General features: G+C 60.6%; 92 protein-coding genes (1 of these 92 running past the window's edge). 42 read left to right on the top strand and 50 right to left on the bottom strand.

Annotated elements, in window-relative coordinates; translation table 11 throughout:
- The first annotated feature begins 352 nt into the window (after positions 1-352).
- Positions 353-2,011, top strand: coding sequence for an alginate O-acetyltransferase AlgX-related protein (locus DES53_RS28760; protein WP_113961805.1), 1,659 nt, complete (start codon positions 353-355; stop codon positions 2,009-2,011).
- A 106-nt stretch (positions 2,012-2,117) separates the two neighbouring features.
- Here the strand turns inward: DES53_RS28760 and DES53_RS28765 are convergent, their stop codons facing one another.
- On the bottom strand, positions 2,118-2,552 hold the full coding sequence (locus tag DES53_RS28765; RefSeq protein ID WP_211325725.1) for a GxxExxY protein: 435 nt from the start codon (positions 2,550-2,552) through the stop codon (positions 2,118-2,120).
- A gap of 173 nt (positions 2,553-2,725) precedes the next feature.
- On the opposite strand from DES53_RS28765, the gene DES53_RS28770 reads away from it, so the two are divergent.
- From DES53_RS28770 to DES53_RS28815, 10 genes are all read left to right on the top strand, one after another.
- A complete protein-coding gene (locus DES53_RS28770; protein ID WP_113961806.1) occupies positions 2,726-3,742 on the top strand; it encodes an AAA family ATPase in 1,017 nt (338 codons plus the stop codon).
- A 30-nt stretch (positions 3,743-3,772) separates the two neighbouring features.
- A complete protein-coding gene (locus DES53_RS28775; protein WP_113961807.1) occupies positions 3,773-4,900 on the top strand; it encodes a DUF58 domain-containing protein in 1,128 nt (375 codons plus the stop codon).
- A gap of 208 nt (positions 4,901-5,108) precedes the next feature.
- Positions 5,109-5,798, top strand: coding sequence for a hypothetical protein (locus DES53_RS28780; RefSeq protein ID WP_113961808.1), 690 nt, complete (start codon positions 5,109-5,111; stop codon positions 5,796-5,798).
- 31 nt (positions 5,799-5,829) lie between these two features.
- Positions 5,830-6,849: a VWA domain-containing protein gene (locus tag DES53_RS28785; protein WP_113961809.1), complete on the top strand. Its 1,020-nt coding sequence runs from the start codon at positions 5,830-5,832 to the stop codon at positions 6,847-6,849.
- A gap of 165 nt (positions 6,850-7,014) precedes the next feature.
- Entirely contained in the window at positions 7,015-9,015 is a 2,001-nt protein-coding gene (locus tag DES53_RS28790; RefSeq protein ID WP_113961810.1) for a vWA domain-containing protein, read from the top strand.
- A gap of 209 nt (positions 9,016-9,224) precedes the next feature.
- Positions 9,225-11,252 carry a BatD family protein gene (locus DES53_RS28795; RefSeq protein ID WP_170157499.1) on the top strand — a complete coding sequence of 676 codons (2,028 nt, stop codon included), beginning with the start codon at positions 9,225-9,227 and terminating at the stop codon, positions 11,250-11,252.
- 47 nt (positions 11,253-11,299) lie between these two features.
- Entirely contained in the window at positions 11,300-12,169 is an 870-nt protein-coding gene (locus tag DES53_RS28800) for a tetratricopeptide repeat protein (RefSeq protein WP_170157500.1), read from the top strand.
- A gap of 295 nt (positions 12,170-12,464) precedes the next feature.
- A complete protein-coding gene (locus DES53_RS28805) occupies positions 12,465-13,454 on the top strand; it encodes a hypothetical protein (protein ID WP_147263696.1) in 990 nt (329 codons plus the stop codon).
- The gene (locus DES53_RS28810) at positions 13,451-14,299 is read left to right on the top strand and encodes a hypothetical protein (RefSeq protein ID WP_113961814.1); all 849 of its coding nucleotides are present in this window, start codon (positions 13,451-13,453) and stop codon (positions 14,297-14,299) included. The genes DES53_RS28805 and DES53_RS28810 overlap by 4 nt, the downstream gene beginning before the upstream one ends.
- A 232-nt stretch (positions 14,300-14,531) precedes the next feature.
- Positions 14,532-15,335: an alpha/beta fold hydrolase gene (locus DES53_RS28815; protein WP_113961815.1), complete on the top strand. Its 804-nt coding sequence runs from the start codon at positions 14,532-14,534 to the stop codon at positions 15,333-15,335.
- A gap of 242 nt (positions 15,336-15,577) precedes the next feature.
- Here DES53_RS28815 and DES53_RS28820 read toward each other — a convergent pair whose 3' ends face one another.
- The 3 genes from DES53_RS28820 to DES53_RS28830 form a co-directional block, all read right to left on the bottom strand.
- A complete protein-coding gene (locus DES53_RS28820; RefSeq protein ID WP_113961816.1) occupies positions 15,578-17,854 on the bottom strand; it encodes a GMC family oxidoreductase in 2,277 nt (758 codons plus the stop codon).
- A 206-nt stretch (positions 17,855-18,060) separates the two neighbouring features.
- Positions 18,061-20,520, bottom strand: coding sequence for a hypothetical protein (locus DES53_RS28825; protein WP_113961817.1), 2,460 nt, complete (start codon positions 20,518-20,520; stop codon positions 18,061-18,063).
- A 193-nt stretch (positions 20,521-20,713) separates the two neighbouring features.
- Positions 20,714-22,039, bottom strand: a complete 1,326-nt coding sequence (locus tag DES53_RS28830; RefSeq protein ID WP_113961818.1) for a hypothetical protein — start codon at positions 22,037-22,039, stop codon at positions 20,714-20,716.
- 299 nt (positions 22,040-22,338) lie between these two features.
- Between DES53_RS28830 and DES53_RS28835 the strand changes: the two genes are divergently transcribed.
- From DES53_RS28835 to araD, 3 genes are all read left to right on the top strand, one after another.
- On the top strand, positions 22,339-25,920 hold the full coding sequence (locus DES53_RS28835) for a DUF7133 domain-containing protein (RefSeq protein ID WP_170157502.1): 3,582 nt from the start codon (positions 22,339-22,341) through the stop codon (positions 25,918-25,920).
- Between the two features lie 572 nt (positions 25,921-26,492).
- Positions 26,493-28,187, top strand: a complete 1,695-nt coding sequence (locus DES53_RS28840; protein ID WP_113961820.1) for a ribulokinase — start codon at positions 26,493-26,495, stop codon at positions 28,185-28,187.
- A gap of 5 nt (positions 28,188-28,192) precedes the next feature.
- Positions 28,193-28,903 carry an L-ribulose-5-phosphate 4-epimerase AraD gene (gene araD / locus DES53_RS28845; RefSeq protein ID WP_113961903.1) on the top strand — a complete coding sequence of 237 codons (711 nt, stop codon included), beginning with the start codon at positions 28,193-28,195 and terminating at the stop codon, positions 28,901-28,903.
- Between the two features lie 253 nt (positions 28,904-29,156).
- Here araD and DES53_RS28850 read toward each other — a convergent pair whose 3' ends face one another.
- A complete protein-coding gene (locus DES53_RS28850) occupies positions 29,157-31,115 on the bottom strand; it encodes an ATP-binding cassette domain-containing protein (protein WP_113961821.1) in 1,959 nt (652 codons plus the stop codon).
- A 99-nt stretch (positions 31,116-31,214) separates the two neighbouring features.
- On the opposite strand from DES53_RS28850, the gene DES53_RS28855 reads away from it, so the two are divergent.
- Together DES53_RS28855 and DES53_RS28860 are read left to right on the top strand one after the other, a co-directional pair.
- The gene (locus DES53_RS28855) at positions 31,215-32,756 is read left to right on the top strand and encodes an AsmA family protein (RefSeq protein ID WP_113961822.1); all 1,542 of its coding nucleotides are present in this window, start codon (positions 31,215-31,217) and stop codon (positions 32,754-32,756) included.
- Between the two features lie 37 nt (positions 32,757-32,793).
- The gene (locus DES53_RS28860) at positions 32,794-33,387 is read left to right on the top strand and encodes a hypothetical protein (RefSeq protein ID WP_147263697.1); all 594 of its coding nucleotides are present in this window, start codon (positions 32,794-32,796) and stop codon (positions 33,385-33,387) included.
- An 819-nt stretch (positions 33,388-34,206) separates the two neighbouring features.
- Here the strand turns inward: DES53_RS28860 and DES53_RS28865 are convergent.
- Complete coding sequence (locus DES53_RS28865; RefSeq protein ID WP_113961904.1) at positions 34,207-34,713, bottom strand: YciE/YciF ferroxidase family protein; 507 nt, start codon at positions 34,711-34,713, stop codon at positions 34,207-34,209.
- Positions 34,714-35,165: 452 nt separating this feature from the next.
- On the opposite strand from DES53_RS28865, the gene DES53_RS28870 reads away from it, so the two are divergent.
- Positions 35,166-35,633 carry a host attachment protein gene (locus tag DES53_RS28870; RefSeq protein ID WP_113961824.1) on the top strand — a complete coding sequence of 156 codons (468 nt, stop codon included), beginning with the start codon at positions 35,166-35,168 and terminating at the stop codon, positions 35,631-35,633.
- A 619-nt stretch (positions 35,634-36,252) separates the two neighbouring features.
- Here the strand turns inward: DES53_RS28870 and DES53_RS28875 are convergent.
- The 6 genes from DES53_RS28875 to DES53_RS28900 all read right to left on the bottom strand — a co-directional run bounded on the left by DES53_RS28875 (position 36,253) and on the right by DES53_RS28900 (position 40,548).
- Positions 36,253-36,642 carry a DUF3307 domain-containing protein gene (locus DES53_RS28875; protein ID WP_113961905.1) on the bottom strand — a complete coding sequence of 130 codons (390 nt, stop codon included), beginning with the start codon at positions 36,640-36,642 and terminating at the stop codon, positions 36,253-36,255.
- Between the two features lie 213 nt (positions 36,643-36,855).
- The gene (locus tag DES53_RS28880) at positions 36,856-37,314 is read right to left on the bottom strand and encodes a Crp/Fnr family transcriptional regulator (protein WP_113961825.1); all 459 of its coding nucleotides are present in this window, start codon (positions 37,312-37,314) and stop codon (positions 36,856-36,858) included.
- 211 nt (positions 37,315-37,525) lie between these two features.
- The gene (locus tag DES53_RS28885) at positions 37,526-38,716 is read right to left on the bottom strand and encodes a radical SAM protein (RefSeq protein WP_113961826.1); all 1,191 of its coding nucleotides are present in this window, start codon (positions 38,714-38,716) and stop codon (positions 37,526-37,528) included.
- Positions 38,713-39,591 (bottom strand): hypothetical protein, encoded by an 879-nt coding sequence (locus tag DES53_RS28890; RefSeq protein ID WP_113961827.1) that lies wholly within the window; start codon positions 39,589-39,591, stop codon positions 38,713-38,715. The genes DES53_RS28885 and DES53_RS28890 overlap by 4 nt, the downstream gene beginning before the upstream one ends.
- Positions 39,592-39,685: 94 nt before the next feature.
- Complete coding sequence (locus DES53_RS28895; RefSeq protein ID WP_211325726.1) at positions 39,686-40,015, bottom strand: hypothetical protein; 330 nt, start codon at positions 40,013-40,015, stop codon at positions 39,686-39,688.
- A 29-nt stretch (positions 40,016-40,044) separates the two neighbouring features.
- Positions 40,045-40,548 carry a nuclear transport factor 2 family protein gene (locus DES53_RS28900; protein WP_170157503.1) on the bottom strand — a complete coding sequence of 168 codons (504 nt, stop codon included), beginning with the start codon at positions 40,546-40,548 and terminating at the stop codon, positions 40,045-40,047.
- Positions 40,549-40,837: 289 nt separating this feature from the next.
- On the opposite strand from DES53_RS28900, the gene DES53_RS28905 reads away from it, so the two are divergent.
- The 3 genes from DES53_RS28905 to DES53_RS28915 are packed head-to-tail and all read left to right on the top strand — an operon-like array spanning position 40,838 to position 43,700.
- Positions 40,838-41,320: a DoxX family membrane protein gene (locus DES53_RS28905; protein WP_113961829.1), complete on the top strand. Its 483-nt coding sequence runs from the start codon at positions 40,838-40,840 to the stop codon at positions 41,318-41,320.
- 60 nt (positions 41,321-41,380) lie between these two features.
- Entirely contained in the window at positions 41,381-42,859 is a 1,479-nt protein-coding gene (locus DES53_RS28910; RefSeq protein WP_113961830.1) for a Gfo/Idh/MocA family protein, read from the top strand.
- A 46-nt stretch (positions 42,860-42,905) separates the two neighbouring features.
- Positions 42,906-43,700, top strand: a complete 795-nt coding sequence (locus DES53_RS28915) for a galactose-binding domain-containing protein (RefSeq protein WP_113961831.1) — start codon at positions 42,906-42,908, stop codon at positions 43,698-43,700.
- A gap of 446 nt (positions 43,701-44,146) precedes the next feature.
- On the opposite strand, the gene DES53_RS28920 is transcribed toward DES53_RS28915, so the two are convergent.
- Positions 44,147-45,349: a glycosyltransferase family 4 protein gene (locus tag DES53_RS28920; RefSeq protein WP_113961832.1), complete on the bottom strand. Its 1,203-nt coding sequence runs from the start codon at positions 45,347-45,349 to the stop codon at positions 44,147-44,149.
- A gap of 836 nt (positions 45,350-46,185) precedes the next feature.
- Between DES53_RS28920 and rfaD the strand changes: the two genes are divergently transcribed.
- From rfaD to DES53_RS28940, 4 genes are all read left to right on the top strand, one after another.
- Positions 46,186-47,187, top strand: coding sequence for an ADP-glyceromanno-heptose 6-epimerase (rfaD, locus tag DES53_RS28925; RefSeq protein ID WP_113961833.1), 1,002 nt, complete (start codon positions 46,186-46,188; stop codon positions 47,185-47,187).
- A 276-nt stretch (positions 47,188-47,463) separates the two neighbouring features.
- On the top strand, positions 47,464-49,443 hold the full coding sequence (locus DES53_RS28930; protein ID WP_170157504.1) for a S16 family serine protease: 1,980 nt from the start codon (positions 47,464-47,466) through the stop codon (positions 49,441-49,443).
- Positions 49,444-49,455: 12 nt separating this feature from the next.
- A complete protein-coding gene (locus DES53_RS28935; RefSeq protein ID WP_113961835.1) occupies positions 49,456-51,738 on the top strand; it encodes a S16 family serine protease in 2,283 nt (760 codons plus the stop codon).
- 204 nt (positions 51,739-51,942) lie between these two features.
- Positions 51,943-53,601 carry an HD family phosphohydrolase gene (locus DES53_RS28940; RefSeq protein ID WP_113961836.1) on the top strand — a complete coding sequence of 553 codons (1,659 nt, stop codon included), beginning with the start codon at positions 51,943-51,945 and terminating at the stop codon, positions 53,599-53,601.
- Between the two features lie 481 nt (positions 53,602-54,082).
- On the opposite strand, the gene DES53_RS28945 is transcribed toward DES53_RS28940, so the two are convergent.
- From DES53_RS28945 to DES53_RS28955, 3 genes are all read right to left on the bottom strand, one after another.
- The gene (locus DES53_RS28945; RefSeq protein WP_113961837.1) at positions 54,083-55,147 is read right to left on the bottom strand and encodes a glycoside hydrolase family 183 protein; all 1,065 of its coding nucleotides are present in this window, start codon (positions 55,145-55,147) and stop codon (positions 54,083-54,085) included.
- A gap of 58 nt (positions 55,148-55,205) precedes the next feature.
- Positions 55,206-56,564, bottom strand: coding sequence for a pectate lyase family protein (locus DES53_RS28950; RefSeq protein ID WP_113961838.1), 1,359 nt, complete (start codon positions 56,562-56,564; stop codon positions 55,206-55,208).
- A gap of 202 nt (positions 56,565-56,766) precedes the next feature.
- A complete protein-coding gene (locus tag DES53_RS28955) occupies positions 56,767-57,696 on the bottom strand; it encodes a sugar phosphate isomerase/epimerase family protein (RefSeq protein ID WP_170157505.1) in 930 nt (309 codons plus the stop codon).
- A 103-nt stretch (positions 57,697-57,799) separates the two neighbouring features.
- Here DES53_RS28955 and DES53_RS28960 point away from each other — a divergent pair, with 103 nt between their 5' ends.
- Positions 57,800-58,690 (top strand): alpha/beta hydrolase, encoded by an 891-nt coding sequence (locus tag DES53_RS28960; protein ID WP_113961840.1) that lies wholly within the window; start codon positions 57,800-57,802, stop codon positions 58,688-58,690.
- Between the two features lie 151 nt (positions 58,691-58,841).
- On the opposite strand, the gene DES53_RS28965 is transcribed toward DES53_RS28960, so the two are convergent.
- Positions 58,842-60,032 carry a helix-turn-helix transcriptional regulator gene (locus tag DES53_RS28965; protein WP_113961841.1) on the bottom strand — a complete coding sequence of 397 codons (1,191 nt, stop codon included), beginning with the start codon at positions 60,030-60,032 and terminating at the stop codon, positions 58,842-58,844.
- 163 nt (positions 60,033-60,195) lie between these two features.
- Here DES53_RS28965 and DES53_RS28970 point away from each other — a divergent pair, with 163 nt between their 5' ends.
- Positions 60,196-61,413: a KamA family radical SAM protein gene (locus DES53_RS28970; protein ID WP_113961842.1), complete on the top strand. Its 1,218-nt coding sequence runs from the start codon at positions 60,196-60,198 to the stop codon at positions 61,411-61,413.
- A gap of 493 nt (positions 61,414-61,906) precedes the next feature.
- Here DES53_RS28970 and DES53_RS28975 read toward each other — a convergent pair whose 3' ends face one another.
- Positions 61,907-63,115, bottom strand: coding sequence for a sialidase family protein (locus DES53_RS28975; protein WP_170157506.1), 1,209 nt, complete (start codon positions 63,113-63,115; stop codon positions 61,907-61,909).
- A gap of 203 nt (positions 63,116-63,318) precedes the next feature.
- On the opposite strand from DES53_RS28975, the gene DES53_RS28980 reads away from it, so the two are divergent.
- Both DES53_RS28980 and DES53_RS28985 read left to right on the top strand, forming a co-directional pair.
- Positions 63,319-64,146 (top strand): heme-dependent oxidative N-demethylase subunit alpha family protein, encoded by an 828-nt coding sequence (locus tag DES53_RS28980; RefSeq protein ID WP_113961907.1) that lies wholly within the window; start codon positions 63,319-63,321, stop codon positions 64,144-64,146.
- Positions 64,147-64,391: 245 nt separating this feature from the next.
- A complete protein-coding gene (locus DES53_RS28985) occupies positions 64,392-64,769 on the top strand; it encodes a translation initiation factor (RefSeq protein ID WP_113961844.1) in 378 nt (125 codons plus the stop codon).
- A 371-nt stretch (positions 64,770-65,140) separates the two neighbouring features.
- Here the strand turns inward: DES53_RS28985 and DES53_RS28990 are convergent, their stop codons facing one another.
- The 6 genes from DES53_RS28990 to DES53_RS29015 all read right to left on the bottom strand — a co-directional run bounded on the left by DES53_RS28990 (position 65,141) and on the right by DES53_RS29015 (position 75,231).
- Entirely contained in the window at positions 65,141-67,246 is a 2,106-nt protein-coding gene (locus DES53_RS28990; protein ID WP_113961845.1) for a protein kinase family protein, read from the bottom strand.
- A 276-nt stretch (positions 67,247-67,522) separates the two neighbouring features.
- Positions 67,523-68,995, bottom strand: coding sequence for a sulfatase (locus DES53_RS28995; RefSeq protein ID WP_245958287.1), 1,473 nt, complete (start codon positions 68,993-68,995; stop codon positions 67,523-67,525).
- A 234-nt stretch (positions 68,996-69,229) separates the two neighbouring features.
- A complete protein-coding gene (locus DES53_RS29000; RefSeq protein ID WP_170157507.1) occupies positions 69,230-70,783 on the bottom strand; it encodes a sulfatase family protein in 1,554 nt (517 codons plus the stop codon).
- 516 nt (positions 70,784-71,299) lie between these two features.
- Positions 71,300-72,112 (bottom strand): 1,4-dihydroxy-2-naphthoyl-CoA synthase, encoded by an 813-nt coding sequence (gene menB / locus DES53_RS29005; RefSeq protein ID WP_113961847.1) that lies wholly within the window; start codon positions 72,110-72,112, stop codon positions 71,300-71,302.
- A gap of 256 nt (positions 72,113-72,368) precedes the next feature.
- Positions 72,369-73,547 carry a sialidase family protein gene (locus DES53_RS29010; RefSeq protein ID WP_113961909.1) on the bottom strand — a complete coding sequence of 393 codons (1,179 nt, stop codon included), beginning with the start codon at positions 73,545-73,547 and terminating at the stop codon, positions 72,369-72,371.
- A 475-nt stretch (positions 73,548-74,022) separates the two neighbouring features.
- The gene (locus tag DES53_RS29015; RefSeq protein ID WP_170157508.1) at positions 74,023-75,231 is read right to left on the bottom strand and encodes an AMP-binding protein; all 1,209 of its coding nucleotides are present in this window, start codon (positions 75,229-75,231) and stop codon (positions 74,023-74,025) included.
- Positions 75,232-75,323: 92 nt separating this feature from the next.
- Between DES53_RS29015 and DES53_RS29020 the strand changes: the two genes are divergently transcribed.
- Both DES53_RS29020 and DES53_RS29025 read left to right on the top strand, forming a co-directional pair.
- On the top strand, positions 75,324-75,686 hold the full coding sequence (locus tag DES53_RS29020; RefSeq protein WP_113961849.1) for a hypothetical protein: 363 nt from the start codon (positions 75,324-75,326) through the stop codon (positions 75,684-75,686).
- Positions 75,687-75,911: 225 nt separating this feature from the next.
- Positions 75,912-76,574 carry a transposase gene (locus DES53_RS29025; protein ID WP_170157509.1) on the top strand — a complete coding sequence of 221 codons (663 nt, stop codon included), beginning with the start codon at positions 75,912-75,914 and terminating at the stop codon, positions 76,572-76,574.
- Between the two features lie 182 nt (positions 76,575-76,756).
- Here DES53_RS29025 and DES53_RS29030 read toward each other — a convergent pair whose 3' ends face one another.
- On the bottom strand, positions 76,757-77,371 hold the full coding sequence (locus DES53_RS29030; protein WP_113961851.1) for a hypothetical protein: 615 nt from the start codon (positions 77,369-77,371) through the stop codon (positions 76,757-76,759).
- Between the two features lie 400 nt (positions 77,372-77,771).
- Here DES53_RS29030 and DES53_RS29035 point away from each other — a divergent pair, with 400 nt between their 5' ends.
- The gene (locus DES53_RS29035; protein ID WP_170157510.1) at positions 77,772-78,113 is read left to right on the top strand and encodes a helix-turn-helix transcriptional regulator; all 342 of its coding nucleotides are present in this window, start codon (positions 77,772-77,774) and stop codon (positions 78,111-78,113) included.
- Between the two features lie 84 nt (positions 78,114-78,197).
- Here DES53_RS29035 and DES53_RS29040 read toward each other — a convergent pair whose 3' ends face one another.
- Positions 78,198-78,692 carry a hypothetical protein gene (locus DES53_RS29040; protein ID WP_113961853.1) on the bottom strand — a complete coding sequence of 165 codons (495 nt, stop codon included), beginning with the start codon at positions 78,690-78,692 and terminating at the stop codon, positions 78,198-78,200.
- Between the two features lie 431 nt (positions 78,693-79,123).
- Here DES53_RS29040 and DES53_RS29045 point away from each other — a divergent pair, with 431 nt between their 5' ends.
- Both DES53_RS29045 and DES53_RS29050 read left to right on the top strand, forming a co-directional pair.
- The gene (locus DES53_RS29045; protein ID WP_113961854.1) at positions 79,124-79,483 is read left to right on the top strand and encodes a helix-turn-helix transcriptional regulator; all 360 of its coding nucleotides are present in this window, start codon (positions 79,124-79,126) and stop codon (positions 79,481-79,483) included.
- Between the two features lie 232 nt (positions 79,484-79,715).
- On the top strand, positions 79,716-80,279 hold the full coding sequence (locus tag DES53_RS29050; protein ID WP_147263698.1) for a hypothetical protein: 564 nt from the start codon (positions 79,716-79,718) through the stop codon (positions 80,277-80,279).
- A gap of 65 nt (positions 80,280-80,344) precedes the next feature.
- Here the strand turns inward: DES53_RS29050 and DES53_RS29055 are convergent, their stop codons facing one another.
- From DES53_RS29055 to DES53_RS29090, 8 genes are all read right to left on the bottom strand, one after another.
- Positions 80,345-80,779 (bottom strand): hypothetical protein, encoded by a 435-nt coding sequence (locus DES53_RS29055; protein WP_113961856.1) that lies wholly within the window; start codon positions 80,777-80,779, stop codon positions 80,345-80,347.
- A 458-nt stretch (positions 80,780-81,237) separates the two neighbouring features.
- Complete coding sequence (locus DES53_RS29060) at positions 81,238-81,675, bottom strand: arsenate reductase ArsC (protein ID WP_113961857.1); 438 nt, start codon at positions 81,673-81,675, stop codon at positions 81,238-81,240.
- 39 nt (positions 81,676-81,714) lie between these two features.
- Positions 81,715-82,401, bottom strand: coding sequence for an MIP/aquaporin family protein (locus tag DES53_RS29065; protein ID WP_113961858.1), 687 nt, complete (start codon positions 82,399-82,401; stop codon positions 81,715-81,717).
- A gap of 12 nt (positions 82,402-82,413) precedes the next feature.
- Positions 82,414-82,896, bottom strand: coding sequence for a DUF6428 family protein (locus DES53_RS29070; RefSeq protein ID WP_211325727.1), 483 nt, complete (start codon positions 82,894-82,896; stop codon positions 82,414-82,416).
- A 15-nt stretch (positions 82,897-82,911) separates the two neighbouring features.
- On the bottom strand, positions 82,912-83,331 hold the full coding sequence (locus DES53_RS29075) for an ArsR/SmtB family transcription factor (RefSeq protein ID WP_113961859.1): 420 nt from the start codon (positions 83,329-83,331) through the stop codon (positions 82,912-82,914).
- Positions 83,332-83,411: 80 nt separating this feature from the next.
- Entirely contained in the window at positions 83,412-83,792 is a 381-nt protein-coding gene (locus tag DES53_RS29080) for a hypothetical protein (RefSeq protein WP_113961860.1), read from the bottom strand.
- Positions 83,793-83,957: 165 nt separating this feature from the next.
- Positions 83,958-84,365: a hypothetical protein gene (locus DES53_RS29085; RefSeq protein WP_113961861.1), complete on the bottom strand. Its 408-nt coding sequence runs from the start codon at positions 84,363-84,365 to the stop codon at positions 83,958-83,960.
- Positions 84,366-84,382: 17 nt separating this feature from the next.
- On the bottom strand, positions 84,383-85,366 hold the full coding sequence (locus tag DES53_RS29090; protein WP_113961862.1) for a hypothetical protein: 984 nt from the start codon (positions 85,364-85,366) through the stop codon (positions 84,383-84,385).
- A 206-nt stretch (positions 85,367-85,572) separates the two neighbouring features.
- On the opposite strand from DES53_RS29090, the gene DES53_RS29095 reads away from it, so the two are divergent.
- Genes DES53_RS29095 through rpoN form a run of 3 tightly spaced genes read left to right on the top strand, consistent with a single transcriptional unit; the run spans position 85,573 to position 91,421 of the window.
- Entirely contained in the window at positions 85,573-86,811 is a 1,239-nt protein-coding gene (locus DES53_RS29095; protein WP_113961863.1) for a M48 family metallopeptidase, read from the top strand.
- Between the two features lie 60 nt (positions 86,812-86,871).
- Complete coding sequence (locus DES53_RS29100) at positions 86,872-89,967, top strand: hypothetical protein (RefSeq protein ID WP_113961864.1); 3,096 nt, start codon at positions 86,872-86,874, stop codon at positions 89,965-89,967.
- Between the two features lie 53 nt (positions 89,968-90,020).
- Positions 90,021-91,421 carry an RNA polymerase factor sigma-54 gene (gene rpoN / locus DES53_RS29105; RefSeq protein WP_113961865.1) on the top strand — a complete coding sequence of 467 codons (1,401 nt, stop codon included), beginning with the start codon at positions 90,021-90,023 and terminating at the stop codon, positions 91,419-91,421.
- A 628-nt stretch (positions 91,422-92,049) separates the two neighbouring features.
- On the opposite strand, the gene DES53_RS29110 is transcribed toward rpoN, so the two are convergent.
- The 13 genes from DES53_RS29110 to DES53_RS29165 form a co-directional block, all read right to left on the bottom strand.
- Positions 92,050-92,487 carry a hypothetical protein gene (locus tag DES53_RS29110; protein ID WP_147263699.1) on the bottom strand — a complete coding sequence of 146 codons (438 nt, stop codon included), beginning with the start codon at positions 92,485-92,487 and terminating at the stop codon, positions 92,050-92,052.
- Positions 92,488-92,560: 73 nt separating this feature from the next.
- The gene (locus DES53_RS29115) at positions 92,561-93,145 is read right to left on the bottom strand and encodes a hypothetical protein (protein WP_170157512.1); all 585 of its coding nucleotides are present in this window, start codon (positions 93,143-93,145) and stop codon (positions 92,561-92,563) included.
- A gap of 36 nt (positions 93,146-93,181) precedes the next feature.
- Positions 93,182-93,589 (bottom strand): hypothetical protein, encoded by a 408-nt coding sequence (locus DES53_RS29120; protein WP_113961868.1) that lies wholly within the window; start codon positions 93,587-93,589, stop codon positions 93,182-93,184.
- A gap of 154 nt (positions 93,590-93,743) precedes the next feature.
- The gene (locus tag DES53_RS29125; RefSeq protein ID WP_113961869.1) at positions 93,744-94,034 is read right to left on the bottom strand and encodes a DUF2164 domain-containing protein; all 291 of its coding nucleotides are present in this window, start codon (positions 94,032-94,034) and stop codon (positions 93,744-93,746) included.
- Between the two features lie 1,001 nt (positions 94,035-95,035).
- Positions 95,036-95,254, bottom strand: coding sequence for a hypothetical protein (locus DES53_RS32640; RefSeq protein WP_147263700.1), 219 nt, complete (start codon positions 95,252-95,254; stop codon positions 95,036-95,038).
- A gap of 187 nt (positions 95,255-95,441) precedes the next feature.
- Entirely contained in the window at positions 95,442-95,711 is a 270-nt protein-coding gene (locus DES53_RS29130; RefSeq protein WP_211325728.1) for a hypothetical protein, read from the bottom strand.
- A 60-nt stretch (positions 95,712-95,771) separates the two neighbouring features.
- Complete coding sequence (locus tag DES53_RS29135; RefSeq protein ID WP_113961871.1) at positions 95,772-96,353, bottom strand: response regulator; 582 nt, start codon at positions 96,351-96,353, stop codon at positions 95,772-95,774.
- A 63-nt stretch (positions 96,354-96,416) separates the two neighbouring features.
- Positions 96,417-96,800: a hypothetical protein gene (locus DES53_RS29140; protein WP_113961872.1), complete on the bottom strand. Its 384-nt coding sequence runs from the start codon at positions 96,798-96,800 to the stop codon at positions 96,417-96,419.
- Between the two features lie 157 nt (positions 96,801-96,957).
- Positions 96,958-98,427, bottom strand: a complete 1,470-nt coding sequence (locus DES53_RS29145) for a sigma-54-dependent transcriptional regulator (protein WP_113961873.1) — start codon at positions 98,425-98,427, stop codon at positions 96,958-96,960.
- A 2-nt stretch (positions 98,428-98,429) separates the two neighbouring features.
- On the bottom strand, positions 98,430-99,545 hold the full coding sequence (locus DES53_RS29150; RefSeq protein ID WP_113961874.1) for a sensor histidine kinase: 1,116 nt from the start codon (positions 99,543-99,545) through the stop codon (positions 98,430-98,432).
- A complete protein-coding gene (locus DES53_RS29155) occupies positions 99,542-100,066 on the bottom strand; it encodes a Rab family GTPase (RefSeq protein WP_113961875.1) in 525 nt (174 codons plus the stop codon). Before DES53_RS29155 ends, DES53_RS29150 begins: the two co-directional genes overlap by 4 nt.
- Positions 100,063-102,000 carry a hypothetical protein gene (locus DES53_RS29160; RefSeq protein ID WP_113961876.1) on the bottom strand — a complete coding sequence of 646 codons (1,938 nt, stop codon included), beginning with the start codon at positions 101,998-102,000 and terminating at the stop codon, positions 100,063-100,065. The genes DES53_RS29155 and DES53_RS29160 overlap by 4 nt, the downstream gene beginning before the upstream one ends.
- A gap of 113 nt (positions 102,001-102,113) precedes the next feature.
- A complete protein-coding gene (locus DES53_RS29165) occupies positions 102,114-102,455 on the bottom strand; it encodes a hypothetical protein (RefSeq protein ID WP_113961877.1) in 342 nt (113 codons plus the stop codon).
- Between the two features lie 521 nt (positions 102,456-102,976).
- Between DES53_RS29165 and DES53_RS29170 the strand changes: the two genes are divergently transcribed.
- Complete coding sequence (locus tag DES53_RS29170) at positions 102,977-103,231, top strand: hypothetical protein (RefSeq protein WP_113961878.1); 255 nt, start codon at positions 102,977-102,979, stop codon at positions 103,229-103,231.
- Between the two features lie 447 nt (positions 103,232-103,678).
- Here the strand turns inward: DES53_RS29170 and DES53_RS29175 are convergent, their stop codons facing one another.
- A complete protein-coding gene (locus tag DES53_RS29175; RefSeq protein WP_113961879.1) occupies positions 103,679-104,221 on the bottom strand; it encodes a hypothetical protein in 543 nt (180 codons plus the stop codon).
- A 172-nt stretch (positions 104,222-104,393) separates the two neighbouring features.
- Here DES53_RS29175 and DES53_RS29180 point away from each other — a divergent pair, with 172 nt between their 5' ends.
- The gene (locus DES53_RS29180) at positions 104,394-105,815 is read left to right on the top strand and encodes a hypothetical protein (protein ID WP_113961880.1); all 1,422 of its coding nucleotides are present in this window, start codon (positions 104,394-104,396) and stop codon (positions 105,813-105,815) included.
- Between the two features lie 780 nt (positions 105,816-106,595).
- On the opposite strand, the gene DES53_RS29185 is transcribed toward DES53_RS29180, so the two are convergent.
- Positions 106,596-108,110 carry a hypothetical protein gene (locus DES53_RS29185; protein WP_113961881.1) on the bottom strand — a complete coding sequence of 505 codons (1,515 nt, stop codon included), beginning with the start codon at positions 108,108-108,110 and terminating at the stop codon, positions 106,596-106,598.
- A gap of 324 nt (positions 108,111-108,434) precedes the next feature.
- Positions 108,435-108,956, bottom strand: coding sequence for a transposase (locus DES53_RS29190; protein WP_170157513.1), 522 nt, complete (start codon positions 108,954-108,956; stop codon positions 108,435-108,437).
- A gap of 599 nt (positions 108,957-109,555) precedes the next feature.
- Here DES53_RS29190 and DES53_RS29195 point away from each other — a divergent pair.
- The 4 genes from DES53_RS29195 to DES53_RS29210 all read left to right on the top strand — a co-directional run.
- Positions 109,556-110,605, top strand: a complete 1,050-nt coding sequence (locus DES53_RS29195; RefSeq protein WP_113961883.1) for an Mrp/NBP35 family ATP-binding protein — start codon at positions 109,556-109,558, stop codon at positions 110,603-110,605.
- Positions 110,606-110,715: 110 nt separating this feature from the next.
- Positions 110,716-111,861, top strand: coding sequence for a DegT/DnrJ/EryC1/StrS family aminotransferase (locus tag DES53_RS29200; protein WP_113961884.1), 1,146 nt, complete (start codon positions 110,716-110,718; stop codon positions 111,859-111,861).
- Positions 111,862-111,864: 3 nt separating this feature from the next.
- A complete protein-coding gene (gmd, locus tag DES53_RS29205; protein WP_113961885.1) occupies positions 111,865-112,884 on the top strand; it encodes a GDP-mannose 4,6-dehydratase in 1,020 nt (339 codons plus the stop codon).
- Between the two features lie 785 nt (positions 112,885-113,669).
- Positions 113,670-115,343 carry the 5' portion of a glycosyltransferase family 4 protein gene (locus DES53_RS29210; protein WP_113961886.1) on the top strand. 1,449 nt of this gene lie beyond the right edge of the window, so 1,674 of the gene's 3,123 nt are visible here — the first part of the coding sequence; the start codon lies at positions 113,670-113,672; its stop codon lies beyond the right edge, outside the window.

The following is a 115,343-nucleotide window of genomic DNA, read 5'->3' on the forward strand; positions in this document are numbered from 1 at the left end:
CACAACGCTCACGCACCCGGCGCAAACGCTGCGCGCTCAACTCAGAAAAAAACAGACAACCACTTCCGCGACTCCATTTATCTAACTAGACTTAATCATCTCAAACGCAACATCCTTTACGCCATTCCTCGCCAACTTCCCTTCATGGCATTGGGCTTTAGCCGAAGGGGGGGCAGGTGTCATGCCACTGAATTCGGCGACCCGTTCCTGATTCGGCTGAAGCCGAAGCTACTTTCAAAAGCGTCGCGCTCTGGGTCGCGGTATCCCCTGAATATTGGGGTGCCCTCTTGTAGTTTTCTTATAAGAAAGCCCAAAGACTTCGATCCGATTGCATTCCAGCATCTCGCATCGGATGGTACACGCTGCGAAGCATGTGCAGATGATGTCGAGTTCCCAAGCCCCCCACTTCCCTTCCCTTTCTTTCAGCCCCGTCCGAGCTTGCTGGATTCAGATCATCGTCGCCGCAGGAGCAGCATTGCTGCTTGCAGGTTGCGGTCAGGAGGCTGCGAAAGAGGACGCGGACCAAAAGAAGTCTGCAAAGACCGCGGCCTCGAAGGAGGTCATCGGCGAATTCATCGTCATCGAGCGCACGGACACGCCGGACCCGAAGACGAGTGACTATGCGGACTGCCTGTACACGGCGAAGCTGCAGGTGGTGGCGGTGGAAGGTGGCGTGGATGGAACCGAGGAGAAGCTCGGCACGACCGGTGGTAAAGAGGAAGCTCACATCGTTCTCGCAGCACTGCCGGCATTCCTGAATCGCAAGCTACAGGTGGGGCATGAACTCGCTGTCGGAGATCGCTTCCGTGCGAGGTGGGTGGCGTTTGATGAAGCGCCAGAGAAGTTCCGCAAGATGCAAACCGCGGACAAGTTCGGCGACTATCTGCTGGAGTATCGACTGGTCACGGATGCGAAACTGGTAAGACGCGGCGCCCCCATCACGGCGGCTGCCGCGGCAGGTGCTCAGGGGAAGATGCCGGAGATTCCGAAGGAGCGCTTCATCCGTGCTGCGGCCACGGGTGTTTATGCGGACCGTCGCAAAGAACGCATGTCCCGCGAGCTCGCACGCATGAAGGGTGAACTGGAGGCAAACGGGGGCTCGTGGGAGACCTGGATGAAGAAGCTGGAGCCGTATCAGGAAGAGTTGGAGAAGCGTGCGAAGGAAGCGGGCGGCACACTGAAAGTGGACCAGCATGTCTTCGCGCGACTCGGCTTGCAGTGTTACTTCGATCTCACGCAGGATGATCCGCAGGTGGGTCCGCTCGCAGCGTTGCGGTTGCTGAATGCGGAGTTGCAACGGCATGGCATCGACCTCGTGGTGGTCCCCTTCCCCAACAAGGAGGACGTGAATGCGCACAAGTTCCTCGCGAAGGATGCGAGTGCTCCGACAGAGCTGAACCCCTGCCGCATCCGCTGCATGATGCGGATGCTGGAGCATGATATTGAAGTCATCGATCTCGTGCCCGCCCTGCGCGCAGGGTTGGAAGCGCATCCATTTGTATACTACGACAATCGCGACACGCATCCGGCGGATGGTGGCATCCAGATTGCGGCGGATGAAGTGGCGAAGGTGCTGGGGGATTATGATCTGTTGCCTGCGAATCACACCCTACTACCCATCGAGAAGACGGAGTTCGTGATTGAGAAGGACATGGAGTACTTCACGAAGGGCTCACGGTATCCGGCGCATCGGGTGTTGTTTCCCGTGGATGCCACGCCGCATCGCGAAGTCCTGCTGCAGGGCGACAGCTTCCTGAGTGTGCCCACGAACTACGTGCACAACGCCACCATCGCGGATCACATTGGCAGGCATCTGGGCTACCGACCCGACAAGCTGGTGCGCGAAGCCGGGGCGAACTTGATCCTGCAAGACCTCGCGCGTCTGCCGAAGTCGGAGCTGGAGGGAAGAAAGGTGTTGTTCTTCGTGTTCGGTCCCACGCGGCTGCGGTCCCCGCATTCGCCACTCATGTCTCCGGAGTTGCACTGGCATCTGGCGTTGTTGCCGGAGTGAGTTTGGTGGGACGGTGAAGCGTACGCGAAATTCAACACGGAGGCACGGAGACACAAAGTTTTTTAGAGAGAGTGCAGTCTCTCGGTTGGCCACCCCGGACAAATCTTCAGCTTCTGATGAGCTGTACACGGTCATTGAGTCTCCGGACGATGCCCTTCGACATGACCGGCACACAAAAGTTGAGGAGCAGCCCCATCGGTTTTCCTGTGAGGCGAAGGTAGGAGAGAAGCTGCGCCGAATGCACCGGCAGGATCACTTCGACCGCCTTCAGTTCCAGTATGATGGAATCCTCGACCACAAGATCCAGGATTAACGCTTTGTTGAGCACTTCTCCCTTGTAGGTGAGTGGCAATTGGACTTGGGATTCAACGCGTAGGCCTCGTCTGGATAGCTCAGCATGCAAACACCGTTCGTAGATGGATTCCAGCAGGCCCGGCCCCATTTCCCGATGTACCTCAATCGCCGATCCGATGATTGCTTTGGAAAGTCGATTCAGGCCAGATAGTTGATAGGACATCGGCCAAAAAACTGATTCCAGCATGTCAGGCAAGCCATTTCAAAGAAACCCTGTGCCTCCGTGCCTCCGTGTCTTTGTGTTGAATTCCAGCACTCCACCAGCGTCCACCGTCCCAGCAAAATGGCATTTCCACGAATTTCCCAAAACGAACGCTCGCGTGGGATGCGTTGTCTTTGTAGCCTTTGTCAAATTGTCTCATGGATTCCGAAGCAAACCTCCCGCCCCCCCATCCCCAGGCATCCGTTACTATTGAGGATATTCACGCCGCTTCCGCCTGGGTGCAGCCGCTCCGTTCAGAAATCGCCCGGGTGCTCGTCGGCCAGACAGAACTCGTGGACCGCCTGCTCATCGCGCTGCTGACGAATGGCCACGTGCTGCTGGAGGGCGTGCCCGGCCTTGCCAAGACGCTCACGGTGCGCACGCTGGCGAACTGCCTCCACGCGCGCTTCCAGCGCATCCAGTTCACCCCGGACCTGCTGCCGGCCGACGTGGTGGGCACCATGGTCTTCAATCCGCGTGAAGGTACCTTCAGCCCGCGACTGGGCCCGGTGTTCGCGAACCTCGTGCTGGCGGATGAAATCAACCGTGCCCCGGCCAAGGTGCAGAGCGCCCTGCTGGAGGCCATGCAGGAGCGGCAGGTCACCATCGGCGTGGACACGTACACGCTGCCGAATCCTTTCGTCGTCCTCGCCACGCAGAACCCCATCGACCAGGAGGGTACCTACACCTTGCCGGAAGCACAGCTCGACCGCTTCCTGCTGAAGGTGCGTGTGGACTACCCCACCCCGGAGGAGGAGCGCCTGGTGCTGGACCGCATGGCCACCTCCCGCCCGAACCTCGAGGTGGAGCCCGTGATTGCCATCCAGCAGATCGCGAACAGCCGCTCGCTGGTGAATGACATCCACATGGATGACAAGGTGAAGGACTACATCGTGAGCATCATCCATGCGTCACGTCATCCCGAGGGCGTGACGGCGCATCTGCGGAATCTCATCCGCTGCGGTGCATCCCCGCGCGGCACCATCAATCTCGCACTGGCATCGAAGGCCAACGCCTTCCTGCAGAGCCGCGACTACGTGACGCCGAATGATGTGAAGGCCCTCGCGCCGGACATCCTGCGCCACCGCATCCTTCTGAGCTATGAAGCGGAAGCGGAAGGGGTGACCACCGATGACATTGTGCGGCAGTTGCTGGACAAGCTGCCCGTGCCGTGAGGTGCGTGATTCATTCCATCCTCGCGTGCCATGATCGCTGATTGGGCTCAAAACTTGGGGCGACTCACCGGAATATTCTGCTCGGTGTTCGGTCCGGCGCTCCTCGTGCTGGCGATCCGGTACTGGCTGCGGCAGCGACGCCTGCATAGCCAGGAAGAGGAGCACTTTCAGGATTCCCATGCGCGTGGCGTGGGAGCGCTCCCACCTTCGTCATCCGGCCGGCACTATGAGTCTGTGGCCACGAGGAGCCCCCTGTCGCCTGCGGAGGCGGAGGATCGCGTCAATCGCATCCTGAAGCGGGTGCGGCGCATTGAGCTCATCACCCGTGGCCTGGTGAAGGAGACCATCGGTGGGCAGTACCATTCCCGGTTCAAGGGACAGGGTATTGAGTTTGATGACTTCCGCGAGTACCAGGCTGGGGATGACGTGCGGTTTCTCGACTGGAATGTCACGGCGCGCATGAATGAGCCGTACATCCGCAAATATGTGGAAGAGCGCGAGATGTCCGTGATGCTGCTGGTGGACGTGAGCCGCAGTGGTGACTACGGCAGCGGCGAGGACAGCAAACGCGAACGCATGGCGGAGATAGCCGCGGTGTTCGCCTTCAGCGCGCAGCAGAATCAGGACAAGGTGGGGCTGGCGATGTTCAGCAGTGAGGTGGAGTTCTACCTGCCTGCGAGGAAGGGCTCGGCCCAGGCGTTGCGTGTGGTGCGTGAGATTCTGAACTACCAGCCGCGAAGGGTGGGCACAGACTTCACCCAGGTGCTGGACCTCACGGTACAGCGCATCCCGCATCGTGCGCTGGTCTTCATCATCTCCGACTTCATGACCGGCTACGACAGCACCGCTTGGGAAAAACCCCTGCGTGCCGCCGCCTCGAAGCATGACGTGGTGGCCGTGCAGGTGCTGGATCCGCGGGAACTGAAGCTGCCCAAAGCGGGACGCATGTGCCTGGAGGATCCAGAGACCGGTGAGCAGGTGTTGGTGAATACCTCGGACCCCCATGTGCGGCAGACCTACCAGCAGCGGGTGCAGGCCATGCAGGACAACCTGACCGGCATGCTCAGCAGGAACCGCGTGGAGCGCGTATCCATCCAGACAGACACGGATTATCTTCCGGCATTGCGAGCGTATTTCCGATCGCGGAAGCGGAGGTGAGTGAAGGGCGGAGTTTGAGGTCGGTGTCAGTGTTCAGTAAACAGTAGTCAGTGAGTAGTAAGCAGTAATGAAAGTGCTGTTGCATAGCATGGAAGAAAGACCCGAGGCCCTTCGGAAATGTGGGCCCTTCGGGTTCAGGGCATCCTCACGCGTCTGGATGATGGTGATGTTCGTGACTTCTTTGATGCTGGTGCCAATGCCGATCGTCATGGCGCAGACACCGGCCCCGCCAGGCGCGCCCACGCAGTCGGTGCCGCTGCCGCATCCGGACATCGCGTCGCCAGAGTTCCCCTCACCCACGCTCACACCCTGGTGGCTGGTGGTGGGTGGCATTGCGATGGGACTGGGTTTGCTGGCGCTGCTGGTGTGGTATGCCTTTCTGCCGCGGAGCGTGAGACCTCCGTCACTGCGGCATGCACCGCTGAAGGGAGCGATTGACTCGATGGAGGCGCTGCGCCGCCGCGTGCCTGAGATGGCTCCTTCCGAAGTGGCGCACGATGTCTCCCTGATCATCCGCATGTACCTGCAGCAGTCCTACGCGGTGCCGGCTCCCTACCGTACCACGGAGGAAATCTACCGCTCGGCTGAGCTCTCCACGCGTGAGCCGTTGAAGAATCGCTTCGAGCCGGTGGCGGTATTCTACGACCAGGTCGAGTTCGCCCGTCACCCGCGCACGGTGGCGGATAGTGAAGGGCTGGTGGATGCAGCTCTGGAAGCCCTGCGTGAAGAGCAGAGGCTGATGGCACAACCCGCGCTCATCGCTCCGGTGTTCACGCCTCCTGCACTGCCACCGCCACTGCCGCCGTCGCCCCCTACGACAGCAGGTTCCCCACCCTCTCCAGACCCGGTACCGGCCTCCACTCCGCAGCCCTCAAAAATCTCCCTCACCAAGCACTGAGGTCTGCCTTCCCGCATTGCAATTCCCGGTCATGCCCATTCCCTTCTTCCCCAACCATCAGCTCGGTTCGCCGTGGTGGCTCTTGCTGCTGCTCGCGATTCCGATTCTGATCGTGCTGCGCGGGCGCAGAGGGGGAGCGCCTGCCATGACCTTTCCTGGTGTCGCCATGCTGCGCGGCCTGGGCTCGTCCACTCGAAGCCGGATGGGTGGCTTTGGCCTGAACCTGCTCCACCTCGGGCTTTTCTCCGCGATCATCGCCCTCGCCCGGCCGCAGGAGGTGATTTCCTATGAGGAGACAAAGACCGACGGCCTCGCCATCGTGGTGGCGTGCGATGTCTCCCTCTCGATGCTCATCGATGACTTCTACATCGGTGGCACGCGCGTGAACCGCCTCGCCGCTGCGAAGCGCGTGCTGCGCGACTTCATCAAGGGCAGGCCGAATGACCGCATCGGCATCGTGGCCTTCGCCGGTGCGCCATACACCCCCTGCCCGCCCACGCTGGATCACGACTGGCTGCTGGAGAACATGGACCGCGTGCAGACCGGCATCATGGAAAACGGCACCGCGATCGGCTCCGGCATCGGCACGGCGGCGCTGCGGCTGAAGGACCAGAAGGTGCCCAGCAAAGTGATCCTGCTGCTCACGGACGGCGCAAACAATTCCGGCAAGCTGAGCCCGCAGGAGGCCGCGAAGCTCGCCGCGACGCTGGGCATCCGCATCTACACCATCTCCATCGGCACACCGGGACACCATCTCATCAAGCTGCCCAATGGGCAGATCATCGACTCCGGTCGTGAGGAGTTCGATGTGGAGACGCTGCAGGAGGTAGCCCGCATCGGCCGGGGAAACTTCTACCGCGCAGAGGACCTCGCGGGACTGGAGCATGTGTTCAAGACCATCGACGGCCTGGAGAAGACCGAGATCCGCCGGAAGAAGGTCATCGAGACCCGGGACAAGCACTACTGGTGGCTCATCGCCGCAGCCTCCCTCTGCGGCTTGTATGTCTTATGGCGCCAGACGCTTGGGAGGGCAGCTCCAGCGGTGGCGTGAGTGCTCTGGGGTGAATTCAGTCGGTGGGGTGATGGCGCGAAGAGTATCTAGCAAGCAGTAGTGAGTAAGTAGAACTGAACCTGAGATGACCCATAACCCGCCTCACCTTTCCGCACTCCCGCCTCATACTGACTACTGACTACTGACTACTGACTACCTTCTGCCGTGAACTTCGCTGCTCCCAACTACGCTTACCTGCTCTTTCTGTTGCCGGTGATCGCCCTTTTCAAGATTTGGGCGGATCTGGAGGGCAAGAAGGCCCTGGAGGGATTTGCGTCGTCTGCGCGGCTGCGATCGGTCCTGCTGGAAGGGGCCTCGGTCGTGCGGGCAAATCTGCACTTCGGCCTCATCCTGCTGGGCATTGGCTTTTTCGTCATCGCTCTCACGCGCCCGCAGTATGGGAAGGATGAGAAGGACCTTGAGCAATCCGGGCGGAACATCCTGATCGCCATGGACACCTCCAAGTCCATGCTGGCGGAGGATGTGGCACCCTCCCGCATGGAGCGCGCGCGACTGGCTGCGCAGGACCTGCTGAAGAAGCTGGAAGGCGATCGCGTAGGCATCATCGCCTTCGCTGGACGCGCCTTCCTGCAGGCACCGCTCACCACGGACCAGGAGGCTCTGGTGGAGACCATCCAGACGCTGGACCACACGACCATCCCCCGGGGTGGCAGCAGCCTGGCCTCCGCGATCAATCTGGCCGTGGAAACAGCGCAGAAGGCACGCGGCACCCGGCACGGCCTGGTGATTTTCACGGATGGTCAGGAGACGGATGATTCCGCCATGGAAGCGGCCCGGAAGGCGGCGGACCTGAATATCATCATCCTGCCCGTGGGGGTCGGCTCTGTGGATGGCACGCTCATCCCGGATCCGAACCCGCTGAACGAGGGAGGCTACATCCGGGATGAGAACGGAAATATCGTGAAAAGCAGGCTTGAATCCGGTCTTTTGAGAGAAGTAGCGCGCATTACGGGAGGCGAGTACGTGGAGCTGGCCTCCCAGCCCCTCACGCAGACCATTGTGGACCGGGTCATGGCGAATCTGGACCGTCATGATGACAAGTCGAAGCACCTTTCCCGCCCGATTGAGCGCTACCAATGGCCGCTGTTTGCGGGTATATTGTGCATCATGCTTTCCCAATTGCTGCGTCCTTCGTCCCGGCGTTCGGTGCGCATCGCGGCGCTGCCGGTGGATCCCCGGGCCACGGTGCACCAGCATCAGCCAACTTCCCGTGCGGTCGCGAGTCCCGCGACTGTTTCCATTCTGGCCATGCTGGTCGGTGGATGGTTCCTGCTGACACCCGCGGCGGTGGAGGCAAAGGTGGCTCCCGAAGTGCAGGCGGCGCGCAAGCAATACCAGGAGAAGCAGTACCAGGAGGCAAAGGAGGCCTACACCAAGATGCTCCAGTCCAAGAAGCTGCCAGCCCCGGCGGAGGAGCTCTACTACGGACTGGGCGCTGCAGAGCTGCAGCTCAAGGAGTATGACATGTCTGCCCGCTCCTTCAGTGATGCGCTGAAGTCGCACAATCCGCGGGTGCAGAAGCCGGCGCTGCGCGGCCTGGCCACGGCACTCTACAGTCAGGGCGAGGTGCTGCTGAAGTCCGACCTGGAATCGACCATCAAGGCCTGGACGGATTCGCGCGATCACTTCGATACCGCGATGGGGCTGGAGAAAGACCAGGAGTCGGACTCCTATCGTGAGCTCTCAGAAAACCGCGCGCTGGTGCAGAAGCGTCTGGACGAGGTGAAGCAGATGCTCGCGGAGCAGAAGGCGCGACAAAAGGCCGAGAAGGAGAAGCGCAAGCAGAAGAAGCAGCAAGGCCAGGGGCAAGGCGAAGAAGGCGAGCCCGAGGAGGAGCCGGAAGAAGGTGAAGGCGAGCAGCAGAGCCAGAACCAAAACGGTGGCAACCAGGAGAAGCAAAAACCCACGGATGCCCTGCAGGAAGGGAAAGAGGAAATCCTGGAGGGCGACCTGCGTGCGGGTGACCCCGGCAAACCCTCCGACTCCGACAAGGAAGGCCAGCCGGATGGCGATCACATGCGCAATGACAGCACGGGATACACCCCCTTCGAAGCGCGCTCGATGCTGAAGATGTACTCCGACGAGCAGAAATCCACGCAGTACCTCATGCGGCGGGAGCGTGCGCCCGGAGGCAAGGATTACTGAGAATTCATGGTCAATGGTCCACAATCATTGGTGAACGGTATGCAGCGCAAAAGGGTCACTATCTGAAGCCCCTGGCGCGCCAGGCTTAGTCATTTGTTGAGATGTCCCCATCACTTTTTCCAAACCCCCAAGCTCCAGAGTGGGCAGTCTGCCGTGAGAGAAGGTTCCCAGCGAATCTGCTGTTCCAGCCATGGCTGGTGATGCTCAGCATGCTGCTGCTCGCCATGGCGTCCAGTGCGCAGGCGCAGCCCTCGGTCTCGGCATCGGTATCTCCAGCCCAGATCACCCCGGGAGGATCCGCGGTATTCACGATCACGGTGGCCAATGGCCGGCCAAGCAAGCTGGACGCTCCTCCCTCTCTTCCTGAGGGTGTGGAACTGCTGGAACCCACGGCGGAGTATCGAGAGGCGCCGGTACAACTTGGCGGGTCGGTACAGATGGCGCTGACCATGAACTGGCGCATCACGTGCCAGAACGAAGGAAGCTATCTCATTCCACCCCAGGAAATCGAGATACGCGGCGACATCTACACCACCAAGCCAGTGAAGCTGGTGGTGAAGGACGACCCGAACTCGCCCTCCTCTGACTATGATCCCATCCTGAGCCTCGAAGCGGGCAAAACGGAATTCTACGAAGGTGAAGTGGTGCCGCTCACGGCAAACCTCTACATCCACGGCCGTACCATGCTGCGCCGGCCGGGATTGATTGAGCTGCCGAAGGAAAACTTCGCCGTGCAGCGCTTTCCCCTGCAGCCGGATGAGGAGAGCGTGCAGCGCATCGGCGGGGTGCCGTATCGCGCGAACATCTTCCACAGCACCGTGTCCGCGTTGAAGCCGGGCAAGTTCAAGCTGGGGCCTGCCACCTGCGAAGTGCTGGTGGATGTGCAGTCCAGCGCGGAGAATTTCACCCCGCAGTACTTCAGCCAGATGGAGACGCGGAAGTTCAAGGTGAAGAGCAGCGAGGTGGCGCTGAATGTGCTGCCGCTGCCGAAGGACAACAAGCCGGGCACCTTCAGCGGAGCCGTGGGTGAGTTCGCGATTGGCCTGGTGGCGGAGCCACTGGAAGTGAATGTGGGTGACCCCATCTCCGTGGAACTCTCCATCAGTGGCTCGGGCAACTTTGACTCGGTGAGCGTGCCCACCTTGACGGACCCGAAGAACTGGAAGCTCTATCCTCCCAGAAAGTTCCAGCCAAATGACGGCATCTTTGCGCAGCGCAGCGGCAGTCGTGAGCAGCGCGTGAGCTTCACGCAGATCATCCTGCCGAACAAGGTGGTGAAGGAGATTCCGCCTTTTGAGTTTACTTTCTTCAGCCCGACGAAAAAACAATATGTCGTGCTGACGACACAGCCAGTACCCATCAAGGTGAAGGGACCGGCGACACCCGAGGCACCGCCCGCAGGCAGTGGCACGGCAGCAACCACCAAGGAAAGCACTGCCCTGCCCCCGCTGGAGGAGAAGAAGCCCGTGGTGAAGGCAGCGATCACCGACATCCTGACGAACACACCGCGCCGCGCCATGTGGTTCGCCGCCAGCCTGCCACTGAAGGACGACCGCCGCTTTCTGATGGCGAACTTCATCGCCACTGGAGCATTGCTCTTCATCATCGCGATGAAGCTCGGCCTCATGGCCTGGCGCTCATACACCCATTCACCGGACGCACCCACGCGAGCGCTGTGGAAGGGTTTGCACGACAACCGGCTTTCGCGCGCCGACTTCTACACACGAGCAGTGCACTATGCGGCCGTCACCGGCGTGGCCGGCACGGCAGTACCCACCATTGTGTACCGTCAGGAGGAACTGAACTATGCGCGCCAGGGTGAGGAAGCCAGCCAGCCGGTGCCGCGTGATGAGCGCAACCGCGTGCTGCATGTCCTGAAGTGCGGAGAATTTCCAGCGCCACAGGTCGAGCCGGCAACGGTGTCGCTTGCTGCTGCGCCAGCCGAGACTGCCACCAGCACAGAGACCACACCGGCCGGAGATGCCCAGACGGCGCCGGCTGCATCAGACTCCGCTGCCGCCACCTCTGAACCGAAGGCAACGTCACTGAAGGAATCCGCGCCACCAACATCTGCCCTTATCCTGTCGAAGGAACCCGAGGCCGAGGCGGGCGACAAGGAAAAGGAGAAATCTCCAGAAGCCACCAGCGCAGTTGCGGAAACGAAAGAGCCTGCCACCGGCGAAGGCTCAAAGGACAAGGGAGATGAACGTCAACCGGAGGACAAGGCCAAGGCCTGAGCCGCTCCATGCACCTGCATTCCGTTTCTTTTTACACCGTCGAATCCATGCATCCTCGTATGAAGGATCTGCTGCGCCTGCTCGTGGCACTCGTGCTGCTGCCTTTCGCGTGGAGCAGCGCTTCCTTGCAGGCGGCCACTCCGGAGGCTGCGGCTGCTGCCACGGACGAACTGGAAAAGCGCTATGAAGATGCGCGCGTGGCATTCGAGAAAGAGGACTACCGGAGAGCGCAATACCTTGGCGAGTCCCTGCTGAAGGACTCGCTGGATCAAGGCAAGGTGAGCCCGCAACTCTTCCAGCTCATGGGACACACGCGCTATCGCCAGGGAGACCTGGGCCGTGCCGCGCTGTGGTACATGCGCGCCACGCTCTTCCCGCCTCCCTCCCCGGAGACGACACAAAATCTATCCCATATCCGTGGCAAGACGGGGAACCTCGCCTTCGCAGCGAATCGGTTTGGCGATCAATACACTTCGCTGCTGACACGCCCGCAGTGGATGCGCATTGTGGTTGTATCCGCATGGGCGCTGGTGTTTTCCGTGGTGCTTTTCATTGCGATCCGTTCGTCTGGCTGGCGCACACTTTTCCTGTTGGTGGGCCTCCTGGGCCTCGTGGGGGGCGCGCTGGGCTTCACAGGATGGAAGCTGCGTCCGACTTATGACCGGGTGAAAGACCTCGCGATCGTGACCTCACCCAATGCGCAATCCTACACGGCCGCCACGACGACGGCGGGCCGGGTGATTGCCCTGCCACCCGGCAGCCAGGTGCGCAAGCTGGAGGAACGCGGCGCGTGGACCTACGTGGAAACGTGGCGCGAGGAAACCGGCAGCGGCGCCGTGGGCCAGATGTTCCGCGGCTGGGTGCAGAATGATGCCCTGAGCACGTTCTGGCCGTTTGATGCGAAGTTTTTGGATTGAGGAATTCTGGGGCTCAATTCGCAGTTCACGGCCAGGTTCCTGTTCCGGGAAGTTCGAGCTCACCACTCACGACGCGGAGGAACTTTGGAGGGTGGAAGATGGTGAGGGCGCGGATTCCAAAGGGAACACCCGCCTGATTCAATCTTTACTGGCCAGTAAAAAATGACCTGCCAGTGAAAATATTTGATTTTTTCACTCTAAAGTGATATCTTTACTGACTGTGCAAAAAGGGCTTCCCAGTGAAAAAGTCGCCATTCGTTATGAAAGCGAGTTGGTAGAGCACTTTCGGGAGCTCATGGGGGTGGACCCAGACATCCATTGGCTCGCCGGGACGTCGACACCTCATGGGATTTCAGATGGCCACGTAGAACTGGAGTTCGATGGGAGACGATTTGGGTTCACTCCCCACTACGAGCTCAAACCCACCGTACCGTGGCTGGAGGACTTGAAAGTGCGCTCCCTCACCTGGCCGCCACCTCTCGTCATCGCCCCAGAACTGTCCTCCCGGCTTCTCACGGAATGCAAGAGGCTGGAGATTGCCGCCATTGATCTCAATGGACGCTGCTGGCTGAGGGCGCAGGGATTCCTCGTAGAACGCCTCGCCTTGCCCGGACGTTCATTCACCTACGAGCTGGAACCTCGAAATATCTTCGTGGGCAAAAGTGCCCGCATTGTTCGGTGCCTGCTCACTGACCGTGACCGCATCTGGACTCAAGCGGAGGTAGTACCCCGTACCCAAGCCAGTTCCGGCCTTGTATCTCGCATCGTCCATCACTTGATAAGCCAGGGATTTGTCGAGAAGCTGACTCCGCGAACGTTTCGTCTGCGCGACTGGCATGCGTTGCTGAATGAATGGACGGAGTCCGACCGTTTCTCGAAACGGACGCGCACCACCCTTTACGCGGGCTTCCTCGGGGGACCGGAATTCCTGGCGGACCGTCTTCAGCGATGGGCCGACGAAGAACATGTTCCGCTTGCCTTCACGCAATGGATCGCCGCATGGACACGGCACCCCCATACGGAACCAGCAGTTTGTTCCGCGTATGTGAGTCGTCCTCCTGAAGCTGCCACTTTAGAGCGACTGGGTCTCCGGCAAGTCACGGAGGGTGGAAAGCTGTGGCTTCATGTGCCGGATGACGAAGGCGTTCTTTCCGAAACCCAGAATCGCAAAGGACTGAGGCTCGTCACGGACGCGCAAATCTATCTCGACTTGCAACGTACCGGCCTGCGCGGTCCGGATGCCGCCTGGGCTCTTCGAGAGTGGGGGGGCTTTTGCAGGCCATGAAATACGAGACCTACAGTGAATACGAACCTCAGAGAGTGAGCCTGGCAGAGGGTGCCTTCATCACCGTCTGGTCAGCACTCAGTCAATGGCACCAGGATCTGGTGCTCGTGGGTGGATTGGTGCCGAAGTATCTCTGTGGTGATCTCACCCAGCAACGGTCATTACCACGTCCCGCGACGCTGGATGTGGACCTGGGTATTGCCCTTGCCGCCGATCACGGCCAATACGGCAATCTGGTTTGGGAACTTCGCGGACACGGCTTCCAGCAAAACACAGCACACCCTTCCCGCTTCGAAAAGATCATTGGGGGTGTGACGGTGCCGGTGGATTTTCTAGTCGAGAAACCACCGCATGCCACCGGCACGGCACAGGTAGCGGATATCACCGCAGGTATCATGCCCGGCGTAGAGCGGGCGCTCGCCACAGCGCGAACGGTCACGCTCTCAGGGGTAGATCTACACGGAGCCACCCAGAACCTGCGCGCCCGCGTTTGCGAAGTCGGTCCCTTTCTCGCGCTCAAGCTTCGCGCCTTCTACCATCGCCAGCAGCCGAAGGATGCATTCGACATTCTCTATACTCTCCTTCACTACGATGGTGGCAGTGCTGCTGCCATCGACGCGTTTGCCGCGGAGATTCGGCTCGGAAATCCCGCTGGCGAAGAGGCGCTTCGTACCTTGAAGGAACACTTTTCCACGGAGACTTCGCCGGGTCCCGTCAAGGCCAGCCACTTCGTGCTGGGTGAGGCAAATCCCAATGAGTCTGGGGATGTCCGCTTCGAGCGCATCTCGCTGCGTCAGGACATGGTGGATGCTGCCTCCCAGTTGCTCAGGGCAGCGTCTGCCTGAGCGGTAGTGGATGCTTGGGTGATTTTCCCCTGTGACGCACTTTTTGCGCTTGGCAGCCCGCACGCTCTTCGTTTCATATACCCCCTCAATGGCGGACTACTGACTACTGACTACTGACTACTGACTACTGACTACTGACTACTGACTACTGACTACTGACTACTGACTCCGCGCTCCGCATTTCCCCACAACTCATCACCCCTAACTCGTAACTCCTCACTCACTCCTCCCCATGCCCATTGTACAGACCAACGGTATCAACATGGCCTATGAAGAACGCGGTTCCGGTGATCCGCTGATCTGCATCATGGGTGTCACGGCTCCTGGCGGGGTGTGGGATGCGCATGCGCAGGCCTGGGAGAAGCACTTCCGCTGCATCCTGGGTGACAATCGCGGCGTGGGCCTCACGGACAAGCCCGAAGGTCCCTACACCACCGCGATGATGGCGGATGACTACGCGGGCCTCATGGACAAGCTGGGTATCAAGAAAGCCCGTGTGGTGGGCTGTTCGCTGGGCAGCGTGATTGCGCAGCAGCTCGCGCTGCGTCACCCGGACAAGGTGCAGAGCGCGATCCTCATGTGCACATGGGCGCGGCAGGACCGCTTCGGCATCTACACGTGGGAGCACATGAAGAAGTGCAAGGCCACGATGCGCCCGGAAGATTTCATGCACTACGTGCAGATGCTCATCTTCACCAAGCCTTGGTTCGACAATGATGACTGCTGGAACAACATGCAGCAGGGCCTGAAGGATGCGGCGATTGGCGCCGCACCGCAGCCCGTGCATGCCATGGAAGCGCAGGCCGCCGCAGCGATGAATCACAACACGCTCAATGAGCTGAAGAACATCAAGGTGCCCGTGCTGGTCATCGGCGGGAAGAACGATGTCTTCACGCCTCGCTGGATGAGCGAGGAAGTGGCGGCGGGCATCCCGGGATCCGACCTGCATCTCTATGATGACGCGGGCCATGCCTTCCACTGGGAGTGTATGGGTGACTTCAACCCGCGCACGACGGAGTGGCTACTGAAGCACTAGGGGGAGAGGGATAAGGAATAAGGTCCCAAGATTTAAAAGCGGCGCGGGGTGACTCGCGCCGCTTTTTGTTTGTATGTTTTGCGTCAACTCTTTCTGAGTGCGTGCATGCTGTTGCGAGAAAAAGTCGGGGCGCGCGCCTCCAAGGATCGGGGGCGCTCCTGCCCCCTTTCTGCAGGTGGCAATGCCGGTGTCGTGTCGCTCCGGTGGGACGTTCCAACATGACTTTGCGTCCTCTTTGCGCACTACTCTCCGCTCAGGATCACATCCGCTGCCTTCTCGCTGACCATGAAGATGGGTGCGGCGATGAAGTAGCCGGGGATTTTTGGGAATACGGAAGCGTCCACCACGCGCAATCCTTCCACGCCATGCACGCGGAATTTGCTGTCGAGCACGGCCATCTTGTCCTGCAGCAGGCGGGTGTCTGGGCGCCAGGGGTCGCTCCCGATGCGGCAGGTCCCGCAGGCGTGGTGGCCCCAGGCTTCGTTCTTGATCCATTTGGCGAGCGGTGAGTTCACATCTTCGCTGTCGTGCTTGTCAGCGCCGGGCTGGACTTCGGTGGCGAAGACCTCTCCGTCCTCATCTGTCCTGGCGTGCGCGTTGATCTGGCGGGCTTGCTTCACGGCGCGCAGCAGGGCTTTCAAATCATGTCTCCAGCCCGGTGTGCCACCTTCATCGAAGGAACGGAAGAGAATCCTGGGTGTATCGAATGGACTGGCGGAACGCAGGCGCACGGTGCCGGCATTGTTGTCCGTGTAGGCCTTCAGGATGACCCAGGACCACAGGTTGTAGTGAGGCTTCGCACCAGGGCTCTCTGTCTCGCCATTGGGCAGTTTGGTCCTTCTTAGCAGTTCCTTCGACCAACCCCAGTAGAAGCCACGGAAGGCAGCGGGCACGCCGAAGACGAACAAGTCCGGCTCCGGCGCACTATCTGCGGCGGTGCCGGATGTTTGCATGTAAGCCATGGTGCCGCCATTCGTGGCATACAGGCTGTCCCTGCCCTTTTGATAAGCGCAGCGCGCCTTGTCTTTGGGATCACCTGGCACGAAGCTCACCTTATTCTCGCTCAAGGTGGTGAAAGTTTCACCATCCTTCAGGGTGCTGATGACCGCGATCTCATAGCGGTCCTGGAGATTGCGTCCCACGCCCGGCAGGTCGACAAAACGCGGGCCTTGTATCCCGCTCCTGCTCAGCGGTCGTCCGTCCACGCCCTTGATGCCATGCAGTCCCGGCACGTTTGACAGTGCCTTGCTGTCGCCGATGCCGCTGAGCATCAGCAATTGCGGCGTGTTGAATGCGCCACCGCAGAGGATCACTTCGCCTTGTGCCTGGGTGCGGTAGCACGCCAACGGGCCGCTTCCCCTGCTCGTCGGTTGCAGCGGGCTGGCCTTGTAAAGATAGCTGCCCTGCATGCACTCCACTCCCACGGCGCGGGGAGCTCCACTTCCTCCCTGCCCCGATGCGGCGAACAGCACCCGAAGCACGTGCATGCCCTGCACCACGTGCAGTTTGTCCGGATGCTTCCGCTGGGTCTTGAGGATGAACTCACGCACGCCTGCGCGCTTTGCCTTGAACGGCAAGGCATCGTGTCCGGAATCCATGCCCGTGGGAATGAAGAACGGTCCACTCGGATTCTTGCGGCGCGTGCGCAGGTCATTCGGGTCCAGGCGTTGGGCGAAGCGACTCCGCACGATGCGCGACAACTGCCGCACGGTCCCCCAGAACCGGCTGCGATCTCCGGTGATGAATTGCCGGGCACCCTCCAGGATGGAACCCAGATGTTTGTCACTCTGAGAGATGCGGATGGCCAGGCTCAGGGCCGTGAAACTGGTCGGCTGCCATCCGAAGAAACCGTGTCCGCTCCTGCAGTCCATGCCCTCGGGATGGACCAATTGCTTGACCTTCCGACCCACGTACGTGAGTGGCGCGGTCAGCGTGCCCAGCACCCGGCGCACGAAGGGCACGTACTGGCAGCGCTCGAACTTGGCAAAGTAGGGCTGCATCTTTGCGGCCTGCCATGAGGCATCGCCCGTGAGTTGTGCGATGTGCTCCCAGTCGCGATCCTGGGGCCGGATGAGGATCATGGCATGGTGCGCGGTGCACCCACCCAAGCCGGCGCTGCGGGGATAGAAGACGCCGCCGGTGCCGACGGGATCGTCGTGCTTCGGATTGTATTTGTCGTCCTCTTCTTGTCGCTTCGTGTCTGCATAGTGCCGCACGGAAAACTGCCAGCTCATCTCCTTGTCCTCGGACGCGGCCGCGTAGTAGCACGGGGTGTCATGCACTTCTCCAGGCTTCGCATCAGGGTAGTCTCTCGACTGCGACTTCGCCGGATCACCCCCTGCATCCAGCAGGAGCACCTTCTTCCCCGCAAGAGCGAGACGGCAGGCCAGTGGACCTCCACCCGCTCCCGCGCCAACCACGATATAGTCATACGTGGTCTCCCGACCCGCAGCAGCATGCCCATGCATGGCATCCACGGTCGTAGCGGCAGCGGTGGCGAGAAAGGTCCGGCGTTTCATGAGAGGACAGAGGGTTCAGGACAGCGCTTGGTCGAATTCATTTTTCGATCAATTGCCGAATCGAACACACTTTTTCCATCCTGTCACGAAAAGAAAAGATGAAGGGGGGGGGCGGATGAACAGGACGCAGCGGGCTGGAAAGCCCGCGCTCCTTTACTGCATCTCCTCAGTTCTCCGCTGCTTCGTTGCTTTACGTCTCACCTGCTCTACTCGTACCTGCACTGCGCGGTCGCGTGGCAATCCTTGGAGACGGTGACTCGGAGCCAGCGGGCGGAGATGTTTTCGTCGAAGGTGTAGTCGAGGCTCTTGCCTGCGGGCACGTCGGCGGTGCGGACAGTGATCCAGTGGCCTTCGCCAGTGGGGTCGACTTGCACCACCATCTCCACGGTGTCGCTCGCGTCATGCGAGAGGGAGATGGTACGCTTGTCGTAGCCGGCAAGGAGGAAGGGGTCGGAAGGCTCGCCCGCTTTCGCGGCGGTATTCTTCCAGGGACCGCCGTAGCCCACGGGCTTGCCGAGCTTCCAGAGGTCATCAATGGCTCCGGCCCACACGGCCGCTTTGCCGTCGTCGCTGCGGATGATGTGCGGGTTGTTCGCGGGAGCATCCGCTTTCACACCGGTGAGGATGAGCAGGCCGCGATAGGAGCAGTAGTCCATGAGGCGCAGCTTGTGTGAGGATACAGGGCGCACCTTGGCGAATCCATCGGCGTTCTCCGCGGGCAGTTCGTAGAAGGTGCCGCTGACGTGGAGGAGGTCGCGCTCCGTGGCAACTTCGCGGGCGATGCGCACGAGGCCGCCGTTCGTGATGGAGTCATAAGCAGCATTCGTGCGCGGGAGGCGCCAGCGGCGCTTGCGGTCATCGGTGATGAGCACGGAAGCATCATCAAGAGTGATGACGTGATGCGGGATGGCCGCGTTCTTCTTCACATACTCGTGTGCCTTCGCGTCATCCACATGCTTGAGCTTCAGCTCGGCGTCGAGTTCGTAGTAGCCGATGTCCTCCACCTTCCCGCCGTTCACACTCATGGCGGCGAAGTGCATGGAGCGCTTGTCCTCGCCACGAGCGCGGACGAGACCTCCCAGGTGCGCGCCTTCTTCCAACGAAGCGAGACCGCTGAAGATGGCGTCGGCTTCGGTGCTGCGCTTCTCGGCATTGCTGTAGCTGAAGATAGCAGAGATTTTCTTGCCATCGGTCAGTGCCTTCAGACGGATCCATTCCGCGCCCTTCTGCTTCACGTCGCCCATGAAGTGCGAGTTACCGACGCCGCCGCCGAGGGTGGTGTCGCTGATGGTCGTCCACTGGCCATCGCCCTTGCTGATTTGCAATTCGAACTGGAAGTCCTGCGTGCCTCCGTTGCTCGACCACTGCACGTGGCGCTCCCATCCTGCGAAGAGGAAGGGGTCGGTGGTGTCTCCTGCCTTCACGTCCTCATTCAGCCACACAGCGCCGCTCGCGGTGGCGGGTCCGAGATTGTCGGGTGTATCGGAAGAGGTGAACCACAGATTCGAGTGTGACTGGCCGGGGCCTGCGATCTCGCCCTTCACCTTGCGCTTGTTCAGGAACTCGGACTTCGCGCTGTCATCGCAGCCGAAGACGAGACGATCATTCCACCGGGTGAAGTCGCCGATGACCTTCAGATACGCGGAGCGTGGGCGGATGCCGGCGCTGTTCGCCACGGAGAAGGTCTTGGGGAAATGCCAGAACATGCCGTGCATGGTCATGAGCAGCTCGGGCTTCTCCGGCATACCGATGTCGCGGATACGGGGCCATTCGGTATTCCAACCGTGGGCGCCATCGTAGCTGTGGCTCGCCTTGGGCAGGCGATAGCTGTGCCACTTGCCGCCATCCATCACCATGAGAATGAGTGAGCGGTGATCCCAGCCCACGCTCCATACAGGATCCGTGTCGGGGTTCGCATTGCCATAGATGCCGCCGGGGCCGGTGACTTCGGTGAATTGATTGCGGCGCACCACAGTCCACTGGTCTGCCTTGCCATCCCACTCGGCAAGCACGCCGGAGGGCACCCGCGGGTCCTTCAGCGCTTCCTTCGCGTGGTCGCCGTTGTTGGCATAGATGAGCCTGCCGTGGCCGCTGTAGAGTCCCTTGCCGTGGTAGCCGGGGAGGTCGGCGTGGCGTCCCTGCTTCACCTGCTCATCTGTCCAGAGCTCTTTGGCTTCGAGGGTCTTCACATCCACCTCGTAGATGCCCTCCTCCATGGTGGCGTAGTAGATCTTGTTCGCCGGGTCGGTCAGGTGGCGGGCATTGCCGGTGTGCCGGCCGTACATCTGCTTCGGAGTGATGACGCGCACCGCGCCCTTGTCATCGATGACATAGGGTCCGATGAAGAGCTGGTTCGACTCGCGGTGAACCATGCGGTTCGCGGGCGTGCCGCCGACGCTCTCAGGGCGCACGGTTTGCACGAGATCCGGGGAGACTTCGTAGAGCTTGTCCGAGGAGCCGGTGGGTTTGTGCGGGGCGTAGGTGATGACCCAGAGCTTCCCTGCCCAGGGCACCACGGCGCCGGTGCCGCACTCGCCTTCGTTGTTGTACATGGCGAGGCCGGGATAGATGCCGCTGAGCTGGATGGGCGTGGGCTCAGCGGACTGGAGTGGGGCTATAGACGCGAATAGGCCAAGGGCCAGGAGAGCTCTGAGGAAGGGCTTCATGCGACACCATGAGTCTGGATCTTGGGCGATTGGACAAGGAAAATCGGTCGAATACAGGCGGGGTCGGGTGGGCCGGGAACTACGGATGCGAGGCGGGCTGCATTGGATTCAACACAGAGCCACAGAGGCGCAGAGGAACTTCGGAGACTGAGGTTGAGGGCTGACATCGGCACCATAACCGTCTTTGAAATGCCTACTTCGCCGGCAATTTTTTTACCTCGGACAGTAGTTCTTGGATCCTTGTGTCGCGCTGCGGATGTGTTTCGTCCAGGCTCCATGGTCTACCGAGGATGATGGCCACATACCGGGAGACAACGTCGCATTTACGGAGGCGAAGCCGACGTGCGGCCATGCCGGCCTCGGTTCCCAAGCGGTCGGTGTAGCTCACGGGAATCTGGCTGGAGAGGAGAGGGAGCAGGTAGGGCAACGCATCTTTCCCACTGGCCAACAAGAGCTTTCCAAATTCAAGGTCCTGCCACTCTGTCCCGTCCATCCCAGACCAGCTATAATCATCCACGTAGTCAAAATCGCCGAGGAATGCACAGAGGATTTGAGCGGTGAGAGCGTGGTCGACTTCTTTTGCTTTCTCCTTATTTTTTAGATGGAGATAGAAGAGAGCCAGCAGCGACTCCGTGCCGGGATGGGCCACGACGTAGACACGAAGTTTCTCTTCACGTCCTTCGAGCTGCTTCCACACGTCTTGCAGCTTCACATCTGTGTCGAACGCGAAGAGGGCGCCTCGTAGGGAAATCCACGCCAGCTTTGCAATCACCTCGTCATCGTATCCATCGTCCGCGACTTTCTGGTTTGGCAGGGGAGCCACCAGTCCCTGGGCCTGCAGCTTGGAAACGAGTACGTTCATCGCGGCATCTCGCTCCTTATGCGTGGATTCTATCTTCCAGGGTTGTCCCGCGATCTCTGCCGCGACCGCATAGGCGATGTCGCACTTCCGCAGACGACGCTGGATCGCCAAGTCATTTGAGTTCGGTGGGGCAGTAATGCTGTATTCGATGGCGACACGCTTTTGCATCAATGGCAGGAGATGCTGCAAAGCAATGCGGCCACATTTCACCAGTTGTTCCGCGGCGAAGCCCAACTCTATCGTAGGGGTTCCCTCCTGAATGAGCAGCCAATCCTCAGCATCCTCGAAGTCTGAAAGCCAAGCAGTCAATATCTGAGCCTGGATATCGGGCGCCACTTCCTCCCGCTGAGCGAGGAGCAACATCAAGGGCAGGAACCCGTTTGAACCTCGACGCTCCTGCACGAGTTTCCGGAGTTCCTCCCGCTGAGCGGCCACCTCCCGCCAGTCACTGTACTTAAGGAATGAGCTGAAGGTCCAGCCACCCTGGGAATTTCGGCTCAAGTCTTCCATGGAGACTTTTGAAATTCTCCAGTTTGGGTCGGCATTTTCCTTGTAGACCAATGCTGGAATCTCACTGGAGACGCGAGAATCGCCAAGAAAGGCGAGAAGGAACAGGGCACATGCTGTTTTGAGGGCCTGGGATTTTAGCAATGGCATGAGCGGGGGCTGGGATGAACTGAGTTGTGTTCTATCAGGTTCTGCCTTCCTCCGCCAGCTTGGAAAGTGTGGCGACTTCGTCGCGGTGAAGCGTGCAGCAGGCTGCACTTGAGGAAAGCGGCAGCAGGGCTGCGCGCAGTCCAAGGCCTTCGGCACAGCTTCTAAATCGTTACCCTCACGCTCATGCGCTACGTGAGCTGCTGGATTTCTTCTTTGACGCCCTTGATCTGCTACCTCCCATGATTTCAGTGATGAGCGTCGCTTCGCTCCAGCGTTCTCTCTTCCCTCGCCTGCTCACCATGCTCCGTTTCTCGCTCACTACTCCCCTCGCCTGTATAGCTCTGCCACTCGCGGTCCTTGCCGTGGATGACAAGCCACTTGGCAAGCCAGACAGCGCAGGTGGTTTGCAGCCGTATGAGCGGAAGGCGGAGCCGGGCATCGCGCCGGCGTCGCAGGAAGGAACGCAGGTACTGAAACAGCTCGGACTGCCGGCGGGGATGAAGGCGGACCTGTGGGCGGCGGAGCCGGAGCTCGCGAATCCGGTGGCGCTGAGTGTGGATGAGAAGGGACGTGTCTTCGTGGCGGAGACGCATCGGCTCGGGTCCAGTGTGCTGGATATCCGGAACTACATGTTCATGCTGGAGGATGATCTCGCCTGCCGCACGGTGGCGGACCGCATCGCCATGTGTAAGAAACACTTCGGTGAGAAGTTTGCGGACCTGGAGAAGGAGGAGGACTTCATCCGCTTGATGGAAGACCGCGACCACGATGGCAAGGCGGACTTCACGAGCCTATATGCGCGAGGGTTCAACCATGCGGAGGATGGCATTCCCGCAGGCGTGCTGGCGCGTCAAGGCACGGTGTGGGCCACGATCATTCCGAACCTGTGGAAGTTTGATGGGACGAATGACAAGGGCGAGGCGGTGACGAAGAAGTCGCTGAGCTATGGCTATGGTGTGCGCTTTGGCTACACGGGGCATGACATGCACGGGCTCATCCTTGGGCCGGACGGGCGTTTGTATTTCAGCATCGGCGACCGCGCAGCGAATGTGGAGCTGCCGGATGGACGTCGCATCGAGAATGTGGACAGCGGCGCGGTCTTCCGCTGTGAGCAGGATGGCAGCAAGCTGGAGATCATCCACTGGGGTCTGCGCAATCCACAGGAGCTGGCCTTTGACGACCATGGGAATCTCTTCACGGGCGACAATGACTTCGACTACGGGGACACGGAGCGGCTGGTGTATGTGGTGGAGGGTGGCGACAGCGGCTGGCGTGTGGGGTATCAACACCCGCCCATGGGCAAGGAGCGCGTGCCGTGGAAGTCCGAGCAGATCTGGATGTCCTTCAAGAGCAGCCAGGAGAAATACAACGGCGTGCCGAACCCGAAGGTGAATGAAGACCTCGGGGTGCGACCGGCGGCGTATCTGCCTCCGGTCTCGAACATCGGCGATGGTCCCAGCGGTCTGCTCTTTGACACGGGCACGGGGATTTCACCGCAGTTCCGCAACCACTTCCTGCTGTGCCATAGCAAGGGCAGCTATGCGAAGAGTGAGATCCGCGCCTTCACGCTGAAGGAAGATGGCGCGAGCTTCACTCTGGGCGAGACGAAACCCTTCCTGCAATTCATCCACAGCCCGGACCTCGACCTCGCGCCGGATGGTTCTGTCTACGTGCTGGACTGGGCGGAGACGATGAGCAAGACCGCGAAGGGTCGCATCTTCCGCGTGTATGACCCCGCTGTGCTGGCCGACCCGCTCACACTGGAGACGAAGAAGTATCTGGAGGAAGGCATGAAGTCACGTGATGTCGCCGAGCTGACGAAGCTGCTCGCGCATGCCGACCGTCGCGTGCGCATGGAGGCGGAGTTCGAACTTGCGGCGCGTGGGAAGGAAGGGCGTGCGGCGCTGGAGAAGGCGGCGGCGAAGAAGGATGTGGTGGCAGATGCGAGGCTGGCAAGGCTCGCGCGGCTGCATGCCATCTGGGGACTGGGCATTCAGGGGCGCAAGGACACCAGCGCGTGTGAGAGCCTCCCTGCCCTGCTGAAGGATGCGGACAGCGAAGTGCGGGCGCAGGTGGCGAAGGTGCTGGGGGATGTGAAGTACGGGGAGGCGACGGGGGCGCTGGCGATACGGTTGCAGGATGATGCACCACGCGTGCAGTACTTTGCCGCACAAGCGTTGGGCAAACTGAAGGCGAAGCAGGCGGTGACGGGGATCATCGAACTCATCAAGCAGAACAACAACAAGGACGCCTATCTGCGGCATGCGTGTGTGATGGCGCTTTATGGGATGGCCACAAAGTCGAGTGACCTGTTGCCGCCGAAGCAACTGCAACCAGACAGTGCCTTTGATGAAGTCATCATGGACTTCCTGGACGAGTCTATGCGCTCCAATGAACCCGGCGTCCCACTCGCGGTGACCTTGGTCGGGCGCAGGCTACACGGGGGGAGTCATAGATTGCCCGTAGAAGCTGTGTACTGCAAAGCCAAAGACCCAAACGTGCGGGCACAGGTGCGGGCCGAAGCAGCGCGGGTCATCACAGAAGACTTCGCAATATACAATGGCCTCGTCTCTGAGCAGGGAGGAGCCGGCATGTATTTCCCGCTGAATCCCGTCAGCAACGCACGAACGCTTTATGCCTGGTTTCTAATAGATGCCTTTAGTGAAGACCGGGAAAGGGCAGCTGACAGGGATGAGAAGTATGCCCAGAATATGGCGGACGTCGCTGCGGCAATGGATGATGAACATTATACTTTGGAAAACAAGCTCGATGCCCTCACCTACCTCGGTGATTGGGCCACGCCACAGACGCGCAATCGTTTCACGGGCCTCACCTTTACAAAGAAGTGGCAACCTTGTGGAGGGAAGTATGCCATTGATGCCATAGAGGAATACTGGGAGAAACTGATGAGTCCCAAGCAAGACATCCAAGTGCGCGTAGCCGCCGTCGCTGCTGTGCGGAAGCTCAAGGCGGATGGCTTCGCACCGAAGATGGCAGCCATCGTGAAGGACAAGGCTCAGCCTGTGGAACTGCGTCTCGCCGCGTTGGAAGCACTGGGCGACTGGCGAAATGTCGCAGCGCTGAACGAGGCCATCACGGCAGCACAAGAGAGTGGCGAGGCTTCGCTGAAGCGGGCCACGCTGAAGCTGTTGCCGAAGGTGGATGCGGAGCGCGCGGTGGCGGTGTTGGAAGCGACGTTGGATGGCAAGGATGCGGCGGCGCAGCGTGAAGCGCTGGTGGTGCTGGGCACGTTACCAGCGCACGGCAAGGCGGATGCGCTGATCGCGGCACAGGTGGACAGGCTCATCGCGGGCCAGGTGGCTCCGGGAGCGATGCTGGAGGTGATGGAGACGGCGAAGCGTCGTGAGGATGGCGCGGTGAAAGCGAAGCTGCAGCAGTACCTGCAGTCGCTGCCGCAGACACGCACGGCAGCGGCGTTTCCGCAGTTGCTGCAAGGCGGTGATGTGGCTGCGGGGAAGAAGGTCTTCTTCGAGCACACGGCGGCGCAGTGCCTGCGGTGTCACAAGATCGGTGGCAAGGGCAGCGAGGTGGGCCCCACGCTGGATGGCATCAGCAAGAAGCATCCTCGGGAGTACCTGCTGGAGGCCGTGCTGTTCCCCAACAACAACATCGCCCCCGGATTCGAAATGACCATGGTGGTGCTGAAGGATGGCAAGAGCTACGGCGGCATGGTGCGCAAGGAGACGGACACCGAACTGCAACTCAGTGCCCCTGTGCCAAACGCGCCCGTGGACACCGTGAAGAAGGCGGACATCCAGACCCGCGCGCCGGGTATCTCGGCGATGCCGGAGATGATGCAGCAGGTGCTGACGCAGCGGGAGATTCGGGACCTGGTGGCGTATCTGGCTTCACTGAAGTGAAGAGTGCAATGTCAATGCGGGCGGGTTTGGGTGGCCGGAACCTACGGGTGCGCGGCGGGCTGCATTGGATTCAACGCAGAGACACAGAGACGCAGAGGAACTTCGGAGACTGAGAATGCGGCGAAGTTGGGGTGTTTCCTTCAAGAAGGGAGAATCACACGACAGATCCAGATGCTGTGACGCGCAGCGGCCTTGGACTGCGTGCAGCCTGCTGCCGCTTTCCAGAGTCCGCAGCCTGCTGCGGCGATGGTGACACTCGCTTGTCGTATGACGTGCCCAAAAAGCTTGGCGACTACGTCGCGGTGAAAGCGTGCAGCAGGCTGCACTTGAGGAAAGCGGCAGCAGGGCTGCGCGCAGTCCAAGGCCTTCGGCACAACTTCCCTATCGTTCCCTTACGCTCATGTGCATCAAGGGTCCGTGCGATTGCGTCGAATCCGCAGTTCGGAAAAGCTGCCCATTCAGATTTTGGCATTGCGCCCCGTGGCAAAAAACTCAACATGGGCACCGCACGCAACTGAGCGCCTCTTCCGTGTCTTGAAACAGGGGTGAGGTGCTATCTCCTTCCTCTTCCCATGGCTTCCTCATCTTCTCCCGCTTACGCTCTCGGCATCGACTATGGCACGAACTCGTGCCGCTCGCTATTGGTAGACCTCAAGGATGGCCGCGAGGTGGGGTCGACGGTCTTCAACTATCCCTCCGGTGACCTCGGGGTGCTGACGGATCCGCGGGACCCGAATGTGGCGCGGCAGAATCCGCAGGACTATCTGGATGGCCTGGAGGCCGTGGTGCGCGGCGCGCTGGAGCAGGCGAAGGCGAATGTAGCAGGCTTCGATGCCGCGCAGGTGGTGGGCATTGGCATCGATACGACGGGCAGCACGCCCATTCCGGTGAACCAGGAAGGCACGCCGTTGGGATTGCTGCCGGAGTTCAAGGGCAACCTGAACGCGATGGTATGGCTGTGGAAGGATCATACGGCACATGCGGAGGCGGCGGAGATCACGAAGCTGGGCAATGAAATCCGCCCGCAGATCATGGCGAAGTGCGGGGGTATCTATTCCTCCGAGTGGTACTGGAGCAAGATCCTGCGCCTGCGCCGGCATGACCCGAAGGTCTTCGAAGCGGGGTACAGCTTCGTGGAGCATTGCGACTGGCTCCCGGCGGTGCTGGCGGGCGATACGAATCCCCTCACCCTGAAACGCAGCGTGTGCGCGGCGGGACACAAGGCCATGTTCAGCACGGAATGGGGCGGCCTGCCTGACAAGGAATTCCTTGCGAAGCTGGACCCGGCGCTCGCCGACCTGCGTGACCGTCTCTACAGCGAGGCTCATGTGGCGGATACGAAGGCGGGCAACCTGTGCGCGGCATGGGCGCAGCGCCTTGGCCTGAAGGAGGGCATCGCGATTGCTGTGGGTGCCTTCGATGCGCACATGGGCGCGGTGGGTGCGGGCATCAAGGAAGGGACGATTGTGAAGATTCTAGGCACAAGCACCTGCGACCTGATGATCGCGCCGGACAGCAAGCCGCTGGCGGACATCCCGGGTGTGTGCGGCATCGTGAATGGCTCGGTCGTCGGCGGGCACTTCGGCATCGAGGCAGGCCAGAGCGCCGTGGGTGACATCTTCCTGTGGTTCGTGAACAACCTCGTGCCGGACAGCTACGGCGCGACGCCGGGTGACAAGTTTGTCAAAATGGAGGCCGCCATGTCCGGGCAGAAGCCGGGCGCGTCTGGTCTGCTGGCGCTGGACTGGAACAACGGGAACCGCACCGTGCTGGTGGACCATCGCCTCACCGGCCTGCTGCTGGGGCAGACACTCCACACGAAGGCGCATGAGGTGTACCGCGCGTACATCGAAGCGACGGCGTTTGGCGCGTTGACCATCATCAACCGCATCGAAGAGTACGGCGTGCCCGTACTGGAAGTGGTGAACACGGGCGGGCTGAGCATCAAGAACGCGACGCTCATGCAGATCTACGCGGACATCCTGGGTCGCCCCATGAAGGTGAGCCGCAGTGAGCAAACCTGTGCGCTGGGTGCAGCGATTTTCGGTGCGGCAGCCGCGGGTGCAGGCACGGTGGCGGACATCCAGTCTCGCGTGACGGCGACTAGAGAAAAGGTGTATTACCCAATTTCTGAAAACCAGACAGTATACGCGGAGTTGTATTCGTTGTATCGTACTCTGCATGACGCCTTTGGCACTGCTGCATGGCAGGGCGGGCTGTACGATGTGATGAAACGACTTTTGGAGATTCGCGCGAGACAACGATGAGCAAAATACTGGATGCACTGAAGAAGGAAGTTTGCGAGGCCAACCGTGCACTGGAGACCTCCGGGCTGGTGAAGCTGACGTGGGGCAATGTGAGCGGCATCGACCGCCTGCAGGGACTGTGGTGCATCAAGCCCAGTGGCGTGGCCTACGGGGACCTGAAGCCGGAGCAGATGGTGGTGCTGGACATGGAGGGGAATGTGACAAAGCACGGCAGCGCCCTGCGCCCCTCCTCCGATACGAAGACGCACCTGCATCTGTACCGCGAGTTCATCCACATCGGCGGCATCACTCACACGCACTCGGTGTATGCCACCATGTTTGCCCAGGCCTCGCGTGAACTGCCGTGTTTTGGCACCACGCATGCGGACCACTTCTACGGCACGGTGCCGGTGGCACGCGCGCTGACGCCGGAGGAAGTGGCGGACGATTACGAACACCACACCGGTGTGGCGATTGTGGAGCGCTTCTGGGAACTGGGGCTCGACCCCGTGGAGATGCCCGCTGTGCTGCAGGCACACCATGCCCCCTTCACCTGGGGCAAGAACGCGATGGACTCCCTGAAGAACAGCATCGCCCTCGAGATGTGCGCACAAATGGCGCTGGGCTCCATGACGCTGCACCCGGGACTCGGAAAGATCCCGCAGCACATCCTGGAGAAGCACCACCTGCGGAAGCACGGCCCCGGAGCGTACTACGGGCAGCAGGGGGCGAATTGACCAGTAGGACGGTGCGACGGTAAGCGGTGGGACGGTGGGTTGAAGATGACTGGCAAGCGCGAACGTGAGCTTGCGACTGTCTCTTCGGCGGCGTCCTTGCGATCATGAGTTGAGTGGGCCGCAAAGAGACGCAAGATGGCGCAAAAATTTGCCACGGGGAGTATGAGCGTCCCATGGCGCAGTAACTCAACTTGGCCGGGGCCACGACTCCACCGCTCACCGTCGCACCGCTTACCGCTCACCGTCGCACCGATCAGTCCCACTGCGAGTTCTTCGTGCCGGCGTAGGTCAAGGCAAGGCCCACCAGGATATGCAGGCCGAGGGCAAAGGTGGCGAGGGTCCAGGGCTCCAGGCCGGTGTTGATCACGACCTTCACGGCATCATAGAAGCTGGTGCTCTTCATGGAGTTCAGGCTTCCGGCCCAAGCCCAGTATGCGGCGATGAAGGGCTTCACGGCGGGCGCGATGAAGTTGGGAAGGGCGAGCAGCGCACCACTCAAGGGAAGCTGGAAGCCCACGAGGTAGATGGAGAGGATGGTCGCCTTCTCCGGAGAACGCATAATCGCAGAGATGCCCAGGCATACGAAGGTCATGGCGCCGGATGCCATGACGAGCATGATGAGCTTGACCACGAGATCACCCGGGATGCCGCTACAGACCATCTCCACGAAGAGGCCCATCCATAATGCCTGCACGAGGACGAAGGTGCCGAGGAACAATACTTTGCTCAGGACATAGCTGGTGGCTCGCAACCCGCCAAGACGCTCACGCTCGAGGATGTCCCGTTCACCGGCGATTTCACGCGCGGCATTGTTTGATGCCATGAGCGTGACGAGCACCACCTGCATCAGGATGAGGCCGGAGACAAGACTACCCGCCCTGAGCTGGCTTTGGTTGTAGGCCTCCTGTTCCTTGGCATTCGCGATCATGTTGGTATCCTGCCGCACGGAGAGCTGGCGCACTTGTGGAATGGGCTCGATGCCAAAGATGACCACCAGCAGCGGGAAACCGAGGGTCATCGCCAGTTGCAGCCAGAGTTGGGTCTTATCCCTCCAGAAAATGGTCCAGCGGCGGCGGAGCAACTCGCGCGTCTGCGCAATCACACCGGGGAGCCGGTGATCCTCAGAGACTTCGGGGTGCGCGCTTTCTTCCTCACCCTCGTCATCGTCCTTCTTCTTGCTCTTGACGTGTTCGCGGGCCTCCTCACGCTGCTTCTTCTCGCGACGCTTCTTGTACTTGGACCAGTCATCACCCTCGTCCTCCTCCTCTTTCTCCTTCTCAGCCTCATCGGGGAAAGTGGCGGCAGAGGGCAGCTTGATGCGGTCCGGCTCACGATCTCCCACCGCCTTGAGGTCGCCCGTGGAGGATTCCTTGTCTTTCTCCTTGTCCCTGGATTCGTCCTTCTTCGGAGCGAGGCCATACGTGGCGTAGTAGGCATCGCGATGGCGGCCCCAGGACTCGGCCCAGCGTTCCGAGCTGCGGCGGGCGAGCTTCGGATAGATCTCCTCCGCCTGCTCCACGCTGAAGTAGTGGGATAGAGCGCGCGGTGGACCATGATACACCACGCGGCCCTCATGCAGGACCAGGATGGTATCAAAGAGGGAGAGATTCGTCAGACTGTGCGTGACATTGATGACGATGCGGCGCGGATTGCTGCGCGCCAGGTCATGCAGGAGCTGGGTGATTTCGCGCTCACTCTTCGGGTCGAGGCCGCTGGTGACTTCATCGCAGAGCAGCAGGGTGGGATTGGTCACCAGTTCCAGGGCAAGGCCCAGGCGGCGACGCTGGCCACCGGAGAGCACCTTCACCTGCCGCTCTGCCAGCGTGGTGAGGCCCGTCTGTTGCAGCGTGGTCTCCACGAGCGCCCACGCGGTCTCCTCATCTGGCTGGCGGGTGCGCAGGGCCACCGCGCTGGCCACGCACTCCTCCACGGTGAGCAAATCGTGCGCAATGCTGAACTGCGGTACATACCCGAGCTCGGAGGGGTGCAGGTCCTTTTCATCCTCCACATTGCGACCCTCCCAGTGGATCTCGCCGTGGTCATGGTGCTTCAGCCCGGCGACGGTCTTCATCAACGTGGTCTTCCCGCAGCCGGAAGGTCCCACGATGGCCAGCAGGTGCCCCGCGGGGATGCTGAAGGTGATGTCGTCCAGCAGCGCATGAGCTTCACCGTCACGATCCAGACTGAGCGAGATGTTCTTGAGTTCGAGCATGCAAGGAGAGGTGGTGGGACCGGCGGCCAGCTAAGCGGAATTTGTTGGTCTGGCCAGAAAAAGTTGCGTATCGTGATTACTGTCTCCGAGATCGCGCGCATGAAACGACGGAAAAAGAAATCCAGCAACAGCCTCCTTCTCCGCCTCCTGTTGTGGGGCGCCCTGATCGCGGTGGTGGCCGTGGGCGGAGTGGGACTGTACGGCTACATCTGGATTCAGGGGTACCTGAAGAGTCCTGCCTTCCAGAAGATGCTCGCGCAGCAACTCGGGAACGCCGTCAAAGGGGAAGCCACCCTGGACTCGATGAACTGGTCCGGCCCCAACCTCTATGTCTCACGCGCAGGGGTGACGCCGAAGGGCAGCCAGGGATGGAAGCTCATCGAGGGTGAAGGCGTGGAGGCCTCCGTTGACTTCCAGGCGGCGCGCAGTGGCGTGTGGCGCGTGACGCGCATCCACCTCGATCGCTTGCGCATGGACTTGCGGAGCGTGGCGGAAATCCCGCAGGAGCTGCCCTCCGATACCGTGCTGGAGACTGCCCCACCCTCCATGCCCGGCTGGCTGAAACGCTGGCTGCCCACCCGCACGCAGATCGATGAGGTGAATATCGACCGCTTTGACCTCGTGCCTGCGAAAGGCACGGAGGGTGTCTCGGTCAAGGAACTCGTGCTCGGCGCGAAACCCGCCACTGATGCGGGTGCCTGGCTGCTGCGTGGCAGCGAGGGAACACTCACCCTGCCTGGTGTGAAGGAACGCTTCCGGATGACCTGCACCAGCGCCCGGCTGGATGCCCGCTCACTCGCGCTGAATGATGGCGTGGCGAAGTGGATAGGCGACAGCGAGGTGACCGCCCGCGGAGACCTGCCGTTTGAAAAGGGCAAAGCATGGCAGTTCAGCGGCCATGTCGCGAATCTTGAGCTCAAGCACGTGCTGGGCGCGGAGTGGCTTTCGAAAGTGAGCGGCACGCTCAGTAGCGACTACGAAGTCACCCCCACCGTGCTGAAGTCGAAGGTGCAGGTGAAGAATGGCGTGGTGGAGAACCTGCCGCTTCTGAACTACGTGGCGGACTTCACACGCACGCAACGCTTTCGCCGCGTAGTGCTGGATGCCGCCACTGCGGATATCGAGCGTGCAGGTGACACGACGCACGTGCGCAACCTCGTGCTGCAATCTGATGGCCTCGTGCGTGTGCAGGGCGATGTGACGCTGCAGGGTCGCGCCATCCAGGGCAAGCTGATGGTCGGGGTACTGCCGGACAGCCTGCGGTGGATTCCCGGCTCCCAGTCCCAGGTTTTCACCGAGCCCAATCCCGCTGGCCCACCCGGCTTTGTGTGGACCCATGTCAATATCACCGGCACGGTGGACTCCATTCGCGAAGACCTGAGCAACCGCCTGCTCATCGCCATGGGCAAGGCCGCGCTGGATGTGCCGCTGGATCTCGCCGGCCGCAGTCTGGAGATGCTGGGCGAAGCCGCCGGTGCTCCAGTATCACCGACGGCTGTGAAGGAAGTTACCACGGAAGTGATGAAGGCCGGGACCGAGGTACTGAAGGGCAGTGGCGATGCAGCAGGCAAGACAGTGGAGAAAGCGGTCGAGACCGGTGTGGATGTGCTGAAGGGCGTGGTGCCGATTTTTGGGAAGTGAGCCTGCGGAACCAGCCACACCAACACAAGGTATCGCCATGAATACTGCCGAACGCATAGTGGAATCCTATTTTCGCTATTGTCGCCACTGTCTGACCATCCCTGACGTCAAGATTCCTGGCGGAAACAACAGGCAAATGGATTTGCTGGCATGGAGCCCGAAGACGAAAACGGCCTACCATGTAGAAAGCACCGTGGTTCCTTCAGGCCGACATTTCAATAAAAGCAAGAGCTGGAAGTCCCCACTTGCCATTTTTCAAAACAAGTTCTACGGCCAACGCAAAGAGCATCAAACGGAAACGTCTGTACCAGCGCAGGACGATCCCGACTTTCAGAAGGTCCTGAAAACCTACGCAAAGTACAGCTTCGATGCGTCAAACCTCAAGCGAGTGTGGGTATGCTGGCACCTTAGTGACTACGAAGTGACACACGACGAAATCATCACTTACTTCGAAGCGAGAGAAGTTCGGAAAGAGTTGGTGGAAATCATCAGCTTTCGAGATGAGATCATTCCTGCCCTCGAAAAGGCAGTGGGAACTTCCAACTACGAAGACGATGTTCTCCGCACTTTCAGCTTCTTTGCTGAGCGTGGGAAGCAGGCCCTTACAGCGTCTTCTCATCCGAGGGCTTGAAGACCCGGCTGGCCAAGGTTCCAGATGGAGGAAGCAACAGGGCGAGCGGGGGTTTTGGTCAGACCGGAGGTCTAACTTCCACTGTCAGGCGGGACGCCTAACCTCCGGGCGTTCAGTCGCAGCGAGACAGAGCGTCTGCTTTGCGCACCACTCCACAGCACAACGTGCGCCACTCTGCCTCCTTACGCGTCGAGATGTACCATCACCCACCATCCGTCCCGCCCAGCACCAATCCTCCCTCCTCCTCTGCGTCCTTTGCACCTCTGCTTCTTTGCGGTTAACCGGAAGTGGACTTGCGATGTGTTCTCGTGAATGACGCATTCGTCAGACCGGAGGTCTAACGCCCACTGTCAGGCGGGACGCCTAACCTCCGGGCGTTCAGTCGCAGCGAGACAGAGCGTCTGCTTTGCGCACCACTCCACAGCACAACGTGCGCCACTCTGCCTCCTTACGCGTCGAGATGTACCATCACACACCATCCGTCCCGCCCAGCACCAATCCTCCCTCCTCCTCTGCGTCCTTTGCACCTCTGCTCCTTTGCGGTTAACCGGAAGTGGACTTGCGATGTGTTCTCGTGATTGGACGCATTCGTCAGACCGGAGGTCTAACGCCCACTGTCAGGCGGGACGCCTAACCTCCTGGAATTTCTTTGCTGCTTCGCTGCTTTGCGTTTCATCTCCACGCACAGACACGACAACTCAACCAGCCGGACGGCGTAGCCACCCGACTGATTGATTGCCTGTCTGGCGGGTCAGCGGAGACCGGCCAGTTACCAATACCATTTGGCAGGAAAGTGGACGAAAGGTGGGACGCTTGCCGCTATGCGGTGGTCGCCGGGGCTTCGGCTTCGAGGTTCACGGCTGTCTCGGCGATTTCTGTGAGCTTCTTGTCAGTCGCTTTTTCCTCATCGAGAGTCTCGCGAAGTATCTTCGCGATGTTCCCCTGCCCCAGCAGCTCAGCAAAGCTGATGGCGCTGCCGTAGCCGGCGATTTCATAATGCTCCACGCGTTGGGCGGCAGAGATCAGCAGGGCATCGGTGACGGCACCGGGCGCGTCTTCTTCGAGGACCTTGGAACCCTCCTTGATGAGGCCTTCCATGCCCTTGCATTTTTCGCCGCGGCTGGAGACTTCCAGTTCCTTGAAGATGCTCTCCAGGCGGTTCACATGTTCCTCGGTCTGTTCGAGGTGTTTTTCAAATCCGGCGGCGAGGTCGGGATTGGAGGCAGCCTTGGCCATCTTGGGAAGCGCCTTGGTGAGTTGTTTCTCGGCGCTATAGAGATCTCGCAGTTCGTGAACGAGGACGTCGTGTAGGTTTTCGAGTTTCATAGCGAGCATGCTTCGCGAGGATGATCCGCAGCGGATGTATGATGAGTACAGCAAGGGATTCTTTTCGCATGCACATGGAAAAATCATGCAGGATGCAGCAGGAAATGCTTGAGCATGCGCCGCGTATTGCACGTTCGTGGCATGGATTGCTGATTCATTAGCCGCAAAAAGACGCAAGAAACTCAAAAGGAATCGGCGCTGGGACAAACCGTGCATACCCAGCCCCATCTTGCTTGCGGAGTAATACCTTTTCTTCTTTGTGCCTTTTGCGTTTCTTTGCGGCTAATGAATCAGACGTGACCCACATCCCTGATGTCGCATGCCCATCCGTCACTCATGAGAGGAGCGATCCAGTGAAGGGCGCGAGCAACTTCATGCCAGCAAGGGCGCCCACTCCCTATGCTTATACACAGGGATTCTTCTGAACGTTCACCTTCACTCCATCGTGTGTCATGGCCAAGAAACACCTTCCTGATTTGATCATCGCCGCGGATCGCGGCCGCTTCATTGCCTATACTCCGAACGAATCCGGCTCGCTCAAAGCACTGAGTATTGCAGAGATTCCCGAAGGGCTGAACAAGCTCAGCGAACAGGTCACGGACAAGGCCGGGGCATTTCCGATGATGGGACCGAACCGCGGGAGTGGCGTGAATGGCACCTTCACTGGTTCTGCGGAGCGGCTCACGCTCGAAGCAGAAATCGAGATGCAATCCTTCCGCAAGGTGGCATCAAACATCGAGTCGCTCGTTTCACGGCGTCAGCCCAAGTCCTGGGGATTCGCCGCGCCTTCAGAAATCAATGGCGCCATCCTTGATGGGGTGGGCCTGCAGGCGAAGCAAAACCTGGTGACAAACCTGCGACAGGACCTGGTGAATGTGCCTGCGGACCAGATCGCGAAGAAGTTCAGCAATGGCGTGTGATGGGGGATCCACAGGACGATTCGGGTTCACCGCAAAGGGGCAAAGGGGCAAAGGACGCAGAGGATTGGAAGGTAGGCGGCCTGCGTGAGGTAGTGCGTCTCGATGCGGAGGAGGCAGAGACGCGCAGATAGGTGATGGGCGAGAAAGGGACGCCTTTGCGATGGTGGACGGTGGCGGGCGTGTGGGTTTTATCGCAAAGCAGCAGAGCAGCAAAGAGATTGGAGGTATGCGTTGAGGCGCTCACGCCGTTGCGCCTGCTGTGGCGATGGCAGATGAAGCGAGGTATCGCAGCGTGGTCTGAAACTCCTCACATCCAAACACGCCGGCCAGAGGCCAGCGCTCCCAGGGCCTGCGAGGCTCATCAAACCACACTCTTCTTTGCTGCTCTGCTGCTTTGCGACAAACCCCATGCAGCCAGCATCCCCGCCGAACGTGGAAACCACGGAAGAGCCAACCTGCGCGTCTCTGCCTCCTCCGCATCGAGGCATACCCACCTCCCGCAGGCAATACCTTTCCAATCCTCTGCGTCCTTTGCGTCTTTGCCCCTTTGCGGTGAACCGGAAGCGTCCATTGACGCGACCACCCGCACGCCCCCAATAACTCTTAACCCATAACTCCCCTACCCCCTGCTCATCATCATGGCCGCGACGACATACAGCACCTTGCAGCCCAAGTGCAGGAGCTGGTCCGTATGGTAGCTGGTGATGCGTTCGCACTTCACGGCATCGATGATGAAATGCAGAATGGTTTCCGCGAGGGCGAAGAAGACATTTCCCGTGATCACCCAGACAAAGCCGGCATGGATGAGGCTGTGGGCCAGCAGGCAGTGAATCCAGAGCGTGGGCGGGAAGTCGCGGCTCTGGGCCGGGTGCTTCACGTGGCGGTTCTTGTGAATCGCGAGGAAGTCACCCTGCAGCGGATAGTCTGCCAGGGAATGGCCAATGGCCAACGCGAACAGCAGCACCAGGCCTTGCACAAGAGTCTGGGGGTGCTGCGTGAATTCGAGCATGGCCGGATTCATTTCATGGACGCATGGAATGGCAAACGGAAAATTGCATGAACAGGCTGGATTTCAGCCGGGACATGCGGGTGCTCCGTGGTCATTGCAGGCGGGAGACTGGCGGGCACGCGGGAGTCCATGGGTCCTTGAGGTGCATCACACCATGGCAGAGCCGGGCATCAGCGGGTGATGTCCTGCCGTGGAGTTCCGCGCGCGCCGGTGCTAGATTTGGTGCATCATGGCCACCTTGTCATTCGTCTCACGGAGACGGCGGCTCAATGTGCTGGAAATGCCGATGAGCAGGTGGGAGGCCGGGAGCGGGCTCACATTCATGAAGTCCTCCAGGCTCTGCCGGTCGATGCGCCAGATCTGGGAAAACTCAATGGCAGTCACCGTGGCGCTGGCCAGGCCTGGGTGGAAGATATTGATCTCACCGATGGTCTCGCCGGGTCCGATGCGGCCCAGAAGCACCGGGCGCCCGCTGCGGGTGGTGGTGGCATGCAGCGTGCCACTGATCACGTAGAACAGGGAGTTCTGCTGGTGTCCCTCTTCAATCAGCACCTGGCGCTCATGTACCGGGAGGAATTCTCCATAGCTGCTCAGGAGCAGGCGGTCGTCGTCGCCGAGCGGTTCGATGATGCCCTTGGCAGGGAGTTCCGGAGTCGAAAATTCGGCGCTCATGAGAGTGAATTGAGATTAATGAAATTCGAGCCGCATTTTTGCAGGATGCATGAGACAGAGGCAAGCAAAGAAACGACCATCAGGCGTGGTAATTTCAATTTGAAGGATTTGGCGGGCGTCCATGCAAGCACTTGCTTGAATCCTGGCAGGCCAGAAACTCCCATCAAAACTGTCCACCACCACCCTTCCGACATCTTGGTACTGTCTGCACCTAAATTCTTCGACTTGTCGCCAGAGCCCCGAGGGACGGCCTGACCGGCTCCCATCGCGTCGGGGAGGGTTTGCGCAAAAGTTTCCGGGCATGGTTCTCGGCGGTGGAGAAGACCGCCTTGTACACCTCGCAGTAGGGGTCTTTCTTCACTAGACTGCCGGTGGCGCTGTAGGCGCGTACCGGGCAGCCCCCATGGCAGATGGAGAGGTAGCGGCACTCCAGGCAATCCTCGTCCTCCACGAGCCTGCCCGGTCGCTCCACAAAGGCCCGGCGCGCGGGGCTGGTCTCCAGCATCCGGGAGAGGCTGGGTTCCTGAAACAGATTCCCAAAGAAGTACTCCGGGTAGCTGGTGACCCAGCAATCGCACTGCGCCACGGTCCCCTTCGAGTCGACAGAGATGAACTGGTTTGAGCAATTCTCCTTCCAGATGCAAGGCAGGCGAGCCGCACGCCCCTCAAAGTGGTCCATGAGCGCATCGAAGGGACCGAGCTTCACCCCGCGGTCGTAGCCGTCCCTCATCCAGATGTCGAAGAGGTCCACGAGGAATGCGGCGAGCTGGCCATTCTCCAGGCGGAACTGGCCCTCCACCTCATGCGCCGGGCCACCGGGAAAGGGGGTATTCACCTGGAAGTTCTCCAGTCCCAATACTTCCGTGTAGTAGCGGTAGAAGGCCTCCGCCCCCACATCGATACTGCCCTGATGCAGCACGGCGATGACGCCGATCTGGATGCCGTCCCGTCGGGCTTCGGCCAGCCGCTTGGTCCAGAGGTCCGTGTAAGCCTCCGCGCTGCCGCTGAAGAGCTTCCGGTGCGGGTTCGGGTAGTCCATCGAAGTGCCCAGCTCCCCTTGAAAGAGGCCGAGGATGACCTCTTTCCAAGCGGAGGAGTAGCTGATGAGATTCGTCTGGAGGTAGTGTGTGAAGCGCCTGCCAGCCTCGTGTGCGGCCCGGGCCATGTAGGCGCCGGTGTCCGCGAACCACTGCGGCCCCATGAGCATGGCCTCCCCACCCTGCCAGTAGATCTCGCACTCGTCATAGCCCGCATGCTTCATGTGCTCCAGCAGGCGCTTCGTGAGGAGTGGCACCATGAGCCGGGAGAGGCGGTGCTTTTCCTTGTGCTCAAAGCAGTAGTCACAGGCGACGTTGCACTCGGACGTCGGCAGCAGGATCACACTGAAGACACGATCGCTCATGAGGTGAGGGTGGATTCGAGCATGGGCTCCTTCTCTGCCAGCGCCGCGCGCATCTCATCTGCGGCCTGCTTCAGCCGGTCGAAGAGCGGAATGATGCCCGCAGCGCAGGAGTAGTTTTCATCCGGCCACTTGAAGTATCCCTGGCACATCCCCAGCCAGGGGCACAGGGCACACTCGGCGCCCGAGTCCAGCAGGTGCGTCACATGCCGCTCCACGAAACCCGCCGGCGTGACCACGGTATCCATTTCAGAAAATACCTCCGCCGTGCGTGGCACCCGCACATGCCCCTTTTCATCACGCCGCGGAAACATGGCGGGCTCCTCCTGCAGGATTCCCCACAAGTCGCCGGGGTGATGCCCGTGGAAATGGGACAACACCGAGTGGAAAAACTCCACGGGCGCATCCACCATGGGATCGTAGAGATACAGGGACAGAGCCTCATCCAGCTCCGCCAGCGCCGCGCCCACCGGTTGCCCGGGCAGGAGACGTACCGGCAGGCCGATGGACGTGGCCAGCTTCAGCGCCTTCAAAAATCCGGGACGCACCGGCATGGTAACCCCAATCGGACGGGCATGCGAGGCGTCCACCAGCCGATAGAGGCGGCTGAACTCCTCCAAGGGGTCCTGCATCAGCACATCCAGTGAAAGGGCGTCATGGCGTTGCGCGACGGCCCTCCACAGTTCCAGGTCATCCAGCAGTCCCCGGACCTCAATCCACTCAAGCCCCTCCGGAGACTCATCCAGCAAGGCCAGCAACTCCGCTGGCGTGGCAACAGAAGCCACCCAGCGGGAGTGCGCATTCGTGGAGGGAGGAGCCGTCTGGGCAGGCCAGATGGTGATAGCATCCCGGTACAGGTCTCCTCGCTCTCCACGCATGCGCGTTTCCTTCTACTCCGGCCCCCCAAAGACCGGCCTAGGTTTGTCTATTTACCCATGAACCACCAACACACTACCAAGCACCAATTACCAACTACCAACGATTGATCCAGCCACCGCCGCCCACGCGACGATTGATCCATCCGCCACCACCACCTCCGCGGCCGTTGAGCCAGCCGCCAGCGCGGTTTACCCAGCCCCCGCGGCCATTGATCCAGCCTCCGCCACCATAACGCCGGTTCACCCAAGCACCGGCCTGGGCGGAACCCGCAGAGCCCAGCCACGCTGCGCCCGTAGCAGCCGCCACGGCAGCGGCGGACCACCTGCCCACGGCACGCAGGCATTCCCTGCGATCCATGGCCTCGCGGTCCTGCGGCGAAACCTCCTCGGTGTTCATCTCCTTGCCAGAAGTCTCTTCATTCATGGCCATGCCTCCAGAATGGTTGGGATCGCTTATTTCTTCTCCTCACCGCTCGTGAGCGTGGAGAAGTGCAGGGAGAAAATTTTCCACGCTCCCTCCTCCTTCGCGGCCGTGATGGAAATGTTCAGCGGGAGGGATACTTCCTTGCCCTTCAGCTTCCCATTCACGTTTCCGCTGGCCATGAGCCAGCCCATGTCCCCGTTGAGCCCGCCAAACTTGTGCTGGTACTCAAACTGCTGCTCGCCCTTGTCAAAGGACTCAAAGAAGTGCGTGTAGGCATCCTTCAGCTCTTCTGTCCCGCTCCAGATTTCACCCGGACCGGTGCCCATGACGGCTCCTTTTTTGGCAAATGTCTTGAGCACACCTTCGAGGTCGTGCCCCTTCAGGGCTTCATCGTGGGCCTTCAGCAGGGCCTTGACCTTTTCCAGTTCCGGATTGACTGCGGAGCCCTCCTCCGCCGCGGGTACCTTCGTGGTGCTGGCAGCTGCGTACGCCAGTCCTGTAAGCGCAGAGAGCACGGCTGTTCGACGTCTCATGGCAATAAGGATTTTGTTCCCCGAAATTCCACCACGAACGAGGGTGAATCTCCATCTAAAAAACCACCGAGGCCGCGGCTTCACCCTATCCATGGAGTAGAAATGATGGGGATTCTGCAACATGGGCGCACCCCGGCCCTAAAACACCGTGCTTCAGGGCAAATTTGGACACTACAGAAAGAAACTCCACCCCGCCAGGGCGGCCCGGAAATTTCACTGGATTTCAGTAGCATACCCATACAGAATCGACCTCCCCCATCCCAAGCCCACACCAATACATCGCCAAATCATGTCCGAAGAGAGCAACGACCGTTCATTCCGCCTCGATCTCGCTTTTGCCCACCTGCTTCTCCGCCTCTGGGTAGCTGAGCGTCTCATCATGGCCGGCGTCGACAAATTCCGCAAAGGCGCGACCGCGGACGGCGCCACCTTCAACATGGAAAATTACAAGGCCAAGAGCGCGCAGATCGCGGATCTCATGGCCAGCAACAGTTTCCTGCCCAAGTGGATGTGTGAGCAGTATGCCATGGGCATCGGCTTCGCCCTCCTCGGCGTAGGCGCCTGGGTCCTCATCGGTCTCTTCACCGAGTTCAGCCTTCTGGCCGCCGGCCTCGTCTTCCTGTCCCTCGGCTTCGGCCTGGCAGCCCTGCCGGACGACACGGAAGTGGTCTACATCGGCGTTTCCATCCTGATCACCGCCACGGCGCTCATGACCGCCAAGGCCAAGCAGATCTCGCTGGATGGTCTTCTCTTCCGTCGCAAGGCAGACTAAACGCTGCCCGCGATTGCCTGTCTCATTTACGTTACGTGAAGTGAAGTGCCACTCGAACGCATGAACGCCACTCCCCTTTCTTCTGAGCCATCCGGTCTTTCCCGTTTCATGGACCGGCGCGGCTTCATCCGCACCAGCGCCGCCGCAGCCGGCGGTGGCCTCCTGCTGGCCACCAGCAAGAGCGCCATGGCCCAGGCCAGCGCTGCCGGTCGCAAAATCAAATGCGCCCTCGTGGGCTGTGGCGCCCAGGGCGACGCCCTGCGCACCGCCTCCAAGACCGTCGACGGCATCCACTGGGTGGCCGTGGCGGACATCTGGAAGTACAACCGCACTCCGATGGCCCGCCGCATGGCCCTGGAGAACAAGCATCAGGTCGAAGGCGCGGTGAACGAGTACGAAACCATCGAGGAACTCCTGGACAAGGAGACCTCCATCGAGGCCGTCTTCGTCGCCACCCCGGACTTCCTGCACGCCCCCTTCTCCCGTCTTGCCCTCGAGAAAGGCAAGTCCGTGTACTGCGAGAAGATGATGTCCAACACCATCGAAGGTGCTCGCGACATGGTGAAAGCCGGTCGTGAGAACAAAGGCATCTTCCAGATTGGCCACCAGCGCCACAGCAACCCGCGCTACATCAACCTGCGTGACAATGTCATCCGCAAGAATGAGCTGCTCGGCCGGGTAACGCACTGCTACGGCCAGTGGAACCGCGGCGTCTCCGCCTCTGTGCCCCTCGGCGTGCCGAAGAATCAGGACATCCCGCAGGAGATGCTGAGCAAGTACGGCTACGTGGACATGCTCCAGTTCCGCAACTGGCGCTTCTTCAAGCAGTACGGCGCCGGCCCCCTCTCCGACCTCGGTGCCCACCAGATTGACATGTTCAACTGGATGTATGACGCCACCCCGGTGTCCATCATCGCCACGGGCGGTGTGGACTACTACGATGGCTCCACGGGTGAAGACGGCCAGCCGAAGGCCAAATTCGAGCTGCCGGACAACGTGATGTGCCTGTATGAGTTCAAGCTCCCCTCCGGCACCATGCGCGCCTACTACCAGGTGCTCACCACCACCGGTTCCCAGGGCTTTTATGAGAAGCACATGGGCGTGAAGGGCTCCGCGATCATTTCCGAGGCTGCCATGTACAACCAGGTGTACGCCGAGCCCGGCAACGACTGGACGAAGTTCAGCGAAGGTCCGAAGCCCTTCATCGCGAAAGCGCAGGACAAGATCAAAAACAAGTTCTGGGAGCAGAGCCGCAACTGGGAAAAGCCCAAGCCCCCGTCCTATACCAAGGTGTCCGCCGCAGACGTCCGCGAGAGCAAGGCGCTGGACCAGTGGGAGCTCAACGTGACGCTCGACGAGCGCCCGCACGCTCCGCACATCCGGAACTTCATCGAGTCCGTGCAGACAAACGACCCGAAGCACCTGACTTGTAATGTGATGGATGCCTTCAAGTCCTGCGTGACCGTGCTGAAGGCGTACGAAGCCATCGAAAAGGGCGCCAAGGTCGTGTTCACCCCCGAAGACTTCACTGTGGCCTGAGAACCATCCTCCCTGAGCCATCCAACCTGAATCTCCAAACGCAAAAATGAAACTGAAGACCGACATCCTCCTTATTGCCGGCGGCCTTGTGGCAGCCTCCCTCGCCCTCTCCTCGTGCGGAGAGCAGAAGCCCGCCTCCCCCTCCGGTGATGCAGCCAAGACCGAAGCGACCGCTCCCGCCGCTGGCGGTGGCGCCTCCGCTGCGGCTCCTCCCGCCAACGTGCCTGCGGGCGAGCTGGTGGAAATCAAGCCCAGCTATCCGAAGGCCATGTTCGTCGGTACGCCCGTGCCTGTCGGCGACATCCCGAACCTGGAAAAGGCTGACCCGGAAGCCGTGAAGGCCCGCCTGAACTTCAGCCTTCCCAAGGGCACGGAAAACGTGGCCAAGGGCAAGACCGTGACCAGCTCCGACCCGCTGCCGATCATCGGTACGCTGGACCTCGTGACGGACGGTGACGCGGATGCCGCAGACGGCTGCTACGTGGAACTCGCCCCTGGCCACCAGTGGGTGCAGATCGACCTCGGCGCCGAGTACGACATCTGGAAAATCCTCCTCTGGCACTTCCACAAGCAGGCCTCCGTGTACTTCGACGTGAACGTGCAGGTCAGCAATGATCCGAAGTTCGAGACCGGCGTGACCAGCGTGTACAACAGCGACCACGACGACAGCTCGAAGCTCGGCAAGGGCCCTGACCTCGCCTACACCGAAACCAACCACGGCCGTCTCATCGACGCCAAGGGCACCAAGGGCCGCTATGTGCGCCTCTGGAGCAACGGCAACACCGCAAACGAAATGAACCACTACATCGAAGTGAGCGTCTACGGCTCGCCTGCGAAGTAAGGTTGATGCTTCTCAAAGCAGATTGATTCTTCAAACAAACAAAGCGCCGGGGGGGAGACTCCGGCGCTTTGTTTGTTTGAAGGGGGTGCCGGTGCTGAGGGGTTGGGTTGGTTGGCGAAGGGTGTTGGGTGTGGCGGGCTGCATTGGATCAAACGCAGAGACACAGAGACGCAGAGGAACTTCGGAGCCTGAGGGCTGCGAGTGTGGAAGGCGGAGTCCGGAGTCCAGCGTTCACATGGCGAACAATGCGGAACACGGAACCAACCGAGAACCCAGAACCCAGAACCCAGAACGGCAATTCTCAGTTTCAGTCTCCGAAGTTCCTCTGCGTCTCTGTGTCTCTGCGTTGAACACCCTGCACACAAACTCACCCATCATAGATGCTCCCATACGCAGGTAAATTTGTACCTGCTGAACCCCAAGCCCCTCGCGAAGGGACTCGCGAGCTACGTTGAACTACGCAGCCCGCTCCGCACCTTCTCCAGCACCTCATCAAACGCATCCTGCCACTGCCGCACGCCGGTATTCTCCAGCAGCCACTGCCGACCTGCCGCACCCATGGTACGACGCTCCTCCGCAGACATCGCTTCGAGTCTCATCACATCCTCCGCAAGTGCAGCTTCATTGCCCGGCTCATGCAGCAGCCCTGTTTTTCCATGCTGCACTGTTTCCGTGAGACCTCCTGAAGCGGCGGCGAGCATGGGCTTGGCATAGTCATACGCCTCATAGGTCACGAGGCCCAGGGGTTCCCACCACAAAGAAGGCGCGAGCATGGCCCGGCAGTGGCGCAGCACTTCAGTCTTCTGCGCGCTCTCGATGAGGCCTAGGTGATGGATGTCCTGGTGCTTCGCGACGGCGGTGCGCACTTCGTTTTCCAGCGGACCTTCACCCCCAATCCAGAGATGCGGCGTGTTTGCGCCGAGCTTCTCGCGAAGGATATCCCACGCACGCAGCAAGGTGGTGACACCCTTCACATCCACGAGCCGCGCGAGGAAGAGGTAGTAGCCCCTGTCATCCGTGGCCACCGGATTCGGCATGACGTCCCACGAGTGGCGCAGGGCAAAGACGTGCTCCGCCGGAAGGCCCGCACCGTGCACCAGTTTGTCCCGCAAGAACTCAGAGATGCACACCCAGGCCTTCACACTCTGCAGCCACCCGGAGCGATGCAGGCGGCGCAGTACCATGGCCATGATGGCGGACTTCAGGCGCGAGCCCTGCCACACCCCGGCCTGCACTTCACGGCGGAAGTCACCGCGCAAGGCCTCTTCCGGGAAGACGCCATTCGCATAGAGCGTGCCGCTGATGGAGAAGGGTCGGAAATTGTGCATGTACTGGATCACCGGCACGCCCAACGTCTGCGCCGCGTGGTACAGAGATGGTGAGCCGACGGGATACACGTTGTGAAACAGCGCCACATCTGGATGGAACTTCTCCACCGCTTTTGTGAAGCGCTCACGACTCTCATGATTGTAGAAGGTCCGTCGAAGCTGGCCGAACTTCCCCGGCGCGCCGGGGTCCAGCCATTCCTTGCTCTCGAAGAAGCAGCGCCCCATCTCATGCCGCTCACCCAGGTGGCGGTAGATGCGGTCCACGGACTTCTCCTCGCCCCCCATGTGGACGTAGCGGTTGAAGACCTGGAGGATGCGCATGCGTGTCGTGGTTCCCTTCGCCCATGAAACGCGGGATGCGTGGCGGGGAAAGCGCAAAGTTTTGGGAGTGTGGCGGGAAGGAAGCAGACGATATCACGCCATAGGGACGCTTCCGGTTAACCGCAAAGGGGCAGAGAGGCAAAGGTCGCAGAGGATTGGAAGGGTATTGCCTGCGGGAGGTGGTGCGTTTCGTTGCGGAGGAGGCAGAGGAACGGAGAGGACGCGAGGAAAGGACGACTGCATGCTGAGCACGCAGGCTTTGTTTTATTGCAAAGCGGCCAAGTAGCGAAAGCAGCAAAGAATTTCCAACGGAGGTTAGGCCTCCAGCCTGACGGTCCGGTCTGTGAATGTCTTGAGGTGCGGGCCTCTATCTGGTCAGGAGACCAGGCTTCCTTTCTGACTGATGGGCAACCTCCCTGTCCTTTGCTGCTTGGCTGCTTTGCGATAAAACCAACCCGCCTCACCCCGGCGACCAACTCAAAGTCATCCCTACCACACATCCCCCGCCGCGACTCTGCCTCCTCTGCTTCGAAGTGCACCACGTCCGGCGTATCCATCACCTCCCCCACTCCATCCCAAGGTCCTTTGCGTCCTTTGCCCCTCTGCGTCTTTGCGGTTAAGCGGAAACGGCCTTGTGATGTAATCGGAAAAGGGAGGGGTTGCTGTCGGGTCGGAAGACCCAACTACCACGTCAGGCCGGAAGGCCCAACCTCCGTTGAGAGCTTCTTTGTTGTGCGAACGCTCTGCTTTGCGATTCCACCTGTACGCGCCTCTTGACCCCGCCGCGCAGCACGCGAAACATAGTTCTCTCCTCCTTCCTCATTCTCCCTTTCCTCATGGCTTCCAGCAGCAACTCCCCTCGCATTCTCGTCACCGGCGGCGCCGGATTCATTGGCTCGGCACTGGTGTGGGCGCTCAATCTGCGGGGACATGAGAACATCCTCGTGACCGACCGCCTCTCGACGGACGAGAAATGGAAGAACCTGGTGGCACTGAAGTATGCCGACTACCTGGACGCCGATGATCTGCTGAAGGCTGTCGAGACCCGGCCGGATCACCTGGGCAAGTTTGATGTGGTGTATCACCTCGGCGCGAACTCGGCCACCACCGAGCGCGACTCGCACCACCTGATGAAGAACAACTTCGAGTACACGAAGACCCTCGCGCACTGGGCACTTGGCATGGGCGCCCGCTTCGTCTACGCCTCCTCCGCTGCGACCTATGGCGATGGCGCCTATGGCATGGATGACAAGATGGAGGACATCGACGTGCTGCGCCCGCTGAACATGTACGGCTACTCGAAGCACCTCTTCGACCAGTATGCCCGCCGCGCCGGCATCGACCAACGCATCGTGGGATTGAAGTACTTCAACGTCTACGGCCCGAATGAAAATCACAAGGGCGACATGCGCTCCGTGGTGAACAAGGCCTTCGCCCAAATCCAGAACGAGGGCAAGGTGCAACTCTTCCGCAGCCACCGCCCCGACTACGGCGACGGCGAGCAGATGCGCGACTTCCTCTATGTGAAGGATGCGGTGGACATGACCATCTTCCTCGGCACCAACCCGGACGTGGGCGGCCTCTGCAACCTCGGCTCCGGCAAGGCCCACTCCTGGAAGCAGCTCGTGAGCGCCATCTTTGCCGCTCTGGATCTGCCGGTGAACATTGAGTTCGTGGACATGCCCGCCCACCTGCAGGCGAAGTACCAGTACTACACCTGCGCGGATATCAGCAAACTGCGCTCCGCCGGCTTCAACGGCACCATCACTGAGCTGGACGTCGCCGTGAAGGACTACGTGCAGGGCTACATGGCACCGGGAAAATTGCTCGGGGATTAGGGCAATTACTTCGCTAACGAAGTAATTGACAAACATTGGTTTTTCCTGATGGATGGGCGCGTGAAACTCCCATCACTTTCCAAGTATTTTCTGTACGGTGGCCTTTTGCTGGTTTTGCAGGTAGCGACACCCAACCTGGTTCAGGGACAGACGATATATTCCAACGAGTCCGCGAGCCTCCCAAAGGCGAAATACACTTCGAGCTCCAACGTCCACATGGTCGGTGGCGATGTGAGAGAGCCTTTTTTTCAATCACGGTTGGGGAAAAAGATCGTCTTGGAAATCGCCCCGTTCTCGGAGGTGTACGGCGTTCACCTCACGCTGACGAACACGAGGCTCGTGGCGACCAACGTCACCTTTCGAAACTGTAGCATTGTCGTCGCTGAAAACGGAGCTGCGGACCTCACCGGCTGCTTCCTCGAGACAACCAAAGTGGGGACCAAAGGAGCGTTCTACAGGAGCTCCCCCCTGCCCGTTTCAGGTTACCCGCACTCTGGAACGTGGATCCTTCTCAAGGACTGTATCTTGAGCGAAACCGAGTTGTCCTATCTGCGGCCCGCTACAGGAAATGGGACGAACCTCGAAGGCACCTTCCAGCTGGAGCAGTGCACTGTCTACGGTCCTTCGTCGACTCTGCCCGACGTTCCCCTGACCGATAGCTTCCGGGAGTATGTGAAGCACAACGAACTGAAACTCAAAGCCTGCAAATTCACAGATCTCGTTCTCGACACCGCCATGCTTGCCATTTCGGAAGACTGCATTTTCGAGAATTGCCGGCCCGGGGATGGGGCGAAGGCACTCAGTATTCCAGGAGTCGAGACCCTGCCAGTCAGCGCAAAATTTATTCCAGCTACGAGTGCCGGTGAGGTCGCGGCAAAATATCCACAGCTCCGCTTTACGTCCTCATCCCTTGGCAAAGTGGGCTCTTCAGTGGCGCATACAGCTACACAAGGCGTGGTGAAGCTCGTCAACCAGCCTCCCGCGGGTTCTCTGAGGGAAAATTTCCTTCCAACAGCCTTGGTGCAGACGACTCCACAGGAGAGCAGGACGAACCCCACTGGCACTCCGAACGAACCCGCCAAAGAGGCCGAATTTACCGGATCGACCACTGGCACCATGGGAGCTCCCGACAGCGGGCTCAAGCTCAAACAAACCGCCGTGAACGGCCTGCTCATCATGTCCCTCGCCAGTGGCGAAGCGGGCAGCGCAGCCAGAATGAGCGCGATTGCCCTTCCTGAAGCGGACAACGCCGGGAATTCCACCCTGCGCTTCAACCAGCCCGTGGGCCCAATGATGGGCAAGGCCCTGGAAGAGGTGACCAAGTTCACCCAGCTCAATTCCAATGGCTGGCCCAAGGGACACGCGATCGAGATCTCGTTTGCGGACAAGTATTCCAACAAGGATGGCCCTTCCGCTGCCGTGGCCTGTGCCCTGCTGCTGCACTCGCTCATCTCTGGGAAGGAACTCGACCCGAACTTCGCGGTCACCGGCGACATGAATGCGGATGGAAGTGTGCAGCCCATCGGCGGAGTCGCTGCAAAAATCCGCGGCGCCACGAAAGGTCAGTGCAAGCTGATCGGCATTCCGGTAAGAAATGAATCATCCCTCCCCGACCTGCTGCTCATGGATGGGCCCACTCCCTTTGCCAGCATCCAGATCTTCGGCATTGGAGAGTTCAAGCAAGCCGAAGCCCTTGCCCTGGCACAGAAACCTGAGACCACCCAGGCGGCGATCGCTGAGATGAATCAAGTGCAGGAGCTGCTGATGCGCAGTCCGGCACAGATGGGCTCCTGGCTGCGCAACCAGCACGTGATTGCGAAACTTCAGCAGGTGCTCAAGAACGCGCCGAACAATCTCTCCGCGAAATACCTGCTCATGTATGCCTCCGGCAAACTTCCGCAGACCCTTTCCCTGGCGGGCTCCATTGTTGCCATCGACAACTCGGCCGGAGACCTGATCTCCACGATCAAAACGAGCAAGGGAGACGCTTTCAACAACATCGGGAAGTCCTCCTTGGGCAGCAGCCTGACACGCCTGCAGGGACTCCGCGCCCGCTGTGACGCACGGGCACGCCCGTATGCAGATGCCATCATCAATTTCGGCACGGCCGTGAAGGAGGCCATGGACCGCCCCGCCCAGACGGGACCGCGAGCCATGGAATACCGGGTCAAGATTCGCGGTGCTGCCAGTTCGGTGGAATCCGAATTGAGCCGACTGCTCAACGACCCCACCGTACGCGAGGAACTGGAGGGTTGAGGACTTCTCCACATGGGAAGAGCAATTGACAATCTCTCGTTTTTCCTGATGGATGGCAGGGTGAAATGCCGGGCAATTTTCTGGAAAATTCTTGGGCCCGTGGTTTGCGGCCTCGTGGCCGTGTCGCCTCTTGAGGCGCAGAGCACATCCTCGTGTCTTTTTTACAACTCGTCCCAAAACATCCAGGCTGCCCGGTATGATTCACCTGAGCCGTTTTGGATTCATGGAGGTGACGTGCAGGCCGGGGAGCCGGGCGCTTTCCAGGCACAGCGCATTGACATCACCATCGCGGAGGACACGGAGTTTCACGGCGTCGCCCTGACCTTCTCCAATGCCAATGTCCGTGCAAAGAAGGTGCTCTTCAAAGGCGGCACGATCGAGGTCGCGAACGGGGCGCGGCTCATGTTTGAGGACTGCATCTTTGATGGAGTGACCTTCTCCGTGGGTGAACCCCTGCCCACCCAGGTCACGAACGAGGCTCCCGAGGTGGTGTTTGAGAAATACCGCGGCCACCTCTCGATGAAAAACTCCGTGCTGCACAAGGTGCTCTTCCAGGTGAAAGGTGGCGCAAGTGCCTTGGTGGGTCTGAAGATGGAGCAGTGTACCGTGCATGGTCCGGACTCACTGCTGCCAGTCATGGATGTGAAGGCGGGATTCCTGGAAGAGGCGAAGCGCAACCAGACCGAGGTGGTCGGGTGCGCCTTCCACCAGTGCTCCTTCAGTCCGGCCTTTCTGGCGGTGACGCGCGGCAGTGCGTTTGACAATTGCTCGCTCATCTCCGGTTTGCCCATGGACGGGTTGCCCACGGGAGTCCAGGTATCCGCCACGTTCACGCCCACTGAGAGCGCACAGCAAATCACAGCCCAGCTCCCCCAGTTTGTCATCACTCCCTTGAGTCCTGCCGTGGTGACAGGAGCCGGCCTTGGCTACTCGATTGCGGGCGGCGAGGTGACCCGCAATTCCCTGCCCCCCACCCTGGCCTCGGTAAGGCTTGCGGCCATGCTGCCTCCTGCGGCTCGCCGGGGCCCTGTACCTGTCATGGCCTCGGTGCCCGCGACACCCCCGGGTGCCAATCCTGTGTCCATGCCGTCCCGCGAGCCCGTGCCGATGTATGAGCCTGCACCGGTTTCCTCTTCACCTTCGGTTCCGCCTATGGTGACAGGCACTCCAGGCCTGGGATTAAAAAGCAAGCAGACGAGTGTGCATGGCCTGCTCATCATGTCCCTGGCAGCGGGCGAAGCTGGGGCCGCCTCCAAGATGGCCGCGATTGCCCTCCAGAATGGAGGCACCAGCCCTGCGGTGGTCCAGTTCAACCAGCCTGTGGGCGAGATGATGGACAAGGCCCTGGCAGAGGTCATCAAGTTCACCCAACTCAACAACAACGGCTGGCCCGAGGGATACCAGATCGAGCTCTCCTTCGCCGACAAGTATTCCAACAAGGATGGCCCGTCTGCCGCCGTGGCCTGCGCTCTGCTCCTGCACTCGCTCTTCACGGGAAAGGAGCTTGACCCGACCTTTGCCGTCACTGGTGATATGAATGCGGATGGCACCGTGCAACCCATCGGCGGAGTCGCGGCCAAGATTCGCGGCGCCACGAAGGGGCACTGCAAGCTGGTGGGCATCCCTGTGAAGAACGAAGCATCCCTCCGCGACGTGCTGCTCATGGATGGACCGGCGCCGTTTGCCAGCATCCAGATCTTCAGCATTACCAAGTTCGGCGAAGCGGAGGCGCTCGCCCTGGCGCAAAAGCCGGCGGCCACCCAAGCGGCGATCTCTGAAATGAACCGCGTGCAGGAAGTACTGATGCGGAACCCCGGACAGATGGGCTTGTGGCTGCGTAACCAGCACGTGATTGCGAAGCTCCAGCAGGTGCTCAAGGACGCGCCCAACCATCTCTCGGCCAAATACCTTTTGATGCATGCCTCAGGAAAAGCTCCCCTGACGCTTTCCCTGGCGGGCTCTCTCACCACCATCGATGACAACGCCGGTGAACTGCTTGCTGCCATCAAGAGCAACAGGGGTGAGGCCTTCGACAGCATGGGGAAGTCTTCGGTGGGCAGCAGCCTGACCCGCCTGCAATCCGTGCGCGCCAAGTGCGACGTACGAGCAAGACCCTACGCGGATGCCATCATCGACTTTGGCACCGCGGTGAAGGAGGCGCAGGACCGCCCAGCCCAGACCGGCACCCGGGCCACGGAATACCGGAACAAGATTCGTGGCGCAGCGGCCTCCGTGGAGGCGGCCATGAACCGCCTGATGAATGACCCGACCGTCCGGGAAGAACTGGACCAGTAGCCCTCCGATTACGTGCCCCGGACCTCCGGGCAGTCTGCACGAGGGTCGAACAAAATAATTTTTTCAGCGGTGTGTCCGCGCTCCGTACTAATAGATACGGGGCGAGGCGAGGATTCCCGACTGAATCAGTCGGGAATGTGCTGCGGAATGTGTTGTACTCACCCCAAAAACCCCTAAGATTGCCTCCGGCCTGAGCCGGAAACTATGTTCGATTTTATCAAACGGTCGCGTCTGACCCGGCAGGGCCTGTCTTGTGGAAAGACGCGTCGCAAGCACCTCGACAGCGAAGTCTGGGAAGTACTGCGGGAGAACCCGATTGTAGGCATCGCCATTTTTGCCGCCGGCTTCCTGGTGACGACGCCACTTCTGGGGGCGCTGGCCGAGAATCTGCCTGCGGCGGCCGGGGTGAGTCCGGTGTTCATCGCGGCCGTGTTCCTCACTGCCGTGCTGCATTGGGCATTTGGTTTTCCGGACCACCTGCGCACCAATGGGACCGCGCTGCTGATGCTTTCCGCCTTGGGGCTGCATCTTGCCCTGGTGGGTGCGGTGCTCAGCTATGCACACCACCGGACCTGGACGCCGGACTATGCGATCTTCCTTGTGCCCCATGCCCTGGCCCCCATGATTTTGTGCATGCTGGGGGGACGTCGGCTGGGCTTTTTCGGCGCTCTCTATGCCGCCATCCTCGGGGCGCCCCTGGTCCCCTCCCCGTCTGTGTTGTCCTTCATCGCGGCAGCCATGGCGATAGGGTTCTTTGGCGTGTTCGTCACGCGCAAGGTACGCCGCCGCAGCCGCCTGCTGACCAGCGGGGTGTATCTGGGCCTCTTTGCCACGGGCATGATGATCGTCTTCGGCCAGATGCCCATGGCGGTGACAAAGGGCCGTGAAGCCATCACCATGGCCGCTCCGCTCTTCTGCGGTATCCTTTCCGTGATGGTGGCAGGCGCGGTGCTGCCAGCCTTTGAATCCCTCTTCCACCGTACCACGGCCATTTCCTGGCTGGAGCTGGGCGACCTGAACCACCCGCTCATGAAGCGTCTGAGCATGGAGGCACCGGGCACCTACCACCACTCGCTCGTGGTGGCGAACCTCGCGGAAGCCGCGGCGGAGTCCATCGGAGCGAATGCGACGATGTGCCGCGTGTGCAGCTATTTCCATGACATCGGGAAGCTCACGAAGCCGGAGTACTTCATCGAGAACATGGACCCGGAGAACAATCCGCACGATGACCTCACGGCGCGCATGAGTGCACTGGTGCTGATCGCGCACGTGAAGGACGGGGTGGACATCGCCATCAAGCACAGCCTGAACAGTGCAATCATCGATGTCATCGAGCAGCATCATGGGAACTCGCTCGTGTACTATTTCTACCGCCGCGCGCTGGAGCAGAAGAAGGAGGCGCTGAAGCTCGTGGAAGAGGACAAGGCTCGGCAGGACGACGTGCCGGATGTCAGCGAAGACGGATTCCGCTATCCGGGACCGCGTCCGCAGACCAAAGAAAGCGCCATCATCTCCCTGGCAGATGCCGTGGAGAGTGCGAGCCGCACGCTGTCCAAACCCACGCCCAACCGGGTGGAACAACTGGTGGATGACATTGTGCGCAACCGCCTGCTGGACCATCAGCTCGATGAGTGCGACCTGACCCTGGCCGAGCTCAATGAAGTGAAGGCGAGCTTCGTGAAGACCGTCATGAGCATGATGCACAGCCGCATCAAGTACCCGAAGGAGACGCAGGACAAGACCCGTGATGAAGAGGTGCGCAAGCAGGCTCGTGATCTGGAACGCCCCTCCGAACATGGACACAGCCATCACGGCGGAGCACCCAGCGGGAAAGTGCCGGTAAGGAATAGCACGGCGGCGTAAGGGTGGTGGGACGGAGTTCTCAAGGAGCGGCGACTTCAGTCGCCGTTGTTCATGGGCCGTCGCGTTAAGTACGCGGACGATCCCGGCAGGTGACGCGAAGCGTCCTTGGACTGCGTGCAGTCCCGCACTGCGGGACCGCTTTCTAGAGTCCACAGCCTGCTGTGGCGATGGTGATACTCGCTGGTGACCTCACGCTACAGAGGAAGTGATAGGCGACTTCGTCGCGGTGAAGCGTGCAGCAGGCTGCACTTGAGGAAAGCGGCAGCAGGGCTGCGCGCAGTCCAAGGCCTTCGGCACAGCTTCTGGATCGTTATCTGACGTTCACGTAGAAGTTGGGGAATCCTTTCTCACCCGAAATGTATTTTTCAGTCTCCGAAGTTCCTCTGCGTCTCTGTGTTGAATCCAATGCACATGACCACACCCATATCCCCCAGCACACAACGCGCATGGCAGCCACGACATTCCCACGACTGCCTCCTCCCTACCTCACCTTCACCGTCACCTCACGCACGGAGAAGGCGTCCTCTCCTGAGAATACGAGGTGCAACGTCCTGCCATCCTCGCTCATCCACTTCGTGGGAAAGTCGCCATGCTCGCCGGGGCCGACGTCCCATTTTTCCGTAAAGTAAGCGGTGGTCCAGGGGCCCCAGGGTTCAGGAGCGTCGTACACAGCGAAGCCGCCGGTGTATCTGGTGTCACCGCGATCCTTCGCTCCGGCAGGCAAAGGGATGTGCTGCCACCACAGGTAGCGCTTCAGTGGCGCGCAGTACGTCATGGCGGAGCGCAGGCAGGCATCGCGATGTTTGAAAACGGGACCGCGCTGCGTGATGTCGCGCGACCACTGCGGCTGGCCAGTGGCATCGAGTTTCACGAAGAACTCCCAGGCCTCGCGCGAGGTGAGCTTGTCCTTTGGCGCGCGCATCAGGATGAAATGATCTGCAGGCGTATCGGCGAGAGGTCCATCGTGGGAGTAGGCGTACACGTAGCTATCGCGCGCGCCCGCGTAGTCCTTGCCGAAGTTCACAAAACCCATCATACCGAACTCGGCGAACTTCCACTCGGCGAAGGTCCAGGTCTTCGCATGATCACGTGACCAGGCGAGCTGCGTCTGGCCGCCTTTGTTGTCCGCATGGCCGAGCCACAGGTAGAGCGTACCCTCCACGCTGAGGATGCCCCAGCCCTTCTTGCCATCGCGGCCCTGTCCCACCTGCTCGGCAAGTGAGCGGACGTTTGCGCCAGTGAACTTGTCGGGAGTGCCGGTGACGCGGGCGAAGCCGAGGCTGAGCTTCTGTTTTACCTTCGGCACAAAGCCGGTGCCGTCTCCCCACGTGGTGTACAGCGCGTCGTCATCCGCCCATGTGAGCGGCCAGTTGTCGCCATCCTTGGCCATGCGCAGGATGGTTTCGTTGGAGGCCCACTCCATGCCGGCGATGACGGGGCTGGGTGGGTATGGGGGGTCGGCGGAGAAAGCCGTGGTGAGGGGGACGAGGAGGGTGAGCAGAAGGAGCACCACCTGAGCGCGGATACATTGAGATGGAGGCTTCATGGCTGCGAGAGAAGGCAAAGCTTGAACTCCTCGCGAAGGGACTCGCGAGCTACGTTGGTTACAGGCCATTCATCCATACTTCGAGGTGGGTGCAGCCGCTGGGTGAAGAGGGCTTGTTGGCGTCGGTGGGATCGCTGGGATTGAGACCCTGGGACTGTTCCCAGGCGTCGGGCAGGCCGTCGTTGTCTTGATCGGGCAAGGGGTCTTTGCTGGTGAGTGTGGGCCACGCATCATCCGGAATGGTCATTCTCCGACGGCCGGTGCCATCGCGCACGCCGTCGATGATGCTGCTGTCTGCGGCATCGCGTGTGGGTTTGCTGGCGCCGACGATTTCGAGGGCGCGCTTGTAGGCGTCGATGGCCTTGAGGTTTTCCTTTTCGGTGAGCGGCTCCAGAGGCAGCGGTGTTTCTCGATGGATAAGGATGCTGCCGGAGCTTGGAATGAGGAGGTCTGACTGCGGTGTCGCGGGACGTGAGACCGTGCCATCGCCAGAGACATTGCCTTCGAGGAAGAGTTCGGCCGTGCCGCCTTTGTAGATGACAAAGGCGCGATTGCGATAAGGAGCTGCGGTGTCGGGGCCGGGTTTGAGATAGTTCCCCACATAGTTCATGGAGATGCGCTCGGGCTGTTCGAGGTAACCGGCGCCCGTGTAGCCGGGACCGGAATCCCAATTGAAGAGTACGTTATGCCGGAAGTCGATACGGGGACCGGGATCGTCGGCATGTCCGGGTGAAGTCTGATAACCGCCGGGGCGAGGATTGCGTGAGCGGTTGCACGCATAGAGATTGTACAGATACGAAATGGCGCCGCGATGCGAGCCGATGATGGAGCCATACGAATGCTCCGTGAGCGCCTCCGCGATGAGGCAGTGCTGCACGGTGACGCGGTCGGAATCATTCGTGACAGAGAGGCATTCATCCGTGCTCCACGTGGCGGAGCAGTGATCCACGATGATGTCGCGGGCATCCCAGATGCTGATGGCATCCCGTTCGCTGGCCTTGGAGGTCTTGTCACCGGGGCGGCAGCGCAGGTAGCGCACGATGACATCATGCGTCGCGCCGATTTGCAGGTCGTAGCCTTTCAGGCAGATGCCATCACCGGGCGCAGTCTGACCGGCGATGGTGATGAAGGGATGCGCGATGCGGATGGGCTTCTGCAACTCGATGGTGCCGGAGACGCGGAAGAGGATGGTGCGTGGCTCGCGCATCTCCACCGCGGCGCGCAGGCTGCCGGGACCGGAGTCGTTGAGATTCGTGACGGCGATGGCATTGCCGCCGCGTCCGCCTTTGGACCACTTGCCCGCACCTTCAGCACCGGGGAAGGCGGGCAGGCGTGAGGGTGGTGTGGTTTTTTGGGCGTAGAGGGTGCTGAGAGCTGTAATGCCCCAGATGCCTGCGAGGAGAAGGAGGGGCTTCATGGGACTGCGGTCGGGTCGGTTGGTTGGTAAAGGGGCGTTGGGAGCGGCGGTCTGCATTGGATTCAACACAGAGCCACAGAGACGCAGAGGAACTTCGGAGACTGAAACTGAGGCTATGGGTGCTTCAGAAGCGCCTCTCCGCGTCACCCCTTCTCTGCGTCTCCGTTTCTGGCCGAAAACCCACACGATCCACCACCCGCTCTCACCCCCACCACTCACGCAGCACCGCGAAGTCACGCTTTGTCGCGGCGATGGCTTCTTCCTTATACCCGGGCTGCTCCATGTTTCCCTTCAGGTACTCCACATGCAGGGAGATCGGACCGGTGAAGCCAATCTTCTTCAGCATGGCCACGTGTTCCTTGCCCACGACACCTTCCCCGAGAGGGCAGCCCTCGGCTCTTTTCTCGCCCCACTTGAAGTTCTTGAAATAGACAGCGCCGATGCGGTCGCGCACGAGATTGAGTTCCAGCGGCCAGGAGAGGCTGCCCTCCACGGTGGCGTGAAAGAAGTCGAACGCGAAGGCCCAATCCTTCGCCGGATAGTCCTGCATGAGGGTGAAGACATCCCACACCGGAGCACCGAGGTAGTCTTTGCCCGAGTGATTCTGGTACAGCGGCTGGATGCCAATCTCACTGCTCAGTGCGATGAGGTCCTTGAACTTCGCCTTCCACTCCTGGAGCTGCGGCCAGATGGGCTTGCTCAGGTCGTACTTGTTGTAGTTCATCCGGTAGTGTGGCACGCCCAGGGCCTTCGCGGTGCGCAGGACTTTTTCGGTGTTCTGCTCCTTGCTCACCTCATTGATGCCGGAGGTCATGATGGTGAGGCCGAGCTTCCGCTTCTTCAGCTCTTCCACGTACTTCGGCAGGTCTTCCTCCACCCGTTCTGGTTCCACCTGGCCCTTTGGGCGGATGGGTGCCTCGATGCCCGTCATGCCGTCCAAGCTGGCGGCGATGTCTGCGATCTCCGCGTAGCTGAGGCCCTGCAGGTGCTTCGTGAAAAAGCAGTACTCCTGCGCGGCCTTGCCCCCCGCGGCTGCGGCCATGGCGGAGGAGCTGGAGAGCACCGGCGCCAGCGCGGATGCGGCACTGGCGAGAGAGGCGGACTTGAGGAAGTGGCGGCGGGAGGTGTTCATGGCTGGCTGAAGCATGCGTGGGAGAAACAGGACTGGGCAAGAGAAACGTGACGGAATCGGTCCTTCTCGCCGTTCACTCTCCAGACTTTGTTCTTTCCTCTCCATGCTCTGCCGTTTCCTTCTCGCTTCCATCGTACTGGGCTCAGCGATCTCCACCATCCCTCTCCACGCCGAAACCACCCTCACCCGCAACATTGAGTTCGCGAAGGTGGGTGATGTTTCCCTGAAACTGGATCTGTATGTGCCCTCGGGCACGGTGAAGTCGCCGCTGATTGTCTATGTGCATGGCGGTGCCTGGCGTGCGGGGGACAAGGAAGACATGCCGCTCGGCGCTCTGGTGCAGAAGGGCTTTGCCGTGGCAAGTGTGGACTACCGGCTCTCCGGAAGTGCACCGTTCCCGGCAATGATCCATGACATCAAGGCGGCGATTCGTTTTCTCCGGGCTCATGGGAAGGAGCATGGCCTGAGTGACACGTCGCGCATCGCAATCGTCGGCAGCTCCGCAGGCGGCCATCTCGCGGCGCTGGTGGGCGTGACGAGCGGCGTGAAGGAACTGGAGGGCACGGTGGGCAAGGACCTGAAGGAATCCAGCAGTGTGGAGTCCATCATCAGCCTGTATGGCGCCTCGAATTTGCAGAGCATCCTGGGGCAGACCATTCCTGCAGGACTGATCATCCGGGAACCAGCGCTGCATCAGTTGCTGGGAGGATTGCCGGACAAGCAGCCGCAGCTCGCGAAGCTGGGCAGCCCCGTGGCTCACATCGATGCGAGTGACCCGCCGCTGCTGCTCATCCATGGCGATGCGGATCCGCAGATGCCGTATGAGCAGTCACTGGAACTGAAGGCTGCGTACGAGAAAGCGGGGTTGCCGGCGCAGCTTATCACGATTCCGGGTGGGAAGCATGGTGGGAAAGAGTTTCACGATGCCACGAGGACGGCACAGATGGCGGAGTTTTTGGAGAGCGTAAACACAAAGGCGAAGACCGCAAAGTAGGCCGGAGGTTAGGCCTTCTGGCCTGACGTTGGATGTTGGGTCTTCTGACCCGACAGGGAGAGCGCGAGAGCGAAAGAATTTGCCTTGCAATCGTCAGGCTGGAAAGCCTAACGCCCGCTGTCAGGCCGGAAGGCCCAACCTCCTTGCCTCCTTAAAAATCGAACAAGTCCTGCTGCGCAGCGGCCTTCACCGCCTGCTTCACGGACTTGGTGACGCGCTTGGGTTTCTCCACCGGGGAGAGAACGGGGCTCAGGGGTGCCGGGCCGCTACCATCGGCCTCGGGGGCAGGTGTCTCGGGCACGGAAACCATGCTGGGAGCCTGCTCCTTCTTGTTCACGACCTCCACCGGACCTTCCTCTTCCTCAAATACGGGTACATCCGTGACGAAGACGGAGCCGGTGATCGCCTCGTCAGCCGCCGCGGGAGCTTCCGCTACCACATTCTCGATGCCCACAGGCTCCTCAGCAGGAGTGGCAGGGAGAGTAGAGGTCTCCTCAGGCTCGGGTGGGGCCTCGGCTTCCGGAGCGGCGACGGGGATGTCAGAAACTGGGGCTTCCGTCTCTGCCTCCGTTTCCGCGTCCGCGTCCGCGTCGGCTTCTGGCTCGGGAGCAGGCGCAGGCGTGGCAGCGGCGGCCGCTTTTTCTTTCTCCTTCTTCGCCTTCGCACCCTTCTTCGAGGCTCCGGCGCTGGTGGATGCCGGTGCAGCTTCCTCGAGCGGGATGCCCTCAATGATCACAAACTCGACGTGCACGCCATTCATCCGGCGCTGCAGGGTGTGGCCGAAGATGCGGCTGAGCACGCGCACCTCCAGGTCCCACACGGCGGGGAACATGCGGGCGACCTCGCCCAGCGGGCTGTGGTGGTCCACAATGCGGAGGCCGTGGGCATCGTCCAGGCACTGGCAGATCCAGCCGTCATTGCCACGCAGCTTCACCAGTTCCACGGCGCGCTCCTTGTGGCCGGTGCTCTTCATGCGGGCATTCCACTGCTCGACCTTCTGCTGGAGGAAGCTGTACAGAAGCCTCTCCGGGACAGTTTCTCCATAGGCCTGGGACACCAGGGCGAGCAGTCCCATGCACAGCTCCCCTCCCCAGCTCGGCAGCACCACGTCCAGCTTCTCCGTGGGACGGTAGATTTTTTCAGGGCGGCCCGTCTGCTTGGGACGACGCCACGTATCCACATACCCACGCTTCTTGAGATCATCGCAGTGCTGCTTCACGCCCATGTAGGACATTTTTAGAGCACCCGCCAACTCGTTCACCGACATGCCGCCACTGCGCTTGACGTGCAGGAGGATGTCCCAGGAAACGGATGGGGCTATTTCGCGGCCGTTGTGAAGCATGGCGTGACGTTTCCGTCGGCTTCCATCCTGAAGAATTTCCCCCCCAAGGCAACCCTGCACTTTTGGAATTTTTCGCACCAGAGCCTCTTGACAATCGAATTGATGATCAAGCGAAGAGATTGACACCTTGTTTCAGCCTCCCCACTATCCCTCCCAACAACCAATGCCTCCGCGCACCCTCCCCGAAAAAGAGTTCCACTCCCACGCCCCCGGCTACTGGCAGGACAAGAACGTCACCCCCGAGCAGTGGAACAGCCACGTCTGGCAGCTCAAGAACCGGGTCACGACCCTCGCGGGACTGGAGGAGCACCTGACACTCTCCGAGGAGGAACGGGCGGGCGTTTTGCTTTCCGGGAACAAGCTGGCGATGGCCATCACCCCCCACTATTTCAACCTCATCCACCCCACGAACCCGGACTGCGCCATCCGCCGGCAGGTGATTCCCCGCATCGAGGAGACCTGGGAGGACCCGAATGAAATGAGTGACCCGTGTGGCGAGGACTCACACATGCCGGTGCCGGGCCTGGTGCACCGCTACCCGGACCGCGTGCTCTTCCTCGTGACGGACCGCTGCGCCAGCTACTGCCGCTACTGCACCCGCAGCCGCGTGGTGAGCGGTGTGGGCGAGCAGGAGCTGCACACGGAATTTGAAGCCGCCTTCCGCTATCTGGAAGAACACACCGAAGTACGTGACGTGCTGCTGAGCGGGGGCGACGCCCTGCTGCTGAGCGACAACAAGCTGGAGAGCATCCTCAAGCGCATCCGCGCCATCCCGCACATTGAGTTCCTGCGCATCGGCTCGCGCGTGCCCATCTTCCTGCCGCAGCGCATCACACCGGAGCTCTGTCAGATGCTTGCAAAATACCATCCCCTCTGGATGAGCGTGCACGTGAACCACCCGCGCGAGCTCACCACCGAGGTGAAGGAAGGCCTGGAGCGCCTGGCCAACCACGGCATCCCCCTGGGAAACCAGAGCGTGCTGCTGCGCGGCGTGAATGACAACCCCGAGGTGATGAAGTCCCTCGTGCACAAGCTGCTGATGTGTCGTGTGCGCCCGTACTATCTCTACCAGTGCGACCTCATCCAGGGAAGCTCGCACCTGCGCACCAGCGTGAGCAAGGGGGTGGAAATCATTGAGCACCTCCGTGGCCACACCACCGGCTACGGCGTGCCGCAATTTGTCATCGACGCCCCCGGTGGCGGTGGCAAGGTCCCCGTGAACCCCGACTACGTGGTGATGAAGGACGATCAGCGTACCCTCGTGCGCAACTACGAGGGTGAGTTCTTCGAATATCCCGAGCCCGGCAACCAGGTGGCGACGTGGAGCAGCACTCCCGCGAACCGGCTTTCCATGATCTGGGAGCCCGGGGCGAAGTGGTGAAGCGCCAAGGAGGTCAGGTCTCTGGCCTGACCGTGGGCGTTAGACCTCCGGTCTGACCAGCCTGAAGCGGGAACGTCGAGACTGAGGGCGTGGACTTCACCGCGCCCGGCACTATCACGACATTGGATTAGCCGCAAAAAGACGCAAAAGGCACAAAAGGTTTGGCGATGAGAGTGTGCATTCATCGAACCTTGCGCAATGAACGGACTTTTCTGGTTCGAAGAGTCAGTCTGCTCGCAGGCCGAAGGTCTGCAACAAGCCAGCCCAGGGCAACGCCCTGGGTCCGCAGAAAATTTCCGGGAGCCCTGAAAGGGCGGCATAAGAAGCCTGTAGACGAGGCTGTCGGTTTATTACGCCCTTTCAGGGCTGAGACGGCTTCCCGCCCTCTCCCAGGGCGTTGCCCTAGGCTGGCATATCCCAGACCTTCGGCCTGAAGCAACCGTCGCGCGGTGCTCAATCCGTCCGCCCATGGCGCAAAACTCAACAAGCGCCGTCACCTTTTTGCGTCAGCAAACCACGAGAGCGGGATGCTCTTGAAACGCAGGGAGAGGTCCTTGGTCCCGATGGGGAAATAGTAGTAGCTCAGCAGCACACGGTCACCCTGCGGGGTGATGCTGGTGTAGGCATAGGTGATGGTGGGATCGGTCTCAATGGCGCGGGGTGTGGACCACGTCTTGCCTTCGTCTTTCGAGATGGCACCGACGAGGGGCGTGCGGCGTCCGCCGTGATTCGCACCGAGCACGGTCTTCTCCGGGTCCTTCCATTCCACATTCGGATTCCAGACGAGGAGCCAGTCGCCTGTGCCCGGTAGGCGCACGAGGGAGGCAGGAGACTCGGGAGACTCGATGCTCCACGGTGTGGCCTCGCTCCAGGTCTCGCCACCGTCCCTGGAATAGGAGTGCCAGATCTTTCCGGTCTGGGTGCGGATGATTTGCATCACGCTGCCATCCTTGAGTTCGATGAGGCCGGGCTCCATGGCTCCGCGCTTGGGGGCGCTGAGCAGGGTGGCACTACGCTTCCACGTGCGGCCATCGTCATCCGAGAAGTAGACCAAGGTGCGAAAGTTGTCGTTCTTCGTCCAGACTTTCGAGGTGGTGGCAATGGGTGCGAGAAGACGACCTGAGGTGAGCTGGATGACGCGGGCGTTGTTCATCACGTGATAGCCTTCTTCCGGTGTGATGAGCACCGGTTCGCCGAAGGTGGCGCCATTGTCCGTGGAGCGACGCATGAATACCTTCAGATCCGTGAGTGAGTTCTTCCGCAGATAGAAGAGCAGCAGGTCACCGCTCGTGCTTGAGCGCACGAAGCTCACGGACATGACGTTCGTCTGGCCGCTGTTTTCCTGAAGCGTGTAGCGCGGTCCCCAGGTGCGGCCACCATCCGTGGACTTCGCAGCGGAGATACGGGCAGCGGCGTTGTCTTCCGAACCGCCGTAGAAATCTGACCACGCGGCGAGCAGGGTGCCATCCTTGAGCACGATGATATCGCCCTCCGACTGGCGTGGTGCTTCGGGCGTGGTTCGGGCGATGAAGGACTCGATGATGTCCTGGGCGCGCGTTGATGGAAGTGCTGCGCAGAGCTGGAGCAGCAGCAGCAGTGCGATGAAAAGTGCGGAGGCGCGACCGGGGCGTGGCATGTAGGGCGAACGGTGGATGGCGTGATGATTTTGCAGGATGGAGGCCTGCTGAGAGGATGAAGGCACAAAGGGTCTCAACATCGACACAATAGGATGGTTCACCCATGAGGTGGCCGCATGCCCAAGGAACGGGAACGAGGCGTTCCCGCTCCTTGAGCCTAGGGCGATGCGCTGGAGAATGGTGCCTCGGGTGACACGCGGCTTCCATGGGCGTCTGCGTTCCTTCTTGAAAGCGAGACTGCCTGCATCGACGCTGGCGTACTCTTCCCATGCCTGATTGGACTCGCAGCTTTCCGGACGCAGACCACCGCTGGGTGATGGCGCTGCGGCCGGTGGAGGAAGCGAAGGACTTCTTTGCGCAGCAGGATGCCAGTGGTGCGATGCTGGCGGAGCGAGCGAGATGGCTGGTGGAGGATGTGGAGAAGTATGCTGCGCTGCGGTCGGAAGCGGAGGCCGCGGTGATGGAGACGCGGCAAATCGCGAAGGCATGGGGACAGCCGAGTGAGGGCGGGGATGGTGAGGATGCATCTCCCATGCAAAGCTTGCTGGCTCTTGGCCATGCATGGGAACCGGACCTCGTATGGATGCATCCGGATGCCCAGGGCACGTACCGGCTGGCGGGTGGCGTGGCGTGTTTCCCCAGCTCATGGGCACTGCGGGAGAAACTGGGCCGCACGATGCAGGAGGTGCACTCACCGGTGCCGGGGCTGAATGCGGAGCTGGGCAGGCAGATTGATACATTCCTGCAGCGCATGACACCGGGTGCGGTGTGGCAGCGGGAGAACTGGAGTCTCAGCCGGGATGGTGAACTCAATCATCATCCATCACACCATAGGGCGAGGCTGGATGCGACAATCACGCTGCCCGAGATGTGGCTGCGGTTGGAGCATCAATTGCTGATGAAGCTGCCTGTCTCGGGCAGTGTGCTCTTTGGCATCCGCATCGAGGTGGTGCCGCTGGGTGAACTGATGAAGGATGTGGAGGCAACAGCGAGACTGGCCCGACTGGTGGCAACGATGAGTGAGGAGGCGGCTGCGTATAAGGGGCTGGCGGCGGCGCGAGGGGCGCTGGTGGAGATGCTGCGAGGCGATTGCTGAGGAGGTTAGGCCTTCCGGCCTGACTATGGAAGTTAGGGCTTCTGCCCTGACGAGGAGGGTATCGCCACCAGTCTGTGGGTTGGCTTCGTTGCTGTCGGGCCGGAAGGCCCAACGCCCGCTGTCAGGCCAGAAGGCCTAACTTCCTATCCTGAGGCGCGCGCGTTTCCCGTTGCTTGCGCTGCGAGATGCGGGCATCGGTGAGGCACGGTCCCCTACCCTCACCAATCAAGCAACCATCACTCATCATGAAGCGTCAGGACTCATCCAAAGCAGCGGTATCGCAGTCGGAGCCCAATGCATTTTCAGGACTGAACATGCCCAACCTCCCTACGGAACCGAAGCCGGTTGATCCCGAAGCGCCGCAGTCGCGCTGGAAGATGGGGCGCGTGGTGTTGCAGCGGGAGACAGCGCATCGAGGTGGGAAGACGGTGATTGTGATCAAGGACTTCGCTTCGCACCTGCCGCTCTCGGTGATTGAGACGATTGCGAAGCGCGTACGCGCTGCGTGTGGCTGCGGCGGTACGGTGCGGGACCGGCGCGTGGAGATTCAGGGCGACCAGGTGGCGCGCATCCGCGCGGTGCTGGAGGCAGAGGGATTTGAGGTGGGTGGGGTGAAGGCGTGAGGCGGTTGATGGTCCAAGGTTGATAGTTGATAGCCTGAGGAGCATCTATGCTGGGTGTGGCAGGCTGCATGGGATTCAACACAGAGCCACAGCGCCGAGCGGAGCGAGACGACTGCGAAGCAGCCCGAAGGGTGAGGACGGCAGGACGAATCAAACGCAGAGGAACTTCGGAGACTGAGGGTGCAGTGGTTGAAAGGAAGCGTGAATCTGCCTGGCAGGACTGCTTGGTGATTCCTTCTTTGACATCAAGAGTGTACGCGACCCTGCGGCCTGGAATGGCCGCGCTCCTTTTCCCATGCCACGCCCTTCCTGCAGTCGCCTATCCTGTCAGGCTATCAACTATCAACCATCGACTATCAACCCTCCCCATCCTACTGCGTCCGGAATGACTGTCCCTTTTGCGTGGTAGTGTCAGTCTTCTTCACGCCCACCTGGCTGCGCACGGTGTCGTCGTCGATCTCCAGCTCGTTCTTCACCTTCGGCTCCTTGTCCCCGCCATCGCGGCTCTTCATCAGATCGCGCACACTGCTTTGCTTGTTGAGCTCGACGTTCTCTCCGTCATCGATGCTGATTTCAGAGGAGTCCTTGAGCACGAAGCCAGGCTTGTGAGGTGTGGTGTCCACCATGCCGAGCTTCTCGGGATTCAGCAGAAGTCTACCGTCGACGTCTTCGCCCAAGTTCACGTCGACCTTCTGGCTCTGATTGAGGCCGACGTTGTTCCCCTGCTGCTCCTGGAGGCGACGGTTCTGCACATTTTCCTGAGCTCGCTCCCAGCGCCCGCCGCTTTCATTTTGCAATCCCAGATTGACGTTCTGCTCAAGCACCCGGTTGAGCCCATGGATCTGCTCAAGCGCATCCTGGCGCTTGCCTTCGAAGGCGCGCTTGGCCCCTTCCACTCCACCATGCCAGATGGCCTTGAACCGGTCCCAAAGATTGGGGTGCTCCAACCGCTCAAGACGGCGCTCCATGCGAGCCAGTCGTTCATCAGCGCGGTCAAAGGCGTCCTGCATCGGCTCCTTCTCGGTGGCGCGGAGTTCCGGGCGGCGTTCCTTCTCCAAGCGGGCGAACTCCAGATGCTCCTCGCTGCGCGTGGACTTGCCAGTGGACTGCGTCTCCGTGCGCACGCCCTCGGGATTGAGGCGAACTCTTGCCCCCTCCTCGATGGCAAAATTTGTCCGGAGCTGTTCGCAATAGATGGAGCCGATGTAGGAAGTCTTGTTCGTGCTCTCGATCATGCGCGCATCATCCAGCGTATCCAGTGACCTTGAGGCCTCCTTGAGCGCGTTGCCGTTTTGCCGCGCATAGGAGTCCTTCTGGTGCTGGATGGCTTCGTTGTGAGTCGCCTTGGTAAACTCTGTCACCACGTGGTTGGTCCTGCGAAGGTCCTGCACATGCTCCTTCAGTTCATTGAGTCGGGTCACCGCACCCTCAATCTCCCCGGGCGTGAGCTTCCCGCGCCCCTGGCCCTCCGGGTACTTCAGCGAACTCAAGGTCTCACGCAGACTCTCAGGGGTGAGTTCCTCAATTTTCCGCGCCGTATCTTCATGCATGAAGAGCGGCTTGTTGAACACGGGCTTGCCCTGGGCTTCCCCCAAACCCTCCAACATCTCCTCCCGCGAGAGGGATGGAAAGCACAAGTCATTGTCGATGCCTCTCACCTCACCTGTCTCGGGATCGATGAAGATATTCCCGGGATGGCGATCGATCTGACCGGTGATGTAGTCAATCACCTCCAGGTCATACAGCCCCTTCTGCACCTCGTGGCGGGAGTAGTCGATATCGAGCTCGTATTCGCGATTCCCGGACAGCTTGCCAATCACGCCAAAGCCATCGACGCGGACGCTGATGCCGATGGGGCGTCCCTGTTCATCCACGCCAAATCGCTCTTCAGAGATGACATTGGTCCCGAGCAACTGGTCGAGCTTCGAAGTACCCACGGCGCGAGTGAGCATGGCCGTGCCACCTTCCTCAGTGCCCTGAATGCCCAGCGTCGCATTGATGTTCTGATTCTGCGTCAGCGTGACGACCTGACCGTGCATCGTGACGGCCCTCTGGAAAACCTCTTCAGTCGCGTGTGGGCCGAGGGCGGGCAGATCCATCCGCACGATGGTTCTGTTTCCCGAGTTTACTTTTCCGAGGATCCAGTTGCGGCGCTGTTCCAACTGCCTGCGTTGGTCCTCGGTGAGGGCGTTGTCCGTGTTCAGCGTTTCGTTGATCTCGGTGGCAATCTGGCCCAGCCGGGTCATCGCATCTTCCATGGCGCGGTCACGGGCCTGCTCCAGATGCTGCTGTGCTTCCACCGGATCGAGCTTGGCAATGCCGCTGAGTTCACCGCGATTGCCAAGGGGGCGATGTCCACGAGTGGTCACGCGGAAGGTCACGTTTGCCTGGGTCTCCCCAACGACCGTCTCGCGCTCCTGGATGGTGAAGTCATCAGGGACGGAAGTTTCCAGGGGGTCAAGATGATCGAATGGCATGGCTGCGGGCTCTGTTAGGTCGTTGAAAGTGGGGGTGCGAAAGTGTTAGGGGGACAATGGGACGATACGGAGAAAAGCGCATCAGGTTATGAAGCTTGAGCGAGGATTTTGTCGCAAAGCATGGTGGTCCGCACACTCCGTGTGCGGGAGCAGGGTTGCGAGTCTGATGATTCACCAAGCTCTGATGACCTCACATGCGCGAGAGCGGTGGCAGAGGTTGGACGGTATGCTGGGGCTGTGCATCCCTACTGACCGCTCACGGAGTAAGCGGACCACCTACTTGGCCTTGGGCTTCCCCGCACCTCTTCCACTTGGCAGATCCACACGAAAGTTTGGATTGGCTTTGGGAAATATGGAACCGGTGTCCTTTTGCATCGCGCGAAGCTCGACATGGAGCTTTTCCACGAGTTCAGGATGTGTACCGGCGAGGTCGTGCATTTCGCCGATGTCCTCCTTCACGTTGTACAATTCCAAACGCTGGTCCTCGAACCACTCGATGAGCTTCCAGTCGCCACGTCGGATGGCAGCGCCGGGTGCGCCACCTTGATTGCCGTAGTGCGGATAGTGCCAGAACAGGGCGCGCTCCGCGAGTGAACCACCTTTGAGTACAGGCACGAGGCTCACACCATCCATCTTCTGCCCAGATTCAGGTTGGGCACCGGCAGCCTCCATGAGTGTGGGAAAGAAATCCGGGCTGCTCACGGGTGCGCTGATGACGCTGCCTGCCTTCACCACTGCGGGCCAGCGGATGATGAGAGGCTCGCGGATGCCACCTTCATACATCCAGCCCTTGCCACCACGCAGCGGAAGATTGGAGGTAGGTGAGCCTTCGCTGGTGGAGAGGCCGCCGTTGTCACTGGTGAAGATGACGATGGTATTCTCGCGCAGGCCGAGTGCATCCAGCTTGGCGAGCACCTTGCCGACGGCCTGGTCCATGGCTTCCACCATGCCGGCGTAGACTGCATGCTCCTGCACCAAGCGTACATCACGCGTGTGCTCATGCCCCCACTCTGCCTTGAGCCCCATGTCCTGCTTCTTCTTGAGATACTTTTGCTTCAAGTCCTCGCGCGCCATCAGGGGTGTGTGCACATCGTAGAAGGGGAAGTAAACGAGGAATGGCACATCCTTCCTGGACTCCATGAACTTCGCAGCTTCGCTCGCGAGACGGTCTGGCAGGTGCTCGCCTGCGGGACCATCGGTGAGGCGTGGGTTGCCATAGGGTGAGAAGTACTTGTTTCCACCGTAGGGGCCACCCTTGTCGATACCACCCAAGTTGATTTCGAATCCCTGATTCTCCGGCCAGAAGCCTTCCGGACCGAGGTGCCACTTTCCGGAGAAGAAGGTGGCGTATCCTGCTTTCTTCAGCGACTTCGCGAGCGTAGGCGCATTAAGCGCAAGGCGGTCGCTGTAGGGTGCAGGAAGGAGGGCGGTGTTGCGCTTCCAGTTCTCAGGTTGTGCGGCGCCAATGTAGTCTGTGATGCCGGTGCGCTGGGGCCACTGGCCGGTAAGGATGCTCGCGCGTGAAGGTGAGCACACGGGGCAGGCAGCGTAGGCGTCGGTGAATTTCGCACCCTCTGCCGCCATCTTGTCGAGATTCGGCGTCTCGTAGAACTTGCTGCCGTACGTGCCAAGATCCTGCCTGCCGAGGTCATCCGCCAGGAAGAAGACGATGTTTGGCTGGCGGGCCGACGCGTGAGGGGCAAGGCTGCACAGGGCAGCGAGGACAAGCAGGAAGATGCGGGCGCTCATGGGTGTATCAGGATGCATCAGGAGCAAGTGGTCCGCCCACTCCGTGTGCGGTCAGGATGACAGTCACACTCTGTGGTGGCTCTGACCCTGTGAGGTTGCAGCGTGAAGGAATGAGGATTTCTCCCCATAGTGGGGACGTGGATGGTGGTGGAGCAAGTCACCCTTACTGACCGCACACGGAGTGGGCGGACCACCAAAGGTGCGGCCAGGGGAATTGGCACCGGGCAGGATGAGTTACGGAAGATTCTTTTGTGACCCCACGGCGTCGGCACGCACGGTGCCATCCAGTGAGATGAAGGGCTCGGGATTCTCCACACGACCGAGTGGGCGTGATGCGGGACCGAACTGCTTGTTGCCGAGGTCCTTCTCCATTTCCTCGGCGAGTTGGGTCAGTTCCTTCACGGCATCGGCGTGCTGGCCTGCCACGTTCTTGCTTTCGCTGATGTCCTCCTTCAGATTGAAAAGCTCCTGGCGCGGCGCTCCGGTGGGCTTGTTGGGAGGACCATCGCGAAGGGCGAGGTGCAGCTTCCAGTTGCCGGAGCGCACGGCTTCAAGCACCGGGCCGCGGAAGTAGTAGAAGACTTTGCGTGGGGCTTTGTCTGAGTTCGCATCCTTCACCTCGCCTGCGAGCACGGGCCAGATGTCCACGCCATCGATCTTGCGGTCCGTGGGCACCTTGCCACCACCGAGCTTCGCGAGCGTGGGCAGCACATCCATCATGCTGGTGATGGAATCGCTGCTCGTGCCTGCGGGAATCTTGCCCGGCCACCAGGCGATAGTGCACACGCGGATGCCGCCCTCCCATGTTGAGGCCTTGCTGCCGCGAAGGGGCTTGTTGTTTGAGCCATGCGGAATCGAGCCGCCATTGTCACTGGTGAAGATGACGAGGGTGTTCGTATCCAGCTTCAGCTCACGAAGTGTGTCGAGCACACGGCCCACGCTCCAGTCGACCTCTTGAGCCCAATCTCCAAGCAGGCCATTGGGAGACTTTCCCATGTATTCCTTGGAAGGATACAGCGGGAAGTGCACGGCGGAGTGTGGCAGGTAGATGAAGAAGGGCTTCTCCTGATGCTCGCGAATGAACTTCACGGCACGTTCGGTGTAGTTCTTCGTGAACTGGAACTGGTCCTCTGCACGCAGGCGGGCGATGGCCTTGTCATTCTCCACGAGGGGAAGTGGTGGTTGGGGATTGCGCACACCGGTGCCATCGGCATCGCCTGCGGCATTGGCATTCGCCTTGGGCTTGTTCGGATTCGCTGCGGGCAGAGGTTTGTCTGGATTGCTCTTCGCGCCTTCGGAGGCGGGGCCCATGTCGTTGGAGTATGGAATGCCGTAGTAGGTGTCGAATCCCTGGCTGGTGGGCAGGAAGGGTTTTTGATCGCCGAGGTGCCACTTGCCGATGCAGGCGGTGGCATAGCCGGCATCCTTCAGAACTTCGGCGATGGTGATTTCATTGGGATTCAAGCCGACATGCGCGGTGGGAAAGAGGACGTGCGGGATGGGCAATGCGCGCTTCGGGTAGCAGCCGGTCATGAGCGCGGCACGCGAAGGCGAACAAACCGGCGCGGCGTAGTGGCTGGTGAGCTTCATCCCCTCCTTCGCCATGCGATCAAGCTGCGGAGTAGACGTGGTGGACCCGAAGGGGCCGATGTCGGCATAGCCAAGGTCATCGATATTGATGATGATGAAGTTGGGCTTGCGGGCAGCGGAGTCGGATGCGGCGTGCGCGAGTGCGGTGAAGGCGAGCAGGGCGACGAGGGTGAGTCGGAAGGGCGTGAGCATCGTCATGGAAAGCGGGAAGTCGTGGAGCGATGAGAACGTGGGGATGGTGGCGAAATTTCAGGAGTTGTCGGCTCGCAGGGAGATGGGTGTGGTCATGTGTAGTGGGTTCAACACAGAGACGCGGAGACACAGAGGAACTTCGGAGACTGAGGGTGCGGGGATGGAAGAGCGTGGTCCACCTCTGGGTATGAACGCCAGATCAAGATATGGAAGCGGTGCCGAAGGCCTTGGACTGCGTGCAGCCCTGCTGCCGCCTTCCTCAAGTGCAGCCTGCTGCACGCGCTGTACCGCGACGAAGTCGCCTATCGTTTCCCGGCAGTGTGAGATCACTAGCGAGCATCACCATCGCCACAGCAGGCCGTGGACTCTAGAAAGCGGCAGCAGGCTGCCGCAGTCCAAGGACGCTGCGCGTCACAGCGTCCGGATCATTCGTGTAGGTATCCCCTTCGGTTCATTCACACAAAAATGGGGACACGAATGTCCCCATTCCTTGAGCATGATGCGGCGCGCTGGGTGCTCGTGTTATGGCACCCTTGGAAACTTCGAGAAGTCCGGCTCGCGTTTTTCCACGAAGGCATTCTTCCCTTCCTTGGCTTCCTCGCTCATGTAGTAGAGCAGCGTCGCATTCCCCGCGAGATCGAGCAGGCCCATCTGGCCATCGCAGTCGGCGTTGAGGGCGGACTTGAGGCAGCGGAGGGCGAGCGGTGAGTGACGCAGGATTTCACGGCACCAGGTGACGGTCTCGGTTTCGAGTTCGGCGAGCGGCACGACTTTGTTCACGAGGCCCATGTCGAGCGCCTGCTGCGCATCATACTGGCGGCAGAGGTACCAGATTTCGCGGGCCTTCTTCTGGCCGACGATGCGGGCGAGGTAGCTGCTGCCGAGACCGCCATCGAAGCTGCCGACCTTGGGGCCGGTCTGGCCGAAGCGGGCGTTGTCTGCAGCGATGGTGAGGTCACACACGACGTGCAGCACGTGACCGCCGCCGATCGCGAAACCGGCGACCATGGCGATGACGGGCTTGGGGATGCCGCGAATCTTCTTCTGCAGGTCCAGCACGTTCAAGCGCGGCACGCCATCGCTGCCCACATAGCCGGCATGGCCGCGCACCTTCTGGTCGCCGCCGGAGCAGAAGGCATGGGGCCCCTCACCCGTGAGGATGATGACGCCGATGGAGGGATCTTCATGCGCGATGTCAAAGGCCTGCAGCAGTTCCTGCACCGTGAGGGGGCGGAAAGCATTGCGCACCTCCGGGCGATTGATGGTGATCTTGGCGATGCCGTCGCTGGTCTTCTCCAGCTTGATGTCAGTAAAGGTCTTGATGGGGGTCCACATGTCAGATGTCGGTGAGCGGTAAGCAGTGCGACAGTAGGACGGTGGACAGGGGGCAAGTCAAGGGGGGATGGTGGGCAGTCATGGTGGTCCGCCCACTCCGTGTGCGGTCAGGAGGGTGGCCACTTCCGCAAGGTGGAAGTGGCCCGATGGGATGGCCACACCAGGGAGGTGAGGTCTTTCGGATGATGGGAGAATGGGGTGCGGTAGGGCAGGTCACCTTCACTGACCGCACACGGAGTGTGACGGACCACTTTCCTCACGCCAGCTTCCACACGGCCTGGCGCAGCACGGCGCGCTTGATGTCCTTCATCTTCTCATACCAAACGGTGAGGAGGGTGCCGTTGTCGAGCTCCACGGTGCTGGGGTAGCCGAGGTCGCCGCCGGCGCCATCGCCGGAGATGATCATGGGCTCGCTCCAGGTCTTGCCGTTGTCTTCGCTGAGGCGGGCTTGATTGCCGAAGGGCGGTTTGCGATGCCCGTAGGTCATGAGGAGGCGGTCGTCCTTCAAGCGCAGGAGATGCGTGGGCAGGCCAAAGGTGATGGCATGCGGAGCACTCCAGGTCTTGCCCCCGTCCTTCGACTCGGTTTGCAAGGTGCCACCGGCGTCCGCCTTGTTGTGATTGCGGATCTGCACGATGATGGTGCCATCCTTCGCCTCGACGGCATGGAGTTCGTGATAGTTGTTCCTCGCGGTATCGCCTTCACGGGTGGGAAGGTCTGCGAGCCACTGCCAGGTGAGGCCGTCATCCTTGGACTCACACACGCCGATTTTCTTCTCTTCCGTCCAGAGCTGCTTGCCGGCATAAAGCAGGCGGCCGTCCTTGAGCTGGATGGGGCCGTGGGGACTGTTCACCAGTGTGGGCAGGCGTGAGGACCAGGTGAGGCCGCCGTCCGTGGAGCGCACGAGCCACACACCGAGCTCCGCCTTGCGCTGCTCCGGAGTGAGCCAGTCGCGCGCGGCCTGCCAGCGCTTGAGTCTGTCGGAGGGCCACTTGCCTTCCTTCTCCGCTTTTTCGAGCGTGGGCTCGTAAGCGAGCGAGGTGAAGGTGGTGACAAGCAGGGTGCCCTTCGCCGTCTCCAACACACCGGCATCGCGATCATCAATGGCGCTGTCCAGCAGCACGCGGGGATAGTTCCATGTCGCGCCATTGTCTTTCGAAGTCATGGCGACCACCTGGCCAAAGGGGCACACATGCTCCTCACGTCCACCAGACCATGCGAGCCACAGCTCCCCATTGGCACGACGCGCCACCGTGGGCCAGCCACAGTAGAGTTCCGGCTGCTGGGAGATGACCTTCGTATCCACGACCTGGATGGCAGGCGCGGCTGCTCTTGATTTCGTGGAAATGAAAAAGGAGGCCGCGGCAGCAGCAGTGCCGGTACGAAGCAGCGAACGACGGGTGAGGTGGGAGGAAGAGGAGGTGGTGCGTTGCATGACACGAGTACGCACGTGTTTCCGATTTTCACTCGCAGGGAATGCGATGGGTTGTGAGTGTGAAGGGAAACGCAGGCTGAACAGGCACGGGAATGCCAGAGACGGGCACTTTTGGAACAGGCGGACATTGGGCATTCGACGCCTTCGGCACGATGCAAGCCTTGCACGTACTCCACAGTGCTGCTGTGCCTGCCACTCCACTTGGAAGCAGTATTCTCATGACATCACCACCCTGCCCATAGGGAAACTTGTGTGGCGAAGCCACCTTGGACTGCGCGCAGCCCTGCTGCCGCTTTGAAGAGTCCACAGCCTGCTGTGGCGATGGAGATACTCGCTCGTAACGTGACGCGTCCAGAGAAGCTTGGCGACTTCGTCGCGGTGAGGCGTGCAGCAGGCTGCACTTCAGGAAAGCGGCAGCAGGGCTGCGCGCAGTCCAGGGACGCTGCGCGTCACAAGTTACCCAACTGCACCTTTCTCACTCATAGGAGTGTTGTGGCGAAGACTTGGCAACATGAGACGCCACCAGCTGCGCCACGCCGCGCGCATCCACCTTGCCCAGTGGGGTGCGTGGAATCGCGGACACCATGAGCACGGCATCGAGGCGTTCGTAGCCGGGGATGTCCTGGTTGAAGCGTGCACTGAGATTCTCCAGCCTCGCGGCATCGTGTCTATTCTGTCCTTCGCCCACCAAGAGAAGGCGGGTATCCTTCCGCGCATCCGGCACAGGCCAGATGAGGGCGCTGCGGAGATCGATCCCCTCCCCTATCAAGACGCGCTCCAGACGTTGCTGCAGCGCAGGCAGGCTCACGAGTTCGCCGAGCACTTTCACAAAGGAGGACTCGCGCCCCACGAAACGCAGGAAGCGGTGTGTGCCATGCCACCACACCTGCACGCGGTCGCGGGTGGTGAAGCCCGCCTCTGCGTCGATGGCCTGCCAGCGCCATGCGCCATCCGCACTTCTCATGGCGTAGCCCGAAGCGAGTGCGGCACCGCGCACGATGAGCGCGCCATCGGGTGTGGCATCGACATTCCAGCAAGGGAGCACCTCCAGTGACTCCGGGTCGTAGCCAGCGCGCAAGTGTTCCAGCGGTTCCGTGGCCACCTGGGAGGCTGTCTCCGTCATCCCATAGCTCTGCAGCACGGGCCAGCCAAGTTCGAGGGCACGGATGCCGAGTTCCTTCGAGAGTCCTCCGCCCCCCACGACGATGGCACGCAGCTTACCGGGAGCCTCCACCTTGGCCTGCACCAGGTCGTATACCTGTGCGGGCACGAGAGACGCAAGCGTGATGCCTTGCGCCACGCAGAGTGAGGCAAAGCTGGGTGCACTCCACTTTTCCTCCGTGTGAAAAAACGACGCACCACTCTCGTGGCAACGCGCAAGGATGGAGAATCCGCCCACATGATGCAGTGGCAGTGCGATGAGCCAGCGGTCAGCAGCCGTGGATTCCAGGTGCGCATTCACCGCGCGCGCAGAGACCTGCACGGCTGCCCGTGAAAGCCCCACCCACTTCGGCACGCCTTCGCTCCCGCTGGTCTGGAAATAGATGAGCGGGCGTGTCTCTGCACGCAACGCCGCGAACGCAGCAAGCCCTGCAGCATCCTCCACTCGATGCGGATTGGTGGCGATGTACGCGGAGGCGTGCTCGTCTTTCCAGAAGTCCGGATGGGCGGCGGGGTGGGTCATGGAGAAGGTGCCATGCAGACTGCGCGAGGGTTTCACGCTTCGCAAGAGGCCGCTGCAATTTGAGTTGGTCATTCGCGTTATCCCTGACAGCCATGAAGACGCACCTCACTCACGGACTCTTCGTTCTCGCACTGCCATGCTTCACCCTTGGACTCGCAGCCGCAGATACCACCAACCCCGCCACACCGACGCTGAAGACGGAGACATTCGACAAGGACCCGGGCTGGGAGCAGCACCAGAACCTGGTGGAAATCAAGAAGGCTCCGATGGTGAAGCAGGACTTCGGCTACAGCACCACCGCCTTCGCCAGTGACACAGCGGGTGAAATCGGCGGCAGCATCACGCGTACAACGAGACCCGCGCACTACGGTGAAAAGATTTCTCCATGCACACTCGGAAACAAACTGCGCGCCCCAAAAGTGGTCCGCCCACTCCGTGTGCGGTCAGTGAGGTGAAATGCCATACCGTGGGCCAAACTTTGGGGTGATGCTTATCCAGCGAGTTGCTGATTGTGAAGGCTGGAATGTTTCAAGCGTTGGCAGGTTACCACCCAACTGACCGCACACGGAGTGGGCGGACCACCTCGTGCGCGGTCAAGGATGCGGCTACACCGACTCACCACAGTCTTCTCGAAAAATCCGCTTGAAATTTATTGTGTTCTTATGAACACTTGGCCAACTATGGCCGACTCTGCATTCAGTTTCTTCGACCCTGTGGAGCCCATCACCATCACACGAGGACATCTCCCCCACTGGGACCAGACTGGTGCAACCTACTTCATCACCTGGCGCACACTGGATTCCCTTCCGCTCCCAGTATGGAACAAGCTGCTATCACTCCGAGCGGCATGGCTGAGGACCCACAAGATCGACGCCCAAGATCCCGAATGGCGCTGGCACTTCGAACATTTGTCCAAAGCACCCAGGCTTGAGTTTGCACGGCTGTTTTCCACGAATCTCGACATGGAACTGGATGCCTGTCACGGCGCTTGTCTTCTGAGGCGGGCCGAACTTGCACGTATTGTCGCGGACTCTCTCCATCATTTTGAAGGAGCCCGCTATACCTTGGGAGACTACATCATCATGCCGAACCATGTTCACCTGCTGGTAGGAGGCATGGAGAGAAATACCATGCTGGCGCAGATGAAGTCGTGGAAACGCTGGACGTCGCGGGAGATCAATCGACACGTCGGCAGGAGCGGAAGGCTCTGGCAGGACGAGGGCTTCGACCACCTTGTTCGCAGCGAGGCAGCATTCAAAAGATTCCGTCGATACATGGCTGAGAATCCTGTGAAGGCGAAGCTACGCCCAAGTGAGTATCTTCATTGGGTGAGGCCGGATTGAGGGCACCTCAAAAGTGGTCCGCCCACTCCGTGTGCGGTCAGGGACCTGAGATGCCACGAGGTGAGCGATGGTCTGCGGTGAGAGAAAGGCGTGAGCAATCTCGGAGGGTGGGAGACGAGTACTGAGTGATGTCACCCAACTGACCGCACACGGAGTGGGCGGACCACTTTTTGGCGCCACCATCACTTCACCTTCTTGTTCTCAATCTTCCCGCTCAGTGTGGTCTCGCCCTTGCCGTTGGTAAAGGTCACCTCCGTGTCGAAAGCATCCTTGGCTTCGCCAGTGAAGGTCTCGACAAGCTTGATGGTGGAGCCGCCATCAAGCTGTGCCACCCATTCCACACTGAGATTCGGCTCGGAAAAACTTCCTTCAAAGCGCTGTGTCTCGCCGTTGTTGATCGAATGCATGGCCTCATACACACCCGTGCCGGGGTTCTGGGTGATGGTCCACTTGTACACACTCTCCTCGCTGTTGATGGTGCGCTTGCCTTCGATGGTGAAGGTGTTGGCAGACACCACGGTGCCCTTCCACTCCTCCTTGATGGTGATCACATTGCCATCCTGCCCGGTGAGCTCGCCCTTCGCCTCCCACTCCCCGACGAGGTGCTTGAGGATGGGGTTCTTCGCAATGTCACTGTCGGCGGGAGTTGCCGGTGAAGGAGCCGTCTTCACAGGGGCATCACCATCAGCAGCCCCCGCCATGGTGGAGAGACTCGCGCACGCACATGCCACCGCCACGGTGCACAGGGCGGATGAAAACGGGAGGTGACTGGGAAACGTAAAGGCAGAAAGCTTCATGGCAGGTACGTGGGAGTATCACTGAAAAAGGTTCGGTCGTACATGCCAATCGTGAGCGGCGGGACTGTGGGCCGCGGACGGAGTTCGCACGAAGACGCAGGCCCGGACTTCGCAAACTGGCTCACGTACTTGGACCTTGAACCCGCTTGCCACGGTCCGATATACTCCCTAAAACATATCGACTCCGCCGCGCTTTAAAGGCATGCTTGCAAAGTGCACACATCCCCTCATTTCGCGCGCAGTCACAAATCCACCATCTCGCGGAACAAAATCATCACACCCCGTACCAATGTGACATTTCTTAGCCCGGCATTGCTGTTTTGAATTACCATGAGTGGAAAAATAATTGCGGCGTATTGACTAATCCCGACATATGCCCACAATCGCACTTTCCCCCAAAATGCAGGCCCTACTCATCAACTCCGCTCAGGAGGTGGCACGCATGCTTGATGCTGACCACCTTAAGGTTCCTTCACTTGAGGAACTGGCCAAGACAGTGGGCGTTTCTCCGTTTCAGTTGAGCCGGAGTTTTCACCAGCATCACGGGGTGACCATTCCCGGGTATGTGCGCCGGCTGCGGATGAATCGCGCTGCGGAATTGCTCTCCAGTACGAACCTGAGCGTGACGGAAATCGCCCTCGAAGTCGGCTACCAGAGCTTGAGTGCTTTTGTCCGCGGCTTCCAGCGGGAGCAGGGCCGGGTGCCCACGCGGTACCGCGCAGAGATGCGCGCCAAAGCTTGAGCCCTGGACTTGACTTGGTGAATCACACACACGGGTGCTGCGTACACCGCAGGGACCTTCAGGTCATATCACCGGCAAACTGCACTACGAGTCGAAGTCCAGTTTCCACTCCTCGCACAGCTTTCGCAGATCAGCGGTATATCGAGGTTGAAGCTCGGCACTCATGTTGGCGATTTCCATCTTCCTCTTCTGCACAAACTCCCTCGGATCATATTTAAAAATCACGGACCAATCCTCCGGTGATACGATGAAGACAAACTTTGCGAGTCGGGCTGCGGCCTGGTTCCTCCTCTCCCGGACGTTGGCACAGGTAAAGGTGGCACGATCCCAGAGCATCCTCGGTGGATAGCATCCGATGAGCTCCATGTCCCGCTCCAGCAGGGAGCTTCTGATCCACGCACGTGCTCCGGCATCCAGACGTTCCTTCAACTGACGCCCCACGGGATCCTTGGGAGTCGTGAGATCCGAGAGCACTTCCCTGCCATCCTGCCGATCAAGGTGCCAGTCCGCAATCCACCAGGCAAAGGCCAGGGTCACCAGCAGCGCTGTGACCTTGGAAACAATGAGGAGCGTGCGCATGAGGCATAGTTTTCTCCATATAGGCGCACTTCGTCAAGAGCAGAACCCTTCTCCCGGGATGGTCTTCCTCCCGCAATATCATGATACCGCATGCATAAAGATCACCTTATTATCCGATGGAATAAAAGGAAGAAGGCCAGCCCCTTCGTTCCACGGCAGATAACGTGTTGCAATTTCGGACAACATCATAAACTCCGCCGCAGTGCGTTTAAGTTTTACTTATGCTATAGGTCATCACACCACTGCATTTCGCCCTTGGAAAGCGGCTTCACCACGTGCGCCATGGCAGATCACGCATGATGGTGATGACACCGATAAATATTTCACTCCACAGAATGCAGGGACTCCCGATAGCGCACCCACCTCTCCCCTACCCTTGAATTCAGGGCACACCTTATTGATATATTCGATGAGATTGCTCATCATCGGGCATGGCTCACCTTCCTCCCCCCGCTCATAGGGCCGCCGCAAACGTCGAACAGCTTCTGCAAAAGGAATACACGCGGAACTGGACCCTGAACACGCTGGCCGCCCAATTTGAAGTCACCGCTGCCGAACTCACCGATGCTTTCCGGCAGCACACAGGAGTGGATATACCCCGATACATCACACGCCTGCGTGTGGCTCGGGCCGCGGAAATGCTGAGACCGGGAGTGCGCATCGCGGAGGTGGCATTTGCGCTGGGATACAACAGCAGCCACACCTTTGTAGATGCCTTCGAAAAGGAGATGGGCGTGCTGCCGAGCGAGTATCGGAACCGCAGCGACACGAGTGCGGAGAGTGCGGCATAGGATGCATGATCGTGGTCCGCCCACTCCGTGGGCGGTCAGGAAGGGTAAACACGCTTTTCCGGCCATTCATCCTGATGCGCAACGCGTACATGCGTGAGGCACGGCAGAGCTTGGTGAACGATGGGACGGGCAATACCACGGACCGCCCACGGAGTGAGCGGACCACCATGAGGGCATCCTTCTCGTTTTTTTGATGCGCATCCGGGGTGGACTGTCTACCCTCGCCATCTCCATGCTCCGCCATCCTGCCAAGCTCGCCGCGCTGATTTTGCTTCTGGCCGTCAGTGGCGCGGCGATTTACTACACGGCGCAGATGCGCATGAAAACCCCGCCTCGCATCACGGTGGTACGGGAGGAATGGCTCCCTCGCGGCAACATCCCGAATGCGTATCTCCGGATACACTATGAGATGAAGAATACCACCATGTTCCCGGTGCTGGTGCATTGGGTCAATATCCAGGGCCCGGATTCCATGTTCGGCGGAGACTTCGACTCAGAGAAGGATGCACTCCTGTTGAAGCCGGGGCAGGTTCGCAAGAGGAGCATCAACATCACCATCCCCGACGGGGAGCCATTCATGAATGCAGCATTCCTGGTGAGTTGGGAGCCGGGCGCCGCCAGGCGACTGGGACCACTGGTCTACAAGCTGGATCTGTTCAGGCGGAAGCTGCTGAAACGTTATCCTCCAGACCCCTTTGCCCCACCGGGCTCCCCCGACGCCCCCCTCCTTCTCGGCGAGCGCAGTGACCTGCTGGAATCCATGCGATTTGAGCGTCCCAAGAGCACGACGCCATAAGCATGTGCCCAGCAGAGCCGGCCCTTCTCTCCTTGGGCGAACAACACGCCCCCATCCAAGATCAACTACTGCAAATCCTTCGCCTGAACAGGCTCGGACCAGAGTTTCCCGTCTGCAAAACCCGTGCGGAGGCCAATGCGAGTCTCCGCATCACCGCGCACGATATCGCGCAGGGGTATGTGGACGATCCTCTGCTCTCCCGGCGCCAGGCTGACCACTTCAGCGGCAGTCTCCCCGAAGGCGCCCTTACCGGAAGACTTCCACGTTTGTTTCGGCTTGTACTCGAAGTAGACGTACGCAGGCTTGCGTGCCTTCCCCGTGTCGGCGCCCACACCATAGACCTTGAGAGCTTTCCCGGAAACGTTCTTCAACTCAAACTCCACCATGGGACTGGTCGGATCCGTCCGGTTCACCAACTTGAAGCGAAAGTCGTAGTCCGCACCAAAGGACGAGGAAACGACGCACAGAGCAAGGGCCGCTGCAATACAACTCAGTTTCATAGCATGAAGAGTGATGTGCCAGGGAGCCTATCAAGTCTCCTCAAGGTTGTCACCAGCATTCTCGGAGCCGCCCCATCCACTAGCAATGGCCAGGCCCAGGTTTCCCCAGGCCCAGCCATTGCGCCCCCAATACCAAGGGCCTGCGCTGGGACACCAAAACCTGGCGCAGACCCGCATGATTTGTTGTTCAAGGAACCAGCGCCAGCTTTTCTTCCCATGGACCTGTAAATTTGGAATGGAATAAATCACAAGGCCATTGCGCAAATCTCAATTGGAGTCAGTGGGAAAATGGTATCGAACCGGCGAACGTGCCGGGAGGCGCATGAGCAGCCACAGCGCAACTTTGGCGCGCACACTTGAGGCTCGTGAAATAGTCTGACGGTGCCGCCGGTTGCGATGCTGTCGCGAGCCGGGCAGCCGTGCCTCTGCCCAACAACTCAAAAACCGCCCAACACAACCTACCTCCCCTGCTCATCCTTCCGCCCCGCCGCATAAGCTCCAAAGACCGCGCGTATCTCATCCCGCACGCGGCGGAAGACGGCGTACTGCTCCTCTTCGGTTCCGGTGGCATGCGCAGGATCATCGAAGGGGAAGTGGTGACGGTTCACCTGGCCGGGAAACATGGGGCAGGCCTGGTCCGCATTGCCACACACGGTGATGACGGTCTCCACCTCGCCATTCAGGAATTCATCAAGATGCTTCGAGCGGTGCGCGGAGATATCGAGGCCTATCTCTGCCATGGCCTTGATGGCCAGGGGATGCACATAGCCTGCAGGCTTCGACCCGGCGCTGCGGACCTGGTAACCCTGGCCCAGCGCCTCGCGCAGGATGCCCTCGGCGAGGTGGGAGCGGCAGCTGTTGCCCGTGCAGAGGATGAGGATGGTGGGAGCGGACATGAGGAAAGCTCTTGGTTCTTCGTTGTTGGTGCTTGGTTCTTAGTTTTTTGTTGGCGCGGGTGGATGGCAGCGACCATCGCAGCAACCGGGATCGCGAACACCGATGCATAACGGCACGGCCAGCAGGGCTCCGAGCAAGGGCGCGGCGAGGTAGATCCACAGATGCTCCAGATGCCCGCTCACCATCGCAGGAGCGAGGGAGCGTATGGGATTCATGGACGCACCGCAAATGGGTCCGGCAAACATGGCCTCCAAGCCAATCACCGCACCGATGGCGATGCCTGCCGTCGTGCCCTTCTCCTTTGCCCCGGTGGAGACACTCAGGATGGTGAGCATGAGCATGGCAGTGAGGACGATTTCCAAAATGAAGCTCTGGCTCCACGCGCCTGCCGGCAGGGTGGCGCCCAGTTTGCCATTCTCCGGGAAGAGCACACGCAGCAGACCACTCGCGGCAAATCCCCCCACCACCTGCGCAGCCACATACGCAGGCACCTCACGCCACGGGAAGCGACGCCCCACAGCGAAGGCCAGCGTCACGGCGGGATTCAAGTGCGCCCCGCTCACGTCGCCGAAGGTGTAGATCATCGCCAGCACCACGAGGCCGAAGGTCAGCGCAATGCCCGCGTGGCCGATGGCGCCTCCGCTGGCTTCATTGATGATGATGGCCCCCGTGCCCGCGAAGATGAGCACAAAGGTCCCAAGGGATTCCGCGAGCAGTTTTTTCATGGGGAAACGGAATCAGCAGCAACCGGAGCCGGAGCAGCAGGACGTCTGGGCCGCTCTCGCATTGCCCGCGTTCACGGGTTCAGGCACCCCGCAGCGTTCCTTCGCGAGGCAGTCCGTGTGCTTGTGGCCCAGCACCAGCACCACGGCGTGCTCCCGCACCTCGTGTCCCTCAATCGTGTACTGGGAGATCACACGATCCTCATATTCGATTTCCACCGGGATGGATTCATCCGGCAGGAAGGTCTTCGCCTTTTCCAGTATGGCCGCTGCCTTCTTGGCCTCGATGCGATGGTCCACATCCTCCCCCACCCACACCTGGAGCTGGCACGCCTCGGCAGAGCGCAGGGTCCCGCCGCAGTCGATGAAGGTCTTCTTCACATGCCCCACCTCCGTGACGTGGAAGGACACGGGCACCGGGGAGCCGTCCGGCAGTCGCAGGCGGAAGTGTTTGCCGCCCTGGCTCGCGAGCAGGGATTTGAATTCGCGCAGGTTCATGATGCGTCTGTGGGGTTAGGGTGTTTGGGAAACCTTCTGCGGAGTGACCGGCTTCAGCTTCGTGAGGATGGTGGGCAGCGGGCAGCAGCTCTCGTCCCGCTCGGTCAGCCGCTTCACGGCACGCTTCGCATCCGCCTTCAGCACCGAGTCACTGGCCGGAGATACTTCGAAGAACTCCCCCATGGTGGAGAGCAGGCGGCGGTGATTCTGCGCGAGACGGTAGTACATCCACTTCCCGCACTTCTCCTCATCCAGCAGACCCGCCTTGCGGATCACCTGCACATGGCTGGAGACGGACGATTGCGGCATCTTCAGGATGTCCGCCAGCTCGCACACGCACAGCGGCTCATTGAAGACGAGCTGGATGATCCTCCAGCGGGTCTCATCCGCGAGAGCATGGGCAAATGCAACGACATCCTTCATCACGAGAATCATCGTAACGACTTTTCCCGTTATGTCAAACCCCGGAATGTGACATTTTTCTCAATTCTCTCCGAGGACCGGGGTGGCGGGAGCTACGGTTTCCGCACCTTCTCCTCCACGCGCCACCACACGCGGATCACACCGCTCTTGCCATCGGCCGGCAAAATGCTGAGGCACTTCTGGTTCAACACGATCACGATGTCCGCATCCTCGGTGTCCTTGGGTATCTTGTGTGACTTGCGGACCACGTAGTTCAGCGTGGACGGCAGGGCATAGCCACCCTGCCAGTACCAGTCCCCGGAGTACTCATCATCGAGTGTATTCCTTGCGGTCCACGACTTGCCCGTGAAGGTGCCGCCCTCGTGGAAGGTAATGGTCTGCCTCAGCCCTCCGATGGTTCGCTGATAGGTGCCCGGCAGCAAGGTCGAGTCGACATCCGGGCGGACGAAGGGATCGAGCGCATGCGCCTGCATGACCGCACCCAGACATAGACACGCACACACCACTATCCGGAACATCAGGTACCAGCGGATACGTAGAGGCGGCAAAGACACCATGGCAGGCACGACACGGCCATGCTCCCAGAGATGCCACGACCGCGCAAGCCTGTTCTCAACCACCTCGCAAAACTCCCGTATTCACCCGCCTAGCCCGGCAGTGTCCTCACGTGCCTCCGCTTCAGGATCGCCAGATGCACGAGATACACCACGCAGAGCAGCGGGCAGGAACACGGAGAGCACCGGCACCATCTGCGTGGAGTAGAGGGCATCCGGTTCCGCTGTTGCGACCACCTCGCGCATGGCCCAGCGGAACTTCATCACACTAAAACCCGCGCTCGCCGCAAAGACGATACCCACCGAACTCAACCTCCACAGCATGCCCGGCACACCACGCGGTATCGATTGAAAGAAAAGCGCACCGTTCAGCATGCCAAAGCCGAAGAGGCAGAGCCAGAAGAGCCACTGCGGCACAGGATCCATCTCGATGAACTTGATCCCCGGCTGGCCGGAGACGAAGTCGATGTACATTTTCCAGGCGGGATGCATCGCAGGATTTGGATTCTCTAACGTCCCCTTCCCTTCAACAACCACTCCACCGCGGCAGACTCCCCTTCCTGACTGAGACGGACAAAAAATTCACGCCGCAGGCCGGGATCTGACTTGGGATCGAAGACCAGCGGCGAGAGCTTCGAGCCTGCATCCAGACGACGGGAGACTTCCGCCATGATTTGTTCCATCTGCGCCTTCCGCTCCACCGACTGCGCCTCCGCACCCGCGCGGGTGCCCTGCCGGTGTAGGATGGTGTATTCGATCAGGCCCGCCCTCGATTGGTAGAGCAAGTCAAACTCCCGGGACCCCCGCAGGAGTTTGGCGAATTTCGAAGCTACCTCATCGGTACGGCTTTCGTTGTCTCCGTACAGGTCCCGCGTTTTCATGAGGAAGTCGATGGAGGCATTCAACTTCACGAGGTAGTTGGTGTCGAAATGAGCCACCTGGTCGCCGGTGATTTCCACCCCGCCCTGCGATTCGAGCGCATCCAGCATGTCCATGCGACGCTCCTGCACATCGTTGAAGATTGGCTCCTTTTCCACGAGCTGCTCCAGCTCATCCGCGAACTGGTCGAGTTCCTTCGCGGAGGCATACATGCCGGCACGCATCAGATTGGGCAGAGGATTCTCCGGCTCCAGCGTTTCCAGCAACGTGAGGTAGTGCGAGTCCGGAGTCTTCGCCTCCAGGCATGAAACCAGAATCACGCGCGGGTCACCGGGATACAGCTCCTGTGCCTTGCGCAGCAGCGCCTCATCCTGGGTAAGAGCAAACTCCGCGAGGAGTGCGCGCGCAGCGCTGGAGGATTCCTCGCGGGGCGGTTCCGCCACATGCGCGCTTTTCGGAGCGCCCGGCTGCGGCACCGGCTTCTCCTTGGCGGGCCTGGCAGCCTCTGGATCATTCCCGCGTTTCCATTTCAGGATGGCCACCACCCCAAGCGCAAGCGCCACCCCCAGCAGGAGGATGGGTGCCGTGGCACGATTGACAGAAATCTTCAGCATGAATGCGAGGGATGCCTGTGAAGGTGAAAATGCGACACGCGTGTTGTACCCCCATCAGCCAGCGCCATCCAGAAAAGAAATGGTCTCAGCGGGATGAATCCGACCACAGACACTTCATAGCACGAACCGAGGCATCCCCGCCTTCCATCCTCACATTCCACCCCATTTCCCCTTCCCTCCCCCCATTCGCGGCGTAACGTCCTGCGATGATGTTCTCAAATCCCTGGTTCTGGACTGCGTTGATTGCCACCGTTGGGCTGTGGAAGCTGGAGATGCTGGCCACGTTCCTGAACATGTCCGCGCTCTCCCCGAAAGTGCCAAAGCGTCTGGAGGGTACGGTGACGGAGGAGGAGCATGAGCGGGCGCTGGAGTATGCCCGCGTGTCTGCGCGCTTCAGCGTCCTGTCGGACAGCATCCAGCTCGGTCTTTTCCTCGGTTTCTGGTTTGCGGGCGGCTTCGGCTGGGTGGACCACTGGGTGCGCGGACTTGGCCTTGGAGAAATCCAGTCCGGCCTGGTGCTGCTCTCCACGCTCTTCGTGTTACAAGGCCTGCTGATCCTGCCCTTTGATTGGTATGACACGTTCCGCATTGAGGCGGCGTTCGGCTTCAACAAGATGACGCTGGGCACCTTCATCATGGACCGGGTGAAGGGGCTCTTCCTCGCCGCTCTCATCGGCCTGCCACTGCTCGCGCTGCTGCTGCATCTCTTCACGTCCTATCCCCTCGCGGCCCTCTATGCCTGGATGGTGGTCACGGCCTTTTCCCTTGTGCTGAGCTTCCTCTCGCCACGGCTCATCCTGCCGATGTTCTTCAAGTTCCAGCCGCTGGAGGATGCGGAGCTGAAGGCCGCGATCATGGAGCTCTCCCGCAAGCTCGAGTTCCCCGTGGCGGAAGTGAGCGTGGTGGATGGCTCGAAGCGCAGCACGAAGGCGAATGCATTCTTCACCGGCTTCGGCAAGACCAAGCGCATTGCCCTGTTCGACACGTTGTTGCAAAACCACAGCCGCGATGAGATCCTCGCCGTGCTCGCGCATGAGATTGGCCACTGCAAGCGCCGCCATGTGCCGAAGCAACTGGCCCTCTCCGTGCTCTCCACGGGACTCATGTTTGCGCTCATGCATTTTGCGATTCACGATCCCCGCCTGTGTGCCGCCTTCGGCATCACACAGCCGTCCGTCGCGTGGGGCTTCGCGTTCTTCGGCATCCTGTTCCAGCCCGTGAGCACCTTGATTGGCCTGCTGGGCAGCTGGATGAGCCGGAAGTTTGAGTTCGAAGCGGATGCCTTCGCACGCGAGGCCATGGCATCTCCGAAGCCACTGGTAGACGCACTCACCCGTCTCACGCGCGATCACCTGGGGAATCCCACGCCCCATCCTTTCTACGTGACCTTGCACTATTCACATCCTCCCATCCTGCAGCGGCTGGAGGCACTGGAGGCGACGTGATTCTGAACAAAACCAGATGCACAACCGCCCCACGTCAGCGAGATTTTCCATAATCTCCCCATGATGAGCAGCTCGGCAGTCACTCTCCAGTGTCCAGCATGCGGCGGCGTGTTCCTCACGCTGCAGCAGGGCACAGGCGGAGCGGAGATATGCCCGCACTGCTCCATGTCCGCGCCGCGTGCGCGGTATCGCTCCATGGAGTCGCAGAACAGTCCGGGCGCGCGCACCACGCTGCCGCCACGGCGACCGGAATCGGCTCCCGGCACCACCTCGCAGCCGGTGCCAGTGATCACCGCCGCGATGACTCCGGAGGCGGTGGACGCAGAGCGCCCCATCACACCTGCCACTCTCCCTCCCGTGAGACCGGGATTCGCCACGGGACCGGTGAGCATCCTCCCGCCGCCGCAGAGTTTCGAGGCCACTGCGCCTACGCCTGCACCCGCCTCGCCCGCCCCCCTTCCGATCCCCATTCACGCGCCCGCGACGACCCCGGGGCTCATGCCACCCGTGTCCACTACAGACGTGCAGGTGCTCTCCATGCAGTTGCCCGCTCCAGAGGCAACGCCTGGTCCCATGACCCATTCAGAAAGAGTGGCCATCCCGCCGGTGCCTCCCGGGGAGGTGCCCCTGCCCAGCCGGGTACTGCAGACGCTGGCGACACCGACCACATCGGTGCCGACCTATCACCCGGCACAGGCACCGGTTGCTTCCCCCTTCTCGGTCGCGGCAACACCCACGGCAGAGCACCCCGCGCTGGCCCCCATCGCGCCCCCAGCACCGCCGCAGCCCTTGGCACCAGAGTCGGTGGCGGCCGCCCAGCCTCCCGCGTTTGAACAATACGCGCCAATGCCGGCCTACGCAGCAGCCACGGCACCCACGCCCACGCCCGCGTACGAGGCCCCGCCTGCACCTGCTCCCGTTCCCGCTTACGAGGCTCCACCAGCGCCGCAGCCCGAGCTGCCGCCGCAGTATCAGTACCATCAGTACGCTCAAGCGGCGCCCGCGATTTCGCCAGCCCAGCTTCCGGTCGCCTACCCTCCCGTTCCTGCGCCACCACCGCAGCCGGTCGATCTCGCTGCCCAGGCAAAGGTCTCGCCCGCCCAGCTCTGGGAGGCCGCGATGCTGCAGCACTACCACCAGCAGGCTCAGGAAGCCACCATCACGCCCACCGGCCGGGAGCTTTTCCCCACGGGTTCCGTGCCCACCTTCCAGCCGCCACCGCCGCCTCCCGGACCGGTGACTTTTGGCCCGCTCACGCCGCCTCCGAGCGCGGAAGTCTCGCCCGCAGCTTACGCACCACCACCTCAGGCAGCGTCAGCGCCGGTACCCGAACCCACCCTGCCAGCGGAGAACCCTCAGGAATTCAACGCCCCCCGTCCGGGCGGCACCGTGCTGCCCACAGCCCGGTCAGCGCCTCCTGCCGTGCCCCTGCACGCCTACGGGGCCTTGCCCGTTGTTTCTGGAGCGGATCCTCTGCCGCCACCTCAGATTGGCTTCGTCAGCGCGCCACAAGTGGAGCCACCTCCCATCCCGGCGGAAGGTGATGTTCCCCCTGCCACTTCACCTTTCGGCATGGCGACTGCCACAAGCCCGGTGGAGGTGCCCGCCCTTCCACCGCCATCGGCATTGTCCGAGCCCGCCACGACTCCCACGCCGGACTTCATCGCGGCGCTCGAGCAGGTGCAGGCTCAGGTGCAGACACAGGCGCCCATGCAGTCGTTCTTCACGTCGGCAGAGCCCCCTGCAGATCCCAGCATCTACGCCTCCGCGGAACCGCCCGCCATTGTCGGAGATCCACCAGCGGCCTTCGTACCCTCGCCCACACAGCCGCCCACCGTTGCGCCGCAACCGGCGCCCGCAGCAGAATCCCTGGCAGCCCAGCCGCCGCAGCAGCCGCAGCAGCAGGAGGTGACGGATTCCCATCCACACCATTCACCGCACCCCGCGCAGGACCTCGCCCTCGTCGCCGCCAAGATGGTGCGGAGCAGCGGTCCTCCTCCCGCACCCGCACCCTCAAGCAGGCGTGCTCCATGGATTGCCGGTCTGGTGCTCGGTTCGCTGGCCCTCGCCGGTGGCCTGCATTTCCTCAAAGATCGCCTGCCCCCATTGCTGAACCCCGGCGACGACACTCCGCCCACCCCCACGCAGGCATCGAACAACTCCAAGACACCTCTCCCGCCCACACCTTCTCCGGAAATCAAGAAGGCGAATGCGCCCACACCTGCGGAACTCGCAGCGAACGCCTCCACACCCTCGCCGGAGGTGAGGGACGCCCAAGTGCCTGCCAGGCAGACGGCGCTTGCCACTACCGCACCGGCCTCCACGGATGCCAGTCCCACCAGCACGACCCCGGATGCGAATGCTGCGTCGGGAGCACCCCCTGATGCCCTGCCTGTGCCGCCGATGCCTCCCGCCCCTGCGCAGGAGGAAGTGCGCCGCGCCATGCCGTCGAATCCGGAGACGCTCTCCATTTCTCAGGAAGACCCGCTTTCCGCCATCGCCGCGAAGCTCATGTTCGGCATCGACAGCGCTTCCTCTGCTGAAGAACGCGCCCGGTGGATTGCCGACCCGGACAAGCACAGCGCCGACATGGAGCGTCTCATCAGGCTGCGCGGCGGCCGGTTGAATACGCGCGAGGTCCAGCCTCTCGTCCTCCCCAACTCCGGCCCGATACACGCCCTGCCCTCCGGTGAGCAGGTATCCCTTTTCCGCGTGACCTCCCCTGCCTCGCGCGGCGGAGCCCTTTTGCGACTGCATGCACAAAATGGAGGTCATTTCATCGACTGGCCGCTCTTCGCCCAGACGTATGACAATGCCTTTGATCGCTTCGTCGCCACCAATCGCGCCATTCCCGGAAAGGCGGAATGGTTCACCGTGCTGTGCAGCCTCATCGGCGATCCGAATGGGAAAAATGCAACACGCGAAGCCCATCTGAGGCTCAAAGTGCAAGGCTCTCTCGCCGAAACCGGTGTCACCGAGGCATGGGCGGAGAAAAATACTCCCGCGGGCAGGTACCTTCTGCAGGAGATGGCACCCGGTCATACATATCTCATTGATATTCAATTTGGTGCGTCTGACGCAGGCAACCGGCGCCTGATGGTGCTGGACTGCGCAGCGACCCGTGGCGAGTCCGCTCAAGCGAACGCTAATAAATAGTTGGCACGAAATTTGCTTGCCAAATATTTGTAGTGCGTGTTGGATAGAGGTGCATGTCCAGTCAGGGCCTCTTCCAAACCCAGTCTCTCAAGCAGGTCATCGGACCTCAGATGCAGCAGAGTCTGCAGATCCTGCAGGCACCCGCCCTTGAGCTCCAGCAGATCGTCCAGCAGGAACTGGCGGTGAATCCCGTCCTGGAAGTGGAGAACTCCGAGGTGTCCCTGGAGCAGACTGCGCCGGAGGATCCGGATGCGGACATCTCCTCCCTCTCCCGCCTGGATGAGGAATGGCGTGAGTACTACGCGCAACAGCGCTCCTCCGTGGGTCCTCGCACATCAGAAGATGATGAGAAGCATCGTTTCATGATGGATTCCATCACTGCGGAAACCACGCTTCAGGAACATCTGCTCAGCCAGCTCAACCTCGCCGACCCGGGGGATGAGAAGCTCCGCGAGATGGCGGAGTTCATCATTGGGAACATTGATGATGATGGCCTCCTGCACACCTCCCTGGATGAGCTGAGCCTGCGTCACGGACTCCCCCTCGATGATCTCGCGAAGGCCAAAGCGCTGGTGCAGAGCTTCGAGCCTGCCGGTGTCGGCGCGGAGAATCTGCGCGAGTGCCTCATGCTCCAGCTGGAGCGTCAGGGACGGAAGTCCAGCCTCGCGCACCGCATCGTGGATCATCATCTGGAGGATCTCGCGCACAAGCGCTACACGCTGCTGGCAAAGAAACTTGCCGCGCCGCCGGACCAGATCTCACGCGCAGTGGAAGTCATCGCCGCGCTCGACCCGCGTCCCGCGCAGGGCTTTGCACAGATGCGCAATCACTACGTCACGCCGGACATCCGGGTGGAGCGCACAAACGGCTCCTACATTCCGGTGATGAATGAGCGAGACCTCCCGCACCTGCGCATCAGCAATGCCTACAAGGACCTCCTCGCCCAGCCTGACACTGGCAGTGAGGCACGCAGCTACATCCGTGAGAAGATTCGCGGCGCGAAGTTCCTCATCCGCAGCATCGCCCAGCGCCAGCAGACCATCCAGCGCATCGCCACGGAAATCATCGCGCACCAGAAGGAGTTTTTCGAGAAAGGTCCCAGCCAGCTCAAACCGCTGAACATGGCCACCGTGGCCGAGGCCGTGGGCGTGCATGAAACGACGGTGAGCCGTGCCATCGCCGGCAAGTTCATCGCCACACCGCATGGTGTGTTTGAGCTGAAGTACTTCTTCACCAGCGGCGTCCGCACCGAAGGTGGCGATGATGTGAGCAACACCGCCGTGAAGAATGCCATCGGAGAAATCATCAAGGCCGAGCCTGCCCACAAACCCTTCTCCGACGAGCAGCTCGTGAAGCACCTCAACGACCGCGGCATCAAGGTCGCCCGTCGCACCGTGGCGAAGTACCGCGAGGCCATGGGCGTGCTGCCGAGTCATTTGCGGAAGTCGGCTTAAAGTGGTCCGCACACTCCGTGTGCGGTCAGAGGGTATCTCATCTCCTGATATACCCTAGCCCACCCGCTTGGGCGTGTCGCGACATCCCAGTCCCACACGACGCACGAACGTCAGGCAAACGAAGAGTGCATCTCGCAGAGCGCATGGACGTCAGGATTAGAAACGGCGTGATAGATGACAGATTCGGAGACCGTGACGCGCAGCGTCCCTGGACTGCGTGCAGCCCTGCTGCCGCTTTCCTGAAGTGCAGCCTGCTGCACGCTCCACCGCGACGAAGTCGCCAATCCCCTTCTGGACATGTCACCTCACGAGCGAGTGTCATCATCGCCACAGTCCCGCAGAGCGGGATGGACTCTTCAAAGCGGCAGCAGGGCTGCACGCAGTCCAAGGTGGCTTCGCCACACAAGTTTCGCTATGGGCGGGGTGGTCAGGTTTTTTGGAAGACGATGTCAGCCCAATCAAGAGAAGCTACATCAAATGCTCGACGACTTATCCTGAGGCCCATGCGCCCTGTGGGACTGCCCGCAGTCCAGGGACGCTTCGCGTCACAATCTCAGCATCATGGGCGTGATTCCCACGCTCTATTGGGTCACGAGACAATTCCTGATACGCATCACACGCCTCGCCCTCATTCCGCCTTCACCTTTGCGGGCACCGATTTGGCGGCAGGCTCAGGCTGGTACTCCAGGATGACTGGAGCGAGCACCTTGTTCTCCGGTCGCTGATACCCCACCTCGTCCTTGGAGTTCTCCGGTGTCACTCCTGTGTAGTCGTAGCAGACAAGCACACACCACCCAGGGCTGACATAGTACCGCATCACTTGCCTGCTCCCTGTTCCCGTCGTCACTCGCCCGCTATAGGGCATGAGGAGCTGGCCCGAACCCGGTGCCGGAGCCGGAGCGACATAGTACGGCAGTATCTTTTCCACCTCGGCCCGGGTCATGCCCGGCTGCACCTTCTTAATCCGCGCCTCCCACGTGGCGCGTTCATCAGCCGGACCGTCTTCTGCCACGAGAGCGTGCGAGAGAGTCACAAGACAGGCAAGAAGGAGCAGTGCGTTCTTCATGAGAGCGAAAAGTTGGGCCATCCTACCTCCCTCTCCCGCGGCTGGAAAGCTCCATTTCAGCCCACCACCTGTCTCAGTCATGCTTGTCCGCGACAAGCCAGATGAGATTCTTGCTCCTGTCCACACCCATGGCTGCTCTGCTGCTATGCCAGCCATTGTTCTTGCTCCAATCCCGGTGCACGTAGAGCTCAAGCTGTCCGACCGGAGGCTGCCACCATGAGGGGCCGCCTCCTCCTGGCTCGCCTCGGAAATCCGGGGGAACCTCTGTGGCCGGCTCAAAGCCCATGGCGATGTGCCTCTCGATTTCTTCAGGCGTCGCTTGCAACAACAGCCAATGCCCGCACGAGTCCACGACAATATGATGCCGGGCACTCAGCACCTGGATTCCAGGTGGAGGCAACACACTGAACTCCTCCCGGTATGCCGCCGCCAGTTCATCCGGCGTCGTTGCATCATAGGGGGAGTAGAGCATGGCAAAGCCGACACTTACCAGGCCGCAGAGCAAGGCTGCCACCAATCCCGTTCCGAGCATCGAGCACAGCGCGAACTTCCAGCTCTTCTTCACGCAGGCGACAATGAGCAACACGACCAGACTGAGGAAGGAGAAAGCAATGATTCCCATCAACAACAAGGAAGTGAGGAGAACAAAGACGTTCATTCAGTTCCAGTCTGGGGATGGTAATGGTAAAACACACTAGCGCCCCGCCTTGGACGACTCCGCACGCTCGGCCACAGGTGAGGCGGCCCGCTCTCCCTGCTCCGGTGCCTTGGTCAGATCGATCACGAGTACCACCGCGCCAATCACCACGAGAATGGGACCCCACCAGGACATCGGCAGGAAGAAGAAGCTGTCATGACGCTCGCTGACCACGACCTCCTCACCCGTGAGCTTGTCCGTCTCCGTCCGTACAGCACGCTTCTCCACCGCACGCCCCACGAACCAGCACAGGACGGCGGAAAGAAAAAGGCTCACCGCGAAGGGCCACTTGTGCGCCTTCCAATATTCCTCTCCCCACCAGGCATTGGAGGCAAGATTGAAGGCAAAGGAACTGCCGAAGATGATGACGAAGTTCAGGAAGCCGAAACCCTTGTAGATGATCATGACGATGCGCCGATGAGAGTTCGCGAGTGTGCCCCAACCGGTGCATTCTTCAAGCCCATGTGCTGGCAGGGCCCCAACACAAACGCTTCTTCACGACTCTTCGATGGTCACCGCCACACCCACTTCCCGGTGACAGAAATGGGAAATGCCCCACTCACCCACCCGGCCTCCTCCGCACCCCGCGTGCCGCGCCCTTCTGATTCCGCCAATACGTCATCGCCTCCTGAAAGCAGATGCCGGGGAGGTCTTCCACACGAGTAGCGAGGAATTTCTGCGCGTCCTCCACCCCCTGGTTGTACGCGAAGGGCGCGATCTCGCTCATGATGTAATCGAGAAAGAATCCCGCCTGCAAGTCACTCAGTTCCGCATCGAGAGTTTCAGTGAAGAAGCGCTTCAGAGACTCTGCGGCGTCGTGCTTCTGTTCCTTGGTGAGCGTAGTGTGCATGGTGAGTGAATGCCAGTGAAGGAGTGGTCCGCATACTCCGTATGCGGGCAGCAGGCAACTTGCCTCGCGATGAATACCCGCCGCATTGACGCCGAAGCTCTACTCACTCACCCCCCTCATGACACATGAACGCCAGGGTGATGTGAAAACTGTGCCGAAGGCCCTGGACTGCGCGCAGTCCCGCAGAGCGCATGGGCGTCAGGATAAGAAGACAGCATGATTCATGCAACTGATTCGGACGCTGTGACGCGAAGCGTCTCTGGAGTGCGCGCAGCCCTGCTGCGCATGTGCGTCAGGTTAAGGGATGGAGAACTGCGGCGTATCCAGCAATGACCTTGGTTTGCTTTCATCTGGCACGCGGAAGGGGCGCTTTGCGTCGTGGAGTGCGTGTGGCAAGCGTTAGCGCGACACCGCCTTGAACGGAGAGGATGAGCATCATGAATCGGAATCACGGTCCAAGTTCCAAGGTGCTCTCTCGCCACGGAGGCTCGTATGCTGGACTCCACCAAAGTTCCCCGGCATGTCTGGACTGCATCCCTCCGTTCAAAGCGGTGTCGCGGCCTCAAGGGAGGCTCTTGCCACCGCACTCCATGACGCAAAGCGAACTGGTACGATGAGCGGATTTCCATTGCGCCATCTCCCTGCTGCAATCCTTCACGGTTTCTTAGCCTCACGCTCATGCGCTCCGCAGGACTGCGCGCACTCCAGAGACACTTCGCGTCACGGCCTCTCGATCACGCGATCACTCGCGTGTGTCCCGCTTCCCCAACACCCGCACACGGAGTGGGCGGACCACCATCACACCATGCACCACCAACACTCCGCACCGTCACCTGTACGATCAGGGCCTCATGATCCTCGCGCCGGCCATGCCAGTGCGTCATGCATGAGAGGATTGGGGGACGAATCCTGGAAGGCTCCACCCTGACCGTACACGTGACGGTGCGGACGATCGATCACATCAGAACGAACAAACAAAAAAGACGTGCGCACGCGGGTGCTCAATAGAGACGGCCGGGATGCCACTTCAGGGCATGGCTGGTGGCCGTGGCATCATAGACCTCACCCTGACGAAGCGCTTCACGAAGCAAATCGATGATGCGTTCATCAGAGATCTCTGACGATGGCTGGCTGGTCTCCGCACTCGACGCGTGCGCACGTTTTGGTTTTGGGGAGGAAACAGGTTTGGGGGCGATAGACGATGGCGACGATGCACTCATGGTTTGTCCCATAGAATTGCCAGCACCGTGCCAAGGCACTTGTGAAAATCACAACACCTTGGATTCCAGACAATTACAAGAACATCACACAACCACTCGCCCCCGCAGTTTTGCCACGGATTGAAAGGAACTGTCCCTTGTTGTTGAAAGAAACTTTCAATCCGCGGTCCATGGGAGCTGCTACGGGTCACATGTTTGGTTTCGTGCGCATCCAGCCCAGCGTATCGCGCAGGAATTTGTCCGCTGCCGCCCTTTCAGTCAGTGCGACCGTCGTGCCATCCCGCCTCCGGACGATGATGGTTTCTCCATCGGAGATGCGGTCCAGAATGACCAGTCCAGCAAGACCCGCGAAGTGTGAGGAGAACAGATTCAGCAGTGCGTCTTCCGTGTACTCCATGCAGAAATCAGGCGACGCATGACCTTGGGACCAATCGTTCGCGGGAGATTCATGGGACATGGTGGGGGGGAGATTTTGATAGGATGACATGATGGTTGATGATGGTTGGCCGGCGTGTCTTCAGGGGTCCTTGGGCTTCACTGCGCCCTTGTGGCCGAGTTGTTTCACAGCCTGGTTCAGCAAATCAAAGTTGAGCGGCTTCTGGATGACCGTGACCGGCCCGCTTGCACAGATCGTGCTGAGCACTTCGCTGTCCGGATAGCCCGTGATGACCACGATGGGCAGGTCCGGATGCTGCTCCTTCAGCTTCTCGTAGACCACGTCCCCGGGAATGTCCGGGAGCTGCAGATCCAGGAATACGAGGGCAAACTGCTGCTGCCGGGCGAGGGCCAGAGCTTCCGCACCGGAACCCACGACGACACGCCCCAAGCCCGCCTTCCGCAGGAATTTCTTGAAGAGGCTCTGGATGGCCGGCTCATCATCCACCACCAGCACCGTGGGCAGCGTGAGGTCGGTGTCCGCATCCTTGCGCAACAGATCGCGGTCCAGCAGACTACGCTTGATGCGATAGCGCCCTCCAATCGGAATCACAGGGATGCGGCCTGTCTTCACCAGGTAGTAGGCCGTGGGCAGAGGAATGCGGAGATAGTAGGCGGCTTCCTTGACGGTAATGAAGTCCGAGGACTCGTCTTGTTGGCTCATGGAAATGTCGGGAGTCGTGAGGCTGAGGGAGGCGAATCTGCGTGTGTGTGCGTGTCGTTTTCTTCAGGACTTGCCGGGGCCATCTCGCACCGCTGCCACCGTTTCTTTTGATGGGATCCTGTCATGCAACTGCGCACTGCCCCACCACATCGCCGCTGCGAACATCAGCAGGCACGCCACGACAATGATGACATTTGCCGTGGGCTCGTGGCGATCCGGATGCTCCAGCTTCAGCCCACGCATACGCATCCAGCGCGCAGGGGCACTGTCCGCAGACACACTTCCCCAGCTCTCGCGCGTATCGATGTCGCGGATGCCGGAGCGGTATCCGGGCAGCGCCAGCTCAGAGGGCTCAAAAAAAGCGCCCGGCACCTTCCCTCTCACGGTGGCCTCTTTCGCCAATGCCGTGAGCAGCCGGAGATGGGAGTGCGAAGCGGGAGATGCCATAATGGACACGATGGCATTGCCAAATCCGTGCCAACAGCTTCCCCACCCAAGTTAACACACTCACCCAGAACACATTAAATCCAACAAAAACATTTTTCCACGCGCTGTTAACCACCCTGTTTTGAAACAATGTTTCCCGCGGTGGTGATAGAAACTTTCACTCCGCGTCCTGGGCAGGCGGCTCCGTATCCGCCTTTTCGAAACCGTGCTCCTGCATCTTCTTGCGCAGGGTCACTCGTGATATGCCGAGCCAGTCACACACCTGGCCGAGATGGGAGTCTGAAAGCGTGAGCGCCGTGCGAATCAGGCTGCGTTCCAGCCGCTCCACCAGGTCACGGTGCACCTCACCTTTGCCGGACTTCTGCGCCTCTTCCAGAGCGTGCAATACGGACTGCCGGATGGCCTGGTCAAAGTCCGTGGTGCCGGACCCCTGCACCGCCTGCTCCACTCCGCCGCCGAGCACCGCTTCCACGAGCACCGTCGTGACTTCGTAGCCGCGGCTCCGCAGCGCGATCTGCCGCACGGCATTGCGCAGCTCACGCACATTCCCCGGCCACTCATGCTGCAGAAGGCGGTTCATCACGCGCGCAGGAATCGCCGGTCGTGGCAGTTGGTAATCCGCTGCGGCTTCCTCCAGAAAGTGCGCGATGAGCAATTCCACATCACCCTCGCGCTCACGCAAGGCGGGCAACTGAATCACCGCCGCATTGATGCGGTAGTACAAATCTTCGCGGAAGCGCTTCTCCTCGATGCGCTGCGCCAGCGGCTGGTGGGTGGCGGCGATGATGCGCACATCAACGGGCAGTTCACGGTTGCTTCCCAGCGGCTGGATGCGGCGCTCCTGCAGGGCGCGCAGCAGCTTCACCTGCACCGGCAGCGGCAGGTCGCCAATCTCATCCAGGAACAAGGTGCCACCCTTCGCCTGCTCGAAGCGGCCCACACGATCCCGCGTGGCACCGGTGAAGGCACCACGCACGTGGCCGAAGAGTTCACTCTCCAGCAGGTTCTCCGGAATTGCTCCACAGTTCACCACCACGAAGGGTCCCGCACGACGCGCGCTGTGATGGCAGATGGCACGCGCCACCAGTTCCTTGCCCGTGCCCGTCTCTCCAAGAATCAACACACTCGTGTCCGTGGGCGCGATGCGGCCGATATCCTTCCACACGGTCAGCATGCCACGGCTGCGGCCCAGCAGGCCGGGATCCTTTGGCGAGGTTGCCGTGGCCCTCGACCTGCGTGATTCACTTCCTGCAGATTTGCTGGCACGCACCGCCTCCGCCACCAGCTTCAGCAGGTCCTCCAGATCAAAGGGCTTCAGCACATAGTCATAGGCGCCGCGCTTGATGGCCTCGATGGCGAGCTCGCTGTTGCCATGCGCGGTCATGAGAATCACGGGCCGCAGCGGATGTTTCTCGCGCAGGGTCTCCAGCAGTTCCATCCCACCCATGCCCGGCAGACGCAGATCCGTCATCACGAGGTCATAGGTCCCCTCGCCTGCCTTCGCCAGACCGTCTCGGCCATCATGGCACACCGTCACGGAATAGTCTTCCGCAGCGAGGATCATCTCCAGCGACGCCGCGATATCCACGTCGTCCTCCACCACGAGGATGGCGCCACTCCGGCCCATGCCTAGGACGTCTCCTTTCCTGCGAGAGGAATGCGGAACTCAAAGCAGGCACCGCGATCTCCCTTGCGATTCCACGCATGGATGGAGCCACCCCACTTCTCCACGGACAAGCGGCAGAAGTACAATCCCAGCCCGGACTGGCCCGCATTCTTCGAGCCCTGTACAAACGGCTGGAAAAGACGCTCCTGCAGATGCGTCTCGATGCCGGTGCCCTGGTCCTCCACACGGCACACACCCATGCGGCCTTCCTTCTCAAAGTAGATGCCCACGGTGCCACCTTCCTTGCTGTGGCGGATGGCATTCACCAGCAGGTTCTCAATCACCCGGCTCAGCGTCAGCTTCTCTGCCGCGACCGGCAGGGAAGGTCCGAAGAAAGGACACAGCGATACGCCCGCCTCCGCTGCCTGTGCAGCCAGTGCTGCGGCTGTCTCCGCACCCACCGCCACGAGGTCCGGTGCATCGGGACCATCGAGATCACCCGCGGAATCCAAATCCGTGGCGAACGCCTCGGCAATGACGCGGATCAATTTCCGCTGACGCTCCGCCTGCACCATGATGCGCTGCACGGAGGAGCGAAGTCCTCCGTGTCCCTCGCCCAGGTGGCGGTTGATGTGCTGGAGATTCATCAGCACCGTCGTGGCCGGATTCCCCAGGTCATGCATGATACACTCCAGCAGCACCTGCCTCTTCTCCAGGTCCTTCATCAGGCGGCGACGATTGAGGCTCTGGTCATGCGAGCTCTGCACAAAGGTCTGCTCCTCACGCCAGCGCTCATCCGCCGGCAGGATCATCAGCAGGTCCTCGCTGCCCACGCCACGAATGGCTATCGCTTCAAAGAACCGGCGTGCATTGGCAATGGTCTCCTCCCAGATGCCGGAGCGCAGGGACTCACCCACCCCGCGATCCCAGAACTCCGCACCGATACCGCTGGTGAAGTCTTCAAGAAACAATGAGCGCTCGCGGAACTCCTGCTCCGAGCCGAACGCGATCTCCCACCAGAGGGGCGGTGTATCCAGCAGGCGGAACTCGCCCGTCTTGCCCTCGCGCACCAGCACCACGGCTTCGAGCGCACCCAGCGCCAGGCGGCGCAGTTCATCATCCATGGGACCACCATTCATACCAGTCGCTGGGTTTCATTTTCCGAGCCGCCGCACATGCGACGCGCCAGCAGGTCAAAGGCCTCCGCGACCTGCTCTCCGGTGCGCGCGCTGGTGCTCATCACTTCAATCCCCTCCTCGCGGAAGCGGGCGAGATCCTTGGCTTCCACTTCCCACTCATTCACGAGGTCGTGCTTGTTGATGAGTAGCAGCGAGGGCACTCCGGGGAAACGCGCCATGACTTCCTCACGCTCTGTGCGGATGGTATCCAGCGTCTCCGCACGTGTGCCATCCGCCACATACAGGATGCCCGCGGCCCCCTGCAGGTAGGACTTTCGCACCGACTGGAATTCATCACTCCCCGCGAGGTCCCAGACCATCAGGCGCACCTCCTGCCCATTCGCCACCACGGTGCGCTGGTCAATCTTCACACCCACCGTGGACAGATAGTTATCCGAAAACATGCCGCTGACGAACTGCCTCACGAGGCTCGTCTTCCCCACGGCATAGGCTCCTATCAGGCAAACCTTCTTCTTGATCATCGCTGTGACTTTACCTCCTTCGTGTTCCCTTGCACCTCGATTGCCCGCACGGTGATGCCGGCACCCGAACGGCCCAGGTCTTCGCTAAGCTTGAGCGCCATCCGGCTCTCCTGAATACCCGCTTCGCGCAACAAATCTCTCACTTGCTGCGTGCGCTGGTGCTCCACCTCGCGGTTCGCATCACGGTTGGCCCCAATGAGCGGGTGCGCGATGACCTCGAAGGAAAACTCGTGGCCCAACTCCCTGCCCACGCGATCCACATCGACCACCAGAGCGCGGAGTTCATCCCTCTTCTTCTGGTCCACCACCTGCAGCGTGCCTTCGAAGTACTCCACCGCCGCCGCATCCAGGGCCGAGCGCAGGCGTTCGAGTTCTGCCGCAGAGGCATTGCCCAGGCCAGAGGCGTCCACCTTGAGCCAGCGTGAGAGCGGCTCGATGCGCGCCTTCACCTTCGCGAGGTCCGCCACACTGAGCGCACCACGCAGTGTGACCGCGTCTCCTGCTTCAGAAAAGGTGATGCTCAATCCCTTCGCATCCGCCATCAGACTGCGGAAGAGAGTCTCCACCAGCAGGCGGGTGCGGGCCTTGTCTTCCTCAAGACGACCGGACAAGGCCTTCCCGTCTGCCGTGGCGGAGGCTGCAGCGGTGCCCAGGTCAGCCTGGAGTTTCTCCAAAGAGGCACCCACCTTGCGCCGCTCCTCCTCCAGACGCTCCTCACGCACCTTGGCAAAGGCCGGGTCCATCGAGGTCATCAGCGCGAAATCCAGCTTCACGGTCGCGGGGTCGATGCCGTACCCGGCAAACTTCTCACTGGGCTCCGCAGCGAGCGGATCACGCAGGCCACGCATCGTGCGGTGCGTCTTCCACCAGCCACGCTTCTCCACAGAAGTGATGGCCACGCCCGGACTGGCCCGGAGCGCATCTTCATAGCGGTCCCACTTCGCCTGCTCACGAGCACTGGCCACCAGCCATGCGGTGACACCGGCTGCGACAAGACCCAGGAACAACCACGCGCGCCACATCCCGCCGCCACCACCTCCACTCTCGGACGACTCGGCACGATTCTCCACCAGCGCGCGGCGCAGAATGGGGCGCTCGGGCTCCAGCTCGGCGGTGTTTCCGGAAAAGTTCTCCAGCTTCCCACCCAAGCGCGCATGCAGCTCCTCCAGCAGTGCCTTGAGCTGCTCCCGCACAGAGGCTGGCGGCACACCATGCACCACGGCAGCGAGCACCAGCGACGGTCCTGCCTCGATGAGCACCTCGCGATCTCCAAAGACAAAGCCATCCAGCTCGGAGGCATCCTCATCACCTTCCGTGCCCGGCTTGCCGAAGGAATCCTTCACAAAGCTGCGAATCGCGGTGAACATGCCGGAGACCAGATCCGCCTCATCCCCCGCTTCATCCACGGGATTGCGCGCCACATGCAGCAGCAGCAGGCCCGTGTCCCGCTGCATGAGATACACTTCATCAATGCGGAAGCTGCGCGTCTTCAGCAGCACATACTCGGAGTACGGCTTCCCCGCGAGCTTCGCCTGCAGGCGCCACTTCAGGCGCTCCGCGGAGGTGGTGTTGCGGATGGTCTCATTGAGGTCCTTCACCATGCCGCGAAACAGATCCACGACATAACTGCGAATCGCCGGACCCATGATGGGGAAAAGCGCGTTCGACAGCTTCGACTTGTCCTCGGAAATGCTCCGCTGGATGGCCGACTCCGTGCCGGGCTGGAGGGCGGCCACGAGTTCCTCAAAGGATTTGCCACCACGCTCCTTGCGTTGTTTCAGGGCCGCCGCCAGATCCTTGGACAGACGCTCCAGCGAGGAGGCATCCAGGGAATCCAGCCTCTGGCGGAATGCGGCGATATCGCGCAACTCATCTCCCAGCATCAGCTCCTTGAGCTGGTGCAGGCTGTCTGAGGATTTCGGCTCAGCGCTCATGGAAGGGATGATGGCAGTGGACCGCGGCACCCTCCAGCTTCCGCTGGAGCCTGCAGCTCCCGCTCATGACAAGGCATGAGCCTCCGACGCCATTCGCGAACTCACACTCACCATCACTGACCACGCAGACCGGCAGCGATCCTTTCCAGGGCAGCCGCCAGTTCCAGCCGGGGCACGGAGGCCTTCTCGACATCATTGGCCCGCTTTTCGAAATTGGAGCGCAACTCGGCCAGGCTGGACTCCACCATCTTCCGAAGCGAATCGACCTCTGCGGTCAGCTTCGACTCAATCTGGGAAAACCGCGCGTCATAGCCGACCATCTGCTCGCCGAAAATCAGCTCGCGGATTTTGTCCACATTGTTGCCAGCATTGCCACTGGCGGCAGGAGCGCGATCACCTCCGGCGCCATTGGCGTCACCCTGGTAGGTGCCATTCGCCGATTGTTCGTTGTTCATCAGTAGGGAAAGGGTTGGTTTTGTGCAGGCGAGATACCTAGGGAGAGATCAAAGACCGTTCCCACCATGTCAAGGACGCAATCTTACTGAAATTCTAAACAAGGCGCCACGGGTATTGGAGACTTCGTTCAGCCCCTTCGATGCCCTCCAGGGCGATTTGAGGTGAACTGCAGCCGTTTTTACGCCGAAAGCGTTGTACATTGTCCAACCCAGCTCCGCGGGGTCAGCCTGTGAAGCTGGTACCACCTCGGGTGAGATGGCAGAGTCTTCGGAACTCTGAAATAGAGACCTTCTGACGAATACTCACCGGCGCGTGTGAGAGACTCCAGGGCAGCTTGTGGAATCTGGGGTGGTGCGCAGCATCCACGCACGGAGTGCTCGGACCACCGTGAGCACCCGAAGGTTTCTTCACTCCGCTGAATCCCCCTTCAAACTGCGGCGAACAACAGAAACATCGCAGCCAACCGTGCAGGTTTGCGTCGAATCAATGCGACTAGTCATCACACCCCCAAAAACCCACCATGACCTCCACGTCTCCCCCAAGTCGTGTCGATTGCCGTGTCCTGTCCTACACCCTGCTCCACATCTGCGAGCATCTGCCTGATGGCTTCTGCCTTCAGGATGTCATTGATCGTGTCCTCGAAGAAGCCCCCGAGATTCTGGAGGACTTGCCCCGCGTCTGGGCCTACCTGAGAGCGGATGAGCACGTGCAATGCTGCGGCATTGACGGCGCGCACTACCGGATCTCGAAGCACTATGTGGACAGGGACGCGTAGATTGGTGATCCGCCGATCGTGGTCCGCCCACTCCGTGTGCGGTCAGGAGCAGCGTAGCGAGGTGATGTTATCTCCCCCTTCACCTCACGCGTGAACGAAGCGACTGTCTCGCAGGGAGTGGCACTAGCCTTAGTGCCGGTGGTGAGCAAAATGGGTGCGGAGCCTTTCCTTCCGAAATCCTACGGACGCTTCCAAGCTCTTCGTGTGGCTACGCTGCATATGACGGCACTAAGCTAGTGCCGCTCCCTGCGAGTCGTTGTCTCCTGTGTCAGGGAGTGGCATCCTGAGGAGCTTGTTCAAAGCCAAAATGGGAGCAGGAATGCCCCCACTCCTTGAGCAGAGGCGATGTCATATGAGGTAGCCGCACACTGACCGCACACGGAGTGGGCGGACCACTCCGTGTGCGGTCAGCAAGCCTGCCTTCGCCCTTCATCACTGCCATCGCCACTACGGCGTGGCAGTGACGAAGTCTGAAGCGCCGCCACCAAGGTCATACAGCCGCCGCACCACAAAGGGCGTGGCGCTTTTGCTGTAGGTCATGATCCGAACCTCGTCCTCCCGCCTGCAGGCCACATGCACTCCCTCCGCAAAACCCACATACGGGGCACTGGGCGGCAGCTCGGGTAGCAAGTCGCGCGCCTCGTCTGTGTGATAGGGACCGAGGTGCCTTGTTCTCGAAGACTGCCGACCGCGATTGTACACTTCTCGCACGGTGTACACCGTTCTCTCGCGGAGATTGATGGTCATCACCATTCCGACTCTGATGTGGTTGCCCAGAAACCACAAACATCGAATCTCGTTCTCAGGACACTCGGAAAGGTAGGATTTGAAATACCTGAAGTTCGCCATCCGCATCTGCGCATTGATGTCCTCCACCGTTTCAGGCGGGGTGTCTTCCGGATCGATTGTGTCAGGAAATGGAACTGTATCCCTGATGCCTCCGGCACCCAGTAACGCAGCAAGGATGGTGATGCAGGCTTTCTTCAACATGGTGGCTCCCCATGAGCGCCACGCGCGAGCCTGGGGAATATTGGAAATTCGAGCGGCAGGATCAAGCCCAAGGCCCGTTCGCATGCAGCTCGACGAACGTTGTCGGCGACATGTCGTGACAAGCCCGTGAATACCATGGTACTCCTCATGCCTGTCACCCAGCGCACCCCCCATGCAACGACGCTCTCTCCTTGCCATCTTGCTCCTTCTCTTCGCAGTCCAGGCACAGGCGGACTTCGCAGCCTACAGCGGCATCCACGAAGTCACTGCCAGGAAAGGAACGCTCACGTTTCGCCACGTGCACAACTGGAACTCTCCCAAACTGCAACCTCTGTTCGCCGACCTGAATCACCACGAGACCTTCTTTTCTCCCGCCAATGACTTTGCCCACGTGGAGGTTCGCGATGGCAATCGCGTGCTGTTCCGGTCCCCTTCTCCGGGACTCACGCACCTTTGGATTTCGCCGGATGGCCAGTTCTTTGTCGGTCTCTCCACCATCATGCTTTACAATCCCTACCAGCTCGTGGTCTGGCAGCGTGATGGCACCGTATTGTACCGCCAGCACATCTCTCACGAGGTGGCGCGGCTGACACCGGAACAACAGCGTAGCTTTGCGAAGAAGTTCCCCAAGGCGGAAAAGTTTCTCTCTGCCCGCTACTTCACGTATGGCAATGGGGTTTATCTCGACTACTCCATCCTCGGCGTTCCCAACGAGATTGGAACGAGGGCCTGGGACTACCTCACCCCCTTCCGCGTCAGTCATCCGTATTCGGATGACTTCAGCGAATCTGTCACGAACTACGTCGGGTGGTTTCACGAAAAGAGCCCGCGCCCAGGCATCACGCGTGACGACACCGGGCTCACCCTTTCCCTGCGCTCACCGACCGGGAGGCAGATGACCATTCCCATCCAGCGATTTCAGCCTGCGGAATTCACCGATCGCACGGACATCGACCCTTTCTACTTCGCCGCAGGCCTCTGCGTGACTGGAGCAGACATGGGATACATCAAGCCGCCCCAGTGTGATTCGTTCTTCCGCGAAGGCGGCGACCAACGCCCCGCCGAGATGCTCATCTCCGCAGCGCACGCGTGGAGCAGGAACACCGCTTCACCTGATACCACACAGCATTATTATGAACCCGATGGCAAGAGGCTGGTGGTGAAGCATGCGGCGCTCTCGCAGGCGCTGTCCGAGTTCTACGTTCAACCCGACCGCTTCACGAAAGCGGAATGGGAGGAGCGCCAAAAGTACCCCCGTGGGGAATCACGACTCACCATGGATGACTTGCTCGGCCTGGATCGCCGCAAACGTCTTTCATTTGTAGCCGGCATCTATGCGCGGTGCCATGACCCTGAAGACGGCAGCTTCCATGGCTTTCCTTCGGTGGCCATGTACGCCACCATGAAAATCCTTCGCGCTGAAGGTTGCGATGTCCCCAATCACACCCTTCACAAAGCCGTCCCCACCACGATTCATTTCAAGGTCACTCCTTCCAGAGAGGTCGCGCACCTGTTCAAGGCCGTGGACAACTGGCAACCACCGTCTGTGGAGTGGAAGCAGCGTTTCAGGTTGAGGTTGGGATTGGGACGGTAGTTCATCTCACGTTCCCGGCGCATCGCGCGCAACCACGGCTCCCAAGTTCACGCCACGTTCATGGATCAAACCAGCTTTTCACTACTCGCTGGATTGCTTGTCGGTTCACACGTTGGAGCTCTTGTGGTACGCAACTTCACGGGATGGAGCCTGTGGCTCGCCTATCCCACGGGTGGACTGGTTGGGTTTCTGCTGTTTGCAGCCGCGACATTTTTGATGATTGCGTGCATGGCCTGGCTGCGTGCCAGGAAGCAATAGAGCGTTTTAGGTTGAACTGTAGCCATTTTTACGCCGAAGGCGTTGTACATTGTCCAGCCCAAGGTCAGCCTGCGAAGCAGGCGCCACCTTGGGTGAGATGAAGGAACCATCGGAACTCTGAAAGAGTTCTACAAAGACCCGACCAACGTTGACATAGGGCATTTATCCCCCCTGCAACGCTTCTGTGGAACGCTTTCAGCGTTCAGCGTTTCGATGTCACACCCCAAGGTGGCGCCTGCCGCTTCGCGGCGAAGCTTACCTTGGGCTGGACAATGTACAACGCCTTCGGCGTACTCCTGAATCAGGCTACAGTTTTAGTGAAAATGCTCCAGGACTACAGCTTTCACTGCACCCTGTTTCACATGACCGCACACGGAGTGGGCGGACCACTCCGTGTGCGGTCAGTATGGGCTCCAACACCCTGCAAGGATGCTCACGGTCGTGCTCACTTTGCGCAGCAGAGCCTGGTCCACCATGGGATGCATTACCCAATGACCGCACACGGAGTGGGCGGACCACACATTACCCCAGCGCCGCACGCGTGCGCTGCACGAGGCCGTTGTCCTTGTCTGAAGAGCCGCGCAAGTAGAAGACACTGGAGGCCAGCATCCGGTCTCGCCAAGGTGGCGCGAGGTGTTCGTAGTCCTCCAATACGGCCGCACTGAATTTGTAGTCGTGCGAGTTCGTGCCCTTCATGAAGATGATGCGGCGCGCGGCATCAGCGAAAGGTTTCGGACTCGGATGGTCCTTGAGATAGCCCAGCATCTTGCGCGCAGCCATGAGTCTATCTGTGCCGATGTCCGCAAAGATTTCCGCCACTGCTTCATCTCCCTTCGTGTTGGGAATGAGTGGCTCCAACTCATCAATGTGGATCCCCTTGTCCTCACGTTCACCACGATACAGTGGAAGGAAGGCAGCGTTCTGCAGCAGCAGCAATCGGCGTGTTTCATCGTTCCTCACGCGCTTCCACGCATAATGGATGGCGTTGGTAAACGTCATCGCATGCAGCGAGAGAATGCCGGGGGCCTGCATGAGAAGCTCGCCTGCTCCCGTGTAGAGCGCATCAAAGAGCGACTGCGGAGCCACGCCCTTGTTGAGCAAGGTCAGCACCAGCGCGCCTGCATCACTGGAGGAAGCGGAACGACTGGCGAGCAGGAGTTCCTTCGAAGCATCGGCATTCGGTTTGCCATCGATCCATCCTTCGCGAACCTGCTGCATACGCGGCAGGTTCTCACGGAAGGCGCGGTCCGGCATGAGGTCTGCCTTCGCAGGATTTTCCCTCGTGCCGGAGCGATCCAGCAGAGCATAAGCAAGCGAGCGCAGCACGGGCTCGGCATGCTGCCAGCCGATGGCTTCCAGCGTGCGGAAGCTGTTCGCCACATAGATGGCCTTGTGTCCGATGTCGCGGAAATCACGCGCGCCGTAGTGCACGAAGATTTCGAAGAGCTCATCCATGCCCGCCGTGCGAGCGAGGCCCACAATGGCGGCATCCGCAGCCGCTTCATCCCAATTGTCCATCGCCTCGATGAAGGCTTTCTTCGCCTGGTGGCTGGCTGGCACCTTTGATTCCTCGATGGACTCCATGTGCCAGTTGCCCTCCTTCACATTCGCGGCCTGTGAAGACTTGAACTGGTCGATGGCCCAGAAGATGGGAAGCCAGCGGTCCGAGTCGGGTGAAGCGAGACTGGCAAGATGCGCCGAGTTCACCACCAGCACCGCGTGAAACTTGAAGCCCACCGGACGCGGCTGCACGCTGCGCACGCCGGCCAGCATCAACGCGGCCAGCACTTCACGGTAGCTCAGCCCACGGCGCACGCGTGATGCCACCTCCTCCAGCACACGCTCCCGTGGCGTGTCTTCCAGCAGGCGTACCAGCGGCTCGATGTCCGGATGAAACTGCACGAGGTGCGGTGGCATCGCCGCCTCCTGCGCCGAGACAGAAGGCAAACCACTGAGCCACCCGAGCTCACCCAGCGCCGTCAGCGCGCCGATACCCGCAGTGGATTTGAGGAAAGAACGACGAGGCAGCGGCATCATGGCAGGGTCCTCCGTAGGGGTTTGGGATTCTGGATCCAGACTACCAAAGAGGGTACGTCTTGGACAGGGGAAAGGAGAGATGAAGCTGTGACCGAACGTGCCTGGACTGCGCGCATCCCTGCTGCCGCTTTGGGGCGCTACAGCCTGCTGTAGCCGGGTGACTTCCCGCATTCACTTGGAATACGCCCCAAGGATTGCTGGGAGGGTGACGCCACACGTTGGACATAGCCACCATCGCCGCAGCAGGGCTGCGGACTCTGCAAAGCGGCAGCAGGGCTGCGCGCAGTCCAGGGAGGCTTCGCCTCACAAGTGACCTGGGCTCGGTTACTCGCCCGTACAGTCGGCATCGAAGTCCTCATCTTCTTCAGCGATGCGTTCGAACTTGAAGCTCGCCACCGTCTTCACCCATGCTGGGGTGACAGCTTCCTTGAATCTACGAGCGCTGCACCATTTCCAATCCGAGGCGCGGGTCACCAACTTATGGTGCACGGCATTCTGATGCACGTAGTTCAACCTGGCGAAATAGCTCTCTTGATAGGTGAGGAGGGTTTCACGATAGTTCTGCCACAGACGATTTCTTCCTGGAGTGCAGTCCTGTCGGTTCATCTCCTTGGTGGTCAAACTATGTAACTTCTGGACGAGCGGAGCCAGTGCACGAGCTCCATCCGGCTGACCAGAAGGACTATGCACTACCAAATGATAGTGATTCGACAAGATTGCCCAAGCTTCAAAACTCCAACCAGCTTGATCAAAAGTTGTGAGAAGCGTCTCTTCAAACCAGTCACGTTTCGAAGGTGTGTTCAGCAAATGATTCCGATTTGCCGTGCGCGCTGTGACAAAGAACACGCCTCCTCGCTTCAAGCGATGGGGCGGAGCGTGAGGCCACTCCCGTGTGCCTTCAGCAATTTCCGCATCCGTTGGCAGCCTCAATGAATCCATGGGTTCATGGACGCAACCCATGGAAAGGTGTCAAGAAAACGATGAGGGTCTGATGCAATAAACCAAACTCAGGTCACTTGTGACGCGCAGCGTCCCTGGACTGCGCGCAGCCCTGCTGCCGCTTTGCAGAGTGAGCAGCCCTGCTGCGACGATGGTGGCTGAGTCCAGCATGTGGAGCCACCCTTTCAGCGATGTCACCTGCCTCGCGAAGCTCTGGAGTATGGAAGATCGGGCGAGAAAGTCACCCGGCTACAGCAGGGCTGTAGCACCCCAAAGCGGCAGCTGGACTGCGCGCAGCCCAGGGAGGCTTCGCCTCACAGCCTTACACGACATCCGCTTGGTCGGCCTTGCCCGTGGGGAGGCGTTCACTTCCAGGCCAGCCACCCCCAAACGAAATCCTCCCTCCCCTGCATTCTCCCTTGCTTCGCCTTCGCCCCATTCCAGTATGGAGGCGTATCCCTGTTTTCTCCCGTTCCGCCTCGTCCCGCACCGCGTCCCTCCCCCACATGCCCACCGAAGACCAAGTCCGCTCCGCCCTCGCTCAAGTGAAGTATCCCGGCTTCTCCCGGGACATTGTCTCCTTTGGCCTCATCAAGGGCATCCGCGTGGAGGGCAAGGATGTGCAGGTGGACATCTCGCTGGCGACCAAGGACGCAAATGTGCCCCGCCAGATCCACGAGGAATCCATGCGTGCCATCAAGGCCCTGCCGGGCGTGGGTGATGTCCGGCTGAATTTCGACATCAAAGAGCCCGCCGGCCCGCAGCAGAACGTCGCCGCGCTCCAGTCCTCCATCCCAGGGGTAAAGCACGTCATCGCCGTGGCCTCCGGCAAGGGCGGTGTGGGCAAGTCCACCGTGAGCGTGAATCTCGCCGTGGCCCTCTCCCGCATCGGACTGAAGGTGGGCCTCTGCGACTGCGACCTCTACGGTCCCAGCATCGCCCACATGTTCGGCACCAACGAGCGTCCCTATGCGGACGACGAGCAGCGCATCATCCCCATTCGCAAGCACGGGCTGCAGCTCATGAGCATGGGCTTCCTTCTGGATGACGACTCTCCCGTGATCGTACGTGGCCCCATGGCCACGAAGTACACCCAGCAGTTCCTCCGCCAGTGCGCATGGGAGGATCTGGACGTGCTCGTGCTGGACCTGCCGCCCGGCACCGGAGACATCCAGCTGACCATCTCCCAACAAGTGGCCCTCACCGGAGCCGTCATCGTCACCACCCCGCAGGAGGTGGCCCTCATCGATGCGCGCAAAGCGGTAAGCATGTTCCGCAAGGTGAACATCCCCATCCTCGGCCTCGTGGAAAACATGAGCCACTTCGTCTGCCCGAATGATGGGAACGTGTATCACATCTTTGGCAAAGGCGGCGGCGAGCGTGAGGCGAAGAAGTTGGGCGTGCCCGTGCTGGGCCAGATTCCGCTGGAGATTCAGGTGCGCGAGAGTGGCGACGAAGGCCGCCCTGTGGCTTTGGAGGACCCCAAGACCCATCCTTCCAGTGGCGTGTTTCAGGAGGTAGCCCGTCAGGTCCAGGCCATCATCGCACGGAAGTAAGGGGAGATTCGCCTGTTTAAGGGGGGCTGGAAAAGCTTCGGCGGAGGTTGCGCGGGGGCCCATCCTCGCCTAACCAGAATGCTTACCCCTTTCCCCGCCAACTGCTTCCGATGCCCGTACCCCTCCTCGACGTCAATGCCCAAAACTACCCGTTGCACGACGGGTTCTCCGCCGCTTTCGAGCGGGTTTTCAAAACGGGGCATTTCATCATGGGCGAAGAGATCGCAGCCTTCGAGCGTGAGGTGCTTCCCATCACCGGTGCGAGCCATGCGCTGAGCCTCTCCTCCGGCACGGATGCCATCCTGCTGGCCCTCATGGCGCTGGAGATTGGCCCCGGGGATGAGGTGCTCTGCCCCGCCTTCACCTTCTTCGCCACGGCGGGCTGCGTGTCCCGCGTAGGAGCCACGCCGGTATTTGTCGATGTCCTGCCAGACTCCTTCAACATCGACATCGTGGACGCGAGGGCCAAGCTCACCTCGAAGACCCGCGCCATCATTCCCGTGCACCTCTTTGGTCAATGTGCGGACATGGAGGCCGTGATGGAGCTGGCCAACCAGCACTCGCTGTACGTCATTGAAGACGCCGCCCAGGCCATCGGTGCCGCCCGCCATGGCACGCTCGCGGGGAGCATCGGCCACTTCGGCTGCTACAGCTTCTTCCCTTCCAAGAATCTTGGCGGTCTCGGCGATGGTGGCCTGCTGGTGGCGAATGACAACGACCTCGCCCTGCGCGCCAAGTCCCTGCGCAATCATGGCATGGAGCCGAAGTACTACCACTCCCACATTGGTGGAAACTTCCGCATGGATGCGCTCCAGGCCGCCTTCCTCCGTGTGAAGCTCCCCCACTACGCCAGCTACACGGAGAAGCGCCAGGCGAATGCCGCCTTCTACCAGGAGCATCTGGCCAAACTGCCGGGGGTGAGCTTCTCTTCCGAGGCGTCCGGCACCAGGCTGGTGCTGCCCCAGTGCGGTGAGGGCAACACGCACATCTGGAACCAGTTCACCCTGCGCGTGACCGGCGGACGGCGCGATGCCTTGAAACAACACTTGCTGGATCGCAAAATCGGCTGTGAGATCTATTATCCGGTGACGCTCGACCAGCAGGCGTGCTTTGCCCATCTTCCGGAATCTTCACTCCGCGGCTGCGAGGTATCCCACCGCCATGCGGAGGAGGTGCTGAGCATCCCCATCTATTCCGAACTCAACGAACCCCAGAAATTTGAAGTGGTGGAAGCCATCGCCGCATTTTTGAACTGACCCATGAAGCGTGCACTGATTACCGGCATTACTGGCCAGGACGGCTCCTACCTTGCGGAACTCCTTCTTGAAAAGGGCTACGAAGTCCACGGCATCATCCGCCGCTCTTCCACCTTCAACACGGATCGCATCGACCACCTCTACCAGGACCCGCACCTGAACAACGTGCGCCTCTTCCTGCACTATGGTGACCTCTGTGACTCCGTCGCGTTGGTGAAGCTGCTCTATGAACTGAAGCCGGATGAGATCTACAACCTCGGCGCGCAGAGCCACGTGCGTGTCTCCTTCGATGTGCCGGAGAGCACGGGGGACATTGTGGGCCTTGGCGCGCTGCGCATTCTCGAAGCGATTCGTGAGGCTGGCATTGCGGAGAAGGTGCGCTTCTACCAGGCCTCCTCCTCGGAGATGTACGGCCTCGTGCAGGAAGTACCGCAGACGGAGAAGACCCCCTTCTGGCCCCGCAGCCCCTACGCGTGTGCGAAGGTGTATGCCTACTGGCTCACCGTGAACTATCGCGAGAGCTACAATCTCCACGCGAGCAATGGCATCCTCTTCAACCACGAATCTCCCCGCCGTGGTGAGACCTTCGTGACGCGCAAGATCACCCGCGCGGCCACCCGCATCAAGGTGGGCCTGCAGGACGCCCTGTATCTCGGCAACCTGGACGCGCGTCGCGACTGGGGCTATGCCAAGGACTATGTGGACATGATGTGGATGATGCTCCAGCAGGACAAGCCGGATGACTACGTGGTCGCCACCGGCGAGACCCACAGCGTGCGTGAGTTCGTGCAGGAAACCTTCGCTGCACTCGATCTCGACTGGGAGAAGTACGTGAAGTACGACCAGCGCTACCTCCGCCCCGCGGAAGTGGAACTCCTCATCGGCGATCCCTCCAAGGCCAAGAGACAGCTCGGCTGGGAGCCCAAGGTGAAGTTCAAGGAACTCGTGAAGATCATGGTCGATGCCGACCTGAAGCTCGCACAAGTCGAGAAGCGCATGAAGGAAGCCAAGGCGCAGGATTGACCTGCGCATCGCGGTGAGGCACCGTGTGAACACTTTCACCATCCCATGGTGGGATACATTTGTGTATACCATCATGGAGGCTCGGGCAAAAAAGGGAACCAAGCCGAATCTATATACAAAGGCGTCGGACTACCTGGAACGGTTCATGCGGCAGGGGTATCTATGGAACGCGGACATGGCACAGGCTCAAGGAGCGGGAACGCCTCGTTCCCGTGGGTGAACGGGTCTGTAACGTGTATCCGCCGAAGTACTCTTTTGGAATACAGGGACTGCCCGGCATGCAACATCACCAAGCATGGTGACCGCTGACGGGAACGAGGCGTTCCCGCTCCTTGGGCCTGCCGCAACGCGCTGGGTAAGCCCGCGTTCAAAGACCCGTTTCCAACTCATCGTGGTATAAGACAGTGACCGGAGGTCCCTGTTTCATACGATGTCGGCTGACTTGCGAATGGCAGCTTTCCTGAAGGGTTGGCTCCATGTCCGGACTGACGAAGGAGTTTTGATTTGAACTCCAAAGAGCCCTTCACCTCACCCATTCAAACCCTTCCACTTTGTTCTGCCTCTTTCAGAAAAGGCGGAACGTCAGGCCCATGCAGGTCCCCAAGCCGGACGCGAGAATTCGCAGGCCCCTGGGGCTTCCCAAAGATGGCACGAGAGAAACTGAAATCCGCATTCCCTGATCAAGACTTCCGCGCCAGCAGCGTACTCGAACAACTCGCAATTCAGGTGGCTCTGTACTTGCTTCCCCGGCAATCGGGTGATCTGGTATCTCCCTCCCCCAAAAAATGTCGACCGTTGCATCTCGAGATAGTTCAGACGGACTCCACGCCATCATCGGGCCGGAGGTCTTTTGCGACGAGTTTTTCGACGCCATCCGCGACCTCGCGCGCACGGCGGCCATCGACACAGTGCTTGAGATTGGCTCCTCCTCCGGGGACGGCAGCACCCTCGCATGGGTGCAGGGCCTGGGGCTGAATCCGCGCAAGCCGGAGCTCTATTGCCTGGAGCTTTCCCGGGTGCGTCATGAGGCGCTCGAGCAACGCTGGAAGCAGGAGGGATTCGTGAAATGTTTCCAAGGCTCCTCCGTCGAGCTCGACCAGTATCCCTCGGAAGCCGAGGTGGAGCGGTTTTACCACACAGTGGAAACCTCCCTGTGCAACTACCCTCTGGAGGACGTGCTCGGCTGGCTGCGCCGGGACAAGGCATACATCCAGGAGCAAAACGTGCGCACTGGATTGATTCGCGAGATCAAGCGGGCTCAGGGCATCGAGCACTTCGGCGCGGTGTTGATCGATGGCTCCCAGTTCACCGGCAACGCAGAGCTCGATGAAGTCTACGGTGCAGAGTTCATCCTGCTGGATGATGTCCAGACGTTCAAATGCCATGAGGCGCATCAGCGTCTGCTGCGGGACCCGGCGTATGAACTCATCATGGAGAATCCGCGGCTGCGGCATGGGTTCTCCATCTTCCGCAGGCGGCGGCGCGCGCGCTTTGATCCGCTGCCGGTGGAGGTGCCGGTGCACTACTTCACGATTGTGCTGAATGGTGAGCCCTTCATCCGGCATCACATCGAGGTGCTGAAGCAGCTTCCCTTTCGCTGGCACTGGCATGTGGTGGAAGGCGCTGCGGATCTGATGCATGACTCCTCCTGGAGCGTGGCCGCTGGTGGAAGCGTTCCCGAGGACCAGCATCGCAACGGATTGAGTGTGGATGGCACCACGGCCTACCTCGACCAGCTCGTGTCTTCCTATCCGGGTCAGATCTCCATCTACCGTCCGCCGACTGGTCGTCTGTGGGAAGGCAAGATCGAGATGGTGTCTGAACCGCTCAAGCGCATCTTCGAAGACTGCGTGCTGTGGGAGGTCGATGTGGATGAGCTCTGGACGGTTGAGCAGTTCGTGGAAGGCAGGAAGATGTTCCTGGAGCATCCGGAGAAGAGCGCCGCGAAATTCTGGTGTGACTTCTTTGTAGGAGAGAAGCTCGTGATCGCCTCCCGGCACTGCTACGCGCAGAATCCCGCGCAGGAGTGGCTGCGCGCGTGGAGCTTCCAGCCCGGCATGAAGTGGGAATCCCACGCGCCGCCCGTGCTGAGCCGCCGGCAAATCGATGGCACATGGAGAGACGTGGCGAGTGGAAGCATCTTCGGCCACGCGGAGACAGCATCGCGCGGTCTTGTATTCCAGCACTTCGCGTACGCGACCGAGGCGCAGGCGGCATTCAAGGAGCGCTACTATGGCTATGCCGGTGCGGTGAAGGGCTGGCAGCGCCTGCAGGCTGAACGGCAAACTCCCCTGCTCCTCCGCGACTTTTTCCCGTGGGTCACGGATCACACCGAGGTGGATGCCGCCACGAATCGCAACATCATTCCTCTGGCCCGGCGCAATGGTGCGGGACAGTGGGAGTTCACCCAGCATTCGCCACCACGGCAGGCGAAACTCACTGCCTCCCCCACCATCGTG

Source organism: Roseimicrobium gellanilyticum, assembly GCF_003315205.1.
GTDB classification, from domain to species: Bacteria; Verrucomicrobiota; Verrucomicrobiia; order Verrucomicrobiales; family Verrucomicrobiaceae; genus Roseimicrobium; species Roseimicrobium gellanilyticum.

What these genes read in the sequence shown, in the direction of transcription:
- DES53_RS28760 (WP_113961805.1), top strand. Translation starts at nt 353, where the DNA reads ATGGTACACGCTGCGAAGCATGTGCAGATGATGTCGAGTTCCCAAGCC.
- DES53_RS28765 (WP_211325725.1), bottom strand. Translation starts at nt 2,552, where the DNA reads ATGCTGGAATCAGTTTTTTGGCCGATGTCCTATCAACTATCTGGCCTG.
- DES53_RS28770 (WP_113961806.1), top strand. Translation starts at nt 2,726, where the DNA reads ATGGATTCCGAAGCAAACCTCCCGCCCCCCCATCCCCAGGCATCCGTT.
- DES53_RS28775 (WP_113961807.1), top strand. Translation starts at nt 3,773, where the DNA reads ATGATCGCTGATTGGGCTCAAAACTTGGGGCGACTCACCGGAATATTC.
- DES53_RS28780 (WP_113961808.1), top strand. Translation starts at nt 5,109, where the DNA reads ATGGCGCAGACACCGGCCCCGCCAGGCGCGCCCACGCAGTCGGTGCCG.
- DES53_RS28785 (WP_113961809.1), top strand. Translation starts at nt 5,830, where the DNA reads ATGCCCATTCCCTTCTTCCCCAACCATCAGCTCGGTTCGCCGTGGTGG.
- DES53_RS28795 (WP_170157499.1), top strand. Translation starts at nt 9,225, where the DNA reads ATGCTGCTGCTCGCCATGGCGTCCAGTGCGCAGGCGCAGCCCTCGGTC.
- DES53_RS28800 (WP_170157500.1), top strand. Translation starts at nt 11,300, where the DNA reads ATGCATCCTCGTATGAAGGATCTGCTGCGCCTGCTCGTGGCACTCGTG.
- DES53_RS28805 (WP_147263696.1), top strand. Translation starts at nt 12,465, where the DNA reads ATGGGGGTGGACCCAGACATCCATTGGCTCGCCGGGACGTCGACACCT.
- DES53_RS28810 (WP_113961814.1), top strand. Translation starts at nt 13,451, where the DNA reads ATGAAATACGAGACCTACAGTGAATACGAACCTCAGAGAGTGAGCCTG.
- DES53_RS28815 (WP_113961815.1), top strand. Translation starts at nt 14,532, where the DNA reads ATGCCCATTGTACAGACCAACGGTATCAACATGGCCTATGAAGAACGC.
- DES53_RS28820 (WP_113961816.1), bottom strand. Translation starts at nt 17,854, where the DNA reads ATGAAACGCCGGACCTTTCTCGCCACCGCTGCCGCTACGACCGTGGAT.
- DES53_RS28825 (WP_113961817.1), bottom strand. Translation starts at nt 20,520, where the DNA reads ATGAAGCCCTTCCTCAGAGCTCTCCTGGCCCTTGGCCTATTCGCGTCT.
- DES53_RS28830 (WP_113961818.1), bottom strand. Translation starts at nt 22,039, where the DNA reads ATGCCATTGCTAAAATCCCAGGCCCTCAAAACAGCATGTGCCCTGTTC.
- DES53_RS28835 (WP_170157502.1), top strand. Translation starts at nt 22,339, where the DNA reads ATGCTCCGTTTCTCGCTCACTACTCCCCTCGCCTGTATAGCTCTGCCA.
- DES53_RS28840 (WP_113961820.1), top strand. Translation starts at nt 26,493, where the DNA reads ATGGCTTCCTCATCTTCTCCCGCTTACGCTCTCGGCATCGACTATGGC.
- DES53_RS28850 (WP_113961821.1), bottom strand. Translation starts at nt 31,115, where the DNA reads ATGCTCGAACTCAAGAACATCTCGCTCAGTCTGGATCGTGACGGTGAA.
- DES53_RS28855 (WP_113961822.1), top strand. Translation starts at nt 31,215, where the DNA reads ATGAAACGACGGAAAAAGAAATCCAGCAACAGCCTCCTTCTCCGCCTC.
- DES53_RS28860 (WP_147263697.1), top strand. Translation starts at nt 32,794, where the DNA reads ATGAATACTGCCGAACGCATAGTGGAATCCTATTTTCGCTATTGTCGC.
- DES53_RS28865 (WP_113961904.1), bottom strand. Translation starts at nt 34,713, where the DNA reads ATGAAACTCGAAAACCTACACGACGTCCTCGTTCACGAACTGCGAGAT.
- DES53_RS28870 (WP_113961824.1), top strand. Translation starts at nt 35,166, where the DNA reads ATGGCCAAGAAACACCTTCCTGATTTGATCATCGCCGCGGATCGCGGC.
- DES53_RS28875 (WP_113961905.1), bottom strand. Translation starts at nt 36,642, where the DNA reads ATGCTCGAATTCACGCAGCACCCCCAGACTCTTGTGCAAGGCCTGGTG.
- DES53_RS28880 (WP_113961825.1), bottom strand. Translation starts at nt 37,314, where the DNA reads ATGAGCGCCGAATTTTCGACTCCGGAACTCCCTGCCAAGGGCATCATC.
- DES53_RS28885 (WP_113961826.1), bottom strand. Translation starts at nt 38,716, where the DNA reads ATGAGCGATCGTGTCTTCAGTGTGATCCTGCTGCCGACGTCCGAGTGC.
- DES53_RS28890 (WP_113961827.1), bottom strand. Translation starts at nt 39,591, where the DNA reads ATGCGTGGAGAGCGAGGAGACCTGTACCGGGATGCTATCACCATCTGG.
- DES53_RS28895 (WP_211325726.1), bottom strand. Translation starts at nt 40,015, where the DNA reads ATGAATGAAGAGACTTCTGGCAAGGAGATGAACACCGAGGAGGTTTCG.
- DES53_RS28900 (WP_170157503.1), bottom strand. Translation starts at nt 40,548, where the DNA reads ATGAGACGTCGAACAGCCGTGCTCTCTGCGCTTACAGGACTGGCGTAC.
- DES53_RS28905 (WP_113961829.1), top strand. Translation starts at nt 40,838, where the DNA reads ATGTCCGAAGAGAGCAACGACCGTTCATTCCGCCTCGATCTCGCTTTT.
- DES53_RS28910 (WP_113961830.1), top strand. Translation starts at nt 41,381, where the DNA reads ATGAACGCCACTCCCCTTTCTTCTGAGCCATCCGGTCTTTCCCGTTTC.
- DES53_RS28915 (WP_113961831.1), top strand. Translation starts at nt 42,906, where the DNA reads ATGAAACTGAAGACCGACATCCTCCTTATTGCCGGCGGCCTTGTGGCA.
- DES53_RS28920 (WP_113961832.1), bottom strand. Translation starts at nt 45,349, where the DNA reads ATGCGCATCCTCCAGGTCTTCAACCGCTACGTCCACATGGGGGGCGAG.
- rfaD (WP_113961833.1), top strand. Translation starts at nt 46,186, where the DNA reads ATGGCTTCCAGCAGCAACTCCCCTCGCATTCTCGTCACCGGCGGCGCC.
- DES53_RS28935 (WP_113961835.1), top strand. Translation starts at nt 49,456, where the DNA reads ATGGGAAGAGCAATTGACAATCTCTCGTTTTTCCTGATGGATGGCAGG.
- DES53_RS28940 (WP_113961836.1), top strand. Translation starts at nt 51,943, where the DNA reads ATGTTCGATTTTATCAAACGGTCGCGTCTGACCCGGCAGGGCCTGTCT.
- DES53_RS28945 (WP_113961837.1), bottom strand. Translation starts at nt 55,147, where the DNA reads ATGAAGCCTCCATCTCAATGTATCCGCGCTCAGGTGGTGCTCCTTCTG.
- DES53_RS28950 (WP_113961838.1), bottom strand. Translation starts at nt 56,564, where the DNA reads ATGAAGCCCCTCCTTCTCCTCGCAGGCATCTGGGGCATTACAGCTCTC.
- DES53_RS28955 (WP_170157505.1), bottom strand. Translation starts at nt 57,696, where the DNA reads ATGAACACCTCCCGCCGCCACTTCCTCAAGTCCGCCTCTCTCGCCAGT.
- DES53_RS28960 (WP_113961840.1), top strand. Translation starts at nt 57,800, where the DNA reads ATGCTCTGCCGTTTCCTTCTCGCTTCCATCGTACTGGGCTCAGCGATC.
- DES53_RS28965 (WP_113961841.1), bottom strand. Translation starts at nt 60,032, where the DNA reads ATGCTTCACAACGGCCGCGAAATAGCCCCATCCGTTTCCTGGGACATC.
- DES53_RS28970 (WP_113961842.1), top strand. Translation starts at nt 60,196, where the DNA reads ATGCCTCCGCGCACCCTCCCCGAAAAAGAGTTCCACTCCCACGCCCCC.
- DES53_RS28980 (WP_113961907.1), top strand. Translation starts at nt 63,319, where the DNA reads ATGCCTGATTGGACTCGCAGCTTTCCGGACGCAGACCACCGCTGGGTG.
- DES53_RS28985 (WP_113961844.1), top strand. Translation starts at nt 64,392, where the DNA reads ATGAAGCGTCAGGACTCATCCAAAGCAGCGGTATCGCAGTCGGAGCCC.
- DES53_RS28990 (WP_113961845.1), bottom strand. Translation starts at nt 67,246, where the DNA reads ATGCCATTCGATCATCTTGACCCCCTGGAAACTTCCGTCCCTGATGAC.
- DES53_RS28995 (WP_245958287.1), bottom strand. Translation starts at nt 68,995, where the DNA reads ATGAGCGCCCGCATCTTCCTGCTTGTCCTCGCTGCCCTGTGCAGCCTT.
- DES53_RS29000 (WP_170157507.1), bottom strand. Translation starts at nt 70,783, where the DNA reads ATGACGATGCTCACGCCCTTCCGACTCACCCTCGTCGCCCTGCTCGCC.
- menB (WP_113961847.1), bottom strand. Translation starts at nt 72,112, where the DNA reads ATGTGGACCCCCATCAAGACCTTTACTGACATCAAGCTGGAGAAGACC.
- DES53_RS29010 (WP_113961909.1), bottom strand. Translation starts at nt 73,547, where the DNA reads ATGCAACGCACCACCTCCTCTTCCTCCCACCTCACCCGTCGTTCGCTG.
- DES53_RS29015 (WP_170157508.1), bottom strand. Translation starts at nt 75,231, where the DNA reads ATGACCCACCCCGCCGCCCATCCGGACTTCTGGAAAGACGAGCACGCC.
- DES53_RS29020 (WP_113961849.1), top strand. Translation starts at nt 75,324, where the DNA reads ATGAAGACGCACCTCACTCACGGACTCTTCGTTCTCGCACTGCCATGC.
- DES53_RS29025 (WP_170157509.1), top strand. Translation starts at nt 75,912, where the DNA reads ATGGCCGACTCTGCATTCAGTTTCTTCGACCCTGTGGAGCCCATCACC.
- DES53_RS29030 (WP_113961851.1), bottom strand. Translation starts at nt 77,371, where the DNA reads ATGAAGCTTTCTGCCTTTACGTTTCCCAGTCACCTCCCGTTTTCATCC.
- DES53_RS29035 (WP_170157510.1), top strand. Translation starts at nt 77,772, where the DNA reads ATGCAGGCCCTACTCATCAACTCCGCTCAGGAGGTGGCACGCATGCTT.
- DES53_RS29040 (WP_113961853.1), bottom strand. Translation starts at nt 78,692, where the DNA reads ATGCGCACGCTCCTCATTGTTTCCAAGGTCACAGCGCTGCTGGTGACC.
- DES53_RS29045 (WP_113961854.1), top strand. Translation starts at nt 79,124, where the DNA reads ATGGCTCACCTTCCTCCCCCCGCTCATAGGGCCGCCGCAAACGTCGAA.
- DES53_RS29050 (WP_147263698.1), top strand. Translation starts at nt 79,716, where the DNA reads ATGCTCCGCCATCCTGCCAAGCTCGCCGCGCTGATTTTGCTTCTGGCC.
- DES53_RS29055 (WP_113961856.1), bottom strand. Translation starts at nt 80,779, where the DNA reads ATGAAACTGAGTTGTATTGCAGCGGCCCTTGCTCTGTGCGTCGTTTCC.
- DES53_RS29060 (WP_113961857.1), bottom strand. Translation starts at nt 81,675, where the DNA reads ATGTCCGCTCCCACCATCCTCATCCTCTGCACGGGCAACAGCTGCCGC.
- DES53_RS29065 (WP_113961858.1), bottom strand. Translation starts at nt 82,401, where the DNA reads ATGAAAAAACTGCTCGCGGAATCCCTTGGGACCTTTGTGCTCATCTTC.
- DES53_RS29070 (WP_211325727.1), bottom strand. Translation starts at nt 82,896, where the DNA reads ATGAACCTGCGCGAATTCAAATCCCTGCTCGCGAGCCAGGGCGGCAAA.
- DES53_RS29075 (WP_113961859.1), bottom strand. Translation starts at nt 83,331, where the DNA reads ATGATTCTCGTGATGAAGGATGTCGTTGCATTTGCCCATGCTCTCGCG.
- DES53_RS29080 (WP_113961860.1), bottom strand. Translation starts at nt 83,792, where the DNA reads ATGCAGGCGCATGCGCTCGATCCCTTCGTCCGCCCGGATGTCGACTCG.
- DES53_RS29085 (WP_113961861.1), bottom strand. Translation starts at nt 84,365, where the DNA reads ATGCATCCCGCCTGGAAAATGTACATCGACTTCGTCTCCGGCCAGCCG.
- DES53_RS29090 (WP_113961862.1), bottom strand. Translation starts at nt 85,366, where the DNA reads ATGCTGAAGATTTCTGTCAATCGTGCCACGGCACCCATCCTCCTGCTG.
- DES53_RS29095 (WP_113961863.1), top strand. Translation starts at nt 85,573, where the DNA reads ATGATGTTCTCAAATCCCTGGTTCTGGACTGCGTTGATTGCCACCGTT.
- DES53_RS29100 (WP_113961864.1), top strand. Translation starts at nt 86,872, where the DNA reads ATGATGAGCAGCTCGGCAGTCACTCTCCAGTGTCCAGCATGCGGCGGC.
- rpoN (WP_113961865.1), top strand. Translation starts at nt 90,021, where the DNA reads ATGTCCAGTCAGGGCCTCTTCCAAACCCAGTCTCTCAAGCAGGTCATC.
- DES53_RS29110 (WP_147263699.1), bottom strand. Translation starts at nt 92,487, where the DNA reads ATGAAGAACGCACTGCTCCTTCTTGCCTGTCTTGTGACTCTCTCGCAC.
- DES53_RS29115 (WP_170157512.1), bottom strand. Translation starts at nt 93,145, where the DNA reads ATGAACGTCTTTGTTCTCCTCACTTCCTTGTTGTTGATGGGAATCATT.
- DES53_RS29120 (WP_113961868.1), bottom strand. Translation starts at nt 93,589, where the DNA reads ATGATCATCTACAAGGGTTTCGGCTTCCTGAACTTCGTCATCATCTTC.
- DES53_RS29125 (WP_113961869.1), bottom strand. Translation starts at nt 94,034, where the DNA reads ATGCACACTACGCTCACCAAGGAACAGAAGCACGACGCCGCAGAGTCT.
- DES53_RS32640 (WP_147263700.1), bottom strand. Translation starts at nt 95,254, where the DNA reads ATGAGTGCATCGTCGCCATCGTCTATCGCCCCCAAACCTGTTTCCTCC.
- DES53_RS29130 (WP_211325728.1), bottom strand. Translation starts at nt 95,711, where the DNA reads ATGTCCCATGAATCTCCCGCGAACGATTGGTCCCAAGGTCATGCGTCG.
- DES53_RS29135 (WP_113961871.1), bottom strand. Translation starts at nt 96,353, where the DNA reads ATGAGCCAACAAGACGAGTCCTCGGACTTCATTACCGTCAAGGAAGCC.
- DES53_RS29140 (WP_113961872.1), bottom strand. Translation starts at nt 96,800, where the DNA reads ATGGCATCTCCCGCTTCGCACTCCCATCTCCGGCTGCTCACGGCATTG.
- DES53_RS29145 (WP_113961873.1), bottom strand. Translation starts at nt 98,427, where the DNA reads ATGGGCCGGAGTGGCGCCATCCTCGTGGTGGAGGACGACGTGGATATC.
- DES53_RS29150 (WP_113961874.1), bottom strand. Translation starts at nt 99,545, where the DNA reads ATGAATGGTGGTCCCATGGATGATGAACTGCGCCGCCTGGCGCTGGGT.
- DES53_RS29155 (WP_113961875.1), bottom strand. Translation starts at nt 100,066, where the DNA reads ATGATCAAGAAGAAGGTTTGCCTGATAGGAGCCTATGCCGTGGGGAAG.
- DES53_RS29160 (WP_113961876.1), bottom strand. Translation starts at nt 102,000, where the DNA reads ATGAGCGCTGAGCCGAAATCCTCAGACAGCCTGCACCAGCTCAAGGAG.
- DES53_RS29165 (WP_113961877.1), bottom strand. Translation starts at nt 102,455, where the DNA reads ATGAACAACGAACAATCGGCGAATGGCACCTACCAGGGTGACGCCAAT.
- DES53_RS29170 (WP_113961878.1), top strand. Translation starts at nt 102,977, where the DNA reads ATGACCTCCACGTCTCCCCCAAGTCGTGTCGATTGCCGTGTCCTGTCC.
- DES53_RS29175 (WP_113961879.1), bottom strand. Translation starts at nt 104,221, where the DNA reads ATGTTGAAGAAAGCCTGCATCACCATCCTTGCTGCGTTACTGGGTGCC.
- DES53_RS29180 (WP_113961880.1), top strand. Translation starts at nt 104,394, where the DNA reads ATGCAACGACGCTCTCTCCTTGCCATCTTGCTCCTTCTCTTCGCAGTC.
- DES53_RS29185 (WP_113961881.1), bottom strand. Translation starts at nt 108,110, where the DNA reads ATGATGCCGCTGCCTCGTCGTTCTTTCCTCAAATCCACTGCGGGTATC.
- DES53_RS29195 (WP_113961883.1), top strand. Translation starts at nt 109,556, where the DNA reads ATGCCCACCGAAGACCAAGTCCGCTCCGCCCTCGCTCAAGTGAAGTAT.
- DES53_RS29200 (WP_113961884.1), top strand. Translation starts at nt 110,716, where the DNA reads ATGCCCGTACCCCTCCTCGACGTCAATGCCCAAAACTACCCGTTGCAC.
- gmd (WP_113961885.1), top strand. Translation starts at nt 111,865, where the DNA reads ATGAAGCGTGCACTGATTACCGGCATTACTGGCCAGGACGGCTCCTAC.